101 protein-coding genes and 1 riboswitch (1 of these 102 only partly in view) are annotated in these 115,343 nt (G+C 52.0%); of the genes, 59 read left to right on the forward strand and 42 right to left on the reverse strand.

Features of this window, described 5'->3' with window-relative positions; genetic code table 11:
* The 3 genes in view from araD to araB are tightly spaced (at most 11 nt apart) and all read right to left on the reverse strand, a layout consistent with a single transcriptional unit that may run on beyond the window.
* Positions 1 to 467 carry the 5' portion of an L-ribulose-5-phosphate 4-epimerase gene (gene araD / locus AACS05_RS03235; protein WP_045439716.1) on the reverse strand. 229 nt of this gene lie to the left of the window's left edge, so the window shows 467 of its 696 coding nt (coding positions 1-467); its start codon is at positions 465 to 467; its stop codon lies off the left edge, out of view.
* 11 nt (positions 468 to 478) lie between these two features.
* Positions 479 to 1,981 (reverse strand): L-arabinose isomerase, encoded by a 1,503-nt coding sequence (gene araA, locus AACS05_RS03240; protein ID WP_045439719.1) that lies wholly within the window; start codon positions 1,979 to 1,981, stop codon positions 479 to 481.
* Between the two features lie 10 nt (positions 1,982 to 1,991).
* Positions 1,992 to 3,701 (reverse strand): ribulokinase, encoded by a 1,710-nt coding sequence (gene araB, locus AACS05_RS03245; RefSeq protein WP_045439723.1) that lies wholly within the window; start codon positions 3,699 to 3,701, stop codon positions 1,992 to 1,994.
* Positions 3,702 to 4,040: 339 nt separating this feature from the next.
* On the opposite strand from araB, the gene araC reads away from it, so the two are divergent.
* Both araC and AACS05_RS03255 read left to right on the forward strand, forming a co-directional pair.
* On the forward strand, positions 4,041 to 4,886 hold the full coding sequence (araC, locus tag AACS05_RS03250) for an arabinose operon transcriptional regulator AraC (protein WP_045439726.1): 846 nt from the start codon (positions 4,041 to 4,043) through the stop codon (positions 4,884 to 4,886).
* A gap of 119 nt (positions 4,887 to 5,005) precedes the next feature.
* Positions 5,006 to 5,773, forward strand: a complete 768-nt coding sequence (locus AACS05_RS03255; protein ID WP_045439729.1) for a DedA family protein — start codon at positions 5,006 to 5,008, stop codon at positions 5,771 to 5,773.
* Here AACS05_RS03255 and thiQ read toward each other — a convergent pair.
* The 4 genes from thiQ to sgrR form a co-directional block, all read right to left on the reverse strand.
* Complete coding sequence (gene thiQ, locus AACS05_RS03260; RefSeq protein WP_045439732.1) at positions 5,767 to 6,468, reverse strand: thiamine ABC transporter ATP-binding protein ThiQ; 702 nt, start codon at positions 6,466 to 6,468, stop codon at positions 5,767 to 5,769. The two genes, AACS05_RS03255 and thiQ, sit on opposite strands and share 7 nt — an antisense overlap.
* Positions 6,452 to 8,062: a thiamine/thiamine pyrophosphate ABC transporter permease ThiP gene (gene thiP, locus AACS05_RS03265; protein WP_045439734.1), complete on the reverse strand. Its 1,611-nt coding sequence runs from the start codon at positions 8,060 to 8,062 to the stop codon at positions 6,452 to 6,454. Before thiP ends, thiQ begins: the two co-directional genes overlap by 17 nt.
* On the reverse strand, positions 8,038 to 9,021 hold the full coding sequence (thiB, locus tag AACS05_RS03270; RefSeq protein WP_045439737.1) for a thiamine ABC transporter substrate binding subunit: 984 nt from the start codon (positions 9,019 to 9,021) through the stop codon (positions 8,038 to 8,040). The genes thiP and thiB overlap by 25 nt, the downstream gene beginning before the upstream one ends.
* A 31-nt stretch (positions 9,022 to 9,052) precedes the next feature.
* A riboswitch (TPP riboswitch) is annotated at positions 9,053 to 9,153 on the reverse strand.
* Between the two features lie 35 nt (positions 9,154 to 9,188).
* Positions 9,189 to 10,844, reverse strand: coding sequence for an HTH-type transcriptional regulator SgrR (gene sgrR, locus AACS05_RS03275; RefSeq protein ID WP_045439740.1), 1,656 nt, complete (start codon positions 10,842 to 10,844; stop codon positions 9,189 to 9,191).
* Between the two features lie 99 nt (positions 10,845 to 10,943).
* Between sgrR and sgrT the strand changes: the two genes are divergently transcribed.
* Both sgrT and AACS05_RS03285 read left to right on the forward strand, forming a co-directional pair.
* Complete coding sequence (gene sgrT, locus AACS05_RS03280; RefSeq protein WP_045439749.1) at positions 10,944 to 11,066, forward strand: glucose uptake inhibitor SgrT; 123 nt, start codon at positions 10,944 to 10,946, stop codon at positions 11,064 to 11,066.
* A 127-nt stretch (positions 11,067 to 11,193) separates the two neighbouring features.
* A complete protein-coding gene (locus AACS05_RS03285) occupies positions 11,194 to 12,372 on the forward strand; it encodes a sugar efflux transporter (protein ID WP_045439752.1) in 1,179 nt (392 codons plus the stop codon).
* A 50-nt stretch (positions 12,373 to 12,422) separates the two neighbouring features.
* Here the strand turns inward: AACS05_RS03285 and leuD are convergent, their stop codons facing one another.
* The 5 genes from leuD to leuL form a co-directional block, all read right to left on the reverse strand.
* Positions 12,423 to 13,028, reverse strand: a complete 606-nt coding sequence (leuD, locus tag AACS05_RS03290; protein WP_045439755.1) for a 3-isopropylmalate dehydratase small subunit — start codon at positions 13,026 to 13,028, stop codon at positions 12,423 to 12,425.
* 10 nt (positions 13,029 to 13,038) lie between these two features.
* Positions 13,039 to 14,439: a 3-isopropylmalate dehydratase large subunit gene (gene leuC, locus AACS05_RS03295; RefSeq protein ID WP_045439758.1), complete on the reverse strand. Its 1,401-nt coding sequence runs from the start codon at positions 14,437 to 14,439 to the stop codon at positions 13,039 to 13,041.
* Between the two features lie 2 nt (positions 14,440 to 14,441).
* Complete coding sequence (gene leuB / locus AACS05_RS03300) at positions 14,442 to 15,533, reverse strand: 3-isopropylmalate dehydrogenase (RefSeq protein WP_045439760.1); 1,092 nt, start codon at positions 15,531 to 15,533, stop codon at positions 14,442 to 14,444.
* Complete coding sequence (gene leuA / locus AACS05_RS03305) at positions 15,533 to 17,104, reverse strand: 2-isopropylmalate synthase (RefSeq protein ID WP_045439770.1); 1,572 nt, start codon at positions 17,102 to 17,104, stop codon at positions 15,533 to 15,535. The genes leuB and leuA overlap by 1 nt, the downstream gene beginning before the upstream one ends.
* A gap of 90 nt (positions 17,105 to 17,194) precedes the next feature.
* On the reverse strand, positions 17,195 to 17,281 hold the full coding sequence (gene leuL / locus AACS05_RS03310; RefSeq protein WP_049002746.1) for a leu operon leader peptide: 87 nt from the start codon (positions 17,279 to 17,281) through the stop codon (positions 17,195 to 17,197).
* Positions 17,282 to 17,932: 651 nt separating this feature from the next.
* Here leuL and leuO point away from each other — a divergent pair.
* On the forward strand, positions 17,933 to 18,880 hold the full coding sequence (leuO, locus tag AACS05_RS03315) for a transcriptional regulator LeuO (RefSeq protein ID WP_045439772.1): 948 nt from the start codon (positions 17,933 to 17,935) through the stop codon (positions 18,878 to 18,880).
* A 211-nt stretch (positions 18,881 to 19,091) separates the two neighbouring features.
* Here leuO and AACS05_RS03320 read toward each other — a convergent pair whose 3' ends face one another.
* Positions 19,092 to 19,313, reverse strand: a complete 222-nt coding sequence (locus AACS05_RS03320) for a hypothetical protein (RefSeq protein ID WP_144243044.1) — start codon at positions 19,311 to 19,313, stop codon at positions 19,092 to 19,094.
* A gap of 63 nt (positions 19,314 to 19,376) precedes the next feature.
* On the opposite strand from AACS05_RS03320, the gene ilvI reads away from it, so the two are divergent.
* The 22 genes from ilvI (at position 19,377) to mutT (ending at position 45,240) form a co-directional block, all read left to right on the forward strand.
* Positions 19,377 to 21,101: an acetolactate synthase 3 large subunit gene (ilvI, locus tag AACS05_RS03325; protein ID WP_071828890.1), complete on the forward strand. Its 1,725-nt coding sequence runs from the start codon at positions 19,377 to 19,379 to the stop codon at positions 21,099 to 21,101.
* Positions 21,102 to 21,103: 2 nt separating this feature from the next.
* A complete protein-coding gene (gene ilvN / locus AACS05_RS03330; RefSeq protein ID WP_003829566.1) occupies positions 21,104 to 21,595 on the forward strand; it encodes an acetolactate synthase small subunit in 492 nt (163 codons plus the stop codon).
* Between the two features lie 180 nt (positions 21,596 to 21,775).
* The gene (gene cra, locus AACS05_RS03335) at positions 21,776 to 22,780 is read left to right on the forward strand and encodes a catabolite repressor/activator (RefSeq protein ID WP_045439785.1); all 1,005 of its coding nucleotides are present in this window, start codon (positions 21,776 to 21,778) and stop codon (positions 22,778 to 22,780) included.
* A gap of 611 nt (positions 22,781 to 23,391) precedes the next feature.
* Positions 23,392 to 23,850 carry a division/cell wall cluster transcriptional repressor MraZ gene (mraZ, locus tag AACS05_RS03340; RefSeq protein WP_045439788.1) on the forward strand — a complete coding sequence of 153 codons (459 nt, stop codon included), beginning with the start codon at positions 23,392 to 23,394 and terminating at the stop codon, positions 23,848 to 23,850.
* Between the two features lies 1 nt (position 23,851).
* Positions 23,852 to 24,793, forward strand: a complete 942-nt coding sequence (gene rsmH, locus AACS05_RS03345) for a 16S rRNA (cytosine(1402)-N(4))-methyltransferase RsmH (protein ID WP_045439790.1) — start codon at positions 23,852 to 23,854, stop codon at positions 24,791 to 24,793.
* On the forward strand, positions 24,790 to 25,155 hold the full coding sequence (gene ftsL / locus AACS05_RS03350; protein ID WP_000625651.1) for a cell division protein FtsL: 366 nt from the start codon (positions 24,790 to 24,792) through the stop codon (positions 25,153 to 25,155). Before rsmH ends, ftsL begins: the two co-directional genes overlap by 4 nt.
* A gap of 15 nt (positions 25,156 to 25,170) precedes the next feature.
* Positions 25,171 to 26,937 carry a peptidoglycan glycosyltransferase FtsI gene (gene ftsI, locus AACS05_RS03355; protein ID WP_045439796.1) on the forward strand — a complete coding sequence of 589 codons (1,767 nt, stop codon included), beginning with the start codon at positions 25,171 to 25,173 and terminating at the stop codon, positions 26,935 to 26,937.
* Positions 26,924 to 28,411 carry a UDP-N-acetylmuramoyl-L-alanyl-D-glutamate--2,6-diaminopimelate ligase gene (murE, locus tag AACS05_RS03360; protein WP_045439798.1) on the forward strand — a complete coding sequence of 496 codons (1,488 nt, stop codon included), beginning with the start codon at positions 26,924 to 26,926 and terminating at the stop codon, positions 28,409 to 28,411. The genes ftsI and murE overlap by 14 nt, the downstream gene beginning before the upstream one ends.
* On the forward strand, positions 28,408 to 29,766 hold the full coding sequence (gene murF / locus AACS05_RS03365; RefSeq protein ID WP_045439800.1) for a UDP-N-acetylmuramoyl-tripeptide--D-alanyl-D-alanine ligase: 1,359 nt from the start codon (positions 28,408 to 28,410) through the stop codon (positions 29,764 to 29,766). The genes murE and murF overlap by 4 nt, the downstream gene beginning before the upstream one ends.
* Positions 29,760 to 30,842 (forward strand): phospho-N-acetylmuramoyl-pentapeptide-transferase, encoded by a 1,083-nt coding sequence (mraY, locus tag AACS05_RS03370; RefSeq protein WP_045439803.1) that lies wholly within the window; start codon positions 29,760 to 29,762, stop codon positions 30,840 to 30,842. Before murF ends, mraY begins: the two co-directional genes overlap by 7 nt.
* 2 nt (positions 30,843 to 30,844) lie before the next feature.
* Positions 30,845 to 32,161, forward strand: a complete 1,317-nt coding sequence (gene murD / locus AACS05_RS03375; RefSeq protein WP_045439806.1) for a UDP-N-acetylmuramoyl-L-alanine--D-glutamate ligase — start codon at positions 30,845 to 30,847, stop codon at positions 32,159 to 32,161.
* Entirely contained in the window at positions 32,161 to 33,405 is a 1,245-nt protein-coding gene (gene ftsW, locus AACS05_RS03380) for a cell division protein FtsW (RefSeq protein ID WP_045439809.1), read from the forward strand. Before murD ends, ftsW begins: the two co-directional genes overlap by 1 nt.
* Positions 33,402 to 34,469, forward strand: a complete 1,068-nt coding sequence (gene murG, locus AACS05_RS03385; protein WP_045439812.1) for an undecaprenyldiphospho-muramoylpentapeptide beta-N-acetylglucosaminyltransferase — start codon at positions 33,402 to 33,404, stop codon at positions 34,467 to 34,469. The genes ftsW and murG overlap by 4 nt, the downstream gene beginning before the upstream one ends.
* A gap of 53 nt (positions 34,470 to 34,522) precedes the next feature.
* Entirely contained in the window at positions 34,523 to 35,998 is a 1,476-nt protein-coding gene (gene murC, locus AACS05_RS03390; RefSeq protein ID WP_045439815.1) for a UDP-N-acetylmuramate--L-alanine ligase, read from the forward strand.
* Positions 35,991 to 36,911, forward strand: a complete 921-nt coding sequence (locus tag AACS05_RS03395) for a D-alanine--D-alanine ligase (protein ID WP_045439818.1) — start codon at positions 35,991 to 35,993, stop codon at positions 36,909 to 36,911. Before murC ends, AACS05_RS03395 begins: the two co-directional genes overlap by 8 nt.
* 1 nt (position 36,912) lies before the next feature.
* Positions 36,913 to 37,746: a cell division protein FtsQ gene (ftsQ, locus tag AACS05_RS03400; protein WP_045439820.1), complete on the forward strand. Its 834-nt coding sequence runs from the start codon at positions 36,913 to 36,915 to the stop codon at positions 37,744 to 37,746.
* The gene (ftsA, locus tag AACS05_RS03405) at positions 37,743 to 39,005 is read left to right on the forward strand and encodes a cell division protein FtsA (RefSeq protein ID WP_003018755.1); all 1,263 of its coding nucleotides are present in this window, start codon (positions 37,743 to 37,745) and stop codon (positions 39,003 to 39,005) included. The genes ftsQ and ftsA overlap by 4 nt, the downstream gene beginning before the upstream one ends.
* 60 nt (positions 39,006 to 39,065) lie before the next feature.
* A complete protein-coding gene (ftsZ, locus tag AACS05_RS03410) occupies positions 39,066 to 40,217 on the forward strand; it encodes a cell division protein FtsZ (protein WP_003018753.1) in 1,152 nt (383 codons plus the stop codon).
* Between the two features lie 100 nt (positions 40,218 to 40,317).
* Complete coding sequence (lpxC, locus tag AACS05_RS03415) at positions 40,318 to 41,235, forward strand: UDP-3-O-acyl-N-acetylglucosamine deacetylase (protein ID WP_045439825.1); 918 nt, start codon at positions 40,318 to 40,320, stop codon at positions 41,233 to 41,235.
* 283 nt (positions 41,236 to 41,518) lie between these two features.
* Positions 41,519 to 42,025, forward strand: a complete 507-nt coding sequence (gene secM, locus AACS05_RS03420) for a secA translation cis-regulator SecM (RefSeq protein ID WP_045439828.1) — start codon at positions 41,519 to 41,521, stop codon at positions 42,023 to 42,025.
* A gap of 60 nt (positions 42,026 to 42,085) precedes the next feature.
* Positions 42,086 to 44,791 (forward strand): preprotein translocase subunit SecA, encoded by a 2,706-nt coding sequence (secA, locus tag AACS05_RS03425; RefSeq protein ID WP_045439831.1) that lies wholly within the window; start codon positions 42,086 to 42,088, stop codon positions 44,789 to 44,791.
* Between the two features lie 56 nt (positions 44,792 to 44,847).
* A complete protein-coding gene (mutT, locus tag AACS05_RS03430; RefSeq protein WP_045439833.1) occupies positions 44,848 to 45,240 on the forward strand; it encodes an 8-oxo-dGTP diphosphatase MutT in 393 nt (130 codons plus the stop codon).
* Between the two features lie 76 nt (positions 45,241 to 45,316).
* Here the strand turns inward: mutT and yacG are convergent, their stop codons facing one another.
* Genes yacG through coaE form a run of 3 tightly spaced genes read right to left on the reverse strand, consistent with a single transcriptional unit; the run spans position 45,317 to position 46,884 of the window.
* Positions 45,317 to 45,511 (reverse strand): DNA gyrase inhibitor YacG, encoded by a 195-nt coding sequence (gene yacG / locus AACS05_RS03435; RefSeq protein ID WP_045439835.1) that lies wholly within the window; start codon positions 45,509 to 45,511, stop codon positions 45,317 to 45,319.
* A gap of 9 nt (positions 45,512 to 45,520) precedes the next feature.
* Positions 45,521 to 46,264, reverse strand: coding sequence for a cell division protein ZapD (gene zapD, locus AACS05_RS03440; protein WP_045439837.1), 744 nt, complete (start codon positions 46,262 to 46,264; stop codon positions 45,521 to 45,523).
* Positions 46,264 to 46,884: a dephospho-CoA kinase gene (gene coaE / locus AACS05_RS03445; RefSeq protein ID WP_045439840.1), complete on the reverse strand. Its 621-nt coding sequence runs from the start codon at positions 46,882 to 46,884 to the stop codon at positions 46,264 to 46,266. Before coaE ends, zapD begins: the two co-directional genes overlap by 1 nt.
* Before the next feature lie 225 nt (positions 46,885 to 47,109).
* On the opposite strand from coaE, the gene AACS05_RS03450 reads away from it, so the two are divergent.
* Positions 47,110 to 48,153, forward strand: coding sequence for a GMP reductase (locus AACS05_RS03450; RefSeq protein ID WP_045439842.1), 1,044 nt, complete (start codon positions 47,110 to 47,112; stop codon positions 48,151 to 48,153).
* Positions 48,154 to 48,261: 108 nt separating this feature from the next.
* Here AACS05_RS03450 and hofC read toward each other — a convergent pair whose 3' ends face one another.
* From hofC to nadC, 4 genes are all read right to left on the reverse strand, one after another.
* Positions 48,262 to 49,464 (reverse strand): protein transport protein HofC, encoded by a 1,203-nt coding sequence (hofC, locus tag AACS05_RS03455; RefSeq protein WP_045439850.1) that lies wholly within the window; start codon positions 49,462 to 49,464, stop codon positions 48,262 to 48,264.
* Positions 49,454 to 50,839 carry a type II secretion system protein GspE gene (gene gspE, locus AACS05_RS03460; protein WP_045439853.1) on the reverse strand — a complete coding sequence of 462 codons (1,386 nt, stop codon included), beginning with the start codon at positions 50,837 to 50,839 and terminating at the stop codon, positions 49,454 to 49,456. The genes hofC and gspE overlap by 11 nt, the downstream gene beginning before the upstream one ends.
* A gap of 11 nt (positions 50,840 to 50,850) precedes the next feature.
* The gene (gene ppdD / locus AACS05_RS03465; protein WP_045439856.1) at positions 50,851 to 51,288 is read right to left on the reverse strand and encodes a prepilin peptidase-dependent pilin; all 438 of its coding nucleotides are present in this window, start codon (positions 51,286 to 51,288) and stop codon (positions 50,851 to 50,853) included.
* Between the two features lie 210 nt (positions 51,289 to 51,498).
* Complete coding sequence (nadC, locus tag AACS05_RS03470; protein WP_045449439.1) at positions 51,499 to 52,392, reverse strand: carboxylating nicotinate-nucleotide diphosphorylase; 894 nt, start codon at positions 52,390 to 52,392, stop codon at positions 51,499 to 51,501.
* A gap of 87 nt (positions 52,393 to 52,479) precedes the next feature.
* On the opposite strand from nadC, the gene ampD reads away from it, so the two are divergent.
* Both ampD and ampE read left to right on the forward strand, forming a co-directional pair.
* The gene (gene ampD, locus AACS05_RS03475) at positions 52,480 to 53,043 is read left to right on the forward strand and encodes a 1,6-anhydro-N-acetylmuramyl-L-alanine amidase AmpD (RefSeq protein WP_045439858.1); all 564 of its coding nucleotides are present in this window, start codon (positions 52,480 to 52,482) and stop codon (positions 53,041 to 53,043) included.
* On the forward strand, positions 53,040 to 53,894 hold the full coding sequence (ampE, locus tag AACS05_RS03480; RefSeq protein ID WP_045439860.1) for a beta-lactamase regulator AmpE: 855 nt from the start codon (positions 53,040 to 53,042) through the stop codon (positions 53,892 to 53,894). Before ampD ends, ampE begins: the two co-directional genes overlap by 4 nt.
* 59 nt (positions 53,895 to 53,953) lie before the next feature.
* Here the strand turns inward: ampE and aroP are convergent, their stop codons facing one another.
* Positions 53,954 to 55,327, reverse strand: coding sequence for an aromatic amino acid transporter AroP (gene aroP / locus AACS05_RS03485; protein WP_167493945.1), 1,374 nt, complete (start codon positions 55,325 to 55,327; stop codon positions 53,954 to 53,956).
* Between the two features lie 563 nt (positions 55,328 to 55,890).
* On the opposite strand from aroP, the gene pdhR reads away from it, so the two are divergent.
* The 4 genes from pdhR (at position 55,891) to lpdA (ending at position 62,988) form a co-directional block, all read left to right on the forward strand.
* On the forward strand, positions 55,891 to 56,655 hold the full coding sequence (pdhR, locus tag AACS05_RS03490) for a pyruvate dehydrogenase complex transcriptional repressor PdhR (RefSeq protein WP_003018699.1): 765 nt from the start codon (positions 55,891 to 55,893) through the stop codon (positions 56,653 to 56,655).
* A 165-nt stretch (positions 56,656 to 56,820) separates the two neighbouring features.
* The gene (gene aceE / locus AACS05_RS03495) at positions 56,821 to 59,484 is read left to right on the forward strand and encodes a pyruvate dehydrogenase (acetyl-transferring), homodimeric type (protein WP_045439866.1); all 2,664 of its coding nucleotides are present in this window, start codon (positions 56,821 to 56,823) and stop codon (positions 59,482 to 59,484) included.
* A 14-nt stretch (positions 59,485 to 59,498) separates the two neighbouring features.
* Complete coding sequence (aceF, locus tag AACS05_RS03500) at positions 59,499 to 61,388, forward strand: pyruvate dehydrogenase complex dihydrolipoyllysine-residue acetyltransferase (RefSeq protein WP_045439870.1); 1,890 nt, start codon at positions 59,499 to 59,501, stop codon at positions 61,386 to 61,388.
* 175 nt (positions 61,389 to 61,563) lie between these two features.
* Complete coding sequence (gene lpdA, locus AACS05_RS03505) at positions 61,564 to 62,988, forward strand: dihydrolipoyl dehydrogenase (protein WP_045439872.1); 1,425 nt, start codon at positions 61,564 to 61,566, stop codon at positions 62,986 to 62,988.
* A gap of 106 nt (positions 62,989 to 63,094) precedes the next feature.
* Here the strand turns inward: lpdA and AACS05_RS03510 are convergent, their stop codons facing one another.
* Positions 63,095 to 63,889 carry a DUF2950 family protein gene (locus AACS05_RS03510; protein ID WP_045439874.1) on the reverse strand — a complete coding sequence of 265 codons (795 nt, stop codon included), beginning with the start codon at positions 63,887 to 63,889 and terminating at the stop codon, positions 63,095 to 63,097.
* A 10-nt stretch (positions 63,890 to 63,899) separates the two neighbouring features.
* The gene (locus AACS05_RS03515) at positions 63,900 to 65,486 is read right to left on the reverse strand and encodes a DUF3300 domain-containing protein (RefSeq protein ID WP_045439876.1); all 1,587 of its coding nucleotides are present in this window, start codon (positions 65,484 to 65,486) and stop codon (positions 63,900 to 63,902) included.
* Between the two features lie 431 nt (positions 65,487 to 65,917).
* Between AACS05_RS03515 and acnB the strand changes: the two genes are divergently transcribed.
* Positions 65,918 to 68,515 carry a bifunctional aconitate hydratase 2/2-methylisocitrate dehydratase gene (gene acnB / locus AACS05_RS03520; protein ID WP_045439880.1) on the forward strand — a complete coding sequence of 866 codons (2,598 nt, stop codon included), beginning with the start codon at positions 65,918 to 65,920 and terminating at the stop codon, positions 68,513 to 68,515.
* Between the two features lie 186 nt (positions 68,516 to 68,701).
* The gene (yacL, locus tag AACS05_RS03525) at positions 68,702 to 69,067 is read left to right on the forward strand and encodes a protein YacL (RefSeq protein ID WP_045439883.1); all 366 of its coding nucleotides are present in this window, start codon (positions 68,702 to 68,704) and stop codon (positions 69,065 to 69,067) included.
* A 61-nt stretch (positions 69,068 to 69,128) separates the two neighbouring features.
* On the opposite strand, the gene AACS05_RS03530 is transcribed toward yacL, so the two are convergent.
* Complete coding sequence (locus tag AACS05_RS03530; protein ID WP_000846617.1) at positions 69,129 to 69,476, reverse strand: YacC family pilotin-like protein; 348 nt, start codon at positions 69,474 to 69,476, stop codon at positions 69,129 to 69,131.
* Between the two features lie 153 nt (positions 69,477 to 69,629).
* Between AACS05_RS03530 and cueO the strand changes: the two genes are divergently transcribed.
* Positions 69,630 to 71,210: a multicopper oxidase CueO gene (cueO, locus tag AACS05_RS03535; protein ID WP_045439885.1), complete on the forward strand. Its 1,581-nt coding sequence runs from the start codon at positions 69,630 to 69,632 to the stop codon at positions 71,208 to 71,210.
* Positions 71,211 to 71,446: 236 nt separating this feature from the next.
* Complete coding sequence (hpt, locus tag AACS05_RS03540; protein WP_003018658.1) at positions 71,447 to 71,983, forward strand: hypoxanthine phosphoribosyltransferase; 537 nt, start codon at positions 71,447 to 71,449, stop codon at positions 71,981 to 71,983.
* Positions 71,984 to 72,079: 96 nt separating this feature from the next.
* Here the strand turns inward: hpt and can are convergent, their stop codons facing one another.
* The gene (gene can / locus AACS05_RS03545; RefSeq protein WP_045439892.1) at positions 72,080 to 72,742 is read right to left on the reverse strand and encodes a carbonate dehydratase; all 663 of its coding nucleotides are present in this window, start codon (positions 72,740 to 72,742) and stop codon (positions 72,080 to 72,082) included.
* A 107-nt stretch (positions 72,743 to 72,849) separates the two neighbouring features.
* On the opposite strand from can, the gene AACS05_RS03550 reads away from it, so the two are divergent.
* The 4 genes from AACS05_RS03550 to AACS05_RS03565 all read left to right on the forward strand — a co-directional run bounded on the left by AACS05_RS03550 (position 72,850) and on the right by AACS05_RS03565 (position 76,378).
* Positions 72,850 to 73,776, forward strand: a complete 927-nt coding sequence (locus tag AACS05_RS03550) for an ABC transporter ATP-binding protein (RefSeq protein ID WP_045439894.1) — start codon at positions 72,850 to 72,852, stop codon at positions 73,774 to 73,776.
* A complete protein-coding gene (locus AACS05_RS03555) occupies positions 73,773 to 74,543 on the forward strand; it encodes an ABC transporter permease (protein ID WP_045439897.1) in 771 nt (256 codons plus the stop codon). The genes AACS05_RS03550 and AACS05_RS03555 overlap by 4 nt, the downstream gene beginning before the upstream one ends.
* Before the next feature lie 103 nt (positions 74,544 to 74,646).
* Entirely contained in the window at positions 74,647 to 75,087 is a 441-nt protein-coding gene (locus AACS05_RS03560) for a PTS sugar transporter subunit IIA (RefSeq protein WP_045439900.1), read from the forward strand.
* Between the two features lie 61 nt (positions 75,088 to 75,148).
* Complete coding sequence (locus AACS05_RS03565; RefSeq protein ID WP_045439903.1) at positions 75,149 to 76,378, forward strand: polysaccharide deacetylase family protein; 1,230 nt, start codon at positions 75,149 to 75,151, stop codon at positions 76,376 to 76,378.
* A 6-nt stretch (positions 76,379 to 76,384) separates the two neighbouring features.
* On the opposite strand, the gene panD is transcribed toward AACS05_RS03565, so the two are convergent.
* From panD to thpR, 9 genes are all read right to left on the reverse strand, one after another.
* A complete protein-coding gene (gene panD, locus AACS05_RS03570) occupies positions 76,385 to 76,765 on the reverse strand; it encodes an aspartate 1-decarboxylase (RefSeq protein ID WP_023178331.1) in 381 nt (126 codons plus the stop codon).
* A gap of 92 nt (positions 76,766 to 76,857) precedes the next feature.
* Complete coding sequence (gene panC, locus AACS05_RS03575; RefSeq protein WP_045439910.1) at positions 76,858 to 77,712, reverse strand: pantoate--beta-alanine ligase; 855 nt, start codon at positions 77,710 to 77,712, stop codon at positions 76,858 to 76,860.
* An 82-nt stretch (positions 77,713 to 77,794) separates the two neighbouring features.
* Positions 77,795 to 78,586: a 3-methyl-2-oxobutanoate hydroxymethyltransferase gene (panB, locus tag AACS05_RS03580; RefSeq protein ID WP_045439913.1), complete on the reverse strand. Its 792-nt coding sequence runs from the start codon at positions 78,584 to 78,586 to the stop codon at positions 77,795 to 77,797.
* Between the two features lie 120 nt (positions 78,587 to 78,706).
* Entirely contained in the window at positions 78,707 to 79,198 is a 492-nt protein-coding gene (folK, locus tag AACS05_RS03585; RefSeq protein ID WP_045439916.1) for a 2-amino-4-hydroxy-6-hydroxymethyldihydropteridine diphosphokinase, read from the reverse strand.
* 110 nt (positions 79,199 to 79,308) lie between these two features.
* Positions 79,309 to 80,706: a polynucleotide adenylyltransferase PcnB gene (gene pcnB, locus AACS05_RS03590; RefSeq protein WP_223307024.1), complete on the reverse strand. Its 1,398-nt coding sequence runs from the start codon at positions 80,704 to 80,706 to the stop codon at positions 79,309 to 79,311.
* 71 nt (positions 80,707 to 80,777) lie between these two features.
* Positions 80,778 to 81,674 (reverse strand): tRNA glutamyl-Q(34) synthetase GluQRS, encoded by an 897-nt coding sequence (gene gluQRS / locus AACS05_RS03595; protein ID WP_045449441.1) that lies wholly within the window; start codon positions 81,672 to 81,674, stop codon positions 80,778 to 80,780.
* A 151-nt stretch (positions 81,675 to 81,825) separates the two neighbouring features.
* Positions 81,826 to 82,281 carry an RNA polymerase-binding protein DksA gene (gene dksA, locus AACS05_RS03600; RefSeq protein WP_003829221.1) on the reverse strand — a complete coding sequence of 152 codons (456 nt, stop codon included), beginning with the start codon at positions 82,279 to 82,281 and terminating at the stop codon, positions 81,826 to 81,828.
* Positions 82,282 to 82,458: 177 nt separating this feature from the next.
* The gene (gene sfsA / locus AACS05_RS03605; protein WP_045439921.1) at positions 82,459 to 83,163 is read right to left on the reverse strand and encodes a DNA/RNA nuclease SfsA; all 705 of its coding nucleotides are present in this window, start codon (positions 83,161 to 83,163) and stop codon (positions 82,459 to 82,461) included.
* Between the two features lie 13 nt (positions 83,164 to 83,176).
* On the reverse strand, positions 83,177 to 83,707 hold the full coding sequence (thpR, locus tag AACS05_RS03610; RefSeq protein WP_045439924.1) for an RNA 2',3'-cyclic phosphodiesterase: 531 nt from the start codon (positions 83,705 to 83,707) through the stop codon (positions 83,177 to 83,179).
* A 73-nt stretch (positions 83,708 to 83,780) separates the two neighbouring features.
* On the opposite strand from thpR, the gene hrpB reads away from it, so the two are divergent.
* From hrpB to fhuB, 6 genes are all read left to right on the forward strand, one after another.
* Positions 83,781 to 86,213, forward strand: coding sequence for an ATP-dependent helicase HrpB (gene hrpB / locus AACS05_RS03615; protein WP_045439927.1), 2,433 nt, complete (start codon positions 83,781 to 83,783; stop codon positions 86,211 to 86,213).
* 168 nt (positions 86,214 to 86,381) lie between these two features.
* Positions 86,382 to 88,925 (forward strand): bifunctional glycosyl transferase/transpeptidase, encoded by a 2,544-nt coding sequence (gene mrcB / locus AACS05_RS03620; protein ID WP_045439930.1) that lies wholly within the window; start codon positions 86,382 to 86,384, stop codon positions 88,923 to 88,925.
* Between the two features lie 232 nt (positions 88,926 to 89,157).
* Positions 89,158 to 91,410: a ferrichrome porin FhuA gene (fhuA, locus tag AACS05_RS03625; protein ID WP_045439933.1), complete on the forward strand. Its 2,253-nt coding sequence runs from the start codon at positions 89,158 to 89,160 to the stop codon at positions 91,408 to 91,410.
* Positions 91,411 to 91,457: 47 nt separating this feature from the next.
* A complete protein-coding gene (fhuC, locus tag AACS05_RS03630; protein WP_045439935.1) occupies positions 91,458 to 92,255 on the forward strand; it encodes a Fe3+-hydroxamate ABC transporter ATP-binding protein FhuC in 798 nt (265 codons plus the stop codon).
* Positions 92,255 to 93,145, forward strand: coding sequence for a Fe(3+)-hydroxamate ABC transporter substrate-binding protein FhuD (gene fhuD / locus AACS05_RS03635; RefSeq protein ID WP_045439938.1), 891 nt, complete (start codon positions 92,255 to 92,257; stop codon positions 93,143 to 93,145). The genes fhuC and fhuD overlap by 1 nt, the downstream gene beginning before the upstream one ends.
* Positions 93,142 to 95,124 (forward strand): Fe(3+)-hydroxamate ABC transporter permease FhuB, encoded by a 1,983-nt coding sequence (gene fhuB, locus AACS05_RS03640; RefSeq protein ID WP_045439940.1) that lies wholly within the window; start codon positions 93,142 to 93,144, stop codon positions 95,122 to 95,124. Before fhuD ends, fhuB begins: the two co-directional genes overlap by 4 nt.
* Positions 95,125 to 95,219: 95 nt before the next feature.
* Here fhuB and hemL read toward each other — a convergent pair whose 3' ends face one another.
* Positions 95,220 to 96,500, reverse strand: a complete 1,281-nt coding sequence (gene hemL, locus AACS05_RS03645; protein WP_045439942.1) for a glutamate-1-semialdehyde 2,1-aminomutase — start codon at positions 96,498 to 96,500, stop codon at positions 95,220 to 95,222.
* 168 nt (positions 96,501 to 96,668) lie between these two features.
* Here hemL and clcA point away from each other — a divergent pair, with 168 nt between their 5' ends.
* The 3 genes from clcA to erpA are packed head-to-tail and all read left to right on the forward strand — an operon-like array spanning position 96,669 to position 98,516.
* A complete protein-coding gene (gene clcA / locus AACS05_RS03650; protein ID WP_045439953.1) occupies positions 96,669 to 98,090 on the forward strand; it encodes a H(+)/Cl(-) exchange transporter ClcA in 1,422 nt (473 codons plus the stop codon).
* A gap of 23 nt (positions 98,091 to 98,113) precedes the next feature.
* On the forward strand, positions 98,114 to 98,179 hold the full coding sequence (gene yadW / locus AACS05_RS03655) for a small protein YadW (RefSeq protein WP_136345333.1): 66 nt from the start codon (positions 98,114 to 98,116) through the stop codon (positions 98,177 to 98,179).
* Positions 98,172 to 98,516 (forward strand): iron-sulfur cluster insertion protein ErpA, encoded by a 345-nt coding sequence (gene erpA, locus AACS05_RS03660; RefSeq protein ID WP_008786260.1) that lies wholly within the window; start codon positions 98,172 to 98,174, stop codon positions 98,514 to 98,516. Before yadW ends, erpA begins: the two co-directional genes overlap by 8 nt.
* Positions 98,517 to 98,616: 100 nt before the next feature.
* Here the strand turns inward: erpA and AACS05_RS03665 are convergent, their stop codons facing one another.
* The 3 genes from AACS05_RS03665 to mtnN form a co-directional block, all read right to left on the reverse strand.
* Positions 98,617 to 99,240 (reverse strand): TRIC cation channel family protein, encoded by a 624-nt coding sequence (locus AACS05_RS03665; RefSeq protein ID WP_045439956.1) that lies wholly within the window; start codon positions 99,238 to 99,240, stop codon positions 98,617 to 98,619.
* A 118-nt stretch (positions 99,241 to 99,358) separates the two neighbouring features.
* The gene (btuF, locus tag AACS05_RS03670) at positions 99,359 to 100,177 is read right to left on the reverse strand and encodes a vitamin B12 ABC transporter substrate-binding protein BtuF (RefSeq protein WP_045439959.1); all 819 of its coding nucleotides are present in this window, start codon (positions 100,175 to 100,177) and stop codon (positions 99,359 to 99,361) included.
* A complete protein-coding gene (mtnN, locus tag AACS05_RS03675) occupies positions 100,170 to 100,868 on the reverse strand; it encodes a 5'-methylthioadenosine/S-adenosylhomocysteine nucleosidase (RefSeq protein ID WP_045439962.1) in 699 nt (232 codons plus the stop codon). The genes btuF and mtnN overlap by 8 nt, the downstream gene beginning before the upstream one ends.
* An 83-nt stretch (positions 100,869 to 100,951) precedes the next feature.
* Here mtnN and dgt point away from each other — a divergent pair, with 83 nt between their 5' ends.
* From dgt to cdaR, 3 genes are all read left to right on the forward strand, one after another.
* A complete protein-coding gene (gene dgt / locus AACS05_RS03680; protein ID WP_045439964.1) occupies positions 100,952 to 102,469 on the forward strand; it encodes a dGTPase in 1,518 nt (505 codons plus the stop codon).
* Between the two features lie 129 nt (positions 102,470 to 102,598).
* Entirely contained in the window at positions 102,599 to 104,032 is a 1,434-nt protein-coding gene (gene degP / locus AACS05_RS03685; RefSeq protein WP_045439965.1) for a serine endoprotease DegP, read from the forward strand.
* A gap of 149 nt (positions 104,033 to 104,181) precedes the next feature.
* On the forward strand, positions 104,182 to 105,339 hold the full coding sequence (gene cdaR, locus AACS05_RS03690) for a DNA-binding transcriptional regulator CdaR (protein WP_003018564.1): 1,158 nt from the start codon (positions 104,182 to 104,184) through the stop codon (positions 105,337 to 105,339).
* A gap of 94 nt (positions 105,340 to 105,433) precedes the next feature.
* Here cdaR and AACS05_RS03695 read toward each other — a convergent pair whose 3' ends face one another.
* The 4 genes from AACS05_RS03695 to map all read right to left on the reverse strand — a co-directional run bounded on the left by AACS05_RS03695 (position 105,434) and on the right by map (position 110,366).
* On the reverse strand, positions 105,434 to 105,820 hold the full coding sequence (locus tag AACS05_RS03695) for a DUF3461 family protein (RefSeq protein WP_045439967.1): 387 nt from the start codon (positions 105,818 to 105,820) through the stop codon (positions 105,434 to 105,436).
* Positions 105,821 to 105,929: 109 nt separating this feature from the next.
* Positions 105,930 to 106,754, reverse strand: a complete 825-nt coding sequence (gene dapD, locus AACS05_RS03700; RefSeq protein ID WP_045439968.1) for a 2,3,4,5-tetrahydropyridine-2,6-dicarboxylate N-succinyltransferase — start codon at positions 106,752 to 106,754, stop codon at positions 105,930 to 105,932.
* Between the two features lie 31 nt (positions 106,755 to 106,785).
* Positions 106,786 to 109,458, reverse strand: coding sequence for a bifunctional uridylyltransferase/uridylyl-removing protein GlnD (gene glnD / locus AACS05_RS03705; RefSeq protein ID WP_045439970.1), 2,673 nt, complete (start codon positions 109,456 to 109,458; stop codon positions 106,786 to 106,788).
* A 113-nt stretch (positions 109,459 to 109,571) separates the two neighbouring features.
* Positions 109,572 to 110,366, reverse strand: coding sequence for a type I methionyl aminopeptidase (gene map, locus AACS05_RS03710; protein WP_045439973.1), 795 nt, complete (start codon positions 110,364 to 110,366; stop codon positions 109,572 to 109,574).
* Positions 110,367 to 110,689: 323 nt separating this feature from the next.
* Here map and rpsB point away from each other — a divergent pair, with 323 nt between their 5' ends.
* The 5 genes from rpsB (at position 110,690) to ispC (ending at position 115,268) form a co-directional block, all read left to right on the forward strand.
* Complete coding sequence (rpsB, locus tag AACS05_RS03715) at positions 110,690 to 111,415, forward strand: 30S ribosomal protein S2 (RefSeq protein ID WP_003018553.1); 726 nt, start codon at positions 110,690 to 110,692, stop codon at positions 111,413 to 111,415.
* A gap of 136 nt (positions 111,416 to 111,551) precedes the next feature.
* Positions 111,552 to 112,403 (forward strand): translation elongation factor Ts, encoded by an 852-nt coding sequence (gene tsf / locus AACS05_RS03720; protein WP_045439976.1) that lies wholly within the window; start codon positions 111,552 to 111,554, stop codon positions 112,401 to 112,403.
* A gap of 146 nt (positions 112,404 to 112,549) precedes the next feature.
* Complete coding sequence (gene pyrH / locus AACS05_RS03725; protein WP_045439978.1) at positions 112,550 to 113,275, forward strand: UMP kinase; 726 nt, start codon at positions 112,550 to 112,552, stop codon at positions 113,273 to 113,275.
* A 143-nt stretch (positions 113,276 to 113,418) separates the two neighbouring features.
* Positions 113,419 to 113,976 (forward strand): ribosome recycling factor, encoded by a 558-nt coding sequence (gene frr, locus AACS05_RS03730; protein WP_045439981.1) that lies wholly within the window; start codon positions 113,419 to 113,421, stop codon positions 113,974 to 113,976.
* Positions 113,977 to 114,071: 95 nt separating this feature from the next.
* Complete coding sequence (gene ispC / locus AACS05_RS03735) at positions 114,072 to 115,268, forward strand: 1-deoxy-D-xylulose-5-phosphate reductoisomerase (protein ID WP_045439983.1); 1,197 nt, start codon at positions 114,072 to 114,074, stop codon at positions 115,266 to 115,268.
* Positions 115,269 to 115,343 lie beyond the last annotated feature (75 nt).

A 115,343-nucleotide genomic window follows, 5' to 3' on the forward strand; every position in this document is an offset into this window, starting at 1 on the left:
TGCTTCTCGAAGGTTTCAACGATCACATTACCGGTTTCCCACTCATATTCCCCGTTGATTTCGGCGTCGGTCATTTGACGCGTGCAGGGAATAGTCCCGTAGAAGTAGTCCGCATGGGTTGTGCCTGTTGCCGGAATCGACTGACCTGCCTGTGCCCAGATGGTCGCGTGACGCGAATGGGTGTGGACAATGCCGCCAATGGTCGGAAACGCCTGATACAGCAAACGGTGGGTTGGGGTATCGGAAGACGGTTTTTTCTCTCCTTCTACCACTTCACCCGTTGCAATACTGATGACGACCATATCATCAGCGGTCATAACACTGTAATCGACACCGGAAGGTTTTATTACAAATACGCCGCGCTCGCGGTCCACGGCACTAACGTTTCCCCAGGTCAGGGTAACCAGGTTGTGCTTCGGTAGCGCCAGGTTCGCTTCCAGTACCTGACGTTTGAGATCGTCTAACATGTTTATCACCCTTAACGTTTCAAACCGTAATACACCTCATTCCAGCGCAGCGCGTCCTTGAAGGCCGGCAGGCGTGTATCGTTGTCGATCACGGTGATCTCGATATCGTGCATTTCAGCAAACTGACGCATGTCGTTCAGATCCAGCGCGTGACTGAAGACGGTATGGTGTGCGCCACCAGCAAGGATCCAGGCCTCTGATGCGGTGGGGAGATCCGGCTGGGCTTTCCATAATGCGTTAGCCACCGGTAGTTTCGGCAGGTCGTGCGGGGTTTGTACCGTATCAATGCAGTTAACCAGCAGACGAAAGCGATCGCCGAGATCGATCAGGCTGGCAACTACTGCCGGGCCGGTTTTGGTGTTGAAGATCAAGCGGGCAGGATCGTCTTTACCACCGATGCCAAGATGCTGTACGTCGAGGATCGGTTTCTCTTCCACCGCGATAGACGGACAGACTTCCAGCATGTGCGAGCCGAGCACCAGATCGTTACCCTTCTCAAAGTGGTAGGTGTAATCCTCCATAAATGAGGTGCCGCCCTGCAGACCGGTTGACATCACCTTCATGATGCGAAGCAGAGCGGCTGTTTTCCAGTCGCCTTCGCCCGCAAAGCCGTAGCCTTGCTGCATCAGACGCTGTACGGCCAGACCCGGGAGTTGCTTCAGGCCGTGCAAATCTTCAAATGTGGTGGTAAAGGCGTGGAACCCACCCTGTTCGAGAAAGCGCTTCATCCCCAGTTCAATACGAGCTGCTTCCAGCACATTCTGACGCTTTTCGCCGTGGATCTGCGTTGCTGGTGTCATGGTGTAGCTGCTTTCGTACTCGTCGATCAGCGCATTAATGTCGCCGTCGCTAATAGCGTTTACCACCTGAACCAGATCGCCAACAGCCCAGGTGTTAACGGAGAAACCAAATTTAATCTGGGCGGCAACTTTGTCACCGTCGGTGACAGCCACTTCACGCATGTTGTCGCCAAAGCGGCACACTTTCAGGTGGCGGGTATCCTGTTTGGATACAGCCTGGCGCATCCATGAACCGATACGCTCGTGCGCCTGCTTGTCCTGCCAGTGACCGGTGACGACGGCATGCTGTTGACGCATTCGCGCGCCGATAAAGCCGAACTCACGACCACCGTGCGCAGTCTGGTTCAGATTCATAAAGTCCATATCAATGCTATCCCACGGTAGGGCAGCGTTGAACTGGGTGTGAAACTGCAGCAGCGGCTTGTTAAGGATCGTCAGGCCGTTGATCCACATTTTGGCCGGAGAGAAGGTGTGCAGCCAGACCACCATCCCAGCGCAACGATCGTCATAGCTGGCATCACGACAAATTGCGGTGATCTCGTCAGGTGAAGTTCCCAACGGTTTTAAAACCAGTTTGCAGGGCAGTTTTGCTTCGGTATTCAGCGCGTTTACGACGTGCTCGGCATGTTGGGTTACCTGACGCAGAGTTTCTGGCCCATACAGATGCTGGCTACCAATCACAAACCACACTTCATAGTTATTAAAAATCGTCATTGTCGTGTCCTTAATGTGTCAGGGTTGCCTGGTTGACCGGGGCTGTTTGCGCCGGAGCGGCAGTCGGAAGATATTGTTGTTCAGCGCTTACAGCCCACTGCTGGTAGCGGCGATAAAGCTGTTCAAAACGTTGAGCTTGTTCGGTGCGAGGTTGCAGCGTGTTTTCCACAGCACTTGCCATTTTTTGCTGAGCGGTCGGGATATCGGCGTGAACTTTTGCGGCGACGGCGGCAAAGATGGCTGCGCCGAGCGCACAGCATTGATCTGAAGCGACAATCTGCAACGGGCGATTAAGTACGTCGCAGCAGGCTTGCATGATGATCGGGTTTTTACGCGCGATGCCGCCGAGGGCCATCACGTTGTTGACTGCAATACCTTGTTCGGTAAAGCATTCCATGATGGCACGTGCGCCAAATGCCGTTGCGGCAATCAGGCCACCAAACAGTGCTGGAGCATCGGTCGCAAGGTTAAGATCGGTAATGACCCCTTTCAGGCGCTGGTTGGCATTTGGTGTACGACGACCGTTGAACCAGTCGAGTACCACCGGCAGATGATCCAGCGAAGGATTATTCGCCCATGCTTCGGTCAGCGTGGGCAGCAACTGTTTTTGGCTGGCTTTAATTTGAGCTTTCAGTTCAGGGTGCTGCGCTACAAGCTGATCCAGTGGCCAGCTCAATACGCGGCTAAACCAGGCATAGATATCGCCGAAGGCGGATTGACCAGCCTCCAGACCAATAAAATGGGGTACGACGCTGCCATCAACCTGACCGCAAATTCCCTTCACCGCGCGCTCACCCACGCTTTGCTTGTCGGCTATCAGAATGTCGCAGGTAGAAGTGCCAATAACTTTTACCAGCGTATTGGGTTGCGCTCCTGCGCCGACTGCTCCCATATGGCAGTCAAATGCGCCGCCTGAAATCACCACGCTTTCTGGCAAACCGAGGCGTTGCGCCCATTCGGCACACAGCGTGCCAACAGGCAGGTCAGCGGTGAAGGTGTCAGTAAACATCGGGTATTGCAGATGGCGGTTGATAAGCGGGTCGAGCTCATCAAAGAAACTTGCCGGAGGTAACCCCCCCCAACTTTCATGCCACAGAGACTTGTGTCCGGCGCTACAGCGTCCACGACGAATATCCTGTGGACGCACAGTATTTGAGAGCAGGGCCGGAACCCAGTCACACAGTTCAACCCAGGAGGCTGCGGCCTGTGCAACAGCGTTGTCCTGACGGGTAACGTGCAGGATTTTTGCCCAGAACCATTCGCTGGAGTAAACACCGCCGATATAGCGGGAATAATCGGCTTTGCCTGGCGTGTGGCACAGGCGGGTAATTTCTTCTGCTTCTTCTACTGAAGTGTGATCTTTCCACAACACGAACATGGCGTTCGGGTTGTCAGCGAACGCCGGGTGCAGTGCGAGGACGTTGCCATCGGCATCAACGGGAGCCGGGGTTGACCCCGTACTGTCAACGCCAATCCCGACCACTTCCTCGCGCTGCTCAGCGCTCAGTTCGGCCAGCACAGTTTTGAGCGCCGCTTCCATTGATTCAATATAGTCACGCGGATGATGGCGAAACTGGTTATTTGGGCCATCGCAATACAGCCCTTCCTGCCAGCGTGGATACCACTCTACGCTGGTGGCGATTTCCTTGCCGCTGTCACAGTCCACCGCCAGAGCTCGTACTGAATCACTACCAAAATCGAGGCCAATTGCAATTGCCATCGTCTTGCTCCATCCAAAAAAACAGGTATGGATAAACAGTAGATAGTAGGGATAAAAACCGTCAGGCAGGATCCGCTAATCTTATGGATTAAAATGCTGTGACATCACAAAGTGTGACGCTGTGCAAATAATCAATGTGGACATTTCTGCCGTAGTTATAGACACTTTTGTTAGCCGTTTTTGTCGTCGATGTGGTACGGCTTTTTTACAAGATGCTTTTCACAAGCGGGGTTTATGGTCAATTTCTGAAAACACGGCGATCCACTAAAGCGAGGGTGACGATGTCTTGCGCAATATGGACGATTTGTTTCTTATCAGAGCATCGGGAGTATTGAAATTATGGCTGAAACGCAAAACGATCCCTTGCTGCCGGGTTATTCGTTTAACGCACATCTGGTGGCGGGATTAACCCCCATTGAAGCAAACGGATACCTGGATTTTTTTATCGACAGGCCGTTAGGCATGAAGGGCTATATCCTGAACCTTACCATCCGTGGGGAAGGGGTTATCAATAATCAGGGCAAGCAGTTTGTCTGCCGGCCAGGTGATATTTTATTGTTCCCACCGGGTGAAATTCACCACTACGGACGCCACCCCGATGCCAGCGAATGGTATCACCAGTGGGTCTATTTTCGACCACGCGCATACTGGCAGGAGTGGCTGACCTGGCCGACGATTTTTGCTCAGACTGGTTTTTTTCGTCCGGACGAAGCGCATCAGCCGCATTTTAACGAACTGTTTGGTCAGATCATCAGTGCCGGACAGGGGGAAGGGCGATACTCGGAACTGCTGGCGATTAATCTGCTGGAGCAACTGCTGCTCAGACGTATGGAAGCAATTAATGAATCGCTGCACCCGCCGATGGATAACCGCGTACGTGATGCCTGCCAGTACATCAGCGATCACCTTGCAGACAGCAATTTTGATATTGCCAGCGTCGCACAACATGTCTGCCTGTCGCCATCGCGTTTATCGCACCTGTTCCGCCAGCAGTTGGGTATTAGCGTATTGAGCTGGCGTGAGGATCAGCGTATTAGCCAGGCTAAACTCCTGTTGAGTACCACGCGCATGCCTATCGCTACGGTCGGGCGTAATGTTGGATTTGACGATCAGCTCTATTTCTCGCGTGTTTTCAAGAAATGTACCGGTGCCAGCCCAAGCGAATTTCGTGCAGGGTGTGAATAAAAAGTGAATGATGTGTCCTGAAAGTTGTCATATCTCGCAAACTATTCAGACAAATGATGGCTTGACGAAGTTGGGAAGGGTTATCAGAATCCCTGCTTCGTAAATCTGACGGACACATTATGCAAGCATTGCTGGAACACTTTATCCTCCAGTCCGCCGTGTACTCTTTGATAGCCGTACTACTGGTGGCTTTTCTGGAGTCACTGGCGTTGGTGGGCCTGATTTTACCCGGTACCGTAATGATGGCGGGGCTGGGCGCACTGATTGGCAGTGGTGAACTGAACTTCTGGCACGCCTGGCTTGCGGGCATCGTTGGTTGTTTGTTGGGTGACTGGATCTCTTTCTGGCTGGGATGGCGCTTTAAAAAGCCGCTTCATCGCTGGTCTTTTATGAAAAAGAACAAGGCATTACTGGATAAAACTGAACATGCGCTCCATCAGCACAGCATGTTCACCATTCTGGTAGGCCGTTTTGTAGGGCCGACGCGCCCGCTGGTGCCGATGGTGGCGGGTATGCTGGATCTGCCGGTCACAAAATTTATCGTGCCCAATATCATTGGTTGCATACTGTGGCCCCCTTTCTATTTTTTGCCGGGTATTCTGGCTGGCGCGGCGATTGATATTCCTTCTGAGATACAGAGCGGGGATTTCAAATGGTTGTTGCTGGCGACGGCGCTGCTGCTGTGGGTTGGAGGCTGGCTGTGCTGGCGACTGTGGCGCAGTGGCAAAGCCGCGGTTGATCGTTTAACGCCGTATTTGCCACGAGGCCGTCTGCTCTGGCTGGCACCACTTATTCTCGGTATCGGCGTTGTTGCGCTGGTTGCCCTGGTGCGCCATCCATTGATGCCTGTTTATATTGATATTCTGCGCAAAGTGGTTGGCTACTGACGCTCAATTCCGAGCAATGCTGAGACACTGGCATGACCGCTTAATAACTCATCCGTTTTGCCTTGCCACGCTATACGTCCGTCGGCGACCACAATTGAACGCGGCGCAATACGCGCGGCGTCTTCTACGCTGTGTGACACCATCAGCAGAGTCAATTGCTTCTCACGACAAACATCGGCTACCAGCGTTAGCATCTCCTGACGCAGAGCGGGGTCGAGCGCGGAAAACGGTTCGTCGAGCAGTAACACGGGCTGTTCGCGAACCAGACAGCGTGCCAGAGCGACGCGTTGCCTCTGTCCGCCGGAAAGCTCGCCGGGAAGTCTCTCCAGCAGGTTTTCGATCCCCATTTGTTTGGCGATATGGTGCATTTTCTCCTGCTGAAACGCGTTCAGTTTTAATCCCGGATTAAGGCCCAGGCCAATGTTTTGCTGTACGCTCAGGTGACTGAACAGGTTGTTTTCCTGAAACAGCATGGAAACAGGACGACGAGAGGGCGGCGTGGCGGTGTGATCTTCACCTTCAATCAACATGGTACCGCTGGCCGGTGTCAGAAATCCGGCGATCAGATTCAATAGGGTACTTTTCCCGGCACCGCTTGGCCCAAGTACCGCGACCTGCTCACCCCGCGCAACTGACAACGTAAAGCGCATCGGCAAATGGTGGTACAGCCATGTGATATCAATCAGTTTTAACATTTCGACCCGGTAATTTCTCAATAACGGTAAACAGCGTAAAGCACAGGATAAGCAACAATAATGCCGTTACCGCACCATCCTGGCTGCGATAAGAACCAATTTGCTGATACAGGTAAAATGGCAACGTGCGGAAATCATCATTACCAAACAACGCCACCACGCCAAAATCGCCAATAGAGAGCACGCAGGCAAAGGCCATTGCCTGCGCCAGCGGACGTTTCAGGGCGCGCAGTTCAACCACTTTCAGCCGTGACCACCCTTCAATACCCAAAGATTGACACAACCTACTGTAGCGTGTGGTTACATCACGCATTGGATTTTCCAGCACTTTTAACGCGTAAGGGATCGCCATCAGCGCATTGGTGAAAATGACAATGCCATCCGCAGAGTCCGGTAGCCCGATAGTGTCGTTAAGCAACAGGAAGAAGCCGGTAGCCAGCACAATGCCCGGCATGGCGAGTATCATCATGCCGCTAAGTTCCAGCGTCTGGCCTGCCAGTACCTGCTGTCGGGCACGCAGTTCGCGGCTGCTCCATAGCAGCATCATGGTGAGAATAACGCACAACATGCCTGCTGCCAGCGCGATGCGCAGTGAGGTCCACAGCGCTTGCCACAGTACTGGCTGCATAAGCACATCCAGTACATGGCGATTTAAACCATCGACCATCACCGCCAGCAGCGGCGGCAGCAACAGCAGCAGGGCCAGAATAATCAGGATTGCGTCAGCTAGGCGGCTGTGCAGGCGATCGTCGGGATCGCGCCACCCCTGGACCAGCGTGGTACCGGGGGCGATCGCCCGGCTCAGACGTTGGCTAAGCAGCACAAGGGCTAAACAACAAATCATCTGGATCAGCGCCAGCATGGCGGCTCGGGCAGGATCGTAATCAAAGCTCAGCGCCTGATAGATAGCCAGCTCAATGGTGGTTGCTTGTGGCCCACCACCGAGCGACAAGACGGTAGCGAAGCTGGCGAAACACAGCATAAAGATGAGTGCAGCGACGGGGAGGATCTGACGACGCAGCCATGGCCATTCAACAAAGCGGAAGAAATGCCAGCCGCGCATACCTAACTGCGCTGCGAGCTGACGCTGTTCACCGGGAATATTCTCCAGTGATTGCAGCAGTAAGCGGCTGGCCATTGGGAGATTGAAAAAGACGTGGGCCAGCAGAATGCCCTGCAGGCCGTACGGGGAAAACGTCCATTCCAGTCCGAATGTTTGCCAGATTGAGGCCAGCCAGCCCTGGCGACCATATACGCTGAGGATACCAAAGACGGCGACCAGCACAGGCAGGATAAGCGTCATCGCGCACAGGCGCAGCAACGCCAGACGTCCGGGAAAACGGCGGCGATAGAGTGCTCTGGCGAGGAAAATCGCCGGGATGACGGACAGCGCTGCGGATAAAAACGCCTGCCAGAAGGAAAAGCGCACCACATGCCACAGGTAGCTGTCCTGCAACAGCGAGAACCAGTCTCCTTGTGGCGCGTTAAACCACAGCGCCAGAAATGCTGCCAGAGCGACAGCCACCATCAGCGTGGCGGCTGAAAGCCCTGGTATCAGCCAGCCGGGTATTAACGGCTGACGGCGCGTTGCCATTCGCTAATCCATGCCTGACGTTGGGTTGCTACCTGCTGCGGAGTAAATTCCAGTGCGGTAGATGGTTTTTCCAGTTGCTCAAATCCTGGCGGCAGGGCGACCTGGGTAACCGGATACATCCAGTTGCCCGTCGGAATGGCGTTCTGGAATGCCGGAGAGACCATAAATTTAAGGAATTTTTCTGCAAGTTCCGGCTGCTTGCTGGCAGCGGTGCGGGCAGCAACTTCAACCTGCAGATAGTGACCTTCGCTAAAATTCGCGGCGGCGTAGTTGTCTTTCTTCTCTTCGATGATGTGATACGCAGGAGAAGTTGTATAGCTTAGTACCAGATCACTTTCACCTTTCAGAAACAGGCCGTAGGCTTCACTCCAGCCTTTGGTGACGGTGACGGTTTTTGCTGCCAGTTTCTGCCAGGCTTCTGGCGTTTTATCGCCATAGACTTTTTGCATCCACAGCAGCAATCCCAGACCCGGCGTGCTGGTGCGTGGATCCTGGTAGATTACACGCCATTTTTGGTCGCTCTCGACCAGTTCCTTCAGGCTTTTCGGCGGGTTTTTCAGCTTGTTTTTGTCATAAACGAAGGCGAAATAGCCGTAATCAAACGGTACAAACGTGTCGTTTTTCCAGCCGCCAGGGACTGCGACGGTATCGTTCGCCACGTCGCTTTTGGCAAACAGTTTGGTTTGCATTGCGGCTTCAAGCAGGTTGTTGTCCAGACCAAGAACTACGTCGGCTTTACTGTTTTTTCCTTCCATACGCAGGCGGTTCAGCAGTGATACACCATCTTCCAGCGCCACCAGTTTTAGCTCACAGTTGCAGTCAGCTTCAAAGGCTTTTTTGATGGTTGGACCGGGGCCCCAGTCAGCGGCGAACGAGTCGTAGGTATAGACAGTCAAAACAGGTTTGGCGAAGGCAGGCGCTGCGCACAGTAGCAGCAGGGGAAGACATTTTTTTAACACTTTGCACCTCATTAAAAGAGTGGCAAAGGACTTGAGCTGTAGCCTCAAATCCCTTCGCCGGCGTTATCCGGATCAGGTTCGACGGGTATTTTCTCAGCCCGCGCACTCGGCGCAGCACCCCGTTGAGAACGGCACATTGTAATGATTACGTGAATAAATCAAAAGCCTTAAGGATCCGGTGGTGCGAACCATGCAGATTTAAAATCAAACCAGCCGAGGGTATTCATACGTAACCCGCGCATACTCCGCTGTCCCTGAATGATCAGCCAGTGATGGATCAGCGGCACAATAGCTTTACTGGCAAGCAGTTGCTGGCACCACGCTGCCAGACTCATTTCGCCGGTTCGCCAGCGGGCGGCGTCGCTTTCCCAGTCCAGAGAAATACAGTTTTGCAGCAGCGGGACTTCGCATAAATGGGCGAACAGTGAGAAGTCCAGTGGCAAGGTAAAGTTGGCACTGTTGAGCCAGATATCGCTGACGGTCTCGCCTGCATGCCATTGATCGTAGTCGATCTCCTCAATATTCAGCTGTACCTGATGTTCCGCCAGTAATGTTTTCATGATCTGCGCGATAACCCGATGCTCGATATGATCGCGGTAGTAAGTAAGCGTCAGCGTTTCCAGCCCTGCCGGTTTTTCACCGAGTCCTGGTCTCGCGTGATGCCAGCGGGGGAGTAATCCGTAGGCGGGGAACCAGTGTCGTTGATACTGTTCATCAGCCTGAAAAATTAAATTCGTCGGTGAGAGAATGCGGCTTACCCATTCGCGAACGTCCTGATTTGCCCCTCGATGGGAACGTGAATCAAACAGCATGTAGTAGCAGCCTTCTTCCAGGCGGCTTTCGATCGCTTTTTCATCTTCGGTTGGGCCTTTCAGCATCAGACCGCCGCCAGGTTCTTCACCGATGTCCGGTAAGACCCAAACGTTAACTTCATCGATCAACGCCCGGTAGCCAAAGTAATCATCAAATGCGTGAATTTTTAGCTGGCTATGCGTGTTGCGCATTACCGCATAGGGGCCGGTACCAATGGGGTGGCTGGAGAAATTATTGAGCGTTTCCCATTCACGCGGCAGGATCATTGCGGGCACTTGTCCCAATAACCAGGGAAGCCAGCGATCCGCTTGCGAAAGGTGGATATCCAGCGTCCAGGCCGTGGGGGAAACAATTTGCGTGATGTGCGAGTACAGCGGCAGATTGTTAATACGCGTGAGTGAGGAAATCACATCTTCCATTTCCAGCTCGCGACCATGATGAAAATGGACCCCAGGGCGCAGGAAGAAGCGCCAGTGCAGCGGGGAAATTTGTTGCCAGTGATGTGCTATATCGGCTTCCAGTTCCCCATTTTCCTCATTTACCCGAATTAAGGCGCTGAAGATTTGCCGGGCAATGTGGGTTTCAGAACGGCGTAACGCTGTACCGGGGAGCAAGTTGTGCATAGGGCGATAGTAGAGGACACGCATGATGTGTCGGCCCTGACGAAAGCTGCGACCCAAATGGGAAACCAGCATTTGCCGTACGGCTGTTTTATCCCCGACCAGTTGCACCAGTTGATCAATACGATCCTGCTCCAGCAGGTCTTCTGCACGCTGCTGCTGGAGCGCAAGCCCGGTATAGAGAAACGTCAGGCGCGATCGTTTGCCGCGTCCGACTTCTGCTTCCCATGTTAGCCAGCCGCGTTCCTGCATGGTGTTAAGCAGGGTACGCATGTGGCGTCGGGAACAGCTAAGAAGCTCCGCCAGTTCGTTCAGCGTAGTATCTTGCGTTTTGCCGTCACAGCATTGCCACAGACGGATGAACTGTTGTTGCAAACGACCAGAAGACATAAAAGGGGAACTCCTGCGGAAAACTCAGCAATTTTATTATCCCTATATTAAGTCAATAATAGATTCCGATGAAGCGATGAGACGACAAAGGGGTCATCTATGCGTCAGTTCTGGTTGAAATACTTTACCGCGACAGAACGCTTGTCCTGGTTGGCTTGCCTGAGCGCACCGCAGCGCTTAAAGATGCTCGAAGAACTGATGCAGTGGGAGCTGACAAACTGACCTCTGAATGCCGAATTGCAGACATCATGTGTGACTGAGTATTGGTGCAGGCTACCGCCTCGATTCACCCGCCAGCAGATATTACCTGCTGGCTTTTTTTCGTTTCCGCTGCTCAAAAGGAAAGGTAATGCTCTGGATTATGACGATGGGACGGCGCCTTAACGGCGTTTATGCCGCATTTATGCTGGTTGCATTCATGATGGGCGTGGCGGGTGCATTACAGGCACCCACGCTGAGCCTGTTTCTGAGTCGTGAGGTTGGGGCGCAGCCATTTTGGGTCGGTCTGTTTTACACCGTCAATGCGATTGCCGGGATTGCGGTTAGTCTTGGTCTGGCAAAACGATCAGATAGCCAGGGCGATCGGCGTAAACTGATTATGTTCTGCTGCCTGATGGCCATTGGTAACGCGCTGTTGTTTGCCTTTAATCGCCATTATTTAACGCTGATAACCTGCGGAGTACTGCTGGCCTCACTGGCGAATACGGCTATGCCACAGCTGTTTGCGCTTGCACGAGAGTATGCTGATAACTCGGCACGCGAAGTGGTGATGTTTAGTTCGGTTATGCGTGCCCAGCTTTCGCTGGCGTGGGTGATTGGACCGCCGCTGGCCTTTATGCTGGCGCTGAATTACGGTTTTACGGCGATGTTCTCTATTGCCGCAGGCATTTTCGCGATTAGCCTGGTGCTGATCGCGCTGATACTACCATCCGTGGCTCGGGTAGCACAGCCTGTTGATGTCACGCTTGAACAGGCTGGCGGCTGGCAGGATAAAAATGTGCGCATGTTGTTTATCGCCTCTACGCTGATGTGGACCTGTAACACCATGTACATCATCGATATGCCGCTGTGGATCAGCCTTGAGCTTGGTCTGCCTGACAAGCTTGCCGGGATCCTGATGGGGACTGCGGCGGGACTGGAAATTCCGGCGATGATTCTGGCGGGCTATTACGTGAAGCGCTTCGGCAAACGGCGGATGATGATGACTGCCGTAGCGGCTGGCGTGTTGTTTTATCTCGGCCTTATTTTCTTTCATAGCCACACGGCGTTACTTATCCTGCAGCTGTTTAATGCGGTATTTATCGGTATCGTTGCGGGGATCGGTATGCTGTGGTTTCAGGATCTGATGCCTGGGCGTGCTGGTTCGGCGACGACGTTGTTTACCAACAGTATTTCAACGGGCGTGATTCTGGCGGGGGTTATTCAGGGGGCGGTGGCGCAAAGCTACGGGCATTTTGCCGTCTACTGGGTGATTGCGGGGATTTCTCTGATTACGCTGGTGATGACCGGACGGGTAAAAGATGTGTAATCAGCGTGCCGGATAAGACACTTTTGTGTCGCTATCCGGCATGTTGAGTATCAGCGCATAAACGCCGGTTGCTTATTTTCGTAAGCGGAGATGGCGTCTTCATGCTGCAACGTCAGGCCGATGCTGTCCAGGCCATTGAGCATGCAGTGGCGGCGGAAATCATCAATTTTGAAGCTGTATGACTTATCGCCCGCTTTCACTACCTGCGCTTCAAGGTCCACTTCAAAGCGGATCCCCGGATGCGCCTGCACCAGTTTGAACAGCTCATCAACTTCTACATCGCTTAACTTCACTGGCAGAAGCTGATTGTTGAAGCTGTTGCCGTAAAAGATGTCAGCGAAGCTTGGTGCAATCACCACTTTGAAGCCGTAATCAGTCAACGCCCACGGTGCGTGTTCACGCGATGAGCCGCAGCCAAAGTTTTCCCGCGCCAGCAGAATTGAGGCACCTTTATATTCCGGGAAGTTCAGGACGAACTCTGGGTTGGGTTGTTGGCCCTTTTCATCCAGGAAACGCCAGTCATTAAACAGGTGTGCGCCGAAACCGGTACGCGTTACCTTCTGCAGAAACTGTTTAGGAATAATTGCATCAGTATCGACGTTGGCGGCATCCAGTGGGACAACCAGGCCGGTATGCTGGGTAAATTTCTCTGCCATGGTGGTTTCCTTATTTGATGCTGCGAATATCGGCAAAATGGCCGGTAACGGCGGCAGCGGCGGCCATTGCCGGGCTGACTAAGTGCGTACGTCCACCGCGGCCCTGACGACCTTCAAAATTACGGTTGCTGGTGGAAGCGCAACGTTCTCCGGGATTCAGGCGGTCATTATTCATTGCCAGACACATTGAGCAACCCGGCAAGCGCCATTCAAAACCGGCTTCAATGAATATTTTATCCAGCCCTTCCGCTTCTGCCTGTGCTTTTACCGGGCCGGAACCAGGTACCACCAGCGCCTGTACCCCTGGCGCGACTTTACGCCCTTTAGCGATTTCCGCAGCTGCACGTAAATCTTCTATACGTGAGTTAGTGCAGGAGCCGATAAACACCTTGTCGATCGCCACATCGGTCAGCGGGATCCCCGGCTTCAGCCCCATATAAGCCAGCGCTTTTTCTGCCGAAGCGCGCTCAACTGGGTCGGTAAACGATGCTGGGTCGGGAATATTATCGTTCACGGAAATCACCTGGCCTGGATTCGTTCCCCAGGTTACCTGTGGTGCAATCTCTTCGGCCTGCAGAGTTACGATAGTATCAAAGGTCGCACCGTCGTCGGTTTTCAACGTTTTCCAGTACTCAACTGCGTTGGCAAAGTCCTGGCCTTTCGGCGCATGCAAACGACCCTGCACATAGTTAAACGTGGTTTCATCCGGCGCGACCAGACCCGCTTTAGCACCCATCTCAATCGCCATATTGCACAGAGTCATACGGCCTTCCATGCTCAGCGCACGGATGGCATCGCCACAAAACTCAACCACATGGCCGGTACCGCCTGCGCTGCCGGTTTTACCAATGATCGCCAGCACGATATCTTTAGCCGTGATACCCGGAGCAGCAGTGCCGTTAACCTCAATCTTCATGGTTTTTGCCCGGCCCTGTTTCAAGGTTTGCGTAGCCAGCACGTGTTCGACTTCGGAAGTCCCGATACCAAACGCCAGCGCGCCAAACGCACCATGAGTGGCAGTGTGGGAGTCACCGCAGACGATGGTCATGCCCGGCAAAGTCACGCCTTGCTCCGGTCCCATGACGTGGACGATGCCCTGATACGGATGGTTCAGGTCGTACAACTCGACGCCGAATTCATTGCAGTTTTTGATCAGTTCCTGCATCTGAATACGCGCCATTTCGCCGGAAGCGTTAATGTCTTTGGTTTGCGTTGAGACATTATGATCCATGGTCGCGAAGGTTTTTCCTGGTTGGCGAACCGGACGATTGTGCGCACGCAGACCGTCAAATGCCTGTGGAGAGGTCACTTCATGCACCAGATGTCTGTCGATATATAACAGCGGAGTTTCGTTTTGCGCCTCATACACCACGTGCGCATCAAACAATTTTTCGTATAACGTTCTGGCCATGATTACACCCCTTCTGCGATGTAACGAGCGATGATATCGCCCATTTCATCGGTACTGACTGCGGCTGCGCCACGGGCTAAGTCGCCCGTACGAATGCCTTCTTCTAATGCGCGGTTGATGGCGCTCTCAATAGCGGAGGCTGCATCATTGGCATCCAGGCTGTAGCGTAACAGCAGCGCCAGAGACAGGATCTGGGCAATTGGGTTAGCGATATTTTTCCCGGCAATATCCGGAGCGGAGCCGCCAGCGGGTTCGTACAGGCCAAAGCCCAGCTCATTGAGGCTGGCAGAGGGCAGCATGCCCATTGAGCCGGTGATCATGGCGCACTCATCAGACAGAATGTCGCCAAACAGGTTTGAGCACAACAGCACGTCGAACTGGGATGGGTCTTTGATTAACTGCATCGTGGCGTTATCGATGTACATATGAGCCAGTTCAACGTCCGGGTATTCATTAGCGATTTCATTGACGATTTCGCGCCACAAAATAGAGGTTTGCAGCACGTTAGCTTTATCAATCGACGTCACTTTACGACGGCGCTGGCGTGCAGACTCAAAGGCGATGCGCGCAATGCGTTCAATCTCAAAACGGTGATACACCTCGGTATCAAAGGCTTTCTCATGTTGGCCGCTGCCTTCACGACCTTTTGGCTGACCGAAGTAGATGCCTCCGGTCAGTTCGCGTACGCACAGGATGTCGAAACCGTTGGCGGCGATGTCGGCGCGCAGCGGGCAAAATGCTTCGAGTCCCTGATACAGCTTAGCCGGACGCAGATTGCTGAATAATTTGAAGTGTTTACGTAATGGCAGTAAAGCACCGCGTTCAGGCTGCTGGTTTGGCGGCAGGTTTTCCCATTTCGGGCCACCAACGGAGCCAAACAGAATGGCATCGGCTTGCTCACAACCTTCAACCGTAGCGGGTGGCAGCGGCTGACCGTGGTTATCGATGGCGGCTCCGCCTACGTCATAGTGGCTGGTGGTAATGCGCATATTAAAACGCGTCCGAATTGCTTCCAGTACCTTCAGGGCTTGCGCCATCACTTCCGGGCCAATACCGTCACCCGGTAAAACAGCAATATGATAATTCTTCGACATCACACGGTTTCCTTATTGTTCTCGTTGTTCTGAGCTTTGCGTTGCAATTCTTTTTCGACTTCTTCGGCGCGCCAGATATTGTTCAGCACATGTACCATCGCTTTTGCGGAAGATTCGACGATATCTGTTGCCAGACCGACGCCATGGAAGCGGCGCCCGTTATAGTTAGCGACAATATCTACCTGACCCAGCGCATCTTTACCGTGGCCTTTCGCGGTCAGGCTGTATTTCACCAGTTCAACGTTGTAATCGGTAATACGGTTGATGGCTTGATAAATGGCATCGACCGGCCCGTTGCCGTTGGCTGCTTCGGCTTTGACTTCTTCGCCACAGACCAGCTTGACGGAGGCGGTAGCGATATCATTAGAACCTGACTGCACGCTGAAATAATCCAGACGGAAATGTTCTGGTTCTTCCTGCTGTTTGTTAATGAAGGCCAGGGCTTCCAGGTCGTAATCGAATACCTGACCTTTTTTATCCGCCAGTTTCAGGAATGCGTCGTACAGATTATCCAGACTGTATTCACTCTCTTTGTAACCCATCTCATCCATACGGTGTTTTACGGCGGCACGTCCGGAACGGGAAGTCAGGTTCAACTGCACCTGATTCAAACCGATGGATTCCGGGGTCATGATTTCGTAGTTTTCACGGTTTTTCAGCACGCCGTCCTGATGAATGCCTGAGGAGTGGGCAAAAGCGCCACTGCCAACAATCGCTTTGTTTGCCGGAATCGGCATATTACAGATTTGGCTGACCATCTGACTGGTACGCCAGATCTCCTGGTGATTGATGCGGGTCTGCACATTCAGGATATCTTTGCGGACTTTGATCGCCATGATGACTTCTTCCAGCGAGCAGTTACCAGCACGTTCACCGATACCGTTCATTGCCCCTTCTACCTGACGAGCCCCCGCATGCACTGCCGCCAGCGCATTACCGACACCCAGACCTAAATCGTCATGGGTGTGTACAGATATGATCGCTTTGTCGATATTCGGTACGCGTTCATACAGACCGGAAATAATTGCCCCAAATTCGAAAGGCATGGTGTAACCGACGGTATCGGGGATATTGATGGTTCTGGCTCCCGCATTAATAGCCGCTTCCACCACGCGAGCCAGATCAGCAATAGGGGTTCGGCCAGCGTCTTCGCACGAGAATTCAACGTCATCCGTGTAATTACGAGCGCGTTTAACCATATAGATAGCCCGCTCAATAACTTCATCCAGCGTACTGCGCAGCTTGGTCGCAATATGCATCGGTGAGGTGGCAATAAACGTATGAATACGGAAAGCCTCTGCCACTTTCAGGGATTCAGCCGCGACGTCGATATCTTTTTCTACACAGCGGGCTAATGCACAAACGCGGCTGTTTTTAACCTGACGGGCGATGGTTTGTACTGATTCAAAGTCACCCGGCGACGAAACAGGGAAACCCACTTCCATCACGTCAACGCCCATACGCTCGAGAGCCAGAGCAATCTGCAGTTTTTCTTTTACACTCAGGCTTGCCTGTAACGCCTGTTCACCATCGCGTAAGGTGGTATCGAAAATAATGACTTGCTGGCTCATGGTTTAGGTCCTTGGTGTTTAGGGCGCCTTGCTTCGAGCATAAAAAAACCCGCGCAACGGCGCGGGTTTTTTGTCTTAACTGGAGCTGACTTAATGCTGAATGTCGTTCACCAGTCTACCGCGCAACGAAGATGCGTTTAGTAGTAGTAGACCGTTAAAACGAGCAATGTAAGTCATCAATCAGGCTCCAGGCGAATGCGATATGCTTTTAGTGGTACTGGATATGAAGTCTGATGTCAACCCTGCTCACTGCAAATCCCTCCGTTCAGAGAGAAATACCTCTCCATGTTTGAGCGAATTGTGCTGAATTTTTATGTTTGTATAAAATAAATCAGTATGCGGCGTACATACTTTTCATTATTTGAAATGTTTAAGCATAATTATTTTCAATTGTTGTAATGGAGCAGATGAAGAGGTGTGTCGGTAAAGGATTTTTTATCTTTATGATTTATCTATTTTTATAGTAACTCTGAATGGGTGTGGCAAAGGTGGTAACAAATAATTGATAAATTAATGTTAATCATTAATTTATTAAAAATATAAATATTTAATTAAATCTTAATTACGTATTCACTGTGTGTATGATTGTACATTCGTCATGCTTATGGTTATATTGTTTATGAAATTAAAACATATGAATCATCGTGCAGTGACATCTGCCACACTGCGCTCGCATTGTTTTTATGTTCATTTAGGTTAGTGCCTTTATGTTTTCCTAATTTTAATGTTTTCTCTTTTTCTCATTCTATATGTATGGTAAATCATATTATCGGAGATTATTCACTCCGTCTGGGGAAAAGGGAGTTTAGAGTGACAGTGGAGTTAATTATGCCAGAAGTAAAAATAATAGATAAATCCAATCTTATAGATATTGGGAAACCGCAGCTTCGCATGGTTGATCTTAATTTATTAACCGTCTTTGATGCGGTTATGCAAGAACAGAACATTACACGTGCTGCACATTCTCTGGGGATGTCACAACCTGCGGTCAGTAATGCAGTTGCGCGTCTGAAGGTCATGTTTAATGATGAGCTCTTTGTTCGTTATGGGCGAGGGATTCAGCCGACAGCAAGGGCTTTCCAGCTATTTGGTTCAGTTCGTCAGGCGTTACAATTGGTGCAGAATGAATTGCCAGGATCGGGGTTTGAACCTGCCATCAGCGAGCGTGTTTTCAACCTCTGCGTATGTAGCCCATTGGATAATATTCTGACATCCTTGATTTATAATCGAGTTGAGGATGTAGCGCCTAATATTAATGTCGTATTTAAATCTTCACTTAATCAAAATACAGAACACCAATTGCGCTATCAGGAAACAGAGTTTGTTATTAGTTATGAAGAATTCCGCCGGGTTGAATTCACAAGCATACCGTTGTTCAATGACGAAATGGTGCTGGTAGCGAGCAAAAAACATCCACGCATAAGTGGTCCATTATTGGAAAGTGATGTCTATAATGAGCAACATGCTGTGGTTTCTCTTGACCGCTTTGCTTCATTTAGCCAACCATGGTACGACACACCGGATAAACAATCCTGCGTTGCTTATCAGGGAATGGCATTAATAAGTGTATTGAATATTGTTTCTCAAACCCAATTGGTCTCCATTGCACCGCGCTGGTTAGCAGAAGAGTTTTCAGAGTCTTTAGACCTGCAGGTATTGCCTTTACCATTAAAATTGAACAGTCGCACATGTTATCTTTCCTGGCATGAAGCAGCAGGTCGGGATAAAGGACATAAATGGATGGAAGAATTGTTAGTTTCCGTCTGCAAGAAGTAGCATTTATATCCTTTGTTTTTCAAGCAGCTTTGTCTCCCCAGCCACATTGTTATCTATGCTGCTGGGGGAATGAGGAGGCATCTCTGTCCCTCCCCAGATGCAGTCTTTGGCTGTTTATATTCGTTTCAGACGAACGTGTCACGGGCTTGCCGCCTCAATGCGACTCGAAATCCATTGGGTATAGCAGAATAAATTCGATGTCATATCTGGTTTATTCTGCTTTTTTCTTTTTATTTGAAATTTTATGCTGAATTCCTCTTTTTACATTTGTTCTGAAATGTAAAAAAATAGAGTAATCGCTGTAAGTTCCCATTTTTAAGCGATTATTTATCATTCCACTTAATTCTACTGGTTTAATTCTCCGTTTATTCGACTCTTTCCTCCGTTTTATTCTTATTCGCTGTAATGCCACCACGTCGGTGCGAATTGCCATGCGTCATCGTCAGCGGTTAATGTGTTGTTAAACCGTTATTCATTATAAGAGTGGAGGCAAGCCATGGAGATGTTGTCTGGAGCCGAGATGGTCGTCCGATCGCTCATCGACCAGGGTGTGAAGCAGGTATTCGGTTATCCCGGGGGGGCAGTCCTTGATATCTATGATGCACTACATACGGTCGGTGGAATTGATCATGTGCTGGTCCGCCATGAACAAGCTGCAGTACATATGGCCGATGGCCTGGCGCGAGCCACGGGAGAAGTGGGCGTCGTACTGGTCACTTCGGGACCAGGAGCTACCAATGCGATTACAGGAATTGCAACGGCTTATATGGACTCCATACCACTCGTGATCCTCTCCGGGCAGGTTGCAACCTCTCTGATTGGCTATGATGCCTTTCAGGAGTGCGATATGGTCGGCATATCCCGCCCGGTGGTGAAGCACAGCTTCCTCGTAAAGCAAACAGAGGACATCCCGCAGGTATTGAAAAAAGCCTTCTGGCTGGCGGCAAGCGGCCGTCCAGGTCCAGTGGTGGTGGATTTACCGAAGGATATTCTGAATCCTGCGAAGAAACTACCTTATAGCTGGCCGGAATCGGTAAGTATGCGTTCGTATAATCCTACAACCACCGGGCATAAAGGGCAGATAAAACGCGCACTGCAAACGCTGATAGCAGCCAAAAAACCGGTGGTGTATGTTGGTGGCGGTGCAGTGAATGCGGCCTGTCACGAGCAACTGGGGCAGATTGCAGAAGCACTTAACCTGCCCGTTGTGTCTTCGTTGATGGGGTTAGGCGTGTTTCCGGCAACGCATCGTCAGGCGTTGGGCATGTTGGGAATGCACGGCACTTATGAAGCAAATATGACCATGCATCATTCTGATGTCATTTTTGCCATCGGTGTTCGTTTTGACGATCGCACGACCAATAACCTGGCAAAATATTGCCCGCATGCGACCGTGTTGCATATCGACATCGACCCTACTTCAATTTCGAAAACAGTGACGGCGGATATTCCTATTGTTGGTGATGCCCGGTTGGTGCTCGATCAGATGCTGGAGCTGCTGGCGCAGGAGAAGTCGCAGCAACCACTGGATGATAACCGTGACTGGTGGCAACAGATTGAGCAATGGCGCGCCCGTCAGTGCCTGAAATATGACACCCAAAGTGAAAGTATTAAGCCGCAGGCTGTGATTGAAACTATCTGGCAGTTAACGAAAGGGGATGCGTATGTGACCTCGGACGTTGGGCAGCATCAGATGTTTGCCGCACTTTACTACCCGTTTGATAAACCACGCCGTTGGATTAACTCCGGTGGTCTTGGCACGATGGGATTTGGTTTACCCGCAGCGTTAGGTGTCAAGATGGCGCTACCTGATGAAACGGTAGTGTGTGTGACCGGCGATGGCAGCATTCAGATGAATATCCAGGAGTTGTCGACAGCGCTGCAGTATGAACTGCCAGTGTTGGTACTCAATCTTAACAACCGCTACCTCGGTATGGTCAAACAGTGGCAGGACATGATCTACTCCGGAAGGCACTCGCAGTCTTATATGCAGTCGCTGCCTGATTTCGTCCGCCTTGCTGAAGCCTATGGGCATATTGGTATCCAGATAAACCATCCAAACGAACTGGAGAGCAAACTGGTTGAAGCGTTGGAGCATGTGCGCAACCATCGTTTGGTGTTTGTCGATGTTACCGTTGATGGCAGTGAGCATGTTTATCCAATGCAGATTCGTGGGGGCGGTATGGATGAAATGTGGTTAAGCAAAACGGAGAGGACCTGATTATGCGCCGGATATTATCGGTATTGCTGGAAAACGAGTCGGGTGCATTGTCGCGTGTGATAGGTCTCTTCGCCCAGCGCGGTTACAACATCGAAAGCCTGACAGTCGCGCCCACGGACGATCCGACCTTATCGCGGATGACGATCCAGACTGTAGGGGATGAAAAAGTCCTCGAGCAAATTGAAAAGCAACTGCACAAACTAGTGGATGTCCTGCGTGTGAGTGAACTGGGACAGGGCGCCCATGTTGAACGAGAAATCATGTTGGTGAAAATTCAGGCCAGCGGATACGGCAGGGAAGAGGTGAAGCGCAACACGGAAATTTTCCGTGGGCAAATCATTGACGTCACGCCGTCTATTTACACCGTACAACTGGCTGGCACCAGCGATAAACTGGATGCGTTCCTGGCGACATTACGTGAAGTCGCAAAGATCGTCGAGGTTGCTCGCTCAGGTGTTGTGGGTCTCTCTCGCGGCGATAAAATTATGCGCTAATCATGACCATGTTCTTAATTCGCAAGCCTGACAGTAGCGGTTGGGCTTTTTTTTGCGAAATCAGCAGTAACCAGAGACAAAAGCGGTTGCCGCAGTCATTATTCTGCGCTTAGATGTTAATAAATTTAACCCATGCCATCTCAAAGGTTATGGTTTGTACATTTTACGCAAGGGGCAATTGTGAAACTGGATGAAATCGCTCGGCTGGCCGGCGTTTCGCGAACGACTGCAAGCTACGTTATTAACGGCAAAGCAAAGCAATATCGCGTAAGCGACAAGACGGTTGAAAAAGTCATGGCAGTGGTGCGCGAGCATAATTACCACCCAAATGCTGTGGCAGCCGGGCTGCGTGCTGGACGCACACGTTCTATCGGGTTGGTGATCCCTGACCTGGAGAACACAAGTTATACCCGGATTGCAAACTACCTGGAGCGCCAGGCACGACAGCGTGGGTATCAACTGCTGATAGCCTGCTCTGAAGATCAGCCGGATAACGAAATGCGCTGTATTGAGCATCTTTTACAACGCCAGGTTGATGCCATCATTGTGTCAACGTCTTTGCCTCCTGAGCACCCGTTCTACCAGCGCTGGGCAAATAGCTCATTCCCTATCGTGGCGTTAGACCGTGCACTGGATCGTGAGCATTTCACCAGTGTTGTGGGGGCTGATCAGGATGATGCAGAAATGCTGGCTGAGGAATTACGTAAATTTCCGGCTGAAAACGTGCTCTATCTGGGGGCTCTCCCTGAATTATCCGTGAGTTTCCTACGTGAGCAGGGTTTTCGTACCGCCTGGAAGGATGACCCGCGAGAAGTGAATTTCCTGTACGCTAACAGCTATGAGCGGGAGGCCGCCGCACAGTTGTTTGATAAATGGCTGGAAACGCACCCTATGCCTCAGGCGCTGTTTACCACTTCGTTTGCCCTGTTGCAGGGGGTGATGGACGTGACACTACGCCGCGATGGGCAATTACCGTCAGATTTAGCCATTGCTACCTTTGGCGATCATGAACTACTCGATTTCCTACAATGTCCGGTGTTGGCAGTCGCGCAACGCCATCGTGATGTTGCCGAACGCGTACTGGAAATCGTGCTAGCCAGCCTGGATGAGCCGCGTAAGCCAAAACCAGGACTCACACGCATTAAACGTAATCTGTATCGTCGCGGTATTCTCAGCCGCAGCTAAGTCTCCTCTGCAGTATGCGCCGGTAGGATACCCTTCTGGCGCTATCAAATATCAATTATCAGAAATAACCTCATTATAATTAAGAATATTCTTTAGAATTATCTGAAATTCATTTCTTAATTACCTCGATTTAAAATACTGCCGTCTGTTTTTGGGTTATTGATACGTAACGACGCGTTACTGTTGTATTATTTTGTTACATGCTTGTGTGGAATTGCCGAATTAACAAACACTTTGCTTCTTTATTGCAGATAATTCTCGTATATCTCTGTCGTACGGGGCGTACAGACCGATTAACTGGCACTGTTATCTCGCTGCATATTGTCCTAAAATGCCGCTCGCGTCGCAAACTGACACTTTATATTTTCTTTAGATGATATTGAGTTGTTTTAAACAGTGATGAGTTGTTGGATCTTTTTCTTACAAATATTCATGACGTTAATTTGCTTCGTTTGCTGTACGAAATCTGTTCAACGCTGATATTAGCCGTAAACATTGGGTTTTTTGCTCCGCTAAGCGCCGTGACTTGCTTGACAAGGTTTTCCTCCGCTCCGTAAACTCCTTTAAGTGGGAATTTGTGGGATAAAGTGGTAATCGGGGGTGAGGCTGGCATGTTCCGGGGAGCAACGTTAGTTAATCTCGACAGTAAAGGGCGCTTATCTGTGCCTACCCGTTATCGGGATCAACTGCTCGAGAGTGCTGCCGGTCAAATGGTTTGTACCATTGACATCCATCACCCGTGCCTGCTGCTGTACCCCCTGCCTGAATGGGAAATTATCGAGCAGAAGTTATCGCGCCTGTCGAGCATGAATCCGGTTGAGCGCCGCGTACAGCGCTTACTGTTAGGGCATGCCAGCGAATGTCAGATGGACAGCGCTGGTCGATTACTGATTGCCCCCATTCTGCGACAACATGCAGGGTTGACGAAAGAAGTGATGCTGGTTGGGCAGTTCAATAAGTTTGAACTGTGGGATGAAACGACCTGGTATCAACAGGTCAGGGAAGATATCGACGCTGAGCAGTCTGTTACTGGCGCGCTGTCGGAACGATTGCAGGATTTGTCTCTATAAGATGATGGAAAATTATAAACATACAACGGTGTTGCTGGATGAAGCCGTAAACGGCCTGAATATTCGTCCAGACGGCATCTACATTGACGGGACATTTGGTCGCGGTGGTCACTCACGTTTAATTCTCTCGCAGCTCGGCGAAGAGGGACGTTTGCTGGCAATCGATCGCGATCCGCAGGCTATTGCCGTTGCCCAGACCATTAACGATCCCCGTTTCTCCATCATTCATGGACCTTTCTCTGCGCTGGCTGAATATGTAGCTGAGCGCGGACTTACCGGCAAGATCGATGGAATCCTCCTTGATCTTGGCGTGTCTTCACCGCAGCTTGACGATGCTGAACGCGGCTTTTCATTTATGCGTGATGGTCCATTAGATATGCGTATGGACCCAACACGTGGTCAGTCTGCCGCCGAGTGGCTGCAAACCGCCGATGAAGCTGATATTGCCTGGGTGATTAAAACCTTTGGTGAGGAGCGCTTTGGCAAGCGCATTGCCCGCGCCATCGTGGAGCGTAACCGCATTGAACCGATGACTCGTACTAAAGAGCTGGCGGAAGTGATTGCGGCGGCAATGCCGGTAAAAGACAAATTTAAACATCCCGCGACCCGTACCTTCCAGGCGGTGCGCATATGGGTGAACAGTGAACTGGAGGAGATAGAGCAGGCGCTAAAAAGCTCGCTCAGCGTGCTGGCACCAGGTGGTCGGCTTTCAATCATCAGTTTCCACTCGCTCGAAGACCGTATTGTAAAACGCTTCATGCGTGAACAAAGCCGCGGTCCGCAGGTTCCGGCTGGAATACCGATGACGGAAGCGCAGATCAAAAAGTTGGGCGGCCGTGAGTTGAGAGCACTAGGCAAGTTGATGCCGGGTGAAGAAGAGGTAGCTGAAAATCCTCGTGCCCGTAGTTCAGTTCTGCGTATTGCAGAGAGGACGAACGCATGATCAGCAGAGTGACAGAAGCCCTCAGCAAAGTTAAAGGATCGATAGGAAGCAACGAGCGCCATGCCTTGCCTGGCGTGATCGGTGACGATCTTTTGCGGTTTGGGAAGCTGCCACTCTGCTTGTTCATTTGCATTATTTTGACGGCGGTCACCGTCGTAACAACAGCGCACCATACGCGCTTACTGACCGCGCAACGCGAACAACTGGTTCTGGAACGAGATGCGCTGGATATTGAATGGCGCAACCTGATCCTTGAGGAGAACGCGCTCGGCGACCATAGCCGTGTTGAACGGATCGCAACGGAAAAACTGCAAATGCAGCATGTTGATCCCTCACAAGAAAATATCGTAGTACAAAAATAAGGATAAACGCGACGCATGAAAGCAGCGGCAAAGACGCACAAACCAAAACGCCAGGAAGAACAAGCCAACTTTATCAGTTGGCGTTTTGCGTTACTGTGCGGTTGTATTTTGCTGGCGCTGGGGTTCCTGCTGGGGCGCGTTGCCTGGCTGCAAATCATCGCGCCTGACATGCTGGTGCGCCAGGGCGACATGCGCTCTCTGCGCGTCCAGGAAGTTTCCACATCGCGCGGTATGATTACCGACCGTTCAGGACGTCCGTTGGCGGTGAGTGTGCCGGTTAAGGCTATCTGGGCTGATCCAAAAGAAGTGCATGATGCGGGCGGCGTTAGCGTTGGTGAACGTTGGAGAGCGCTTTCGACTGCGTTGAACATTCCGCTTGATCAACTGGCCTCCAGAATTAACGCTAACCCGAAAGGGCGTTTTATCTACCTCGCACGTCAGGTCAACCCTGACATGGCTGACTACATCAAGAAACTGAAGCTACCGGGGATCCATTTGCGTGAAGAATCCCGTCGTTACTACCCTTCCGGGGAAGTGACCGCTCACCTCATCGGTTTCACCAACGTCGACAGCCAGGGGATTGAAGGCGTTGAGAAGAGTTTTGATAAATGGCTCACCGGTCAACCTGGCGAGCGTGTGGTGCGTAAAGATCGCTATGGCCGTGTTATTGAAGACATCTCGTCGACCGATAGCCAGGCGGCGCATAATCTTGCATTAAGTATTGATGAGCGCTTGCAGGCGCTGGTCTACCGCGAACTGAACAACGCTGTTGCCTTTAACAAAGCAGAATCGGGCAGCGCCGTGTTAGTCGATGTTAACACGGGTGAAGTGCTGGCGATGGCGAATAGCCCTTCTTATAACCCAAACAACCTCACCGGTACGCCGAAGGATGCAATGCGTAACCGTACCATCACTGACGTGTTTGAGCCGGGTTCTACCGTCAAACCGATGGTGGTGATGACGGCACTGCAGCGCGGTGTGGTTCGCGAAAATACCGTACTGAACACTATTCCCTACCGAATTAATGGTCACGAAATTAAAGACGTGGCGCGTTATAGCGAATTGACCCTCACCGGGGTCTTGCAGAAGTCGAGTAACGTCGGTGTTTCCAAGCTGGCGTTAGCGATGCCGTCCTCAGCGTTAGTAGATACTTACTCACGTTTTGGGCTGGGAAAAGCGACCAATTTGGGGTTGGTCGGAGAACGCAGTGGCTTATATCCTCAAAAACAACGGTGGTCTGACATAGAGAGGGCCACCTTCTCTTTCGGCTATGGGCTAATGGTAACCCCGTTACAGTTAGCGCGAGTCTACGCAACCATCGGCAGCTATGGCGTTTATCGTCCGCTGTCGATTACCAAAGTTGATCCTCCTGTTCCGGGCGAACGTATCTTCCCGGAGTCGACCGTACGCACCGTGGTGCACATGATGGAAAGCGTCGCGCTGCCTGGCGGCGGCGGCGTGAAGGCGGCGATTAAAGGCTATCGCATCGCTATTAAAACCGGTACGGCGAAAAAAGTAGGGCCGGATGGCCGCTACATCAATAAATACATTGCTTATACCGCAGGTGTTGCGCCTGCGAGTCAGCCGCGCTTCGCGCTGGTTGTTGTTATCAACGATCCGCAGGCGGGTAAATACTACGGTGGCGCCGTTTCCGCGCCGGTCTTTGGTGCCATCATGGGGGGCGTACTGCGTACCATGAACATCGAACCGGATGCGCTGGCAACGAGCGATAAAAATGAATTTGTGAATAATCAAGGCGAGGCAACAGGTGGCAGATCGTAATTTGCGCGACCTTCTTGCTCCATGGGTGCCGGGTGCACCGGAGCGAGCACTGCGGGAGATGACACTCGACAGCCGTGTGGCTGCATCGGGGGATCTCTTTGTGGCAGTGGTAGGTCATCAGGCGGACGGGCGTCGATATATCCCGCAGGCGATAGCGCAAGGTGTAGCTGCCATAATTGCAGAGGCAAAAGACGAGGCAACCGACGGTGAAATCCGTGAAATGCACGGTGTGCCAGTAATCTATCTTAGCCAGCTTAATGAACGTTTATCTGCACTGGCGGGCCGCTTTTACCACGAGCCATCTGAGAATATGCGCCTGGTCGGTGTGACCGGGACCAACGGTAAAACCACCACCACCCAACTGCTGGCGCAATGGAGTCAGCTGCTTGGTGAGACCAGTGCAGTGATGGGCACGGTAGGCAATGGTCTGCTGGGCAAAGTGATCCCGACCGAGAATACCACCGGTTCAGCTGTTGACGTTCAGCACGTGCTGGCGGGACTGGTTGAGCAGGGTGCAACGTTTGGAGCAATGGAAGTCTCGTCCCACGGTCTGGTTCAGCATCGCGTGGCGGCTTTGAAATTTGCCGCATCGGTATTTACCAATTTAAGTCGTGATCACCTCGACTATCACGGCGATATGGAGCATTACGAAGCGGCTAAATGGCTGCTGTACTCCACCCATCATTGCGGTCAGGCCATCGTCAATGCCGATGATGAAGTTGGTCGTCGCTGGCTGGCAAAACTGCCTGATGCGGTTGCCGTTTCGATGGAAGACCATATCAACTCTAACTGTCACGGACGTTGGTTGAAAGCAGTAGACGTGAATTACCACGACAGCGGCGCGACAATTCGTTTCACTTCTTCGTGGGGCGACGGTGAAATTGAAAGCCGCCTGATGGGGGCATTCAACGTCAGCAACCTGCTGCTGGCGCTGTCAACGCTGCTGGCGCTCGGGTATCCGTTAGCAGAATTACTGAAAACGGCTGCGCGCCTGCAACCGGTTTGTGGACGTATGGAAGTGTTCAGCGCGCCGGGCAAAACCACGGTGGTGGTTGATTATGCCCACACGCCGGATGCGCTGGAAAAAGCGTTGCAGGCAGCACGTCTACACTGTGCCGGTAAACTGTGGTGCGTCTTTGGCTGTGGCGGCGATCGTGACAAAGGTAAACGCCCGCTGATGGGGGCTATTGCAGAGCAGTTTGCTGATGTAGTCGTGGTGACGGACGACAACCCGCGCACCGAAGAACCACGCGCCATCATTAACGACATTCTGGCGGGGATGCTGGATGCCGGGCATGCGAAGGTGATGGAAGGGCGCGCTGAAGCGGTGACAAACGCCATCATGCAGGCGAAAGAAAACGACGTGGTGCTGGTGGCAGGGAAAGGTCACGAGGATTACCAGATCGTCGGGTCTCATCGCCTTGACTACTCTGACCGTGTTACGGCAGCCCGCTTGCTGGGGGTGATCGCATGATTAGCGTAACCCTCAGCCAACTGACGGAGATCCTCCGAGGCGAACTGAAAGGGGCCGATCTGACCCTGGATGCAGTTACAACCGATACGCGTAAAGTCACGCCGGGCTGTTTGTTTGTGGCGCTGAAAGGCGAACGCTTTGATGCTCACGATTTTGCTGAACAAGCAAAAGCGAGCGGGGCTGGCGCACTGCTGGTTAGCCGTCCGCTGGAAATCGATTTGCCGCAATTGATTGTGAAGGATACGCGACTGGCGTTCGGTGAGCTGGCAGCGTGGGTTCGCGCGCAAGTTCCGGCTCGCGTGGTAGCGCTGACCGGTTCATCCGGTAAAACGTCTGTCAAAGAGATGACCGCTTCTATTCTGAGCCAGTGCGGAAATACCCTGTACACGGCTGGCAACCTGAATAATGACATTGGCGTACCAATGACGCTGCTGCGGTTAAACAACGATTATGACTATGCCGTGATTGAACTTGGCGCCAATCATCAGGGTGAGATCGCGTGGACTGTCGGTCTGACGCGTCCAGAAGCTGCGCTGGTTAACAATCTTGCTGCGGCTCACCTGGAAGGGTTTGGTTCGCTTGCGGGTGTGGCCAAAGCCAAAGGCGAAATCTTTACCGGTCTGTCGGCGAACGGCATTGCCATTATGAATGCTGATAACAACGACTGGCTGAACTGGCAGAACGTTATTGGCGATCGCAAAGTCTGGCGCTTTTCCCCGAATGCGGCCAACAGCGATTTTTCTGCAACCAACATTCATATCACCTCGCACGGTACTGAGTTTTCTCTGCAAACGCCTGTGGGCAGCATTGATGTCCTGCTGCCATTACCGGGCCGCCACAACATTGCCAACGCATTGGCTGCGGCCGCGCTCTCAATGGCAGTTGGCGCTACGCATGAGGCAATTAAAACCGGTCTGAAGGATCTGAAAGCAGTGCCGGGGCGTCTGTTCCCGATTCAACTTGCTGAAAATCAGCTGCTGCTGGACGACTCCTATAACGCGAACGTTGGTTCGATGACCGCGGCGGTACAGGTTCTGTCCGAAATGCCGGGCTACCGTGTGCTGGTGGTGGGGGATATGGCAGAGCTTGGTGCGGAAAGTGAAGCATGCCACGTACAGGTAGGTGAAGCAGCGAAAGCGGCAGGCATTGACCGTGTACTGAGTACAGGGAAACTGAGCAAGGCAATTAGCGATGCCAGCGGGGTTGGCGAGCATTTTGCGGATAAAACCGTGCTGACCGCGCATCTTAAAACGCTGATTGCAGAGCATCAGGTAATGACGATTTTAGTGAAGGGTTCACGTAGTGCCGCTATGGAAGAGGTAGTACGCGCATTACAGGAGAATGGAACATGTTAGTTTGGCTGGCCGAACATTTGGTCAAATATTATTCCGGCTTTAACGTCTTTTCCTATCTGACGTTTCGCGCCATCGTCAGCCTGCTGACCGCGCTGTTCATCTCTTTGTGGATGGGCCCGCGCATGATTGCCCGTCTGCAAAAAATGTCTTTTGGTCAGGTCGTTCGTAACGACGGCCCGGAATCACACTTCAGTAAACGCGGTACGCCGACTATGGGCGGCATTATGATCCTCACCGCGATTGTCATCTCCGTTCTGCTGTGGGCCTATCCATCGAATCCTTACGTCTGGTGCGTGTTAGTGGTTCTGATTGGCTACGGCATTATCGGTTTCGTAGATGATTACCGCAAAGTCGTGCGTAAAGACACCAAGGGCCTGATAGCCCGCTGGAAGTACTTTTGGATGTCGGTGATTGCGTTAGGTGTTGCGTTCGCGCTGTATCTGGCGGGGAAAGATACTCCGGCAACTGAGCTGGTGGTGCCGTTCTTTAAAGATGTGATGCCGCAGTTGGGTCTGTTCTATGTCCTGCTGGCGTATTTCGTCATTGTTGGTACCGGTAATGCGGTTAATCTGACCGATGGTCTGGATGGTCTGGCGATTATGCCTACCGTGTTCGTCGCGGCCGGATTTGCGCTGGTGGCGTGGGCGACCGGTAACATGAACTTTGCCAGCTATCTGCATATTCCCTATTTGCGCCATGCCGGTGAACTGGTGATCGTCTGTACGGCGATTGTGGGCGCGGGCCTTGGCTTCCTGTGGTTTAACACCTATCCGGCTCAGGTCTTTATGGGCGATGTCGGTTCGCTGGCACTGGGTGGCGCGCTGGGCATTATTGCTGTGCTGCTGCGTCAGGAATTCCTGTTGGTGATCATGGGTGGCGTATTTGTGGTAGAAACCCTGTCGGTTATTTTGCAGGTTGGTTCCTTCAAGCTGCGTGGACAGCGCATCTTCCGAATGGCGCCGATTCATCATCACTATGAATTGAAAGGCTGGCCGGAGCCGCGCGTGATTGTGCGCTTCTGGATTATTTCGCTGATGCTGGTGCTGATTGGCCTGGCAACGCTGAAGGTACGTTAATCATGGTTGATTACCAGGGTAAAAAAGTCGTCATTATCGGTCTGGGTTTGACCGGGTTGTCCTGCGTAGATTTCTTCCTCGCGCGTGGTGTAACGCCGCGCGTAATGGATACCCGTGCGACACCGCCGGGCCTGGATAAATTACCTGAAGCAGTTGAGCGTCATGTCGGCAGTCTGAATGATGACTGGCTGCTGGCTGCGGATTTAATCGTCGCCAGCCCTGGTATTGCCCTGGCGCATCCTTCGTTAAGCGCTGCCGCGGATGCGGGTATTGAAATTGTCGGCGATATAGAACTGTTCTGCCGTGAAGCGCAGGCACCGATCGTCGCGATTACTGGCTCCAATGGTAAAAGTACGGTTACCACATTAGTTGGCGAGATGGCGAAAGCGGCCGGTGTGAACGTGGGGGTGGGTGGCAACATTGGTTTACCCGCACTCATGCTACTGGACGCTGAACGTGAACTGTATGTTCTGGAGCTCTCCAGCTTCCAACTGGAGACAACCTCCAGCCTGCAGGCCGTGGCAGCAACCATTTTGAACGTTACTGAAGATCATATGGACCGCTATCCGTTTGGGTTGCAGCAGTATCGTGCCGCCAAACTGCGCGTCTATGAGAACGCGAAAGTCTGCGTCGTAAACGCAGATGATGCGTTAACCATGCCGGTTCGTGGCGCCGATGAGCGTTGTGTGAGCTTTGGCGTCAATATGGGCGATTATCACCTTAACCGTCAGCAAGGGGAGACCTGGCTGCGGGTGAAGGGTGAAAAAATATTGAACGTGAAAGAGATGACTCTTTCCGGTCAGCATAACTATACCAACGCACTTGCGGCGTTGGCGCTGGCTGATGCAGCGGGTCTGCCTCGCGCCTCTAGTCTGAAAGCGCTGACGACATTCACCGGTCTGGCGCACCGCTTCCAACTGGTACTGGATCATAACGGCGTGCGGTGGATCAACGACTCGAAAGCCACCAATGTGGGCAGTACTGAAGCCGCGTTGAATGGACTACATGTTGATGGCACTTTGCATCTGCTCCTCGGTGGCGATGGAAAATCAGCAGATTTCTCTTCACTGGAGCGTTATTTGCACGGTGATCGTGTGCGTCTGTACTGCTTTGGGCGAGATGGTGGACAGCTGGCGGCACTGCGTCCGGACATCGCCGAACAGACTGAAACGATGGAAGAGGCGATGCGTTTGCTCGCTCCCCGCGTGAAGCCGGGTGATATGGTGCTGTTGTCGCCAGCTTGTGCCAGCCTTGATCAGTTCAAGAATTTTGAACAACGAGGCGATGTCTTTACCCGCCTGGCGAAGGAGTTGGGTTGATGCGATTATCTCTCCCTCGTCTGAGAATGCCGCGCTTACCAGGATTTGGTGTCCTGGCGTGGATCTTCGCGGCACTTAAAGGCTGGGTGATGGCTTCGCGTGACAAAGACGCGGATAGCCTGATCATGTACGACCGTATGCTGTTGTGGTTGACGTTCGGTCTGGCAGCGATCGGTTTTATCATGGTCACATCTGCGTCAATGCCTGTGGGGCAACGTCTGGCGGGCGATCCCTTCCTGTTCGCCAAGCGTGATGCACTGTACATTTTTCTGGCGTTCTGTCTGGCCATGGTTACGCTGCGTCTGCCTATGGAATTCTGGCAAAAGTACAGCACCACAATGCTGATCGCGTCGATTATCATGTTGCTGATCGTGCTGGTGGTTGGTAGCTCCGTTAACGGGGCATCACGCTGGATCGCACTGGGACCGCTGCGTATTCAGCCTGCGGAATTTACTAAGCTGTCGCTGTTCTGTTATCTCGCCAACTATCTGGTGCGTAAAGTTGATGAGGTACGTAACAACCTTCGCGGCTTCTTAAAACCGATGGGCGTGATTCTGGTGCTGGCCGTGCTACTGCTGGCACAGCCTGACCTCGGAACGGTAGTGGTGCTATTTGTCACTACGCTGGCGATGTTGTTCCTTGCCGGGGCTAAGTTGTGGCAGTTCATTGCCATCATCGGTATGGGGATTTCGGCGGTGGTGCTGCTGATCCTCGCGGAGCCGTATCGTATTCGCCGTGTAACCTCTTTCTGGAACCCATGGGAAGATCCGTTTGGCAGCGGTTACCAGCTGACGCAATCTTTGATGGCTTTCGGACGTGGTGAGATTTGGGGTCAGGGGCTGGGTAATTCAGTACAAAAACTGGAGTATTTGCCGGAAGCGCACACTGACTTTATCTTCGCCATTATTGGGGAAGAACTGGGTTATATCGGTGTGGTACTGGCACTTTTAATGGTATTCTTCGTCGCTTTTCGCGCGATGTCGATTGGTCGTAAGGCGCTGGAAATTGACCACCGTTTTTCAGGTTTCTTAGCCTGCTCCATCGGGATCTGGTTCAGTTTTCAGGCGCTGGTCAACGTCGGCGCGGCAGCAGGTATGCTGCCAACGAAAGGTCTGACGCTGCCGCTGATCAGTTATGGTGGTTCCAGTTTGTTGATCATGTCGACAGCCATCATGTTTTTGTTACGTATTGATTATGAAACGCGTCTGGAAAAAGCCCAGGCGTTTACACGAGGTGCACGATGAGTGGTCAACCGAAGCGGTTAATGGTGATGGCGGGCGGTACCGGCGGGCATGTGTTCCCGGGGCTGGCTGTCGCCCACCATTTAATGGCCCAGGGCTGGCAGGTTCGTTGGCTCGGCACCGCCGATCGTATGGAAGCGGACTTAGTGCCGAAGCATGGCATTGAAATTGACTTTATTCGCATCTCCGGTTTGCGTGGAAAGGGCATTAAAGCATTGCTGGCTGCGCCATTACGTATTTTTAATGCCTGGCGTCAGGCTCGCGCCATCATGAAGCAGTTTAAACCTGACGTGGTGCTCGGTATGGGCGGTTATGTGTCAGGTCCCGGTGGGCTGGCAGCCTGGTCGTTAGGTATTCCGGTGGTGCTGCACGAACAGAACGGCATCGCGGGATTGACCAATAAATGGCTGGCGAAGATTGCAACGACGGTCATGCAGGCATTTCCTGGCGCCTTCCCTAAAGCGGAAGTGGTGGGTAACCCGGTGCGGACCGATGTGCTGGCGTTGCCGTTACCCAAGGTTCGTCTGGCCGGACGTGAAGGCCCGGTTCGCGTGCTGGTTGTTGGTGGATCTCAGGGCGCGCGAGTGCTGAATCAGACGCTGCCGCAGGTTGCCGCAAAACTTGGTGACGCGGTGACTATCTGGCATCAGAGCGGCAAAGGCGCACAGCAAACCGTTGAACAGGCTTACGCCGAAGCGGGGCAGCCGCAGCATAAGGTCACCGAGTTTATTGACGATATGGCCGCAGCCTATGCCTGGGCGGATGTCGTCGTGTGTCGTTCTGGTGCACTGACGGTGAGTGAGGTTGCTGCTGCAGGTTTACCAGCGCTGTTTGTGCCGTTTCAACACAAAGACAGGCAACAGTACTGGAATGCGCTTCCACTGGAAAAAGCGGGCGCAGCAAAAATTTTAGAGCAGCCGCAGTTTACTGTGGATGCCGTCGTAAGCACCCTTTCCGGGTGGTCGCGAGAAACTTTATTAACCATGGCAGAACGTGCACGCGCTGCATCCATACCGGATGCCACTGAGCGTGTGGCAAATGAAGTCAGTCGGGCTGCCCGGGTGTAATTGTGGTGATGCCTTTTGCATCACAGGATATTTCGAAGTTAATGGCGTAAAGAATGAATACACAACAATTGGCAAAACTGCGTTCCATCGTGCCCGAAATGCGTCGCGTTCGGCACATTCACTTTGTCGGCATCGGTGGTGCTGGTATGGGCGGTATTGCCGAAGTTTTGGCCAATGAAGGTTATCAGATTAGCGGTTCTGACTTAGCGCCGAATCCGGTTACTCAGCAGCTGACCAACCTGGGGGCCACCATTTTCTTCAACCATCGTCCGGAAAACGTGCGTGATGCGAGCGTGGTAGTAGTTTCCAGCGCAATTTCTGCAGATAACCCGGAAATCGTTGCGGCACACGAGGCACGTATCCCGGTGATCCGCCGTGCAGAGATGCTTGCAGAGTTAATGCGTTTTCGTCACGGCATCGCCATTGCCGGGACGCATGGTAAAACCACGACGACCGCGATGGTTTCCAGTATCTATGCGGAAGCGGGGCTGGATCCAACCTTCGTAAACGGTGGTCTGGTGAAAGCGGCGGGCGTGCATGCGCGTCTGGGGCATAGCCGTTATTTGATTGCGGAAGCGGATGAGAGCGATGCGTCGTTCCTGCATTTGCAGCCGATGGTGGCGATTGTCACCAATATCGAAGCTGACCATATGGATACTTACCATGGTGATTTCGAAAATTTAAAACAGACCTTTATTAATTTCCTGCATAACTTGCCGTTTTATGGTCGTGCGGTGATGTGCGTTGACGATCCGGTGATCCGCGAATTGTTACCACGCGTAGGTCGCCAGACAACGACCTATGGTTTTAGCGATGACGCAGACGTACGCGTTGAAGATTATCAGCAGATTGGCCCACAGGGGCACTTCACGCTGATGCGTCAGGGGATGGCCGATCTGCGCGTGACGTTGAATGCGCCAGGGCGTCACAATGCGCTGAACGCGGCGGCAGCTGTTGCCGTGGCAACGGAAGAGGGCATTGAAGACGAGGCGATCCTACGCGCGCTGGAAAGTTTCCAGGGAACCGGACGTCGTTTTGACTTCCTTGGTGAATTCCCACTTGAACCGGTAAACGGTAAAACAGGGACTGCGATGCTAGTGGATGACTACGGGCATCATCCAACGGAAGTGGATGCAACGATTAAAGCTGCACGTGCAGGCTGGCCGGATAAAAATCTGGTGATGTTGTTTCAGCCGCACCGCTTCACGCGTACCCGCGATCTGTACGATGACTTTGCCAACGTACTGACTCAAGTAGACACGCTGCTGATGCTGGATGTTTATGCTGCAGGTGAAGCGCCGATTCCTGGTGCTGACAGTCGTTCACTGTGCCGTACTATCCGTGGTCGCGGTAAGATCGACCCTATTTTAGTGTCCGATCCGGCTCAGGTGGCGGAAATGTTGGCACCGGTATTAACCGGAAACGATCTGATTTTGGTGCAAGGCGCTGGAAATATCGGCAAAATCGCGCGTTCCTTAGCTGAAATCAAACTGAAGCCGCAAAACCCGGAGGAAGAACAACATGGCTGATAAAATTGCGGTCCTGTTGGGAGGAACCTCCGCAGAGCGAGAAGTATCGCTGAATTCTGGTGCAGCTGTACTGGCCGGATTACGTGAAGGTGGTGTGGATGCACACCCGATTGACCCAAAAGAGATTGATGTCACTCTTCTGAAATCTATGGGCTTTCAGAAGGTGTTTATTGCGTTACATGGCCGTGGCGGTGAAGATGGCACCTTGCAGGGCATGTTGGATCTGATTGGCCTGCCGTACACCGGCAGTGGGGTCATGGCTTCTGCTATCTCGATGGACAAACTGCGCAGTAAGTTGCTGTGGCAGGGCGCAGGCTTACCCGTTGCGCCGTGGGTCGCATTGACCCGCGCTGAGTTCGAAAAAGGGCTTGGTGATGAAGTGGCTACGAAAATCTCTGCGCTAGGTTTACCGCTTATTGTTAAGCCAAGCCGCGAAGGCTCCAGCGTGGGGATGTCAAAAGTTGAAGAAGAAAATGCTTTGCAGAGTGCATTAGCATTGGCTTTTCAGCATGATGAAGAAGTACTGATCGAAAAATGGCTAAGTGGCCCGGAATTCACAGTTGCGATACTTGGCGAAGAAATTTTACCGTCAATACGTATCCAACCGGCGGGAACCTTCTATGATTATGAGGCGAAGTATCTGTCTGATGAGACACAATATTTCTGTCCCGCTGGTCTGGAAGACGAACAAGAAGCGGCTTTACAGGCATTAGTCCTGAAAGCATGGACTGCGTTGGGCTGTAAAGGTTGGGGACGCATCGACGTCATGCTGGACAGCGATGGTCAGTTTTATCTGCTGGAAGCGAATACCTCTCCGGGTATGACCAGCCATAGTCTGGTGCCCATGGCGGCGCGTCAGGCGGGCTTAAGTTTCTCGCAGTTGGTGGTACGAATTCTGGAGTTGGCGGACTGATATGTCGCAGGCTGCGCTGAACACGCGAAACGGTGATGAAGAAGAGGTTCTCTCCTCACGCCGCAATAATGGAACGCGTCTTGCAGGAATACTGTTTCTGCTGACAGTGCTGTGCACCGTGTTTGTGAGCGGCTGGGTGGTGTTGGGATGGATGGAAGATGCGCAGCGTTTGCCTTTGTCGAAGCTGGTATTGACCGGTGAACGGCATTACACGCGCAATGACGATATTCGTCAGTCCATTCTGGCGCTAGGCGCACCTGGAACCTTTATGACTCAGGATGTGAACATCATCCAGAGTCAAATTGAACGCCTCCCCTGGATTAAACAGGCGAGTGTCAGAAAGCAGTGGCCCGATGAATTGAAGATTCATCTGGTTGAATATGTGCCGATAGCGCGTTGGAATGACCAGCATATGGTGGATGCTGAAGGAAATACGTTCAGTATACCGGCTGGTCGAGCTAACAAGCAGGTATTACCTATGTTGTATGGCCCGGAAGGCAGCGCAAATGAAGTGTTGCAAGGGTTCCGCGATATGGGGCAGGTGCTGGCTAAGGATAGATTCACCCTGAAGGAAGCGGCGATGACCGCTCGTCGTTCCTGGCAGTTGACGCTGAATAACGATATTAAGCTCAATCTGGGCAGGGGCGATACGATAAAACGTTTGGCTCGCTTTGTGGAACTTTACCCGGTTTTACAGCAGCAGGCGCAAACCGATGGCAAACGGATTAGCTACGTTGATTTGCGTTATGACTCAGGAGCGGCAGTAGGCTGGGTTCCCTTGCCTCCTGAGGAATCTAATCAGCAACAGAATCAGGCACAGGCAGAACAACAATGATCAAGGCGACGGACAGAAAACTGGTAGTTGGACTGGAGATTGGCACCGCGAAGGTAGCCGCTTTAGTAGGGGAAGTTCTGCCCGACGGTATGGTCAATATCATTGGCGTGGGCAGTTGCCCGTCGCGAGGTATGGATAAAGGTGGGGTGAACGACCTTGAGTCAGTGGTGAAGTGCGTACAGCGCGCCATTGACCAGGCTGAACTGATGGCGGATTGCCAGATTTCTTCGGTGTATCTGGCGCTTTCAGGTAAACATATTAGCTGTCAGAATGAAATTGGTATGGTGCCGATTTCCGAAGAGGAAGTGACCCAGGAAGATGTGGAAAACGTTGTGCATACGGCAAAATCCGTACGCGTACGCGATGAGCATCGTGTTTTGCACGTTATTCCACAGGAATACGCCATTGATTACCAGGAAGGTATTAAAAATCCGGTGGGTCTTTCCGGCGTGCGTATGCAGGCAAAAGTTCATCTGATTACCTGCCACAACGATATGGCGAAGAACATTGTTAAAGCCGTTGAACGTTGTGGTCTGAAAGTTGACCAACTTATATTTGCCGGGTTGGCAGCCAGTTATTCTGTTTTGACGGAAGACGAACGTGAACTGGGTGTCTGCGTGGTGGATATCGGTGGTGGTACAATGGATATCGCCGTTTATACTGGCGGGGCATTGCGTCATACCAAAGTAATTCCTTACGCAGGGAATGTGGTAACCAGCGATATCGCGTACGCCTTTGGTACGCCGCCAAGTGATGCTGAAGCCATCAAAGTTCGTCATGGCTGCGCACTGGGTTCTATCGTTGGTAAAGATGAAAGCGTTGAAGTGCCAAGCGTGGGCGGTCGTCCGCCGCGCAGTCTGCAGCGTCAGACCCTGGCAGAAGTGATTGAGCCGCGTTATACCGAGCTGCTTAACCTGGTCAACGAAGAGATATTGCAATTACAGGAACAGCTTCGCCAGCAGGGTGTGAAACATCACCTGGCGGCGGGGATTGTGTTAACCGGCGGTGCTGCGCAAATTGAAGGCCTTGCAGCCTGCGCTCAGCGCGTGTTCCATACGCAGGTGCGTATTGGCGCACCGCTGAATATCACCGGTCTGACAGATTATGCCCAGGAGCCGTATTATTCAACGGCTGTGGGGCTGCTTCACTACGGGAAAGAATCCCATTTGAGTGGTGAGGCTGAAGTTGAAAAACGCGTTACGGCATCGGTTGGCTCGTGGATCAAACGACTCAATAGCTGGCTGAGAAAAGAGTTCTAATTTTTATGAGGCTGGCAAATATTACGGCCTCAGGCGACAGGCACAACGGAGAGAGAAACTATGTTTGAACCTATGGAACTAACCAATGACGCGGTGATTAAAGTCATCGGCGTCGGCGGCGGCGGCGGTAATGCCGTTGAACACATGGTGCGCGAGCGCATCGAAGGTGTTGAATTCTTCGCGGTGAATACCGACGCTCAGGCGTTGCGTAAGACGGCGGTTGGACAGACCATTCAGATTGGTAGCGGCATCACCAAGGGTCTGGGCGCGGGTGCAAACCCGGAAGTCGGTCGCAATGCGGCAGATGAAGATCGTGAAGCTCTGCGTGCAGCGCTTGACGGCGCAGACATGGTGTTTATCGCAGCAGGCATGGGTGGCGGTACCGGAACCGGTGCAGCGCCAGTGGTAGCTGAAGTAGCAAAAGATTTAGGTATTCTGACCGTTGCTGTCGTCACCAAGCCTTTTAACTTCGAAGGCAAGAAGCGTATGGCATTCGCGGAGCAGGGGATCACTGAGTTGTCCAAACATGTGGACTCTCTGATCACTATCCCGAACGATAAACTGCTGAAAGTGCTGGGACGCGGTATTTCTCTGCTGGACGCGTTTGGTGCAGCGAACGATGTGCTGAAAGGCGCAGTTCAGGGTATCGCCGAACTGATCACCCGTCCGGGTCTGATGAACGTTGACTTTGCAGACGTGCGCACAGTGATGTCCGAAATGGGCTACGCGATGATGGGTTCCGGTGTGGCGAGCGGTGAAGACCGTGCAGAAGAAGCGGCTGAAATGGCTATCTCTTCTCCGCTGCTGGAAGACATCGATCTGTCGGGTGCGCGTGGCGTGCTGGTCAACATTACTGCGGGCTTCGACCTGCGTCTGGATGAGTTCGAAACTGTAGGTAACACCATCCGTGCATTTGCATCGGATAACGCGACCGTGGTTATCGGTACCTCTCTGGACCCGGATATGAACGACGAACTGCGCGTCACCGTTGTTGCCACTGGAATTGGTATGGACAAGCGTCCTGAAATCACTCTGGTGACCAACAAGCAGGTACAGCAACCAGTAATGGATCGTTACCAGCAGCACGGTATGGCACCGTTGACGCAAGAACAGAAACCGGTAGCAAAAGTGGTAAACGACAATACGCCGCAGACCACCAAAGAGCCGGATTATCTGGATATCCCCGCATTCCTGCGTAAGCAAGCTGATTAAGAATTAGCTGGAATTTGGGAATTGTGCCTCTTTGTGCTAAACTGGCCCACCGAATGTATAGTACACTTCGGTTGGATAGGTAATTTGGCGAGATTATACGATGATCAAACAAAGGACTCTTAAACGTATCGTTCAGGCGACTGGCGTCGGTTTGCATACCGGCAAAAAAGTCACCCTGACATTACGCCCTGCGCCGGCAAACACCGGGGTCATCTATCGTCGCACCGACTTGAATCCTCCGGTAGATTTCCCGGCCGATGCCAAATCTGTGCGTGATACCATGCTCTGTACGTGTCTGGTCAATGAGCATGATGTACGGATTTCAACCGTTGAGCACCTGAATGCTGCTCTGGCGGGCTTAGGTATCGATAACATTGTTATTGAGGTTAATGCCCCGGAAATCCCGATCATGGATGGCAGTGCTGCTCCGTTCGTTTACTTGCTGCTTGATGCAGGTATTGAAGAACTGAACTGCGCCAAAAAATTTGTACGCATCAAAGAGACTGTTCGTGTCGAAGATGGCGACAAGTGGGCTGAATTCAAACCGTACAATGGTTTCTCGTTGGACTTTACCATCGACTTTAACCATCCGGCGATTGACTCCAGTACACAGCGCTATGCGATGAACTTCTCTGCGGATGCGTTCATGCGCCAGATTAGCCGCGCGCGTACTTTCGGTTTCATGCGTGATATCGAATATCTGCAGTCCCGTGGCCTGTGCCTGGGCGGCAGCTTCGATTGTGCCATCGTTGTTGACGATTATCGCGTATTGAACGAAGACGGTCTGCGTTTTGAAGATGAATTCGTTCGTCACAAAATGCTCGACGCGATTGGTGACTTGTTCATGTGTGGTCACAATATTATTGGTGCATTTACCGCGTATAAATCCGGTCATGCATTGAATAACAAATTGTTGCAGGCCGTCCTGGCAAAACAGGAAGCCTGGGAATTTGTGACCTTCCAGGACGATGCAGAACTGCCGTTGGCGTTCAAAGCACCTTCGACCGTACTGGCGTAACGACACAAGCTGTCGTATAAATTCGACTGGTAAATCTGGCACTCTCTCCGGCCAGATGAGCCAGTCGTTTTTTTATTGTATTGATTGACCACTACCTTTCCCGATGCAATTTTTTCTCTGTCACGACATTAAAATACAGTGCGTTCGCTGCTTTCTTAAGCATATTTAGCTGTGACTTATCGTCATTACTGCTGTGGAGCGTACACTTTAATGATAAGATTTGTGCGCAAAAAAAGTTTTGAATTCATAACCCCAAATTCAGGGTATATCAGGTGGCAATAACGTGAGTGGAATACTGACGCGATGGCGACAGTTAGGCAGACGGTACTTCTGGCCGCATCTCCTGTTGGGGATGGTCGCGGCGAGTTTTGGCCTGCCTGCGCTCGGTAATACTGCTGAACCTAATACTCCCGCAAAAGCGACAGCCAGTAATCACGAGCAATCAGCTAAGGTTAACTTTAGCCAGCTCGCATTGCTGGAAGCGACTAATCGTCGTCCGAATTTTACCGTCGATTATTGGCATCAGCATGCTATCCGTACGGTCATTCGCCACCTATCTTTTGCCATGGCCCCTCAGGCGCTTCCCGTTGCCGAAGAGCCCTTGCCAATTCAGGCGCATCATCTTGCTTTGCTGAATACGCTCAGCGCGATGCTGACGCAAGAAGGCCGACCGCCAGCGACCGTAAGTCGCGTGACGTATGCACATTTTACTTCTCAAGCCGCGTTTAGCATCCCTGTCTGGATAAGCCAGCGACAGGGGATCCGCGCTGGCCCCCAACGCCTCAGCTAAAAAAGAACCTTCCAACTTATAATTTTTGACTCCGCACCGCGGGGCGTTTGAGATTTTATTATGCTAATCAAATTATTAACGAAAGTATTCGGTAGCCGTAACGAACGTACGCTGCGTCGTATGCGTAAAGTGGTTAACGTCATTAATGCGATGGAACCGGAGATGGAAAAACTCTCCGATGACGAACTGAAAGCAAAGACCGCCGAATTCCGTGCGCGTCTGGAAAAGGGCGCAAGTGTTGAAAGCCTGATCCCTGAAGCGTTTGCTGTTGTCCGTGAGGCGAGTAAGCGCGTGTTTGGCATGCGCCACTTCGACGTCCAGTTGCTGGGTGGTATGGTCCTCAACGATCGCTGCATCGCCGAAATGCGTACCGGTGAAGGTAAAACTTTGACCGCAACGCTGCCCGCTTACCTGAATGCGTTAAGTGGTAAGGGCGTACACGTTGTCACCGTCAACGACTATCTGGCGCAGCGTGACGCCGAAAATAACCGCCCGCTGTTTGAATTCCTCGGCATGACCGTGGGTATCAACATGTCAGGATTACCTGCACCTGCTAAGCGTGAAGCTTATGCGGCAGATATCACCTACGGCACCAACAACGAATACGGTTTTGACTACCTGCGCGACAACATGGCATTTAGCCCGGAAGAGCGTGTTCAACGTAAACTGCACTATGCGCTGGTGGATGAGGTCGATTCCATCCTGATCGATGAAGCGCGTACTCCGCTGATCATTTCCGGCCCGGCAGAAGACAGCTCGGAAATGTACAAAAAAGTGAACAAAATCATCCCGCATCTGATCCGTCAGGAGAAGGAAGATTCTGATACTTTCCAGGGCGAAGGCCACTTCTCTGTCGATGAGAAAGCACGTCAGGTGAACCTGACGGAACGTGGTCTGGTACTGATTGAAGAACTGCTGGTGAACGAAGGCATTATGGATGAAGGTGAGTCACTGTACTCTCCGGGCAACATTATGCTGATGCATCACGTGACTGCTGCTCTGCGTGCGCACGTCCTGTTCACTCGCGATGTGGACTACATTGTGAAAGACGGTGAAGTTATCATCGTCGATGAGCACACCGGTCGTACTATGCAGGGGCGTCGCTGGTCCGATGGCCTGCATCAGGCTGTCGAAGCGAAAGAAGGGGTGGATATCCAGAACGAAAACCAGACTCTGGCTTCCATCACATTCCAGAACTACTTCCGCTTGTACGAAAAACTGGCCGGTATGACTGGTACAGCAGATACCGAAGCGTTTGAATTCAGCTCTATCTACAAACTTGATACTGTTGTCGTGCCGACGAACCGTCCGATGATCCGTAAGGATTTACCGGATCTGGTGTACATGACTGAAGCTGAAAAAATTCAGGCAATCATTGAAGATATTAAAGAGCGTACCGCTAATGGCCAGCCGGTGCTGGTGGGTACTATCTCCATTGAAAAATCTGAAGTGGTCTCTAATGAGTTGACCAAAGCGGGTATCAAGCACAACGTTCTTAACGCCAAGTTCCACGCTAACGAAGCGGCGATTGTCGCGCAGGCGGGCTATCCGTCAGCCGTTACGATCGCAACTAACATGGCGGGGCGTGGTACGGATATCGTGTTGGGTGGTAGCTGGCAAGCCGAAGTCGCTGAGCTGGAAAACCCAACTGAAGAGCAGATCGCGAAGATTAAAGCTGACTGGCAGGTTCGTCATGACGCAGTACTAGCATCTGGCGGGTTGCACATTATTGGTACTGAGCGTCACGAGTCACGTCGTATCGATAACCAGCTGCGCGGTCGTTCTGGTCGCCAGGGGGATGCGGGTTCCTCTCGTTTCTACCTGTCGATGGAAGATGCGCTGATGCGTATTTTTGCCTCTGACCGTGTGTCTGGCATGATGCGTAAACTGGGTATGAAGCCGGGTGAAGCGATTGAACACCCGTGGGTAACTAAAGCGATTGCCAACGCCCAACGCAAGGTTGAAAGCCGTAACTTCGATATTCGTAAGCAACTGCTGGAATACGATGATGTCGCCAACGATCAGCGTCGCGCAATTTACAGCCAACGTAACGAGCTGCTGGACGTATCCGACGTAAGCGAAACCATCAACAGTATCCGTGAAGATGTCTTCAAAGCGACAATTGATGCGTACATTCCGCCTCAGTCACTGGAAGAGATGTGGGATATTCCGGGCCTACAGGAACGTTTGAAAAACGACTTCGATCTCGAAATGCCGATCTCAGAGTGGCTGGATAAAGAGCCTGAGCTGCATGAAGAAACGCTGCGCGAACGTATTCTGGCGAATGCCATTGAAGTTTATCAGCGTAAAGAAGAAGTTGTGGGCGCTGAAATGATGCGTCATTTCGAAAAAGGAGTGATGCTGCAAACCCTCGATTCCCTGTGGAAAGAGCACCTTGCCGCGATGGACTACCTGCGCCAGGGTATTCACCTGCGTGGTTACGCACAGAAAGATCCGAAGCAGGAATACAAACGCGAATCTTTCTCCATGTTTGCTTCAATGCTGGAATCACTTAAATATGAAGTGATCAGCACCCTGAGTAAAGTTCAGGTGCGTATGCCTGAAGAGGTGGAAGCGATGGAGCAGCAGCGTCGCGAAGACGCTGAGCGTTTAGCGCAGATGCAGCAGTTGAGCCATAAAGATGACGAGTCTGCTGTTGCAGAAGAGCTGGCAGCGCAAACCGGCGATCGTAAAGTCGGTCGTAACGATCCTTGCCCTTGCGGTTCTGGTAAAAAATACAAACAGTGCCATGGTCGTCTGAGCTAAAAAAATAACTTACTGAAAAGGCGCAGAATTCTGCGCCTTTTTTATGGACGTACAATATGAAAACACTGCAAATCGCTGTTGGAATTATTCGTAATCAGCAGAATGAGATTTTTATTACTCAGCGCGCCGCTGATGCTCATATGGCTAACAAGCTGGAATTTCCCGGTGGGAAAATTGAATCAGGTGAAACACCTGAACAAGCTCTGATTCGTGAGCTACAGGAAGAGGTTGGGATTACGCCAATTCAGAGCCGGTTGTTCGAAAAACTGGAATATCAGTTTCCGGATCGGCATATCACATTGTGGTTTTGGCTGGTAGACAGTTGGGAAGGCACTCCGTGGGGAAAAGAGGGACAACCGTCTCAGTGGATTGCGCAAAACGCGCTGAATGCGGAAGATTTTCCGCCGGCAAATGAACCCGTTATTACGAAGTTAAAGCAAAATATGTAGTTCTTATGCCGGATTAGGCGACGCTGCCATCCGGCATAAAGCATGTATACCTGATGGCGCGCAGGTTTGAGTCTTACTATTCTTTTTCTTCGCTCCAGTCATCGCTTTCTGACAGATCGCCGGAACTGGGGATACGTTTCTCTTCTGCTGCCCACTCACCTAAATCAATTAGCTGGCAGCGTTTGCTGCAGAATGGGCGAAACGGACTGGTTTCAGCCCACACGACAGGCTTTCCACATGTTGGACAGTTGACGATAGTTTGTTCAGACATATTCATTCCTTAACAGCATGCCAGGTCAAAATCGAGACGCTCGGGTACTTGGCCATTCTCACTATCCAGTGGCATAAAGCGGATGGCAAAACGGCTTTTATGGCCAGATATTTGCGGATAAAGCTGCGAATCAAGCGGCAATTGCAAACGCAGCAAATCTGCATCTTCGCCATTATCCTGATAAAACCCGTTCAAACTGGTCTGTTTGCGAAACGGTGCAGAATTACGGATTAAATCAAGAACCAGCGTCAGCGCCTGATTGAGGGGCTCCAGGCTGGCAATCCAGCGCCCGACCTGTTCGTCACGCTGCGCCTGCGATGAGTGCAACCAGATATGCAGAGTTGGTAAATCAAAACTGCAACACCCACCAGGAATACTTAAGCGCTGGCGAACCAGACCAATTAAGCGATCTTCACGCAATGTTTGTCCGATGCGCGGGGCCGAAATTAAAATACTGCCTGCGTTTTTTAACTGCTGGCGCAGAGAGTCAATTCGGTTTTGATCGACGCCGGGAACTTCAACCCAGGCCTGAAGTTTACGCTGTTGTCGCTCCAGTTCTTTGAGGAGTTCGGTACGCACTTCACCCCGTTCAAAGACATCCAGTAAATCCCCAATGTTGCGGAAAAAATGCAGTGCATCTGCATGGTCTGCAATGGGTAAATTAACGGAGAGTTGCTGAGTTAGAAATTCAATGCGCAGCCATGTACGCATCTTCTCATTGAGAGGGTGTTCAAAAAGGACCTGGGTGTGCATTACGGTTTTTCCTGTGAGACAAACTGCGACGCGCATTGCAAATAGAGCGCGTGCAGGCGGGCAACATCCGAGACGATGGCATCCGGTGCGCCATTATTATCAATAACATCGTCTGCCACGGCAAGACGCGCTTCACGCGAGGCCTGGGCAGCCAGAATTTGTTCTACATGCTGGCGAGTCACATCATCACGCAGCATGGTGCGTTTGAGCTGTGTCTCGGGAGTAACATCAACCACGAGCACGCGATTGGCTTTTTTATACAATGAATTCTCAACCAGCAGAGGTACAACCCATAACAGATAAGGAGAGGTTGCTTGTTGAAACTGGCGCTGAGTTTCCTGCTGAATAAGCGGATGGAGCAGGGCATTCAGCCAGGCTTTTTCATCAGGATCGGAAAAAATACGTTCGCGTAAAATTCGCCGTTGTAACGATCCATCTGCAGCAATGAGTTCGGAACCAAAATGTTCGGCAATCGCCTTGAGCGCTGGCATACCTGGTTCGACCACCTGACGCGCAATAATATCTGCATCAATCACGTTTATTCCGAGGTCAGCGAACGCATTCGCAACGGTACTTTTACCACTGCCAATACCGCCGGTTAAGGCTACCGTATACCTCATAGATCCAGATCCTGGAGTTTAAGTTTGATTATCAAACAGTTAAAAGTTAAGCATGCGAAGGCGAGGCTGTTGCAGGATTAACCTACTATTCGCCAGGTAAATTTATGGGATTGTAGCGTAAAAAAAGAGAATTTCGCAGTCTTGCGCGGTATTGATTAGTGCGTATGATAGCGTCACTGGAGTTGTGAGTTTCGATTTTTAGCCATTAACCCCAGGAATCCGCACATGCGTATCGAAGAAGATCTGAAGTTAGGTTTCAAAGACGTTCTTATCCGCCCTAAGCGTTCTACTCTCAAAAGCCGTTCCGATGTTGAGCTGGAACGTCAATTTACCTTTAAACATTCAGGTCAGACCTGGTCCGGCGTACCTATTATCGCCGCGAATATGGACACCGTCGGGACATTTGCAATGGCTACGGCACTTGCATCCTTCGACATCCTGACCGCTGTGCACAAACACTATTCTGTAGAAGACTGGGCTGCTTTCATCGCGGGTACTTCTACTGATGTACTGAAACACGTGATGGTTTCAACCGGGACCTCTGACGCTGATTTCGAAAAAACCAAACAAATCCTGGCCCTGAATCCTGCGCTGAACTTTATCTGCATCGATGTGGCAAATGGTTACTCAGAGCACTTTGTGCAGTTTGTGTCGAAAGCGCGCGAAGCATGGCCGACAAAAACGATTTGCGCGGGTAATGTCGTTACCGGCGAAATGTGTGAAGAACTGGTGCTTTCTGGTGCTGATATTGTCAAAGTTGGTATTGGTCCAGGTTCTGTTTGTACCACGCGTGTAAAAACCGGTGTGGGCTATCCACAGCTTTCTGCTGTTATTGAATGTGCTGATGCCGCTCACGGTCTGGGCGGAATGATTGTCAGCGACGGCGGCTGCACGATGCCCGGTGATGTGGCAAAAGCGTTTGGTGGCGGTGCAGACTTTGTGATGCTTGGTGGCATGCTGGCTGGTCACGAAGAAAGCGGTGGTAAAGTGGTCGAAGAGAACGGTGAAAAATTCATGCTGTTCTATGGTATGAGCTCTGAATCCGCCATGACGCGCCACGTTGGTGGTGTCGCACAATACCGTGCAGCGGAAGGCAAAACCGTTAAGCTACCGCTGCGTGGCCCGGTTGATAATACGGCTCGTGACATCCTTGGTGGTCTGCGTTCTGCCTGTACTTACGTAGGTGCATCCCGCCTGAAAGAGCTGACTAAACGTACAACGTTTATTCGTGTTCAGGAACAAGAAAACCGTGTTTTCAATAGTCTGTAAAAACAGATAGTCAATCGTAAAATGCCTGATGGTGTGCTGCTTGAAGGCCTACGTTATGTGCTTCGTAGGCCGGATAAACCGTTTACGCCGCCATCCGGCATCTGAGGATTACCCCACACCGCTCATCGCATCTCCCAGGTGAAAAATCGGTAAATACATCGCGACAACCAGTGTACCGATAATCAACCCTGTAATGACAAGCAGCGCAGGCTCAAGTAGCGCAGCCAGGTTCTCTGCCTGTGACATTGTGTTCTCGCTATGATGTCGTGCCAGATTTTGCAACATTGCATCCAGCGAGCCGGACGTTTCTCCTGTTCTCACCAGCTGTAAACACAATGGACTGAATTCTCCGGCATTTTTGAGTGCCAGCCAGATCGGTTTTCCGGCACTGATGTCTCGGTGCGCTTGCGCTAAACGTTGAGACCAGAAAGGGCAAGCCAGCGTTTCGGCCACACTCTCCAAACCTTGCAAAAAGGGAATGCCTGCACTTTGTGTTAACGCCAGGACGGTAAAGATCTGCGTGAGTTTTTGGCCCCTTACCAATGGTCCTATGACAGGGCAACACAGAAGAAATCTCTGACGCTGAATAAGGTAGTAGGGTTTCTGCTTTACCAGACAGTATGCCAGCCCCAATGCCAGTCCGAGTAATCCCGCCAGCCACCCCCATCGACTACTGTATTGTGCGACAGCAATAATTCCCTGCGTCAGTGCCGGCAACGGGGTGTTGAATGTACGATAGATGGCAGCAAATTCAGGTAGTACAAAATGCAGCATGGCGAGCACCACCATGACAGCCATTGTGAGAATGATGACCGGATAACGCAGCGCTTTTTTAACTTTATCAGTAAGCTGTTGCTGTTCTTTCTGTTGTCGGGCGAGTTCAAAACAGCAGTCGTCCAGCTTACCGGTGAGTTCTCCCGTGCGAATCATCGCCTGGTACAATGGAGGGAATACGTGCTGCCATTGTGAAAGTGAAGTGGAAAGTGAAATGCCCTGTTCCATATCGTAAGCCAGTGTGCGTAGTAACGCCTGCCATTGGCTGCTGGGATGTTGCTCGGCAAGTAGCGCTAATCCTTCGGAAAGTGTCAGTCCTGCTTTAAGTAACGTGGCTAACTGGTGTATCGCTTCGCGACTTCTTGTTCTGCTCCATTGTGAGGTTTTAACCTTCATGCGCTTAACGCGTATCGGTGTAATATGCGAATGCTCCAACGCCAATATTAGCGAAGGGCGAGTATCCGCCCAAAGAGCCCCCTCCATTGGTTGTCCCTCGTTGTTAATTCCATGCCAGCGCCAGAGTTGTTTAGCTGACATGGGGCATACCCAGTACGCGGATCAGCTCTTCAAACGTTGTTAATCCTTGTTCAACGGCCTGACATCCATTACCGAAAAGTGTGAGCATCCCCGCCTGCTGTGCATCCGATTCCACGATGTCGATGGATGTGCCGCTGGCGATGCACTGTCGTAATGCTGGTGTGACGGGCAGGACTTCAAACAATGCACTGCGGCCATAATAACCGTGATAACAGTGTTCGCAGCCAGGCGCCAGCCAGCGTGGAAGTGGGGTGGGCCACAGCGTAGCCGGGAGTGTGATGGGGGAGTCAAGACGTTGTCGACAATAGGGACACAGTTTTCTGACGAGTCGCTGCGCAATCACCAGCGTCAACGCTGAGGCGATCATCCACCGTGCTACGCCCATTTGCTGCAGGCGTATCAGCGTTTCACTGGTGGAGTTGGTATGCAGAGTTGAAAGGACCAGATGACCGGTTTGCGCGGCTTTGAGGGCAATCTCAGCCGTCTCGCCGTCGCGGATTTCACCCACCATGATAATGTCGGGGTCCTGTCGCAGTAGCGCACGTAATACGCTCTGAAACGTGAGACCTGCGCGTGGGTGAATTTGAGTCTGGTTGAGTCCTTCGATCGGGATCTCTATTGGGTCTTCCACGCTACAGATATTCACATCCGGGGAGTTTCTGGTTTGCAGCGCGCTGTACAGCGTAACCGTTTTGCCACTCCCGGTAGGCCCGGTTACCAGAACCAGCCCCTGAGGTTGCTGTAATGCTTGTGAAAATGCCGCCAGTTGCGCGTTCTGCATTCCCAACTCCTTGATCTCCAGCGTCTGCTCAACCTGATGCAGCAATCTCAGCACCACTTTTTCACCATGACGACAGGGTAACGTCGCGATGCGAAACGAGATCGGTTCTCCTGAAATATCAATGGTAAACTGCCCATCTTGTGGAAGCCGGTGCTCAGCAATGTCCAGACTCCCTAATACTTTTAACCTTGCAGTGAGGGCAATGCCTGTATCCGTCGCGATATCTGGTAAGGTGTGAAGAACACCATCCACGCGTAACCTTATTCGGTAGCGATGTTCTGCTGGTTCAATGTGAATATCAGAAGCGCGTTTCGCCAGAGCGGATTGCAACGTCTGATCCAGCAATTCTGCTGCGGTAACACTGCTTTCAGGGACGATTGCCGGAAGCCTCGCCCGTGTATTGTGCGAGTGACCTTCCATTTGCTGACGAGTCCAGCACACGATGTCGATGCGTCTTGTAGTCGCAAAATGCAAAGCGTCCAGCAGTTCGTGAGATGGGGCATCCACGACGGCAATATGCACCACGTCATGGTCTGCATCCAACAATATGCCCTGATAACGCTGGCACAGTGCTGTCAGTTGTGTGGTATTCATCTCTTGTCCTCTTACTGCGCATCAAATCGGAAAACGTCTTCACAGGCCTGCTGCAAAGCGCTGTCATTTGAGATGCCGCAGTTACGGCTCCAGCCGGTAATACCGTTGGCATTTTCCCAGTTTGGCGTCATGGTGATGTTCAGACCGTTCAGGCTTTCCTGCCCGGTGAGGGTAACCACGCCCTTTTCAACGCTCATGCCGGAGACATAGCGGGTCGTGGCTGGAGAGGGAATACCATTGGTCCCGGCATCACAGGTCTCAGTTCCGCCATGCTCCAGTGCGCAGAGTTCGACTGCCGTACGATAGGGGACAAAGGTTTGCAGCATGTCTGTTAGTGCTGCTTTGCGCAGATAATTTTGATAGGCCGGAATACCAATAGCACTGAGAATGGCAATGATGCCAATGACTACCATAAGTTCGATAAGCGTGAAGCCTCGTTGCTTGTCCATTGTTCTCTCCTTGAGTTAGCTGGCGCTACTTTGGCAAACAGGAGGGAGCGTTTGCGAGAGGCAAAAAACAAAACGGGAAGGTGGGTTCAGAGATATCTATATTTCTTTCAACGCAAGATGGCGTATTTGCGAAAAGGCTCGAAGAAATTGCCGAATAAGCGGGGAAGAAGGCCCGATACGCGAAGCGCCATCGGGCAATACACTTTGCTATTAACGAAAACGCATAGAGAGATCGAGGGCGCGAACGTGCTTTGTCAGTGCACCTACGGAGATGAAATCCACGCCGGTTTCGGCAAATTCGCGTAACGTTTCGTGGGTGACGTTCCCAGAGACTTCCAGACGGGCCTGGCCGTTGGTGCGTTTAACCGCTTCGCGCATTTGATCGGTCTCAAAATTGTCCAGCATGATAATGTCCGCCCCAGCTTTCAGCGCGTCGTCCAGTTCATCCAGATTTTCAACTTCGACTTCGACCGGTACGTCCGGATGCAGCCAGAAGGCTTTTTCGACAGCCTGACGTACCGATCCGGAAGCAATAATGTGGTTTTCTTTAATCAGGAATGCATCCGAAAGCCCTAGTCGATGATTTGCGCCGCCGCCGCATAGTACGGCATATTTCAGCGCTGTCCGGAGTCCCGGCAGGGTTTTACGCGTATCGAGAAGTTGGGTATTTGTCCCTGCCAGCAGGTCGACGTAACTGCGCACCACGCTGGCGACACCGGACAGCGTTTGCACAAAATTGAGCGCGGTGCGTTCACCTGTAAGCAATACACGGGAAGGACCGTCCAGTTCAAACAGCGGCTGATTAGCTTTAATACTGTCGCCATCTTCGACATGCCAGGTGACGCTTACATCATCGCCAGCAAGCTGAATAAAGACCTCTTCCACCCAGCGTTTTCCACAAAAAACGCCATCTTCACGCGTAATTACGGTAGCGTGGGAACGCATATCCTCAGGCAAAAGTTGCGCGGTGATATCGTTATTGGCATTAACTTCCCCACCTAAATCTTCGCACAGTGCCTGGGCAACAGCAGCAGGGATATCGAGGTTTATGCGTTCCAACAGCGCGTCACGTCGGTAGTCAGGGTTATAGCGGCGAGGCGGCATGATAAAACTCCAAATTGCTAACGAATCATAAGGTAGAAACATGCTACCCTGAACCTGATATGAGCACCACCAATAAGGAGATTCTGCATGTTGTTAGATGAGGGCTGGCTGGCTGAGGCACGACGCGTTCCTTCTCCACATTACGATTGCCGCCCGGACGACGAAACCCCTTCTTTGCTGGTGGTTCATAACATCAGTCTGCCGCCTGGTGAATTTGGTGGTCCGTGGATAGACGCGTTATTCACTGGAACAATTGATCCCAATGCCCACCCTTTTTTTGCAAAGATCGCCCATTTGCGCGTTTCTGCCCATTGTCTGATTCGTCGCGACGGCGAGATTGTGCAGTATGTCCCTTTTAATAAACGCGCCTGGCATGCAGGTGTATCGAACTATCAGGGACGTGAACGCTGTAATGACTTTTCGATTGGTATTGAGCTGGAGGGAACGGATACGCTGGCCTATACCGATGCGCAGTACCAGCAACTGGCAGCCGTTACGCATGCTCTGATTCAGCGTTATCCGGAAATTGCCAGTAACATAACCGGGCATTGTGATATTGCGCCTGAGCGTAAGACCGATCCCGGTCCGTCTTTTGACTGGGCGAGGTTTCGCGCCCTGGTCACCCCCTCGTCACACAAGGAGATGACATGACGCTGTTTACAACATTGCTGGTGTTGATGGTTGAACGCCTGTTTAAGCTGGGTGAACACTGGCAGCTTGACCACAGGCTCGAAGCCTTCTTCCGCCGGATAAAACATTTTTCTATGGCGCGCACATCAGGAATGACAATTATCGCGATGGCGGTGACGTTTTTGCTGCTGCGAGCCCTGCATGGGCTGCTGTTTAATGTCCCGCTGCTGGTGGTTTGGATCTCAATTGGCTTGCTGTGCATTGGCGCAGGTAAGGTTCGTCTTCATTACCATGCATACCTGAATGCGGCTTCGCGTAATGATGCACATGCCCGTGAGGCGATGGCCAGCGAACTCACGCTTATCCATGGTGTTCCACCGCACTGTGATGAGCGTGAGTTTTTGCGTGAACTGCAAAATGCGCTGTTATGGAACAACTTTCGCTTTTACCTGGCGCCGTTATTCTGGTTGATCGTCGGTGGCCCATGGGGACCGGTGACGCTGGTAGGCTATGCTTTTCTGCGCGCGTGGCAGTCCTGGTTGGCGCGTTATCAGACACCTCATCAGCGTTTACAATCGGGTATTGATGCGATTCTGCATGTGCTGGATTGGATCCCGGTACGTCTTGCCGGTGTGGTCTATGCGCTGCTGGGGCATGGTGAAAAGGCGCTACCTGCCTGGTTTGCCTCGCTGGGAGATCTGCATACTTCGCAATATCAGGTGTTAACTCGCCTGGCACAGTTCTCGCTGGCGCGTGAATCTCACACCGATAAAGTAGAAACACCTAAAGCCGCTGTTTCAATGGCCAAGAAAACTTCGTTCGTAGTGGTGGTCGTTATTGCGCTGCTGACGATTTACGGGACGTTGATTTAACGTATTGTTGCCGGACGGCGTAGGTAATACCCCCTACCTTATGCAGGTAGGGGGTATAATTAATGCGCTTTAACAGCCCTGGCTGTTTTTTGTTTGCACAGATAGCCAATACCAAGAATGGCAATCCACACCGGGATCAGGTAAACAGAGATTGCCATGCCTGGTGTCATCAGCATAATCACCAGTACAGCTGCCATGAAAATCAGGCAGATCCAGTTACCCATCGGATAGAACAGCGCCGGGAAGCGGGTGGCAACGCCCTGTTGTTGTTTCGCTTTGCGGAACTTCATGTGCGCGAGGCTGATCATTGCCCAGTTGATCACCAGTGCAGAAACCACCAGTGCCATCAGTAAACCAAATGCGGATTCCGGTGCCAGATAGTTAATCAGTACGCATAAAGCCGTAACCAGCGCAGAGACCAGGATCGTGTTGACTGGTACACCGCGTTTATCCACGCTCATCAGTACTTTTGGCGCATTACCCTGCTGAGCCAGACCGAACAGCATACGACTGTTGCAATATACACAGCTGTTATAAACAGAAAGAGCAGCGGTCAGCACCACGACGTTCAGCGCATTAGCGACGAATGTGTCTCCCAGTTCGTGGAAGATCAGTACGAACGGGCTGGTATCTGCTGTCACACGCGTCCACGGCATCAAAGAGAGCAGAACGGCCAGGGAGCCTACGTAGAAAATCAGGATACGGTAAATAACCTGGTTGGTCGCTTTGGGGATGCTTTGTTCCGGGTTATCCGCTTCTGCAGCCGTGATGCCAACCAGCTCAAGTCCACCGAAGGAGAACATGATAATAGCCATCATCATGACCAGACCGGTGAAACCGTGTGGCAGGAAGCCACCTTGATCCCACAAGTTACTGACGCTGGCCTGCGGGCCACCGTTGCCGCTAAACAGCAACCAGCCGCCGAACAGGATCATCGCCACGACCGCAATGACTTTAATAATGGCGAACCAGAACTCCATCTCACCGAACACTTTAACGTTGGTCAGGTTGATGGCGTTGATAGCAACGAAAAAGACCGCAGCAGAAACCCAGGTTGGAATTTCTGGCCACCAGAACTGAATGTATTTCCCGACGGCAGTCAACTCGGCCATGGCAACCAGTACGTACAGTACCCAGTAGTTCCAGCCGGAGGAAAAACCTGCGAAACCGCCCCAATATTTATAAGCAAAGTGGCTGAAGGAGCCTGCAACTGGCTCTTCAACCACCATTTCACCCAACTGACGCATTATCAAAAAGGCAATAAAGCCGGCGATAGCGTAACCCAGAATAATACCCGGCCCTGCAGACTGAATAACGGATGCGCTCCCGAGGAATAACCCAGTGCCTATCGCGCCACCCAGCGCGATAAGCTGTATATGGCGGTTTTTAAGGCCGCGCTTTAGCTGATCGCCATGCTGTTGACTTTCCATCATGAAACCTCGTGTGTGGTTTTACTCTTTATATTCGAGTACCTATTTTTTGAACCACGCAGTGACGCGTGTGTAAGTTTGCAATTCCGTTTGTTGTATTGTTTTGTTTACGGCAGTGGTCGGTAAAATGTTGCCTAAATACTTTTGTCCTGGACAGAATAATGTTATGCGGACGCGAATGCACCTGCTTTATGAAGGGGGGATGACGAGTTGAATAAAAAGAAACCATTTGTAAACACAGGATTATCTACCACAAAATTTCCGATATGAATTTTTATTCGAAAATTGTGCTTATAAAATCGATAAATTGAGAGTTGAATCGGTTCAGATAAGATATTTTTTCGTTTCAATTACGTTAAAACTACTCCGTGATGGGTAAATTTAACATTTGTGCATAGTTACATGTTTGAAACGTTATTTCTGTAATGTTGTTAAAATGTGCCCGCTTTACTGATTTCAATCAAAACCTGTATGGACAGAAGGTGAATACTTTGTTACTTTAGCGTCAAGAACATGAAATTGGTAAGACCAATTGACTTCGGGCAAATGGCTTAAGACAGGAAATCATGGCCTACAGCAAAATCCGCCAACCAAAACTCTCCGATGTGATTGAGCAGCAGCTGGAGTTTTTAATTCTTGAGGGGACACTTCGCCCCGGAGAAAAACTCCCACCGGAACGCGAGCTGGCAAAACAGTTCGACGTATCCCGCCCCTCTTTACGCGAGGCGATCCAACGCCTTGAAGCGAAGGGTTTGCTGCTTCGTCGTCAGGGCGGTGGCACTTTTGTGCAGAGTAGCCTGTGGCAGAGCTTTAGCGACCCACTGGTCGAACTGCTCTCCGACCATCCTGAATCCCAGTTTGACCTGCTTGAGACGCGTCATGCGCTGGAAGGTATTGCTGCATATTACGCAGCACTGCGCAGCACGGATGAAGATAAAACGCGTATCCGTGAACTCCACCATGCAATCGAGCTTGCTCAACAGTCCGGCGATCTTGACGGCGAGTCTGATGCGGTTCTCCAGTATCAAATTGCTGTCACTGAGGCGGCACACAATGTAGTGCTCCTCCATTTGCTAAGGTGTATGGAGCCCATGTTGGCCCAGAACGTCCGCCAAAACTTTGAATTGCTGTATGCGCGTCGGGAAATGCTGCCACTGGTTAGCAGTCACCGCACCCGTATTTTTGAGGCAATTATTGCCGGTAAGCCAGAAGAGGCACGCGAAGCGTCCCACCGTCATCTGGCGTTTATCGAAGAAATTTTGCTGGACAGAAGTCGTGAGGAAAGCCGTCGTGAACGCGCCTTACGCCGTCTGGAGCAACGAAAGAATTAGTGATTTTTCTGGCAGAAAGTTAACCAGAAGATGTTGTAAATCATGCGCCAATTAAAGTGCGCGGCAACTAAACGCAGAACCTGTCTTATTGTGCTCTTGCGAGCAAGAACACAATGGGACAGGTTCCAGATAACTCAACGTACTAGATAGATAAGGAATACCCCCATGTCAGAACGTTTCCCAAATGACGTGGATCCGATCGAAACTCGCGACTGGCTACAGGCGATCGAATCGGTCATCCGTGAAGAAGGTGTTGAGCGTGCTCAGTATCTGATCGACCAACTGCTTTCAGAAGCCCGCAAAGGCGGCGTGAAAGTAGCGGCAGGTGCAGGGGCCAGCAATTATATAAACACTATTGCCGTTGAAGATGAACCGGAATACCCGGGCAATCTGGAGCTGGAGCGTCGTATTCGTTCTGCTATCCGCTGGAACGCCATCATGACCGTACTGCGTGCGTCTAAAAAGGACCTCGAGCTGGGTGGCCACATGGCATCCTTCCAGTCCTCCGCAACGGTATATGATGTTTGCTTCAACCATTTCTTCCGTGCACGCAACGAGCAGGATGGCGGCGACCTGATTTACTTCCAGGGCCACATCTCTCCGGGCATCTATGCACGCGCATTCCTGGAAGGTCGTCTGACTGAAGAGCAGATGAACAACTTCCGTCAGGAAGTTCATGGCAAAGGCCTGTCTTCCTACCCGCACCCGAAACTGATGCCAGAATTCTGGCAGTTCCCGACCGTTTCTATGGGTCTGGGTCCAATCGGTGCTATCTACCAGGCTAAATTCCTGAAGTATCTGGAACACCGTGGTCTGAAAGATACCTCTAAACAAACCGTTTACGCCTTCCTGGGCGACGGCGAGATGGATGAGCCAGAATCTAAAGGTGCGATCACCATCGCGACCCGTGAAAAACTGGACAACCTGGTCTTTGTTATCAACTGTAACCTGCAGCGTCTTGACGGCCCGGTCACCGGTAACGGCAAGATTGTTAACGAACTGGAAGGCATCTTCGCGGGCGCTGGCTGGAACGTGATCAAAGTCATGTGGGGCGGTCGTTGGGATGAGCTGCTGCGTAAGGACACCAGCGGTAAACTGATCCAGCTGATGAACGAAACCGTTGATGGCGACTACCAGACCTTCAAATCCAAAGATGGCGCTTACGTTCGTGAGCACTTCTTCGGTAAATACCCGGAAACCGCAGCACTGGTTGCTGACTGGACTGACGAGCAGATTTGGGCTCTGAACCGTGGTGGTCACGATCCGAAGAAAGTCTACGCAGCACTGAAAAAAGCGCAGGAAACCAAAGGCAAAGCAACTGTAATCCTCGCCCATACCATCAAAGGTTACGGCATGGGTGACACCGCTGAAGGTAAAAACATCGCGCACCAGGTTAAGAAAATGAACATGGACGGCGTGCGTTACATCCGCGACCGTTTCAACGTTCCTGTAACCGATGAGCAGGTTGAAAACCTGTCTTACATTACCTTCCCGGAAGGTTCTGAAGAGCATACCTATCTGCACGCTCAGCGTCAGAAACTGCACGGTTACCTGCCGGCTCGTCAGCCGAACTTCACCGAGAAACTGGAGCTGCCGGCTCTGGAAGACTTCGGTGCGCTGCTGGAAGAGCAGAACAAAGAAATCTCCACCACTATCGCTTTCGTTCGTGCCCTGAACGTGATGCTGAAGAACAAGTCGATCAAAGATCGTCTGGTGCCGATCATCGCCGACGAAGCACGTACTTTCGGTATGGAAGGTCTGTTCCGCCAGATCGGTATCTACAGCCCGAACGGCCAACAGTACACTCCGCAGGACCGTGAGCAGGTTGCTTACTACAAAGAAGACGAGAAAGGTCAGATCCTGCAGGAAGGTATCAACGAACTGGGTGCTGGCGCGTCCTGGTTGGCTGCTGCGACCTCTTACAGCACCAACGATCTGCCGATGATCCCGTTCTACATTTACTACTCCATGTTCGGGTTCCAGCGTATCGGCGACCTGTGCTGGCAGGCGGGCGATCAGCAGGCGCGCGGCTTCCTGATCGGTGGTACTTCCGGTCGTACAACGCTGAACGGTGAAGGTCTACAGCACGAAGATGGTCACAGCCATATTCAGTCTCTGACTATCCCGAACTGTATCTCTTACGATCCGTCTTACGCGTACGAAGTTGCAGTCATCATGCATGATGGTCTGGAGCGCATGTACGGCGAGAAACAAGAGAACGTTTATTACTACATCACCACGCTGAACGAAAACTACCACATGCCGGCAATGCCAGCAGGTGCCGAGGAAGGTATCCGTAAAGGTATCTACAAACTCGAAACCCTCGAAGGTAGCAAAGGTAAAGTTCAGCTGCTGGGCTCCGGTTCTATTCTGCGTCACGTACGTGAAGCAGCGCAGATCCTGGCGAACGACTACGGCGTAGGTTCTGACGTGTATAGCGTCACGTCCTTCACTGAACTGGCGCGTGATGGCCAGGATTGTGAGCGCTGGAACATGCTGCATCCGCTGGAAACCCCACGCGTTCCGTACATTGCTCAGGTGATGAACGACGCGCCGGCTGTAGCATCTACTGACTATATGAAACTGTTTGCCGAACAGGTTCGTACTTACGTACCGGCTGATGATTACCGTGTACTGGGTACTGACGGCTTCGGTCGCTCTGACAGCCGTGAAAACCTGCGTCACCACTTCGAAGTTGACGCTTCTTATGTGGTTGTAGCGGCACTGGGCGAACTGGCTAAACGTGGCGAAATCGATAAGAAAGTGGTTGCTGACGCTATCACTAAATTCAATATCGATGCAGATAAAGTTAACCCGCGTCTGGCGTAAGAGGTAAAAGAATAATGGCTATCGAAATCAATGTACCGGACATCGGGGCTGATGAAGTTGAAATCACCGAGATCCTGGTCAAAGTGGGCGACAAAGTTGAAGCTGAACAGTCGCTGATCACCGTAGAAGGCGACAAAGCCTCTATGGAAGTTCCGTCCCCTCAGGCGGGTATCGTTAAAGAGATTAAAGTCTCTGTTGGCGATAAAACTGAGACCGGCAAACTGATCATGATTTTCGATTCCGCCGACGGTGCAGCAGCAGCTGCACCTGCTCCGGCAGAAGAGAAGAAAGAAGCCGCTCCTGCAGCTGCTCCTACTGCTGCGGCAGCGAAAGATGTACACGTACCGGACATCGGCGGTGACGAAGTTGAAGTCACTGAGATCATGGTCAAAGTGGGCGACACCGTTGCGGCTGAACAGTCTCTGATTACTGTAGAAGGCGACAAAGCCTCTATGGAAGTCCCGGCACCGTTCGCGGGCACCGTGAAAGAGATCAAAATCAGCACTGGCGACAAAGTGTCTACCGGCTCCCTGATCATGGTCTTTGAAGTAGCAGGCAGCGCGCCTGCAGCTGCTCCGGCTCAGGCTGCTGCACCAGCCGCAGCGGCGGCTCCGGCTGCCACGGGTTCTAAAGAAGTTAATGTACCGGACATCGGCGGTGACGAAGTTGAAGTGACCGAAGTGATGGTGAAAGTGGGCGATAAAATTGCCGCTGAGCAGTCACTGATCACCGTTGAAGGTGACAAAGCGTCTATGGAAGTGCCGGCTCCGTTCGCGGGTACCGTTAAAGAAATCAAAATCAGTACTGGCGACAAAGTGAAAACCGGTTCTCTGATTATGATCTTCGAAGTAGAAGGCGCAGCACCAGCTGCCGCTCCGGCACAAGCCGCTGCCCCGGCTCCGGCCGCAGCACCTGCACAGGCTGCTGCACCTGCTCCGGCGGCGAAAGCTGAAGGTAAATCTGACTTCGCAGAAAACGATGCTTACGTCCACGCGACTCCGCTGATTCGTCGCCTGGCGCGCGAATTTGGTGTGAACCTGGCGAAAGTGAAAGGAACGGGCCGTAAAGGTCGTATCCTGCGCGAAGACGTTCAGGCTTACGTGAAAGATGCGGTTAAACGCGCTGAATCTGCACCGGCAGCTGCGGCTGGCGGCGGTATTCCGGGCATGCTGCCTTGGCCGAAAGTGGACTTCAGCAAGTTTGGTGAAATCGAGGAAGTGGAACTGGGCCGTATCCAGAAAATCTCTGGTGCTAACCTGAGCCGTAACTGGGTGATGATCCCGCATGTTACTCACTTCGACAAAACCGATATCACCGATCTGGAAGCGTTCCGTAAACAGCAGAACGCCGAAGCTGAGAAACGTAAACTGGACGTGAAATTCACACCAGTTGTCTTCATCATGAAAGCCGTTGCCGCTGCTCTTGAGCAGATGCCACGCTTTAACAGCTCCCTGTCCGAAGATGGCCAGAAGCTGACTCTGAAGAAATACATCAACATCGGTGTTGCGGTTGATACCCCGAATGGTCTGGTCGTTCCGGTCTTTAAAGACGTGAACAAGAAGAGCATTACCGAGCTGTCTCGTGAACTGACTACGATCTCCAAGAAAGCGCGTGATGGTAAGCTGACTGCTGGCGAAATGCAGGGCGGTTGCTTCACTATTTCCAGCATCGGCGGCCTGGGTACTACCCATTTCGCACCGATTGTGAACGCGCCTGAAGTGGCTATTCTCGGCGTGTCCAAGTCTGCTATTGAACCGGTGTGGAACGGTAAAGAGTTTACTCCGCGTCTGATGATGCCGATTTCACTCTCCTTCGACCACCGCGTGATTGACGGTGCTGATGGTGCTCGCTTTATCACCATCATCAACAACACGCTGTCTGACATTCGCCGTCTGGTGATGTAAGCGAAAAAGCCGGCCCGACGGCCGGCTTTTTTCTGGTAATCTCATGAAGTCAGTGAGGTTATTGTGCGAAAGACAAATCGGTTGCCGTTTGTTGTTTCAAAATTGTTAACAATTTTGTAAAATACTGGCGGATAGAACGACCCGGTGGACGACGGGTATAAATTAAGAGGTCATGATGAGCACTGAAATCAAAACTCAGGTCGTGGTACTTGGGGCAGGCCCTGCAGGTTACTCTGCTGCCTTCCGTTGCGCAGATTTAGGTCTGGAGACCGTCATCGTAGAACGTTACAGCACCCTCGGTGGTGTTTGTCTGAACGTCGGCTGTATCCCTTCTAAAGCACTGTTGCACGTAGCAAAAGTTATCGAAGAAGCCAAAGCACTGGCAGAGCACGGTATTGTTTTCGGCGAGCCGAAAACCGATATCGACAAGATTCGTACCTGGAAAGAAAAAGTTATCACCCAACTGACTGGCGGGCTGGCTGGTATGGCCAAAGGCCGTAAAGTGAAAGTGGTAAACGGTCTGGGTAAATTTACCGGGGCGAACACCCTGGAAGTTGAAGGCGAAAACGGCAAAACCGTGATCAACTTCGACAACGCGATCATCGCGGCGGGTTCCCGTCCGATCGAACTGCCGTTTATTCCGCATGAAGATCCGCGCGTGTGGGATTCCACCGACGCGCTGGAGCTGAAAACCGTACCAAAACGCCTGCTGGTTATGGGTGGCGGTATCATCGGTCTGGAAATGGGTACTGTGTACCATGCGCTGGGTTCAGAGATCGACGTGGTTGAAATGTTTGACCAGGTTATCCCGGCTGCCGATAAAGACGTGGTTAAAGTCTTCACCAAACGTATCAGCAAGAAATTCAACCTGATGCTGGAAACCAAAGTGACTGCCGTTGAAGCAAAAGCAGACGGTATTTACGTTTCCATGGAAGGCAAAAAAGCGCCGGCAGAAGCACAGCGTTATGACGCCGTGCTGGTGGCTATCGGTCGTGTGCCGAACGGTAAGAACCTCGACGCTGGTAAAGCTGGCGTGGAAGTTGATGACCGTGGTTTCATCCGTGTTGACAAACAACTGCGTACCAACGTACCGCACATCTTTGCAATCGGCGATATCGTCGGTCAGCCGATGCTGGCGCACAAAGGTGTTCACGAAGGTCACGTTGCTGCTGAAGTTATCGCCGGTAAGAAACACTACTTCGATCCGAAAGTTATCCCATCCATTGCGTACACTGAACCAGAAGTTGCATGGGTTGGCCTGACTGAGAAAGAAGCGAAAGAAAAAGGCATCAGCTATGAAACCGCCACCTTCCCGTGGGCTGCTTCTGGCCGTGCTATCGCTTCCGACTGCGCAGACGGTATGACCAAACTGATTTTCGACAAAGAATCTCACCGTGTTATCGGTGGCGCGATTGTCGGCACCAACGGCGGCGAGCTGCTGGGTGAAATCGGTCTGGCGATCGAAATGGGCTGTGATGCTGAAGATATCGCGCTGACCATCCACGCGCACCCGACTCTGCACGAGTCTGTGGGCCTGGCGGCAGAAGTGTTCGAAGGTAGCATTACCGACCTGCCGAACCCGAAAGCGAAGAAAAAATAATCTTCCCACTTTTGTGAAAACGCCTCTTCGGAGGCGTTTTTTTTGCCTGAAGTATAACAGCAACTAATCTGACGCTTTAGATCCGTATAGCCAAAGTGCTGGAGACTCAGGGCGCTACAGGTTGCCAGGATTTATCAGGGCTGTATTCGGTCATTGCCTGCGCTTTCTGCTGGGATGTTGCGCCAAGATTGGCCTGATAAACCGTATCATCCCCACTAATAATAAAGCTCATTACACCGGTATGGCTGTAACTGATGGGCCAGGCAATCATCGCAAAACCACTGGCTTTGTCGGGAAGTATGCGGAAATGATAACCGTGATAACCCGTACCTGGTTCCTGTGGACTGAAGGCGGGTCCCAGAGGGCTGGGTGCTTCACCGGGGGCTACCGGCCAATAAAGACCGTCCTTTTTGCCATCTGAGCTGACAATTTTCTTTGCATATTTCTGGTTCATCGCAAAATAGCTTTGCTGCGCATCAACATACGCGTGAAGTGCTTCAATCGCGGCAAGCTCGTTGCGACCGATCTCGCGGGTCTGGATCTCTTCGGCAGCTTCCTGCATATCAAATTGCCATCCATCGGCAGTTTTGATCACCGGGATTGGGAGCTGCCAGCCACTGTCTCCGACGATCAGATGTGCCATATCACCGTTGATGACGGTGTCATGTTTCACTTTCCAGTCGCGCAGGAAGCGATCAACGGCATCAGGATCCACACCTTCCGGCGGCAGAAAGTCGCGCCAGTTCTCCCCAAGCAGGTTGCTCATGGCACCTTCATTTTGCTCGCTGATGGCATTAACCAGAGCATCGGTTGCCTGAGCTGGTGTGCTGAATTGTTGTTGCGCCATCGCGACGGACGAAACCATGAACAGCACTATCCCACTGAGTAATTGTATTTTCATGTCGGCTCCCTTAACGATGACGGAATTCACGGTGTTCAGTACGCCCGGTTGGTGCCTGGCGCGATGCCTGGTTGCGGGATATTTGCCGGCTCTGGGCGCCTCGCTGTTGCTGTGCCTGCCAACTTCCTGAACGGCTATCATTGCCGCTTAACGCATTGGCGCGTGGCTGGCTGGTTCGTTGTTGCATATTTCGCTGTTGATGACCGCGTTGTTGCGCCGTTTGCGAAACCCGTTTTTCCTGTCTCTGCGGTGTTGCCTGGCGGTTCTCTCGCTGTTGTGAGGATGACCGCTTCGCGGTTTGCGGTTTTGTGTCGTAACCACGATAGTTATTACGCTGGGAAATCTGCTTCAACTGTTGGTTTGAAGCCAGGCGCTGTGCATCTTTAGTCCCCGGACGCGTTGTTTGAGGGAATGTTTTCCCCGTCGATTTCTCCATTTGGGACATGGCCGCCTGACGCTGGCTATCACGGTTGACTGGTTTTTGCTGTGTAGCACTGAGCCCGGTCGCTGAGTTGGTGGAGTGGAAACGGTTATTGAGCTGGTTATTAGGGTACGGTACACCTTCACGATAGGCCGGATTATGCTGCCAGGTGCGGTTGGCATCAGTCAGACGCTGCCCACTGATTTTATTGAAGTTATCAACGTTGATATTGATGTTGTTATCACCGTTGCGGTTATAACTGCCATGGTGGTTGTAATCATTATCGTGGTGGTGATCCCAGTCGTCGTCATCATCATCCCAGTCGATGTTGCTGAAGATTGCATAGGTTGTCGCCACACCGAGGCTGAAGCCCAGACCGTTAACAAAGCTGTTGCCAAATTGCTCGCCGGGTGATGGCGGTAAATAGGTCGGCGGATAGGCGGTGTTTGGCCAGGTCCCGTAAACTGTGTTTGGGTTATAGGTGGGGACGTAAACCACCTGTGGGTCGGCAGACTCAATCTTGATAACCGTCGGGCTGGTCGTGGTAGTCGTGGTACTTGTTGTCGACTCGCTGCTGGTGGTTTTAGCGGGTGCCGGTTTTGTCACGGTGGTGACAGTCTGCTGCGGCGTTGATTGTAATGCACCAGTTTGCTGCGCCAGTAAGCGCAGGCGTTGAACAGAATCCATGACGTCTTTTGGTTGCGCGAGGAAAGCATCGCCCAGATTTTGTACCCACGGCGGATTTTCTCCCAGCAGCGACATCAACTGAGGAAACGCGACCAGCGATTTCACGCTAGGATCCCACGGTTGTCCGGCTACGGCCTGAATAGCGGCATCACCCTGCATTTTGGGATTGTCTTTCGACCATTGCGCAGCCTGAATAACGTTGGCCGGGTAGGTTGAGGCCATCAATATTTGCGACAACAACGCATCGGGATAGAGCGCAATTGGCGCAACCCACTGATCGATTTGCGCGGCGGAGTATGTTGGCGTTACGGTCGGTGCAGGTTGATCGGCTGGTGCGGCTGCGGGGGCCGCTGCGGCAGGGGCTTGCTCGACAGGCGCAGGAGCTGCAGGTTCCGTTGTGCGACTTTTGACGAGCATTACGCCTGAGGCGGCAAACAGCCCGGCACTGCACAAAAGGACGAGCAGGTGTGGCTTAATGGGCAACTTCATAAAATGACTCCAACGAGACAAGCGTTGTGCCGTGAGGCGTTCTTGTTGCCGCGAGTATCAATCACCCGTGTTTTACAGTTTTGACTTTTATTGGGAAACCGCCCGTAGTGTCCGGATAAAGAGTGTGAACATTTATTACACAATTATATCTGATGGTTGAAAAGCCGCTGGAATATTCGGAAGGTCACTCTTGCAAGTTACGGCTGCACAGCGTTTTTGTGCTCGAATTTTGTCCTTTCTTTCCGCTATACCATTCTTAACGATTCAGCCAATTTTTTATGTTACTTTTTTGTAAACAGATTAACACTTAATGAAAATCCTGTTATTGTGCCCTATGCGGTACCGGGCATTTACCCTACAAACTGCTGTCTCACAGGAGCGTGAAGAGAATCGCCTACCGCATATGACAATGAGAGCGAGGAGATACCGTCGTGCTAGAAGAATACCGTAAGCACGTAGCTGAGCGTGCCGCCCTTGGGATTGTGCCAAAACCTTTAGATGCAACCCAAATGGCCGCACTTGTCGAGCTGCTGAAGACCCCGCCTGTGGGCGAAGAAGAATTCCTGTTAGACCTGTTGATCAACCGCGTTCCTCCTGGCGTAGATGAAGCCGCTTATGTAAAAGCCGGTTTTCTTGCCGCTGTCGCGAAAGGCGACACAACCTCCCCGCTGGTGACACCAGAAAAAGCCATTGAACTGCTGGGTACTATGCAGGGTGGTTACAACATTCATCCGCTGATTGATGCTCTGGATGATGCAAAACTGGCGCCGATTGCCGCCAAAGCCCTCTCTTCAACACTGCTGATGTTCGATAATTTCTATGATGTAGAAGAGAAAGCCAAAGCAGGCAACGAATATGCAAGGCAGGTGATGCAATCCTGGGCTGATGCAGAATGGTTCCTGAATCGGCCTGCACTGGCTGAGAAAATCACCGTTACCGTGTTTAAAGTGACGGGTGAAACCAACACCGATGACCTGTCCCCGGCGCCGGATGCCTGGTCTCGTCCGGATATCCCTCTGCACGCTCTGGCAATGCTGAAAAACGCCCGTGAAGGTATCGAGCCGGATCAGCCGGGCAGCGTTGGCCCGATCAAACAGATCGAAGAGTTGCAGAAAAAAGGTTACCCGCTGGCTTACGTAGGTGATGTTGTCGGCACTGGTTCTTCACGTAAATCCGCAACCAACTCCGTGTTGTGGTTCATGGGCGACGATATCCCGCACGTGCCGAACAAGCGCGGCGGCGGTCTGTGCCTGGGTGGCAAAATTGCACCTATCTTCTTCAACACCATGGAAGATGCGGGCGCACTGCCAATTGAAGTGGACGTTAACGACCTGAACATGGGCGACGTGATTGACGTTTACCCGTTCAAAGGCGAAGTGCGTAACCACGAAACCGGCGAACTGCTGGCAAGCTTTGAACTGAAAACCGACGTGCTGATTGATGAAGTGCGTGCCGGTGGTCGTATTCCGCTGATTATCGGTCGCGGCCTGACGACCAAAGCGCGTGAGTCCCTTGGTCTGCCGCACAGCGATGTATTCCGTCAGGCGAAAGATGTCGCGGAAAGTAACCGTGGCTACTCTCTGGCGCAAAAAATGGTTGGCCGCGCCTGTGGCGTGAAAGGCGTTCGTCCGGGTGCGTACTGCGAACCGAAAATGACGTCTGTGGGTTCTCAGGACACCACCGGCCCAATGACTCGTGATGAACTGAAAGACCTGGCGTGCCTGGGCTTCTCCGCAGACCTGGTGATGCAGTCCTTCTGCCATACCGCGGCGTATCCGAAACCGGTTGACGTCACCACACACCATACTCTGCCGGACTTCATTATGAACCGTGGCGGTGTGTCGCTGCGTCCGGGTGATGGTGTTATCCACTCCTGGCTGAACCGCATGCTGCTGCCGGATACGGTCGGTACGGGCGGTGACTCCCATACCCGTTTCCCGATTGGTATCTCCTTCCCGGCGGGCTCTGGTCTGGTCGCGTTTGCGGCGGCGACCGGCGTGATGCCGCTGGATATGCCGGAATCCGTTCTGGTGCGCTTCAAAGGTAAAATGCAGCCGGGTATCACCCTGCGCGACCTGGTTCACGCCATTCCGCTGTATGCAATCAAACAGGGTCTGCTGACCGTTGAGAAGAAAGGTAAGAAAAACATCTTCTCTGGCCGCATCCTGGAAATCGAAGGTCTGCCGGATCTGAAAGTTGAACAGGCGTTTGAGCTGACCGATGCGTCCGCTGAGCGTTCTGCTGCCGGTTGTACTATTAAGCTGAACAAAGAGCCGATTGTTGAATATCTCAGCTCTAACATTGTTCTGCTGAAGTGGATGATCGCAGAAGGTTACGGCGATCGCCGTACGCTGGAGCGTCGTATTCAGGGTATGGAAAAATGGCTGGCCGATCCGCAACTGCTGGAAGGCGATGCTGACGCCGAATATGCGGCAGTGATCGATATCGATCTGGCTGATATCAAAGAGCCAATCCTGTGCGCGCCGAACGATCCGGACGATGCGCGTCTGCTGTCTGACGTGCAGGGCGAGAAGATCGACGAAGTGTTCATCGGTTCCTGCATGACTAACATCGGTCACTTCCGTGCGGCAGGTAAACTGCTGGATGCGCATAAAGGCCAACTGCCGACGCGCCTGTGGGTGGCTCCGCCAACCCGTATGGATGCCGCGCAATTGACTGAAGAAGGCTACTACAGCGTCTTTGGTAAGAGCGGGGCGCGTATCGAGATCCCTGGCTGTTCACTGTGCATGGGTAACCAGGCGCGTGTGGCTGATGGCGCGACGGTAGTTTCTACCTCTACCCGTAACTTCCCGAACCGTCTGGGTACTGGTGCTAACGTCTTCCTGGCTTCTGCTGAGCTGGCGGCTGTTGCGGCGCTTATTGGTAAACTGCCAACGCCGGAAGAGTACCAGAACTATGTGGCACAGGTGGATAAAACGGCCGTGGATACTTACCGTTATCTGAACTTTGACCAACTTTCTCAGTACACCGAGAAAGCGGATAGCGTGATTTTCCAGACGGCGGTGTAACGCCATAAGTTGCTGCACCTGATTTTTGTGCACAAACTCACCAATGCCCGGTAAACCTTGCGTTACCGGGCATTTTTATTTCCAATCCTTATGCCTGCTCTGCTTTTTTTCTTTCGTTGTGCTGCGATAATTACAGCATAGGCGCAATGCGGTATTGGCGCATTGCCGGGAGTAGAGGAACACATTATGGATTACGAATTTCTGCGCGATATTACCGGAGTGGTAAAAGTGCGTATGTCCATGGGTCACGAAGTTGTGGGGCACTGGTTTAATGAAGAAGTGAAAGAGAACCTGGCCTTACTTGATGAAGTGGAACAGGCGGCACGTGCGGTAAAAGGCAGTGAACGTTCCTGGCAACGGGCAGGGCATGAATACACGCTCTGGCTGGATGGCGAAGAGGTGATGGTGCGCGCCAACCAACTGGAGTTCACGGGCGACGAAATGGAAGAAGGGATGAATTACTACGACGAAGAGAGCTTTTCGCTGTGTGGCGTAGAGGATTTTCTTCAGGTCGTGGCGGCATATCGCGAATTTGTACAGCAGGGGAAATGATTAACGCCAGATGAGTCTTTACCTGCCGGATAAGGCACTTGTGCCGCCATCCGGCTTCACATTATTTAACATAGGCCAACAGGCTCAGGGAATCTCGTGCCAGCGCTTTGCATTTTTTTGCGACCGGAATACCAATACCGCTCAAATCGCGATAACTGTCTTCACCGAGTGATTTCATATCGAAGGTGTCGTAATTACTGAGGTCCCACTGGTTCTGTTGGGCAAAAAAGACCAGTGCGCGACGGATCTGCCCGTTGGGCAAATTCTGGTATCCACAGTCATTTTTCAGAAAAACAAAAACTGCCGTTAAATCGGCCATATCTTCGGCTTCGGACTCGCTAAGCGCGTAGCTGTTTGCGCATACGGCCATCAGGCTGCCGAACAACACTGTTCTGAAAAACGTCTTCATTGCTTCTACCACTGCATCACGGAAATTAAACGTTAGCATACTGTGAGCGAAGCGACGACCTTTATTATCAGCCGTTCACTTGACCTTCCCGTAAGGGGAGGGCTTATGCTTAAAAGATAGCCTGCTTAAGCTGCTGAATATAAGGAAGTGATTATGCAACGTCGTGACTTTTTAAAGTACTCCGTGGCGCTGGGCGTCGCGTCAGCGTTACCTCTCTGGAGTCGTACTGTTTTTGCGGCCGACCGTCCCGTGTTGCCTGTTCCAGACCTGTTAACGGCGGATGCCTCTAATCGTATGCAACTGATCGTTAAGGCCGGGCAATCGACCTTCGGCGGTAAAACCGCTACAACCTGGGGATATAACGGTAATTTACTTGGACCTGCGGTGAAACTGCATAAAGGCAAGTCGGTGACCGTTGATATTTATAATCAGTTGGCTGAAGAGACCACATTACACTGGCACGGACTGGAGATACCTGGCGAAGTCGACGGTGGCCCGCAAGGGATTATTCCGGCGGGCGGAAAACGTTCCGTAACCTTCATCCCCGATCAACGGGCAGCAACCTGCTGGTTCCACCCGCACCAACACGGGAAAACGGGCCGTCAGGTGGCGATGGGGCTGGCTGGACTGGTGCTGATTGAAGACGATGACGTCCGCAAACTGATGTTGCCGAAGCAGTGGGGAATTGATGATGTTCCGGTGATTATTCAGGACAAACAATTTTCTGCTGACGGACAAGTTAACTATCAACTGGATATGATGACAGCCGCCGTGGGTTGGTTTGGTGATACGCTGCTGACCAATGGTGCAATTTATCCGCAGCATTCCGCGCCGCGTGGGTGGTTACGTCTGCGTTTGCTAAACGGTTGTAACGCTCGCTCGCTTAACGTGGCTGCCAGCGATAATCGTCCTCTGTATGTTATTGCCAGCGATGGTGGACTGTTGGCTGAGCCGGTTAAAGTTACTGAACTTCCTATGCTGATGGGCGAACGCTTTGAAGTGCTGGTGGATATTAGCGACGGTAAAGCCTTCGATCTGCTGACCTTACCCGTGACTCAAATGGGGATGGCTATAGCGCCATTTGATAAGCCGCATCCTGTGATGCGCATTCAGCCGCTCCTTATTACTGCTTCCGGTACGCTGCCGGATACGCTGACGACAATGCCATCACTGCCTTCGCTTGATGGCCTGACTGTGCGCAAACTGCAACTATCAATGGATCCGATGCTCGACATGATGGGAATGCAAATGCTGATGCAGAAGTATGGCGAACAGGCCATGACGGGAATGGGGCATGGGCAGATGATGGGGCATATGGATAACGACGGTATGAACCACGGTAATATGAACCACGGTAATATGGGTAATATGAAACATGGCGGGAAGTTTGATTTCCATAATGCCAACCGGATCAATGGCCAGGCATTTGATATGAATAAACCCATGTTTGCGGCAACGAAAGGTCAGCATGAACGCTGGGTGATTTCCGGGCAAGGGGACATGATGCTGCATCCGTTCCACATTCACGGTACTCAGTTCCGCATTTTGTCCGAGAACGGTAAAGCGCCAGCCGCGCATCGCGCAGGCTGGAAGGACACAGTACGTGTCGAAGGTGGTGTCAGCGAGGTACTGGTGAAGTTTGACCACGACGCGCCAAAAGAACATGCCTACATGGCGCACTGCCATCTGCTGGAGCATGAAGATACTGGTATGATGCTCGGCTTTACTGTGTAACGGTTTCATTGCCGGATGGAATTACCGTCCGGCGATTAACATACCGACAATCCTGCTAACTATCAGAGGAACGCGGCTTCTTTACTGGTATACTTCACCCACTGAATTGTTTGTATGCTGTCGCAAGTTTTGTGGTTAGTGCGAGCCACCGTCTGTCAGTCGGTGTATCAACATAAGCGCTTTCTTTCGATTTGCATGATGTGTTAACTGATAAAAATCAGTGAGTTATATTTTTTATGAAACATACTGTAGAAGTCATGATCCCGGAAGCGGAGATCAAAGCGCGTATTGCTGAACTCGGGCGTCAGATTAACGAACGCTACAAGGACAGCGGCAGTGACATGGTGCTGGTCGGGCTGTTACGTGGCTCGTTTATGTTTATGGCAGATCTGTGCCGTGAAGTGCATGTCTCCCACGAAGTCGATTTCATGACCGCCTCCAGCTACGGCAGCGGCATGTCAACCACGCGTGATGTTAAAATCCTGAAAGACCTGGATGAAGATATTCGTGGTAAGGATGTGCTGATTGTCGAAGACATTATCGACTCCGGCAACACGCTGTCAAAAGTGCGTGAAATCCTTAGCCTGCGCGAGCCGAAATCGCTGGCGATCTGTACGCTGTTGGACAAACCTTCCCGTCGAGAAGTGAATGTCCCGGTTGAGTTTATCGGATTCTCTATCCCGGATGAGTTCGTTGTCGGCTACGGCATTGACTATGCCCAGCGTTATCGCCACCTGCCATATGTTGGCAAAGTCGTGCTGCTGGACGAGTAATTCTGTGCGAGCGCCTGATGGCGCTCTGCTTATCCGGTCTACAGGTATGTACCTCGTAGGCCGGATAAGATGGAGTCGCCGCCCGGCAATACTGCGTTATTTATGGTTTATGTGTTTTTTACTGAGGTTAGACAGACCCTGTCTGTAGCGTTGTTCCAGTGATTCACGACTGGTGGCCGTAACTTCCAGATCGCGAAGTAGACCATCATGAATACCGTAAGCCCATCCGTGAATGGTAACTTTCTGACCACGCTTCCAGGCGGACCGCATAATTGTTGAGTGGCCCAGGTTGTACACCTGTTCCATTACGTTCAGTTCGCACAGTGTATCAATACGGCGTTCCTGCGGCATCTCACCCAGCAGAGAGCTGTGTTTAAACCAGATATCGCGGATATGCAGCAACCAGTTATCAATCAGTCCCAGTTCCGTATTTTCAATGGCTGCCTGTACGCCACCGCATCCGTAATGACCACAAATAATAATATGTTCCACTTCCAGCACATCAACCGCATACTGAACGACAGAGAGACAGTTCAGATCGGTATGAATAACCAGATTGGCAACATTACGGTGGACAAATAATTCGCCCGGCTCAAGACCGGTTAAACGTTCCGCGGGAACGCGACTATCGGAACATCCAATCCATAGAAAACGTGGATTCTGCGCATGCGTCAGCGTTTCAAAAAATCCGGGATCCTCTTCTACCAGCATCTTTGACCATAGTGCATTGTTGCTGATGAGTGTATCTATGTCTTTCATGGAGGTTTCGACCCGAAGCCAAATAAATGCGATGGGCTAATATAGGGTAACTCCAGGATTAATTAAACTATATATAAAATGTCAGAACGTAAGGTAAGCAAAAAACCATGACCATTGCTCTGGAACTTCAGCAACTTAAGAAAACCTATCCCGGTGGCGTTCAGGCGCTACGTGGCATAGATTTGCAAGTCGAAGCGGGTGATTTCTATGCGCTTTTAGGACCCAATGGCGCAGGGAAGTCCACCACTATCGGGATTATCAGTTCCCTGGTGAATAAAAGCTCCGGACGGGTTAGCGTCTTCGGATACGATCTTGAAAAAGATACGGTTAACGCTAAACGACAGCTTGGGCTGGTACCGCAGGAATTTAACTTTAACCCGTTTGAAACGGTGCAGCAGATCTTGGTGAATCAGGCGGGGTATTACGGTGTTGAGCATAAAGAGGCTGTAAAGCGCAGTGAAATATATTTAAAGCAGCTCGACCTGTGGGAAAAGCGTAGTGAGCGAGCGCGTATGCTGTCTGGCGGTATGAAGCGCCGTCTGATGATTGCCCGTGCACTGATGCATGAACCAAAGCTGCTGATCCTCGATGAACCGACAGCGGGCGTTGATATTGAATTACGTCGCTCAATGTGGGGTTTTTTAAAGGATTTAAACGACAAGGGTACGACGATTATTCTGACAACACACTATCTCGAAGAAGCGGAAATGCTGTGCCGTAATATTGGCATTATTCAGCATGGCGAGCTGGTGGAAAATACCTCAATGAAAAACCTGCTCTCCAAACTCAAGTCCGAGACCTTTATTCTCGATCTGGCGGCGAAAAGTCCGCTGCCCAAGCTGGAAGGATATCAATACCGTCTGGTTGATACCTCGACGCTGGAAGTCGAAGTGCTGAGAGAGCAAGGTGTTAACAGCGTATTTTCCCAACTGAGCGCGCAGGGGGTTCAGGTGTTGAGTATGCGTAACAAGGCAAACCGACTGGAAGAGTTGTTCGTTTCCCTGGTTCATGAAAAGCAAGGAGATCGCGCATGATGCAGCTTTACTGGGTCGCGCTGAAAAGTATCTGGGCGAAAGAGATCCACCGTTTTATGCGCATCTGGGTCCAGACTCTGGTCCCACCCGTTATCACCATGACGCTCTATTTTATTATCTTCGGTAATTTAATTGGTTCGCGTATCGGTGAAATGCACGGTTTTAGCTACATGCAATTTATTGTGCCGGGTCTGATTATGATGGCGGTTATCACTAACTCCTACGCCAACGTAGCGTCGTCATTCTTTAGTGCCAAATTTCAACGTAACATTGAAGAATTGCTGGTCGCACCGGTTCCGACGCACGTTATCATCACGGGGTTTGTCGGCGGCGGCGTGGCGCGCGGCCTGTGCGTAGGAATATTGGTTACGGCTATTTCACTGTTCTTCGTTCCGTTCCAGGTGCATTCATGGGTCTTTGTGGCGCTAACGCTGGTGCTGACGGCGGTTCTGTTTTCGCTGGCCGGGTTATTGAATGCCGTCTTTGCCAAAACCTTTGACGACATCAGCCTGATCCCAACTTTCGTACTGACACCGTTGACCTACCTGGGGGGCGTTTTCTACTCGTTAACGTTGTTGCCGCCATTCTGGCAGGGGTTGTCGCATCTCAACCCGATTGTCTACATGATCAGTGGATTCCGCTACGGCTTCCTGGGCATCCATGATGTGCCGTTGGTCACAACGTTTGGTGTGCTGGTGGTGTTTATCGCGGCATTTTATTTGCTGTGCTGGTACCTGATTCAGCGTGGGCGCGGGTTACGTAGCTAATTATTTCTTCCTCTCCCATCACGGGAGAGGAAGACCTTTGATGTTTATCACCGTTAAGTTTTTATCACTCTGATAAACTACTTGCCTGCTAAGGAGGTGGGCAATGTTAGGTTGGGTCATTACCTGTCATGATGATAACGCACAGGATATGCTGCATCGTCTGGAAGAAAAGTACGGCCCTCTGGCGCAATGCCAGGTGGTCAGTTTTTGGCATGGTCTAAGTTCGAATATGTTAAGCCGGATGATGTGCGATGCTCTGCATGCTGCCGATTCTGGTGATGGCGTGATATTCCTGACAGATATTGCTGGCTCTGCGCCTTACCGCGTGGCCGCGTTGATGAGTCATAAGCATCCGGCCTGTGAAGTGATTTCCGGGATAAGCTATCCATTGCTGGAGCGAATGCTTTTGTCGCGAGAGTCGATGAGCAGTTCTGCGTTTCGTGATGAAATAGTCTCTCTTGGAGGCCCTGGCGTTACGAGTTTGTGGCATCAACAACAGAAAAATCCGCCTTTTGTTTTACTGCATGATTTGTATGAGTATTAATCATTGGTATTGATGATGCTTTTGCTACAATAGCTGAGGTTCTTCGCCTCGGTTAACTCATATGGCTACGCGCGTCCTGCTCATACTGTTGTTCCTGTTCTCTGGTTGTGCTGCTGCCGCTTTGCCTGCTCGTTATATGCAAACTACTGAAGATGCTGCCGTCTGGGCGCAGATTGGCAATAAAATGGTGACGGTAGGCCATATTCGCGCAGGTCAAATCCTCTCAGTCATCCCCACTGGCGAAGACTATTACGCATTTACATTTGGATTTGGCCGAGGGTTTATCGATAAAGGCCATCTGGATCGCGTACAGGGGCGGCAGAAGGTGGAAGATGGCCTGGGTGATCTCAATAAACCGCTGAGCAATCAGAACCTGGTTACCTGGAAAGCGACACCTGTTTACAATGCCCCTGACGCCGGTAGCGCACCGTTTGGCGTGCTGGCGGACAATCTGCGATATCCCATAATTAACAGACTGAAGGACAGGCTAAACCAGACGTGGTACCAAATTCGTATTGGTGACAGGCTGGCCTACGTTAGCGCGCTGGATGCGCAGCAAGACCACGGTATTCCGGTACTGACCTATCACCATATTCTGCGTGATGAAGAGAACACCCGTTTTCGTCATACCTCTACTACCACCTCCGTACGCGCTTTCAGCAACCAGATGACATGGCTGCGCGATATGGGTTACACCACGCTGACCCTGTATCAGTTGGAAGACTATGTGCGTAACCGCGCTAATTTGCCTGCGCGGGCGGTAGTGATTACCTTTGATGATGGTTTGAAGTCGGTGAGCCGTTATGCATATCCGGTACTGAAACAGTATGGAATGAAGGCGACGGCATTTATTATCTCATCACGTATTAAGCGCCATCCGCAGAAGTGGGATCCGAAATCGCTGCAGTTTATGAGTATTTCTGAACTGAATGAGATTAGGGATGTGTTCGACTTCCAGTCACATACCCATTTTTTACATCGTGTGGATGGTTATCACCGACCGATCCTGCTTAGCCGTAGCTATCACAATATTCTTTTTGATTTTGCGCATTCTCGTCGGGCGCTGGCGCAATTTAACCCGCATGTTCTTTATCTATCTTATCCGTTTGGCGGTTATAACGTGACGGCCGTGAAGGCAGCGAATGATGCAGGGTTTCATATGGCTGTGACCACGGTGAAAGGAAAGGTAAAACCAGGAGATAACCCAATGCTGTTAAAACGGTTGTATATCTTAAGAACGGATTCGTTAGAGACCATGTCGCGGCTGGTCAGCAACCAGCCGCAGGGGTAGCCTTTATCAAGCTACCTGTACCGGGATGGCTTTCGCAGTACGTTTCATTTCATTGTCACCTTCAAAGTAGGCAACTTTTGGCCGCCAGGTACGCGCTTCTTCATCAGACATCGTGACGAAGCTGGCGATAATCACAATATCGCCAACCTCGGCACAGTGCGCGGCCGCACCGTTCACCGAGATGATTTTAGAACCGCGTTCAGCCGCAATGGCGTAGGTCGAGAAACGTTTACCATTAGTCACGTTCCAGATATCAATGGCTTCGTTTTCCAGGATGCCGGAAGCATCAAGGAAATCCTGGTCAATGGCGCAGGAGCCTTCGTAATGCAGGTCCGCCTGTGTGACTTTCACGCGGTGGAGCTTGCCTTGCAGCATGGTGCGAATCATAACGTCTACCTTTAACGCTTATCAGAAGCAAAGCAGGCGGTACCTGCTTTGAGGAATTTCTTAGGCAGTATTGCCCTATTTTTAACCCCTGTCTACTGGGCTAATGTTACACTCAGATTGTCGATCAAACGTGCCTGACCCAGCCATGCAGCGACCAGAATCACCGCGCGTTTGCTGCTGTCAGTCAGCTCGAGCAGCGTATCAGCATCGCGGATTTGAATGTCGTCGGCACGAAAACCTTTTTCATTCAGTTCTTGTTCAGCAATGGCAATTATCTCTTCCTGCTCACGTTCACCAGCCTGTAATTTTTCACCAATACTGCTCATCACTTTGAACAAGCCGGGCGCGATTTTTCGCTGCTCTGCGGTCAGATAGCCATTGCGTGAACTGAGGGCCAGACCGTCTTTAGCGCGAATAATGGGAACGCCGACGATCTCAATGTCATATCCCATGTCGGCAACCATTTTGCGGATCAGCGCCAGTTGCTGAAAATCCTTCTCGCCAAAACATGCGATATCCGGTTGGATCAGATTGAACAGTTTGCTGACGATGGTAGCAACACCACGGAAGTGACCAGGACGACTTGCGCCTTCCAGCATGGTGGAAAGCCCCGGAACTTCTACATAGGTTTGGCTATCTGTCCCTTGCGGGTAGATTTCTTGCGCTGCAGGAGCAAAGACAAAATCAACTTTGCGCTTGTTCAGCTTTTCGCAGTCTTCTTGCAGCGTACGCGGGTAGCGCACCAGATCGTCCGGACGGTCGAACTGCATTGGGTTGACGAAAATACTGACGATCACCACATCAGCCTGAGCTTTTGCTTCATCGACCAGCTTCATGTGACCGTCGTGTAGGTTTCCCATGGTAGGGACCAGAGCCACACGTTTACCTTCCTGACGCAGACGACGAATGTGCTGGCGTAACAGCGGCAGGGTTTCAATAATTAGCACAACAAGACTCCTTTAGTTGCCTGATGATCTGTAGGCCAGGAAAGCGCAACGCCTTATTTGGCCTACAAATTCCAAACTTTGCTTAATGGAAGCTATGTTCTTCACCCGGGTAGACGCCGGATTCAACCTCCGCAATATACTGCCGCACTGCGGCGCGCATGTCGCCTGCTTCATTGAGAAAGTTTTTAGCAAATTTTGGAATATGGCCGCCTGTGATACCAAACGCGTCATGCATCACCAGGATCTGACCATCGGTGACATTGCCTGCGCCTATACCGATGACCGGAATGGACAGAGCTTCAGTCACGCGTTTAGCCAGCTCAACCGGAACGCATTCCAGCACCAGCAACTGTGCTCCTGCGGCTTCTAACGCCAGCGCATCGTCGAGCAATGTCTGGCCCGCATCTCCGCGACCCTGCACCTTATAGCCACCGAAGATGTTAACTGACTGAGGGGTTAAGCCCAGATGGCCGCATACCGGTACCGCGCGATCGGTGAGCATTTTCACCGTATCAACCAGCCACGCACCGCCTTCAATCTTGACCATATTCGCGCCCGCGCGCATAACAATGGCGGCGTTTTCAAAGGCCTGTTGCGGTGTGGCATAGGCCATAAACGGCAGGTCGGAAAGCAGCAGGCAGTTTGGCGCACCACGACGCACAGCACGGGTGTGATAGGCAACGTCTTCGACGCTGACCGGCAAGGTGGAGTCGTGCCCTTGTACCGTCATCCCCAGTGAATCGCCTACCAGCATCACATTGATACCTTCGTCGGCAAATAATTTGGCGAAGCTGTAGTCGTAGGCCGTAATAGTCGCGAAGCGCTTTTTCTCTTGCTTACATTTTTGCAGCAATGAGATAGTCGTTGGTTTCATAACATTTCCTGAATGTGGAAGTCATATTTAACGGCATTCTAGCAGTCAGATTCAGGGCGGCAATTGTTTTAAGCAACCGTTTGGCGCAAAAGTAGTAAACTTTTTAGGTGAGAGTATGCTTTACCAGTGCGCAGGTTTTGCTACGGCGAGGCGGGTGAGATGCTGATGTAAGCTGATACCATCCGGGAAGGTCAGGTCGGGAGCGATTTCAAATAGCGGCCACAACATAAAGCCCCGGTTTTTCATATCGTAATGCGGAACCGTCAGGCGCTCGGTGTTAATCACGTCATTGCCAAACAACATGATGTCGAGATCCAGCGTACGCGGACCCCAGCGCTCGGCTTTGCGTACCCGACCTTGCTGCAACTCAATACGTTGAGTGTGATTAAGCAATTCTTCAGGTTCGAGGGTTGTTTCCAGCGCAACGGCAGCATTCAGATAATCAGGTTGATCCTGAGGACCTAATGGCGGCGTGCGGTAGAAGGATGAAACGGCGATGATCCGGCTGTACGGGATTTCTCCCAGCGCCTGCACGGCAGCATTAACCTGCTCAAGAGGAGAGGCTAAATTACTGCCGAGCGCGATATATACCCGTTGTCTTTCAAGCTGCATTTGTGTTGGCTTTCCTCACTCATCCCAGTCACGTACTGATGTACGCTCCTGGGCATTCGCTGTGTCGCCGCCTTGATGCAACTCGAAATCTATTGGGTATACGCGATTGGTCACGCGGTTCCCTCGCGGCGTGGGGCGCGTTTACGCGGGCGACGATGACGGCGGCGGGCATCTGGTTCTTCATCAAGTTCGTTCAGCATGCCTTTTTGCTCTGGCGGAGCCGAAACCTGGAATTCACCCCACCACTGCGCCAGACGTTGCAGTTCGGCGTTGTTTTCCACTTCGGCACGCAGGGCCAGTAAATCGTAGGCTGCGCGGAATTTCGGATGCTCCATCAGTTTCCAGGCGCGTTTACCCTGGCGGCGGGACATGCGTAACTGAAGCTGCCAGATATCGCGGGTGAGCGACGTCAGGCGTTTTGGAATTGCCAGCGAGCGGCACGCTTCGTCCAGGACATCGTTCATCGCCAGTGCGAAGGCATCGTAGTAGGCCAGACCGCTTTCCTGGGCAATTTTCTGTGCCGTTTCCAGTAACGGATACCAGAACATGGCGGCAAACAAGAATGCCGGGTTAACACGCATATCGTTGTGAATGCGGGTATCGGTATTCTTCAGAACCTGGGCAATGATGCGTTCCATTGCGCTGTCACCGTCTTCGGTGAAATAGCGGGTAATGGTCGGGAACAGCGGCTGGAACAGGCTGTACTCACGCAGCTTTTTATAGGTTTCATAGCCGTAGCCCGCCTGTAATAGCTTGAGGGCTTCTTCAAACAGGCGCGCAGGCGGGATATCGTTAAGCAACGTAGCCAGACGCGGGATCGGCTCTGCGGTTTCCGGGCTGATGCGCATGTCGAGTTTTGCTGCAAAGCGGACAGCGCGCAGCATGCGTACGGGATCTTCACGATAACGCGTTTCCGGATTACCAATCAGGCGAATGACGCCGTCTTCCAGATCCTGCATACCGCCAACGTAGTCGCGAACGGTGAAATCAGCAACGCTATAATAGAGGCTGTTGATCGTGAAATCGCGGCGTTGAGCATCTTCTTCGATAGAACCGAAGATGTTATCGCGCAGTAGCATACCGTTTTGTCCGCGCTGAGATGTCGCACGATCGGCTTCGCTGCCTTCATGATGTCCGCGAAAAGTTGCCACTTCGATAATTTCCGGGCCGAACATTACATGGGCCAGACGGAAACGACGGCCAACAAGACGGCAGTTACGAAACAGTTTCCGTACCTGATCCGGTGTCGCGTTGGTGGTGACATCAAAGTCTTTCGGCTTTTTGCCCAGCAAAAGATCGCGCACACCCCCGCCAACCAGCCATGCCTCGTAGCCGGCCTTATTGAGCCTGTACATTACCTTCAGGGCATTTTCACTGATATCTTTGCGGGAGATTGAGTGCTGCTCACGCGGGATTACCGTCATATGGGGACGGGCGACGGCAAGCTCTGCCTCGCGCTCCTCGCGGCTTAGCACCTTGCGGCAAAAATTAGCGACTCGGGTAAAAATAGTGCACCTCGGTAGTGTCAAACTTCAGTCAGAACAAGTGTTGCTGTGTAAAAATAGCGGCTAATCATAGCTCAGCATGAGTCATTTGAGAATGCCGGATTTACAATACCCGATTCAGGTACCGCCTCAAGCTGCCAGTTTTCCACCGCGACTCGCAACAATTCCTCTACGCTGAACTCTTGCCACGGTATCGCTGTGCTCTGGCCGAGAAAGCGCAATGCGCTGATGAGAACCGGACGCGGATCGCCTTGTGGCAGGGCTGGCGCATGATTCTGCTTGGACAGTTTAGCGCCTTGTTCGTTGAGCGCCAGCGGCAGATGAATATAGTCAGGTGCATGCCAGCCGAACTGTTGATACAGCGAAATTTGGCGCACAGTTGGTTCAATGAGATCCGCGCCACGTACAATCTCCGTAACGCCCTGAAAATGATCATCGACCACCACAGCAAGATTATAAGCAAACAGCCCGTCGCGTCGGTGAATGATAAAGTCTTCCCTTGCAAGTTCAGGGTCGGCCTGAATCTTGCCGCGCAGCCTGTCGTTAAACTGCATGACGGGATGTCGTTGCTTGATACGTATCGCTGCCCGTTCTGGTCCGTGGCGCAACTCGCGACAATGGCCGTCGTAAATACCGCCGATGCTCTGGATCCGGGCGCGAGTACAGGTGCAGTAATAGCTCAGATCCTGCTTATACAACCAGGCAAGCGCCTCGCGGTAAGCGTCGTGGCGTTGGGATTGCCATAATATGTCGCCATCCCAGTGCAGGCCGTAATGTTCCAGCTGACGCAGGATAGTTTCTGCAGCACCGGGAACTTCACGAGGAGGATCAATATCTTCAATGCGTACCCGCCAGATTCCGTGTTGCGCATGGGCCTGCAGGTAACTCCCGAGGGCGGCAATCAGCGAACCAAAATGGAGTTCACCGGAAGGGGAAGGGGCGAAACGGCCAATATAGCGTTTGTCAGTCATGTCGGTGGATAACATAAAAGAATAAGGCGGGAGATGCTCCCGCCCAGGTATTGCCAGATGGCGACGCAAACACTTGATCCGGCCTACGAAATAGAGGTGTTCCGTAGTCCGGATAAGCGTAACGCCATCCGGCATTCAACAGGTTACGGGATTAACCCGCCATCTGTTTTTCGCGAATTTCTGCCAGCGTTTTACAGTCGATGCACAGATCGGCTGTCGGGCGAGCTTCCAGACGGCGAATACCAATTTCCACACCGCACGATTCGCAGTAGCCGAAATCTTCGTCTTCTACTTTCTTCAGCGTCTTCTCGATCTTTTTGATCAGTTTGCGCTCACGGTCACGGTTACGTAGCTCAAGGCTGAACTCTTCTTCCTGTGCGGCACGGTCAACCGGATCAGGGAAGTTAGCCGCTTCGTCCTGCATATGAGTCACAGTGCGATCGACTTCATCCCTGAGTTGATTACGCCATGCTTCAAGAATACGCCTGAAGTGCGACAGCTGGGCTTCGTTCATATACTCTTCGCCCGGTTTCTCCTGGTAAGGCTCCACCCCAGCGATGGCGAGAATACTCAGGGACGATGTTTTACGGTTTTGCCCTTCTTGCATGTTGCTTCTCCTTAACACGCACTATCGATCCCCATGTTCGGGGGAAAAATCAGGTCGCTATAAATAGCAGATGCTTTTCCGGATAGCAATTATCTAAACGTAACACTTGACAACCCTGTGAGGAAAAGCGTATTTGCGCACGCGGCCAGAATACTAATTAACCCGTTTTTCGCACCATTACAAAGTAATGGGCAATGGCTCTTTAAGAGTCATACCGTGGGCAGAAAGTTCCGCTTTATAAACCAGAATTTCTACCCCCTTAAGTTGCGCTTCGGCTAATAATTGCGCATATTTTGCATCAATATGCCGCGCGGGTGAAAACCGTGTAATTGCTGAATGCAGAACGGCGAAAAATATCACCGCTCGCTTGCCTTCAGCCGCTACGCTCATCAATTCCCGAAGATGTTTCTGACCTCGTTCAGTAATGGCATCGGGAAAATAACCTTGCTCATTCTCCGCCAACGTGACTGATTTCACTTCAATATAGCAGTCAGGGCGGAAATCTGCCTGTAACAAAAAATCAATGCGGCTACCTTCGGCACCATATTTTACTTCACTTTTCAACGTATTGTAGTTTGAAAGTTCTGAAATTAGCGAATTCTGAATAGCCTCTTTCGTTAATCTGTTAGCCCATAGCGTGTTAACACAAATAAAAGCACCAGATTGGCTTTGTGTTAATTCCCAGGTGTGCGGATATTTCCGTTTAGTATTTTCTGACGTCGAATACCAGACGGTATCTCCGGGGGTTGCACATCCGGTCATGGCACCGGTATTTGGGCAGTGTAGCGTTATCGTTGTGCCATCAGGTGTGATCACATCCGCTAAAAAACGCTTGTAGCGCTGAATTAACGTAGCGCGCTGAAGTGGGGGAGAAAACTGCATGGGTTATCCTTAATTATTCTGCAAGCGTCCAGCGTTGTAATGGTGTGTAGCGCGTGCGACCTCGTTCAAATGAAGAGGCGTAAAGGGCAAACTCCGTTACCGGAAACGACCAGCAAAAACCTGGCGGCAGGATAGTGACAGCATGACTGGCATCGCGCAGCAGCGTGATATGTGGATGAAATGGCTGCGGACTTTGGTAACACCCGCTGCGTGCGGCCTGTGACCGCAGCATATTCGCCAGTTGCAGCAACCCGCGCGGTGGTTGACGCATGCCAAGCCATATTACCCTTGATCGCAACCATTGCCCGGCGTCATCCAGTTTTAACGTAAAGCCTGGCTGGCGAATACGCCCTGCCAGTTGTGACAGCGCTTGCTGTTTCTCTGCGCTGATATCGCCTAAAAATGCCAGCGTCAGGTGCAGATTGTCAGAAGCGACTGGACGCCCCGCCTCTGGCGGAAACTGTGCCGCCCGCCAGTGGATAAGTTGCTCCCGAACCTCGGCTGGTAATTCAATGGCAAAAAACAGCCTTTTTGGCTCAGACATGATGGATACTCGGTTATGAATTAACGCGATGCTACAATGCAGCGCGAAGAATGTTAACCCTCTGGAGTCATTTGTGACGTCGTTGCCCGTTGCTGCCGTTGTGCCTGAACTGCTTAATGCCCTTGATGCTTCACCACAGGTTCTGTTGACCGCGCCGACCGGTGCCGGGAAATCAACCTGGTTGCCGTTGCAGTTTCTTACGCACAAGGGAATTCAGGGGCGGATTGTTCTGTTGGAACCGCGACGTCTGGCCGCTCGCAATGTGGCGCAGCGCCTGGCTGAATTGCTGAACGAAAAGCCCGGTGAGACAGTAGGTTACCGTATGCGCGCCCAAAGCTGTGTCGGGCCACGGACCCGGCTCGAAGTGGTGACGGAAGGGGTGCTAACGCGAATGATCCAACGCGATCCCGAGCTGAATGGCGTTGGGCTGGTGATCCTCGATGAATTTCACGAGCGCAGCTTACAGGCAGACCTTGCACTGGCGCTGCTGTTGGATGTGCAACAAGGATTACGAGATGACTTAAAACTGCTGATCATGTCGGCCACACTGGATAACGGCCGCCTGCAACAGTTATTGCCCGCTGCCCCGACGATTATTTCTGAAGGCCGCGCATTCCCCGTTGAGCGGCGCTATCAGCCGCTGGCTGCGCATCTGCGTTTTGATGAGGCGGTGGCTATTGCTACTGCGGAGCTACTGCGTAATGAAAGCGGCTCTCTGCTGCTCTTTTTACCGGGGGTTGGGGAGATCCAACGCGTGCAGGAGCAACTGGCTTCACGTGTGGGTAGCGATGTTCTGTTATGCCCGTTATATGGCGCGTTATCGCTGACCGATCAGCGCCAGGCGATTTTGCCCGCGCCACAAGGTAAGCGCAAAGTGGTGCTGGCAACGAACATTGCCGAAACCAGCTTAACCATTGAGGGCATTCGTCTGGTGGTGGACTGCGCGCAGGAGCGCGTGGCGCGCTATGATGCCCGCACCGGTTTGACGAGGCTGATTACCCAGCGCATTAGCCAGGCCTCTATGACACAGCGAGCAGGTCGCGCAGGACGTCTGGAGCCGGGGATTTGTCTGCACCTGCTTGCCAAAGAGCAGGCAGAAAGGGCGGCAGCACAGGGTGAGCCAGAGATTTTACAGAGCGATCTATCCGGTTTGCTGATGGAACTGCTGCAATGGGGATGCACCGACCCTGCGCAACTGAACTGGCTGGATATGCCGCCTGCTGTAAATTTGCAGGCGGCAAGACGATTATTACAGATGTTGCAAGCCATGGATGGTGAGCGCTTGAACGCTGCCGGGCAGAAGATGGCTGCGCTGGGTAACGATCCCCGTCTGGCGGCAATGCTCATCGGCGCGACAAATGAAAACGAAGCGGTTACAGCGGCAAAGCTGGCGGCGATTCTGGAAGAGCCGCCGCGCGGTGGACATACCGATTTGACCGTACATTTTTCGCGTAACCAGCCAGGCTGGCAGCAGCGTAGTCAGCAATTGCTGAAGCGGCTTAATGTGCAGAGTGGTCAGCCCGACAGTGAGCTAATCGCGCCTTTACTGGCAAAAGCATTCGCCGATCGCATTGCGCGGCGTCGTGGCCAGGAAGGGCGATATCAGTTGGCTAACGGAATGGGGGCAATGCTTGATGCCGACGACGCATCAGGGCGGCATGAATGGCTAATCGCGCCTCTGTTGCTACAGGGCAGTGCTTCGCCTGATGCGCGTATTCTGCTCGCTCTGCCGTTGGATATTGATACGCTGCTGCAAACAAGTCCTGAGCTGTTGCAACAGTCAGACACCATCGAATGGGATGAAAATCAGGGAACGTTGAAGGCATGGCGCCGAACGCGTATTGGTCAACTGACGGTGAAAGTTCAGCCACTGGCAAAACCCTCGGAAGAGGAACTGCATCAGGCGATGCTGAATGGTATTCGCGATAAAGGCCTGAGTGTGCTCAACTGGACCCCGGAAGCGGAACAATTCTGGCTGCGTCTGCAATGTGCGGCAAATTGGTTGCCTGAGTACAACTGGCCAGCGGTGGATGACGCCTCTTTGCTGGCGACGCTGGAGAGTTGGTTGTTGCCGCATATGCAAGGTGTGCACTCTTTACGTGCTCTCAAAGCGTTAAATGTGGGGCAGGCTTTGCATGGGCTACTGGACTGGTCAATGCTGCAACGTCTGGATAGTGAGCTGCCTGCGCATTACACTGTGCCGACGGGCAGCCGGATAGCCATTCGTTATCACGAGGATAACCCGCCGGCATTAGCGGTTAGAATGCAGGAAATGTTTGGCGAAGCGAAGACCCCTACCATCGCGCAGGGGCGTGTTCCATTGGTGCTCGAGTTATTGTCTCCGGCCCAACGCCCACTACAAATCACCCGTGATTTGAGCGCGTTCTGGCAGGGGGCTTATCGCGAGGTGCAAAAAGAGATGAAAGGGCGTTATCCCAGGCATGTCTGGCCGGACGATCCGGCGAATACCGCGCCAACACGGCGCACCAAGAAGTATTCTGCCTGATGGTGCGCTGCTTTCAGGCCTACACTGTACGGCGATCCGTAGGTTGATTAAGGCGTTTGACACCGTCTCTGGCGAAAGAGCGGTAAAAATTGAGAGATTTCTTCTTCTGTCGCCTGACGGAAGAACAGAGAATCGGGCCTTTGCGCCTGAATGTTGCGGAGAAAAAGCATGGCGGGGAATGACCGCGAGCCAATTGGACGTAAAGGGAAACCATCGCGTCCGATGAAACAAAAGGTGAGCCGTCGTCAACTCAGAGATGACGAGTATGACGACGATTATGATGATGACGACTATGAGGATGAAGAACCGATGCCGCGCAAAGGTAAAGGCAAAGGGCGTAAGCCTCGTGGTAAGCGCGGCTGGTTCTGGCTGCTGCTAAAACTCTCGATTGTCTTTTTGGTGCTGATTGCCATTTACGGCGTCTACCTGGATCAAAAAATCCGTAGCCGTATTGATGGCAAAGTCTGGCAGCTTCCTGCGGCGGTGTATGGCCGTATGGTTAACCTTGAGCCAGAAATGCCCATCGGTAAAAAAGAGATGGTGAAACTGCTGGAGGCCACGCAGTATCGTCAGGTGACGAAGATGACGCGTCCTGGCGAATTTACCGTACAGGCGAACAGCATTGAGATGATCCGTCGTCCGTTTGACTTCCCGGACAGTAAAGAAGGCCAGGTGCGTGCGCGTCTGACCTTTGATGGCGATCATCTGGACACTATCGAGAATCTGGACAACAACCGCCAGTTCGGTTTCTTCCGTCTGGATCCGCGTCTGATTACCATGCTCTCTTCGCCAAACGGTGAGCAGCGCTTGTTCGTTCCCCGCAGTAGCTTCCCTGATCTGCTGGTTGATACACTGCTGGCGACCGAAGACCGCCATTTCTATGAGCATGACGGCATCAGTTTGTACTCCATTGGGCGTGCGGTACTGGCTAACCTGACGGCAGGCCGTACTGTGCAAGGGGCGAGTACGCTGACTCAGCAGTTGGTGAAAAACCTGTTCCTCTCCAGCGAGCGTTCGTACTGGCGTAAGGCTAACGAAGCCTATATGGCGCTGATCATGGATGCGCGCTACAGCAAAGACCGCATTCTTGAGCTGTATATGAACGAGGTGTACCTCGGTCAGAGCGGCGACAACGAGATCCGTGGTTTCCCGCTGGCGAGTCTTTATTATTTTGGGCGTCCGGTTGAAGAACTGAGCCTTGATCAGCAGGCGCTACTGGTGGGGATGGTTAAAGGGGCGTCTATCTACAATCCGTGGCGTAACCCGAAACTGGCGCTGGAGCGCCGTAACCTGGTGCTGCGTCTGCTGCAACAGCAGCAGATTATTGACCAGGATCTGTATGACATGCTGAGTGCGCGTCCGTTAGGCGTACAACCACGTGGCGGGGTGATTTCACCGCAGCCAGCGTTTATGCAGATGGTACGTCAGGAACTGCAGGCGAAGCTGGGTGATAAAGTTAAAGACCTCTCCGGCGTGAAGATCTTCACCACTTTTGATTCTGTGGCGCAGGATGCGGCAGAAAAAGCAGCGGTTGAAGGCATTCCGGTGCTGAAGAAACAGCGTAAGCTGAGCGATCTGGAAACCGCGATTGTGGTTGTGGATCGCTTTAGTGGGGAAGTTCGTGCGATGGTTGGTGGGGCGGAGCCACAGTTTGCAGGCTATAACCGTGCCATGCAGGCGCGCCGCTCGATTGGTTCTCTGGCGAAACCGGCGACCTATCTGACCGCACTGAGTCAGCCGAAGCTGTACCGTCTGAATACCTGGATTGCCGATGCGCCGATTGCGTTGCGTCAGCCTAACGGGCAGGTCTGGTCTCCGCAGAACGATGACCGTCGCTACAGCGAAAGTGGCAGAGTGATGCTGGTGGATGCGTTAACGCGTTCCATGAACGTACCGACGGTAAATCTGGGGATGGCGCTGGGTCTGCCAGCCGTGACCGATACATGGATAAAACTGGGTGCACCGAAAGATCAACTGAATCCGGTTCCGGCTATGCTGTTGGGAGCTCTGAACCTTACGCCAATCGAAGTGGCGCAGGCGTTCCAGACCATCGCCAGCGGTGGTAACCGCGCGCCGTTATCAGCACTGCGTTCGGTGATCGCCGAAGATGGCACGGTGCTGTATCAGAGCTTCCCACAGGCCGAACGAGCCGTTCCGGCACAGGCGGCGTACATGACGTTGTGGACGATGCAACAGGTTGTACAGCGCGGTACCGGTCGTCAGCTGGGCGCCAAGTATCCTGGGCTGCATCTGGCAGGTAAAACCGGGACCACTAACAACAACGTTGATACCTGGTTCGCGGGTATTGACGGCAGTCAGGTGACCATTACCTGGGTGGGGCGTGATAATAACCAGCCAACCAAGCTGTACGGCGCGAGCGGAGCGATGTCGATTTACCAGCGCTATCTGGCTAACCAGACACCGACGCCACTGACGCTGACGCCGCCGGAAGATATTGTTGATATGGGCGTGGATTACGACGGTAACTTCGTTTGTAGCGGCGGGATGCGTACGCTTCCGGTATGGACAAGCGATCCTGATTCATTGTGTCAGCAAGGTGAGATGCAGCAGCAGTCAGGCAATCCGTTTGATCAGTCAACGCAGCCGCAGCAACAACCCCAACAGCAGCAGCAACAACAACCGCCGCAGCAGGAGAAGAAAGATGGCGACGGTGTCGCAGGTTGGATAAAAGATATGTTTGGTAGCAACTAATACCCCCTAAAACCCGCTTCGGCGGGTTTTTCTTTGCCCACGTCTGGATTGAGGCAAACAACATTTCAGCGTAATTTATTAACCCTTTCTTTTCATCTGGTTATTTCTTAACCCCTCAGTTTTAGTAGGGATGTGTATTGCTTGCTATCCCGCCAGAGTTTCGAATATTATGCTGCCGTTATAATAATAATTCTCGTTTACGTTATCATTCACTTTCATCAGAGATATACCAATGGCGCGTCTTAAAACTGCTCAGCCAAACTCTTCGCTGCGTAAAATCGCAGTTGTAGTAGCCACAGCGGTTAGCGGCATGTCTGTGTATGCACAGGCGGCGGTTCAACCGAAAGAAGAAACAATCACCGTAACCGCAGCACCTGCCGCACAAGAAAGCGCATGGGGCCCCGCGGCAACCATCGCGGCAAGACAATCTGCCACGGCGACAAAAACAGACACTCCGATTCAAAAGGTGCCGCAGTCTATCTCCGTTGTGACAGCCGAAGAGATGGCGCTGCATCAGCCTAAATCTGTGAAAGAGGCGCTCAGTTACACTCCTGGTGTCGCTGTGGGAACTCGTGGCGCATCTAATACCTATGATTACCTGATCATTCGCGGATTCGCCGCTGACGGCCAAAGCCAGAATAACTATCTGAACGGCCTGAAAATGCAGGGCAACTTCTATAACGACGCGGTAATCGATCCCTATATGCTGGAGCGCGCTGAGGTTATGCGCGGCCCGGTTTCCGTTCTTTACGGAAAGAGTAACCCTGGCGGCTTGTTGAACATGGTCAGCAAGCGCCCGACGACGGAACCGTTGAAAGAAGTTCAGTTCAAAATGGGCACTGACAGCCTGTTCCAGACCGGTTTTGACTTCAGCGATGCGCTGGATGATGACGGTGTGTATTCTTATCGCTTAACGGGCCTTGCTCGCTCCGCTAATGCACAGCAGCAAGGTGCGGAAGAGCAACGGTATGCCATTGCGCCTTCTTTCAGCTGGCGTCCGGACGATAAAACGAACTTCACTTTCCTCTCTTATTTCCAGAATGAGCCAGAGACCGGTTATTACGGCTGGCTGCCAAAAGAGGGGACAGTAACGAAACTGCCAAATGGCACACGTCTCCCTACTGATTTCAATGAAGGTGCGGGCAACAATACCTATTCTCGTAACGAGAAGATGGTAGGCTACAGCTTCGATCACGAATTTAACGACACCTTTACCGTGCGTCAGAATTTGCGCTATGCGCAAAACAAAGTTTCGCAAAACAGCGTATATGGCTACGGTATGTGTTCCGATCCGCTCTATACCAAGGATCCGGCTAAAAGTCCTTGCGCCAGCGTTCCTCAGTCCGATTGGGATCACACGCTGACTCGTCAGTACGTTATCGATAATGAGAAATTGCAGAACTTCGCTGTTGATACTCAGCTGCAAAGCAAGTTCGCGACTGCCGATGTGGATCATACCCTGCTGACCGGCGTTGATTTTATGCGCATGCGTAACGATATCGACTCATGGTTTGGTTATGCCGGTTCTGTTGCACCGTCCGATATCTATAACCTTGACCGCAGCGACTTTGATTTTGGCTCACACCCAGGCCCTTCTGGTCCTTACAAAGTGCTGAACAAACAGAAACAGACTGGCTTGTATGCGCAGGATCAGATGCAGTGGGATAAGGTACTGGTTACTCTGGGCGGTCGTTACGACTGGGCTAAACAGGACTCTCTGAACCGTGTTTCTGGCGTTACGGATTCCCGCGATGATAAGCAGTTCACCTGGCGTGGCGGTGTTAACTATCTGTTCGACAATGGCGTAACCCCGTATTTCAGCTACAGCGAGTCGTTTGAACCGGCTTCCCAGACGGGGGCTAGTGGGAATATTTTCGCACCGTCCAAAGGTAAGCAGTACGAAGCGGGCGTGAAATATGTTCCGAGCGATCGTCCGATCGTGATCACCGGTGCTGTCTATCAGTTGACCAAAACCAACAACCTGATGGCTGACCCAACAGGCACATCGTTCTTCTCAGTTGAAGGCGGTGAAATTCGTTCTCGCGGTGTGGAAATCGAAGCGAAAGCGGCACTGTCTGCCAGCGTTAACGTTGTCGGCTCTTATACCTACACCGATGCGGAATACACCACTGACACCACCTACAAAGGCAATACGCCTGCTCAGGTGCCAAAACACATGGCATCACTGTGGGGCGATTATACCCTCTATGATGGTGCGCTTTCCGGGCTGACGTTGGGTACTGGCGTTCGTTATACTGGTTCCAGCTATGGCGACCCGGCAAACTCCTTCAAAGTGGGGAGCTATACGCTGGTGGATGCGTTGGTACGTTACGATCTGGCCCGCGTTGGTATGGCGGGCTCCAACGTGGCGCTGCATGTGAACAACTTGTTTGACCGTGAATACGTCGCCAGTTGCTTCAATACCTATGGCTGCTTCTGGGGCGCGGAACGTCAGGTCGTTGCAACAGCAACCTTCCGTTTCTAATTTCTCTTTGGGCACGCTTTGCGTGCCCGTTTTACAAGTTGGCCGCTATGCAGGAAAACAGATCCCATCCCGACACCACTTTTGCGCTAAGTCATGTCTCCTTTCGTGTACCTGGTCGCACGCTTTTGCATCCTCTCTCGTTAACCTTTCCCGTGGGGAAAGTGACCGGTCTTATCGGCCATAACGGCTCCGGTAAATCCACGTTATTAAAGATGTTAGCTCGCCATCAGCCGCCTTCTGAAGGCGATATTTTTTTGGATGGACAGCCCGTTGATAGCTGGAAGAGTAAAGCATTTGCCCGCAAGGTTGCCTGGTTACCGCAGCAGTTGCCGCAGGCGGAAGGGATGACAGTGCGTGAACTGGTGGCGATTGGTCGCTACCCGTGGCACGGTGCGCTGGGACGTTTTGGTGTAGCTGACAGAGAAAAAGTGGAAGAGGCGATAACGCTGGTAGGGTTAAAGCCACTGGCACATCGTCTGGTTGATAGTTTGTCCGGCGGCGAGCGTCAACGTGCGTGGATCGCCATGCTGGTGGCGCAGGACAGCCGTTGCCTGCTGCTCGATGAACCCACTTCGGCGTTGGATATCGCCCATCAGGTTGATGTGCTGGCGCTGGTGCATCGCTTGAGCCAACAACGTGGATTGACGGTGATCGCCGTGCTGCATGATATCAATATGGCTGCCCGCTACTGCGACTATCTGGTGGCGCTAAGAGGTGGCGAAATGATCGCTCAGGGGACGCCTGCTGAACTGATGCGCAGTGAAACCCTGGAACAGATCTACGGTATCCCGATGGGTATTTTGCCGCATCCGGCTGGTGCTGCACCTGTGAGTTTTGTCTATTAATGATCGCATTACATCATATAACCCGCCGTCGTTTGCTAACGGCAATGGCGTTGTCACCATTGCTCTGGCAGATGAATCAGGCGCGTGCGGCGGCGGTTGATCCGCAGCGCATTGTGGCTCTGGAGTGGTTACCGGTTGAGCTGCTGCTGGCGCTGGGTATTACACCCTATGGCGTCGCAGATGTTCCGAACTACAAGCTGTGGGTCAATGAACCTGCTCTGCCGGACTCGGTGATTGACGTCGGGTTACGCACTGAACCCAATCTTGAACTGCTGACTGAAATGAAGCCCTCATTTATGGTTTGGTCGGCAGGCTATGGTCCTGCGCCCGAGAAACTGGCACGTATTGCGCCTGGCCGTGGATTTAACTTCAGCGATGGCAAAAAGCCGCTGGCGGTTGCCCGCCAGTCGCTGCAGGAAATGGCGCAGTTGCTGAATCTGGAACCTGCTGCCGAACGTCATCTGGCGCAATATGATCGCTTTATTGACAGCCTGAAACCACGCTTTATTCAGCGCGGAGAGCGTCCTTTACTGCTGATGACCCTGCTGGATCCTCGCCATATGCTGGTGTTTGGTCCTAACTGTCTGTTTCAGGAAGTGCTGGACGAGTACGGGATCCGTAACGCCTGGCAGGGGGAAACAAACTTCTGGGGTAGCACTGCTGTGGGTATCGATCGGCTTGCGGTCTATAAAGATGTTGATGTGTTGTGCTTTGATCATGGCAACAATAAAGAGATGAATGCGCTGATGTCCACCCCGTTGTGGCAGGCAATGCCGTTTGTCCGGGCCGGACGTTTTCAGCGCGTACCTGCCGTCTGGTTCTATGGCGCAACACTGTCGGCGATGCGCTTTGTGCGCATTCTGGATAATGCGCTGGGAGGCAAAGCGTGAGTAAACGTGTTGCGCTTTTCCCGGTACTTTTACTGACAGTCTTGTTTGTATCTGCCTGCTGGCTGACCTGGGTTAACTTCTCTGTAGCCCTGCCGCGCAGCCAGTGGCTGCAGGCTATCTGGTCGCCGGATATCGATATCATTGAACAGATGGTTTTCCATTTCAGTTTGCTGCCGAGGCTGGCGATTGCGTTACTGGTCGGTGCCGGGCTGGGACTGGTTGGCGTTTTGTTTCAGCAGGTATTGCGTAACCCGCTGGCAGAGCCGACCACGCTTGGCGTGGCAACCGGAGCACAGTTAGGTATAACGGTCACTACACTGTGGGTGCTCCCCGGAGCGCTGACCACGCAATTTGCGGCGCTGGCAGGAGCATGTATCGTCGGAGCGCTGGTGTTTGGTGTCGCCTGGGGCAAACGTCTTTCGCCCGTCACATTGATCCTTGCAGGTCTGGTGGTAAGTCTGTACTGCGGCGCGATTAACCAACTGATGGTTATCTTCCATCACGATCAACTGCAAAGCATGTTTTTGTGGAGCAGCGGAACGTTAACGCAAACTGACTGGAACGGGGTGCAGCGTCTGTGGCCGCAACTGCTGGGTGGCGTGATGCTAACCCTGCTGTTATTACGTCCTATGACGCTGATGGGGCTGGATGACGGTGTAGCGCGTAATCTTGGCCTGGCGCTATCGCTGGCGCGTCTGGCCGCATTGTCGCTGGCGATTGTGTTGAGTGCTTTGCTGGTTAACGCAGTCGGAATTATTGGTTTTATTGGTCTGTTTGCGCCGCTTCTGGCAAAAATGCTCGGCGCCCGGCGCTTACTGGCTCGCCTGATGCTGGCCCCGCTGATTGGTGCTCTGATCCTCTGGCTTTCCGATCAAATTATTCTGTGGCTGACCCGCGTATGGATGGAAGTCTCTACTGGCTCGGTAACCGCGCTGATTGGCGCACCGCTGCTGTTGTGGCTGCTGCCGCGTTTGCGCAGCATGAGCGCGCCGGATATGAATGCCAGTAGTCACGTTGTTGCGGAACGTCAGAACGTGCTGATGTTCGCCCTGGTGGGGGGCGCAATATTGTTGTTGACCGTCGTAGTGGCGCTTTCTTTTGGTCGCGATGCTCATGGCTGGAGTTGGGCCAGTGGTGTGATGCTGGATGAGCTGATGCCCTGGCGCTGGCCACGAATTATGGCGGCACTGATTGCGGGTGTTATGCTGGCGGTTGCGGGCTGTATTATTCAGCGCCTGACCGGTAACCCAATGGCCAGCCCGGAAGTATTGGGTATCAGCTCCGGTGCGGCGTTTGGCGTCGTGTTGATGTTGTTTCTGGTGCCCGGAAATGCCTTCGGTTGGCTGCTACCTGCCGGGAGTATCGGAGCAGCGGTGACGTTGCTGATCATCATGATTGTCGCTGGGCGCGGGGGCTTTTCGCCTCACCGAATGCTGCTGGCAGGGATGGCGCTTAGCACTGCATTTACTATGTTGCTGATGATGCTACAGGCCAGCGGCGACCCGCGGATGGCGAGCATACTGACCTGGATCTCCGGCTCGACCTATAACGCTTACCCTGAACAGGTAATACGTACTGGGATCGTGATGGTGATTCTGCTGGCGATTACGCCGTTGTGTCGTCGCTGGCTGACGATTTTACCGCTGGGCGGTGATACGGCTCGGGCGGTGGGTATTGCGTTGACACCGTCACGTGTCGGTTTACTGATGCTGGCCGCGGGACTGACCGCAACGGCAACCATGACTATTGGACCGTTGAGCTTTGTTGGGCTGATGGCGCCGCATATCGCGCGTATGCTCGGTTTTCGGCGTACCATGCCGCATATGGTAATGTCAGCGCTGGCGGGTGGGGTACTGTTGGTCTTTGCGGACTGGTGCGGCAGAATGGTGCTGTTTCCGTATCAGATCCCGGCGGGATTACTCTCGACGTTTATTGGTGCGCCATATTTCATTTGGCTGCTACGTAAGCAGAGCCGGTAATACAAAGCTGGATAAGCACTTTGTGTCGCCATCCGGCAACAAAAAAGCCGGGTGGCGGAGTGCCTTACCCGGCTTACGATCTCTGATGCTGCTTTTTACAACTTCCCGAACACCCGACGTGCGGCGTCGATGGTGTTATTGATATCTTCCATGCTGTGCGCGACGGACATAAAGCCAGCTTCAAAGGCTGATGGCGCGAGATAAACCCCTTCATCCAGCATCATGTGGAAGAAACGCTTAAAGCGCTCGACATCGCATGCCATTACGTCCTGATAGCAGGTCACGGTTTCTGCTTCGGTGAAGAAAATCCCGAACATCCCGCCCACATGGTTAACCACCAGAGGAATATTCGCTTCCTGGGCGGCTTCCAGCAGACCTTCTGCCAGACGGGTGGTGAGTTCATCTAATGTTTCATGAATACCCGGCTGGGCGACTTCATTCAGACAGGCAAATCCTGCCGCCATGGCAATTGGATTACCAGACAGCGTACCAGCCTGATAAACCGGTCCGGTTGGTGCCAGCGCGTCCATGACATCGCGACGACCACCGAATGCACCAACAGGCATACCACCACCGATGATTTTGCCCAGACAGGTCAGATCCGGAACGACGCCGTAGTAATCCTGCGCGCCAGCCAACGCGACACGGAAACCGGTCATTACTTCATCGATAATCAACAGCGCACCAAACTCATCGCACAACGCGCGCAGACCAGGCAGAAATTCCGGCAGCGGCGGGATGCAGTTCATGTTGCCAGCGACCGGCTCCACGATAATGCAGGCAATGTCTTGCGGATACTGTCCAAATGCTGCACGTACAGAGGCGAGATCGTTATAAGTACAGGTCAGAGTATGCTTAGCGAAATCTGCCGGAACGCCCGGAGAGTTCGGCTGGCCCAGCGTCAGTGCGCCGGAGCCGGCTTTTACCAGCAGGCAGTCGGCATGACCGTGATAGCATCCTTCAAATTTGATAATTTTATCGCGTCCGGTGAAGCCGCGCGCCAGACGGATGGCGCTCATCGTCGCTTCGGTACCGGAGTTGACCATGCGCACCATGTCCATGGTTGGCACGAGTTCAGTGACCAGCGCCGCCATTTTCACTTCCATCTCGGTTGGCGCACCAAAGCTCAGACCACGTTCTGCAGCCTCAATCACCGCATTGCGGATAGCCGGGTGGTTATGGCCCAGCACCATCGGGCCCCAGGAACCAACATAATCAATGTAGGCTTTACCATCGACGTCATACAGATACGCGCCGTCTGCTTTTTCGATAAACAGCGGAGTACCACCCACGCCGGTAAAGGCGCGAACAGGGGAGTTAACGCCGCCGGGGATAAGTTCGCGTGCTGCGCTGTAGAGGTTTTCAGACTTACTCATGGATGGGGTCCTGGTTCGTAGAAAAAGTGAATGCCCGCTATTCTAGTTATTCAGAGAAGGTTATGAAAGTTTTGCGCATTTGAAACAATACGATTTGCAGGGGATTTTCACGAAATGTGCGAGTAGAATGCCGATTCCGTATTTGTATTACCAATTAATGATCATCTAATGAAAACAGACTCTCCCTCTTTTGAAGCACAGCAAATTGTGCGTTTACGGCGCAGGGATCAGATCCGTCGACTACTTGATCGGGACAAGACGCCGCTGGCGATCCTCTTTATGGCGGCTGTTGTCGGTACCGTGACTGGACTTGTTGGTGTTGCTTTTGAGAAAGCTGTGTCCTGGGTACAGAACCTGCGTATAGGCACGCTGGCACAGGTCGCCGATCATGCCATTTTGGTGTGGCCGCTGGCGTTTATTCTCTCTGCGCTGCTGGCAATGGTCGGTTATTTCCTGGTGCGTAAATTTGCGCCGGAAGCGGGTGGTTCGGGGATTCCAGAGATCGAAGGTGCACTGGAAGAGTTGCGCCCGGTGCGTTGGTGGCGTGTATTGCCGGTGAAGTTTATCGGCGGTATGGGAACGCTGGGTGCCGGGATGGTGCTTGGACGAGAAGGGCCGACGGTGCAAATTGGCGGCAATATCGGACGCATGGTGCTTGATGTTTTCCGTATGCGTAGCGCTGAAGCGCGCCATACTCTGCTGGCTACCGGTGCTGCAGCCGGTCTGTCGGCCGCTTTTAATGCGCCTCTGGCGGGTATCCTGTTCATTCTTGAAGAGATGCGTCCGCAGTTCCGTTACAACCTCGTATCGATCAAAGCCGTATTTACCGGCGTTATTATGTCCAGCATTGTGTTCCGTATTTTTAACGGCGAGGCCCCGATCATTGAAGTCGGGAAGCTCTCCAATGCACCGGTTAATACGCTGTGGTTATATCTCGTCCTTGGAATTATTTTTGGTTGTGTCGGACCGTTATTCAATACGATGGTGTTGCGGACCCAGGATATGTTTCAACGCTTCCACGGCGGCGAAATTAAAAAGTGGGTGCTGATGGGGGGCGCTATCGGCGGTCTGTGTGGGATCCTCGGTTTAATAAAACCTGAAGCGGCAGGTGGTGGATTTAACCTGATCCCTATCGCAGCAGCGGGCAATTTCAGTGTTGGTATACTGCTGTTTATTTTTGTTGCCAGGGTCATCACCACGCTGCTGTGCTTCTCCTCCGGTGCGCCCGGTGGGATATTTGCACCGATGCTGGCGCTGGGTACATTGCTCGGCACCGCATTTGGCATGGCTGCAGCGGCGTCTTTTCCGCAGTATCATCTGGAAGCCGGGACGTTTGCTATTGCCGGAATGGGGGCGTTGCTGGCGGCTTCAGTACGTGCACCATTAACGGGCATTGTGCTGGTTCTGGAAATGACTGATAACTACCAGCTCATTTTGCCAATGATTATTACCTGTCTTGGCGCAACACTATTAGCCCAATTTATGGGCGGAAAGCCGCTATACTCGACTATTCTTGCACGTACGCTGGCAAAACAGGAAGCGGAGCAGGCGGCGAAAAGCCAGAGTACAGCTGCTGGCGAGAATACTTGAACGAAATACCAGGGTATTAGATAATGGCCCAAAATATTGGGTTGAAATTTATCCAATTGCCAATGTCGTTTGGAGCAAAATATGAGTGATGACGTAGCGCTGCCACTGCAATTTACAGAAGCAGCAGCCAATAAAGTAAAAAGCCTGATCGCTGACGAAGATAACCCGAATCTGAAATTACGCGTGTATATCACCGGTGGTGGTTGCAGCGGTTTCCAGTATGGTTTCACCTTTGATGATCAAGTTAACGAAGGTGATATGACCATTGAGAAACAAGGCGTTGGTCTGGTGGTTGATCCAATGAGCCTGCAATATCTGGTGGGTGGTGCGGTTGACTATACCGAAGGTCTGGAAGGTTCCCGCTTCGTTGTGACGAACCCGAACGCTAAAAGCACCTGCGGGTGTGGCTCTTCCTTCAGCATTTGATGAGCTGATTCTGTCTGCCCGGTAAGCGTCGCGCCGCCGGGCAATTTGTCGGATAACGGCGTAAACGTCTTATCCGGCCTGTGTATCCCGCGTCGTCAAATTATCGACCATTATCATCTAACGCAAACGTCGGTAGCTTTAAATGCCAGCGAATAGCGGCAAGCCGAATCAGCAATGTGACGATCATCCCCATCATGCTGGCGTTTTCCAGCGGTACTGAAAAAGTATAAAACGCCGTGGCGTGAACAATCCCGCCAATAATACATGCAGTTGCGTAGATTTCTGTACGTAATATCATCGGTACTTCACGTGCTAACACGTCGCGAATAATCCCGCCGCCTACGCCGGTGATCACTCCCATACAAATTGCCACCAGTGGTCCGGTTCCGGCGAGAAATGCTTTATTAACGCCAATGCCGACGAACACCGCCAGACCGACAGCATCCAGTGCCGGAAGGATCCACTTGGGTAATCGTCTTGGCTGGCGCACCAGTAAGATCGTGAGCATGCTGGTGATCATGGCAACAACCAGATCGGTAGGATCTTTAACCCAAAATACCGGCCCGTTATCCAGTGCCATATCGCGGATCGTGCCGCCGCCTACTGCGGTAACAACGCCGAGGACCAGGACACCGAAGGGGTCCATACGCAATTTCCCGGCCAGTAATACGCCAGAGATAGCAAATACCGCAGTGCCTACAATATCGAGCCAATAGACGAGCATTGTCGAATCCCCAATACACATCACCCTTCAGGCTGCCTCTTTGTTGGCTGCGTTAGTTACCCCTGTCACGTATTATTTGTACGCTTCCGGGGATTCATTAACTTGCTGCCTCGAGGCATCATGAATGATTTTGTGTCTCATTTATCTGTGAAAGCGCATTACAGAGTTGTTTTGCGGCGAGGATAATACGCGGGCTCGCGCGTTCGAACCAGTCACTATTAAGGGTAATAACCGGGATTTTTAGCTGATTTCCCCAGTATTGTTCGATTTTAAGATTTTCGCCCGAATTTCCGGTGGTAACGATAGCCTGAGGCGCTCTTGCCAGAACCTGTTCGCGGCTGACCTGCGGCCAGGGGACCCGGCTGCCGGCAAAGATGTTTTCTCCGCCACAGACCTCAAGAACCTGGTGCTGAATGGAGCCTTTCCCACTGGTAAACAACGGATTTGCGCCAAACTGAAGAAACACACGTTTTTTCGGTTTGTTGGCATACTGTGATTTTAGTGAAGCATACTCATCAAGCAAGGTTTTCGCGGCCTGTTTTGCCTGTTCAGGTCTGGGACTCCACGCCGCCAGTTGGCGCAGCGCGTCTGCGACTTGCTCAATGGTTACCGCATCCACCCAAATAACTTTAATTCCCAGGGCGGTCAGTTGATTCACCTGCCGTTCGGCGTTCCCTCCGCGCCAGGCGATAACTAAATCTGGTTTGAGCGCCACGATGCGTTCCAGATTCATGCCTTGCCAGGTTGAGACCTCTTCAATATTTTTGGCCTCGGGCGGGTAGTTTGAGTAGCTGCTGACGCCGACCGGGGTAATGCCGGCGGCAAAGGCCAGTTCGGTGTTAGCAGGGGAGAGTGAAACTACACGCGGTGCGGCACAGAGCCACACCGGAAGAGTGAAAAGCAGGGCGGCCAGCGCCCTGGGCATTAATTTAGCCATGCGCCAGTTTCTGTACCAGCGTTTCAACCATCAGGCTCGACTGTTTCGCGGCAACAACCAGGAATTCGTCAAAGCTGAGATGGGACTGCTGATCGGCGACATCAGAGATGGCACGAACCACCACGAACGGGACTTTAAAGTTGTGGCAAACGTGCGCAATTGCCGTGGCTTCCATTTCTACAGCAACTGCCTGCGGGAAATTATGTTTAATTTTTGCCAGGCCAACAGATCCATTAATGAAGGCGTCACCGCTGACAATCAGCCCACGAACGGCGTTCAGGTTGAGTTCTGCGATGCAGGACTCAGCCGCGGTGATCAGTGCGGGATCGGCTTTAAAGCCTGCCGGACAGCCCGGCAACTGGCCAAATTCATAGCCAAATGCGGTAACGTCAGCATCGTGATAACGTGCTTCATCAGAAACTACGATATCGCCGACTGTCAGCGTAGAGGCCAGGCCGCCCGCAGAACCGGTATTAATGATGGCATCCGGTTTGCAGCGTTCGAGCAAAAGCGTTGCGCCCAGTGCCGCAGCCACTTTACCGATACCAGATTTCAGTAGCGCAACCTCAGTACCGTTCAGTTGGCCGGTGTAAATTTCACAACCGCCGAGGGAGATAGTCTGACGGTTTTCGATTTTGTCACGCAGGAGCGTAACTTCTTCTTCCATTGCACCAATGATGCCGATTTTCATAGATTTACTCGCGATAAGCCAGATTTGAGGGCATAGTCTATCATGCGCTTAAGGGGTAGCGCATTTCTCAGGCGGGAGAGGACATGGCACAGATCGATTTCCGAAGAAAAATAAACTGGCATCGTCGTTACCGTTCGCCGCAGGGCGTGAAATCTGAGCATGAGATCCTGCGAATTTTTGAAAGCGATCGCGGACGTATTATAAACTCCCCGGCAATCCGCCGGCTGCAGCAAAAAACCCAGGTTTTTCCGCTGGAGCGTAATGCAGCGGTGCGCACACGTCTGACGCATTCGATGGAAGTTCAGCAGGTGGGACGCTATATCGCAAAAGAGATCCTCAGCCGACTAAAAGAGCTAAAGTTGCTGGAACAATATGGCCTGGATGAGCTGACAGGCCCTTTTGAAAGTGTTGTCGAAATGTCCTGTCTGATGCATGACATTGGTAATCCACCGTTTGGGCACTTCGGTGAAGCGGCGATTAACGACTGGTTCTGCCAGCGACTTTTTCCCGCGGATGCGGAAAGCCAGCCCTTAAGCGATGACCGCTGCCTGGTGGCGGCGCTGCGTTTGCGTGAAGGCGAAGAGTCTCTCAATGATATCCGCCGTAAAGTGCGGCAGGATTTGTGCCACTTTGAAGGTAATGCGCAGGGGATTCGGTTGGTACATACCTTGATGCGAATGAATCTTACCTGGGCGCAGGTTGGGGGTATTTTAAAATATACGCGTCCGGCATGGTGGCGCGGAGCTGCCCCGACAACACATAACTATTTAATGAAAAAACCGGGATATTACCTTTCCGAGGAACCGTATATTGAGAGGTTGCGTAAAGAATTATCTTTAGCACCTTACAGTCGCTTTCCATTAACCTGGATTATGGAGGCGGCCGATGATATCTCTTATTGTGTGGCCGACCTGGAAGATGCCGTTGAGAAAAGAATCTTCAGTGTCGAACAACTTTATCACCATCTGTACGAGGCATGGGGACAGCACGAAAAAGGTTCCCTGTTTACCCAGGTTGTTGAGAATGCCTGGGAGAAATCGCGCTCAAATACATTAAGTCGCAGTACGGAAGATCAGTTCTTTATGTATTTGCGAGTCAACACGCTGAATAAACTAGTACCGTATGCGGCCCAGCGTTTTATTGATAACTTGCCGCAGATTTTTGAGGGTAGCTTTAATCACGCGCTGTTGGAAGACGCCAGTAGCTTCAGCCAATTGCTCGGGGTTTATAAAAATGTGGCGATGAAACATGTGTTTAGCCATCCCGATGTTGAACAACTGGAATTACAGGGGTATCGGGTTATCAGTGGGCTACTGGAAATCTATAAGCCGTTATTAAAAATGACGCAATCAGACTTTACCGCGCTGGTTGAAAATGAAAGATTAAAACACTTTCCGATTGAGTCGCGATTATTTCAAAAGCTGTCTACGCGCCATCGGTTGGCTTACGTTGAGGCTGTTAGTAAAATATCGTCTGTTTCTGCAGAGTATCCGGTTTTTGAATATTATTATCGCTGTCGCCTGATCCAGGATTATATCAGCGGGATGACGGATTTGTATGCCTGGGATGAATACCGACGACTGATGGCGGTAGAACAATAAATACTCATTTGTAAAGACTGACAATAAAATTTTACTTTTTCCTGAAACTTTACTCTGGAACTTCGCGCTATAAAACGACTCTGACGTATACAGCAATTTTGCGTTATCTGTTAATCGAGAACGAAACACATGAAAAAAACCACATTAGCAATGAGTGCACTGGCTCTGAGTTTAGGTTTGGCGTTGTCCCCCCTGTCTGCAACGGCGGCTGAGACAGCGTCTTCAGCAGTGACGGCCCAGCAGATGCCAAGCCTGGCCCCGATGCTCGAAAAAGTGATGCCATCGGTGGTGAGTATTAACGTCGAGGGGAGCACGACGGTGAATACGCCGCGTATGCCGCGTAATTTCCAGCAGTTCTTCGGTGATAATTCCCCGTTCTGCCAGGATGGTTCTCCGTTCCAGAGCTCACCATTCTGCCAGGGCGGTGCGCCGGGCGCAGGTAATGGTGGCGGGCAGCAGCAGAAATTTATGGCGCTGGGTTCCGGCGTTATTATTGATGCCGCTAAAGGTTATGTCGTTACCAACAACCACGTGGTCGATAACGCCACGGTGATTAAAGTACAACTGAGCGATGGGCGTAAATTTGACGCGAAGATCGTCGGCAAAGATCCGCGCTCTGACATTGCGTTAATCCAGATTCAGGATCCGAAGAACCTGACAGCGATCAAGCTGGCAGATTCTGATGCGCTGCGCGTGGGTGATTACACTGTCGCCATTGGTAACCCGTTTGGCCTCGGTGAAACGGTAACTTCGGGTATCGTTTCTGCGCTGGGGCGTAGCGGTCTGAATGCGGAAAACTACGAGAACTTTATCCAGACGGACGCCGCGATTAACCGGGGTAACTCCGGTGGCGCACTGGTCAACCTGAACGGTGAGCTGATTGGGATTAACACCGCGATCCTCGCGCCTGACGGCGGTAATATCGGTATCGGTTTTGCTATCCCAAGCAACATGGTGAAAAACTTGACCTCGCAGATGGTTGAGTTTGGCCAGGTTAAACGTGGTGAGTTGGGTATTCTGGGCACTGAACTGAACTCTGAGCTGGCCAAAGCCATGAAGGTTGACGCACAGCGTGGCGCATTCGTCAGTCAGGTCATGCCGAATTCATCCGCAGCGAAAGCCGGTATCAAAGCCGGGGATGTGATTACCTCGCTGAACGGTAAGCCTATCAGCAGTTTTGCCGCGCTGCGTGCGCAGGTCGGCACGATGCCTGTAGGTAGCAAAATCAGCCTTGGTCTGTTGCGCGACGGTAAACCGGTCACTGTGAACCTGGAACTGCAGCAGAGTAGCCAGACTCAGGTAGATTCCAGCTCCATCTTCAAAGGGATTGAAGGTGCGGATATGAGCAACAAAGGCCAGGACAAAGGGGTCGTGGTAAGCGATGTGAAACCGAATACTCCGGCGGCTCAGATTGGCCTGAAGAAAGGGGATGTGATTATCGGTGCCAATCAGCAACCGGTGAAAAATATCGCGGAACTGCGCAAAATCCTCGATAGCAAACCGTCTGTTCTGGCGTTGAATATTCAGCGTGGTGACACCTCAATCTATCTGTTGATGCAGTAATCCTCTCAAACCCCTTCCTGTTACCAGGGAGGGGTTTCTTTTTGTGATACTTACCACAACTCCATACTTCTCTTCTTCGCTTTGTGCATTTGCACAATGTTGCTGCGTATGATCTTCCTTATGCTTGAGCTCTGCTCACAGGAGGGTTTATGGCTGGCTGGCATCTTGATACCAAAATGGCGCAGGATATCGTGGCACGCACGATGCGCATCATTGATACCAATATCAACGTAATGGATGCCCGTGGGCGGATTATCGGCAGCGGCGATCGCGAGCGTATTGGTGAATTGCACGAAGGCGCACTGTTGGTGCTTTCGCAGGGGCGCGTGGTGGATATCGATGATGCCGTCGCCAGGCATCTGCACGGTGTGCGCCAGGGGATAAACCTGCCACTACGGCTCGAAGGTGAAATTGTTGGCGTTATTGGTTTAACCGGCGAACCGGAACATCTGCGCAAGTATGGTGAACTGGTTTGTATGACCGCGGAAATGATGCTGGAACAGTCGCGTCTGATGCATCTGCTCGCGCAGGACAGTCGTCTGCGTGAAGAGTTGGTGATGAACCTGATTCAGGCCGAAGAAAATACTCCGGCGCTGATGGAGTGGGCACAACGTTTAGGCATTGATTTGAACCAGCCGCGCGTGGTGGCGGTGGTGGAAGTTGACAGTGGGCAGCTTGGCGTTGACAGTGCCATGGCAGAACTGCAGCAGCTACAAAATGCCCTGACTACGCCTGAGCGTAATAACCTGATTGCGATTGTTTCTCTTACCGAGATGGTGGTGCTGAAGCCTGCGCTTAATCAGTTTGGTCGCTGGGATGCGGAAGATCACCGTAAGCGCGTCGAGCAGTTAATTGCCCGGATGAAAGAGAATGGGCAGTTGCGCTTTCGCGTTTCTCTGGGTAACTACTTTACCGGACCAGGCAGTATTGCCCGTTCATATCGAACGGCACGTACGACCATGATGGTCGGAAAGCAACGTATGCCGGAAAGTCGCAGCTATTTCTACCAGGATTTGATGCTGCCGGTGCTGCTGGACAGCCTGCGCGGCGGCTGGCAGGCTAATGAGCTGGCGCGCCCACTGGTAAGGCTGAAAGCGATGGATAACAACGGCTTGCTGCGGCGGACATTAGCGGCGTGGTTTCGTCATAACGTGCAGCCGCTGGCTACATCTAAGGCATTGTTTATCCATCGTAATACGCTGGAATATCGCCTGAATCGTATCTCTGAGCTGACCGGGTTGGATTTGGGAAATTTTGATGACAGGTTGTTGCTGTATGTGGCGTTACAACTGGATGAGCAGCATTGATTGATTGCCTGATGGCGCTACGCTTATCAGGCCTACGAGGATATACCTGTAGGCCGGATAAGGCGTAAGACGCCGCCATCCGGCAACAAACTGCTTACTTACGCGTTAGTTTTTCCAGATCGGCTTCAATCTCGCTGATCTTGTTGGTGACGACGCTTTCCAGATGACGTAAATCATCAAGGATCTTGCGTTTAAGATCGACTTCACTACGATCGCGCAGACAGATCTGATCCAGTTCGTCGATCACGTAGCGCAGGTTCGGGCTTATCTCCTGCACTTCTTTGTAACCCTGGCCAACGCCATCGGCGACCACGGTTTTACGCTGACGGGGATATTTAAACTTTACGCTCTTGGCAAAAAACTCGCCTTTATCCTTCTGGAAATAGATTTTCAGGATATCGTTATTGGCTTCTTGCCGCAGGCTGTAACGATCGATCTCTTCAGGATTGGTAATGCCCAGACTTTTCAGATTGTCATACATAGCGGTACCCTTAAGCTCACTATAACCATTGAATAATTAACGAAAAGCCTTGTTTATGCCACTCGCAGATGTAAAAAAAGCGGGCCAGGCCCGCTTTTTCAAAATACCGTTAGTCGATGGTGCGTAACAGCTCGTTAATACCGACTTTTCCTCGCGTCTTAGCATCAACTTTCTTCACGATCACCGCACAGTAAAGGCTGTACTTGCCATCTTTCGACGGCAGGTTGCCTGATACTACAACGGAGCCGGCCGGGACACGTCCATAATGTACTTCACCCGTTTCGCGGTCATAAATACGCGTACTCTGGCCGATGTAAACGCCCATAGAGATAACGGAACCTTCTTCGACAATTACGCCTTCTACGACTTCAGAGCGTGCGCCAATGAAGCAGTTATCTTCGATGATGGTTGGGTTAGCCTGTAATGGCTCCAGTACACCACCGATGCCAACACCGCCAGACAAGTGGACGTTTTTACCAATCTGGGCACACGAACCTACGGTAGCCCAGGTATCAACCATGGTACCTTCGTCAACGTATGCGCCGATATTGACGTATGACGGCATCAGAACCGTATTACGGGCGATAAATGCACCCTGACGCACAGCCGCAGGCGGCACTACGCGAAAGCCTTCCTTCTGGAAGCGCGCTTCGTCATAGTTGGCGAATTTCATTGGTACTTTATCGAAGTAGCGGCTTTCCGCACCATCGATAACCTGGTTATCGTTAATACGAAAAGAGAGCAGTACCGCTTTTTTCAGCCACTGATGAGTGACCCACTGACCCTCAATCTTTTCTGCGACGCGCAGTGCACCGGAATCCAGCAGAGAAATAACCTGATTAACCGCTTCACGGGTTACGGTATCCACATTTGCCGGAGTGATGTCGGCACGGCGCTCGAAAGCGGACTCAATAATGTTCTGTAACTGCTGCATTGTTAAACTCTTTCCATATAAATAAAAAACATTACCCTTTATCGTTTGGATTGAGGGCCTCTGTCAACCGTTGATGCACTTCCTGTTGCAGCTCATTATTAAGGGCACGTCGGTCGGCTGTTGCGATTATGAATAAATCTTCTACTCGCTCGCCAATGGTTGTAATTCGGGCGCCATGCAGCGAAATTCCCAGATCGGCAAAAATCTGTCCGACCCGCGCCAGCAGTCCAGGCTGGTCGAGCGCGATAAGCTCCAGGAATGATTTACGGTCAGTATGCGTCGGCAGAAAAGTGACCTCGGTGTCGACGGTAAAGTGACGTAATTTTGCCGGTTGACGACGTGGCTGCGGCGGCTGCCAGCTACGCTGAGTGATCGCTTGCTCCAGCCCAAAACGGATCGCTTCGTGTCTGTCTGATGACAGCGGGCTACCATCCGGTTCCAGCACGATAAACGTATCCATCGCCATTCCATCACGTGTAGTGAAAATCTGCGCATCGTGGACGCTAAGATTACGACGATCCAGTTCTGCACAGACCGCAGCAAACAGGTAAGGACGGTCCGGGCTCCAGATGAAAATTTCTGTCCCGCCTCGTGTTGCCTGTGGGCTGAGTAAAATCAATGGATCGTTCAGATCATGCTGTAGCAGATGACGTGCGTGCCAAGCCAACTGGTTTGGACTGTGGCGCACGAAATAGTTGGCGCGACAGCGCGACCAGATGTGGTGTAGCGCTTCCTCATCAATATTATCCATACGCAGCAGCGCCAGTGCCTGAAGTTGGTGGTGGCGTACGCGCTCGCGCATATCCGGCGTGTTTTGCATTCCACGACGTAGCTGTTTTTCTGTGGCGAAGTACAGTTCTCGCAACAGACTTTGCTTCCAGCTGTTCCATAGGGTTTCGTTAGTGGCGCAAATATCCGCTACCGTCAGGCAGACCAGGAAGCGCAGACGATGTTCTGTTTGCACCTCCTCTGCGAATTGCTTAATCACCTCAGGATCCTGAATATCACGACGCTGAGCGGTAACTGACATCAGCAGATGCTGGCGTACAAGCCAGGCGACCAGTTGTGTTTCGCGGGAATTTAGTCCGTGTAATTCGGCGAATTTTAGAACGTCCTGGGCACCAAGAATTGAGTGGTCGCCGCCGCGTCCTTTGGCGATATCGTGGAACAGCGCGGCAATCAGAATCAGCTCCGGCTGGCGCAGGCGCGGCCAGAGATCCACACACAACGGGTGGCGCTGACGAGTCTCTTCCTTGGCAAAACTTTCCAGCTTTAGCATCACTCGGATGGTGTGTTCATCCACCGTGTAGGCATGAAACAGGTCAAACTGCATTTGGCCGACGATGTGCGACCATTGCGGCATATAGGCCCACAAAACACTGTGGCGGTGCATTGGCAGCAGACCGCGACTCACTGCGCCTGGATGTCGCAACATGCTGAGAAACAGCGAGCGGGCCTCCGGGATGTAGCACAGCGGTTGCGTTAAATGGCGGCGGGCATGGCGCAGATGACGCAACGTCGTGGAATAAATTCCAGTGATCGCGCTGTTACGCACCATAGTGTAAAACATTCGCAGAATCGCCTCTGGTTCACGGATGAACAGATCATCGTTGCGCAGGTCAATCAGTGTACCGCGCAGTTGAAAGTCATCATCAATCGGGCGTGGTTTTTCATCCGCAGGCAGGGCGAGGATAGCCTCGTCAAACAGCTGTAGCAGCATGTTGTTTAGTTCACTCACCCGACGCGTGACGCGAAAATAGTCTTTCATCATCCGTTCGACCGGCTCGTTGCCATCGCCGCTGTAGTTAAGCCGTTGGGCTACGCTCAACTGACGGTCGAACAGCAGACGGTTATCATAACGACTGACCACCAGATGCAGTGCGAAGCGAATGCGCCAAAGGATGTGCAGACATTCGTTGAGTTCGGCGCGCTCCGCCAGCGTCAGAAAACCGAACCCGACCATTTCATCAAGCGAGGTTGCGCCAAAATGGCGTCGGGCAACCCATTGCAGGGTGTGGATATCGCGCAGGCCGCCCGGGCTGCTTTTGATATCCGGCTCCAGATTGTAGCTGGTACCGTGATAGCGCTGGTGGCGCTGATTTTGCTCTTCCACCTTGGCGGCGTAAAATTTATCAGACGGCCAGAAACCTTCGCTAAAAATATGTTTCTGTAGCTCAAGAAACAGCGCTACGTCGCCGATCAGCAGTCGCGTTTCAATCAGGTTGGTGGCGACGGTTAAATCTGACAACCCCTCCAGCAGACACTCTTCCAGCGTGCGCACGCTGTGCCCAACCTCCAGCCTGACGTCCCACAGTAACGTTAACAGCTCGCCGACTTTCTCAGCTTGGGCGTCAGGCAGCTTTTTACGACTCAGGATCAGCAGGTCAATATCGGAAAGCGGATGCAGTTCACCGCGTCCATAGCCACCGACGGCAACCAGCGCCAGATCGGCGATCTGGCCGAAGCCAGCTTCAATCCACAGGCGTTGCAGCAACTGGTCAATAAATTCGGTGCGGGCTTCAATCAACTGTTCGGCAGAAATACCGCTGTCAAACGCTTCGCCTAACCAGTGCTGGAAAGTATCGATATGCGTTTTAATCCCGGTACAGTTGAGATCATGCTGTGGCCAGGTTCCAGGATTTTGCGGTTGGCCAGGCAGGGTGGGGAGGGCAGTATTTGCGTGCTGTTCAGGAAGAGTATTCATTGTGCGCCACCCATTAAAAAGCCGGATGACGGCGCTAACGCCTTATCCGGCCTACGAAGTAGAGCAATTTGTAGGCCTGATAAGATGCGGGGACATCGCCATCAGGCAAAAAATTATTCGTCGTGTTTGATGATCGCCGGGATGGTGTCATCCTTGCGTAACGTCAGAATTTCACAGCCGTTTTCGGTAACTACAATAGTATGCTCGTACTGTGCAGACAAGCTACGGTCTTTGGTTTTCACCGTCCAGCCGTCTTTCATGGTACGAATGCGGTAATCACCCGCATTCAGCATCGGTTCCACGGTAAAGGTCATGCCCGGCTGAAGTACTACACCGCCATCGTCAGCATCGTAGTGCAGAACCTGAGGTTCTTCATGGAAGCCGCGGCCAATACCGTGACCACAGTATTCGCGAACCACAGAGAAGCCTTCTCCTTCCGCGTATTTCTGAATCGCAGCGCCCAGCGTGCGCAGACGAATGCCTGGTTTTACCATCCGCAGCGCCAGATACAGGCTTTCCTGCGTAACGCGGCACAGACGCTCGCCGAGAATTGTCGGTTTGCCGACAATAAACATTTTTGAGGTGTCGCCATGGAACTCGTCTTTAATGACAGTCACGTCGATATTGACGATATCGCCATCTTTCAGATGTTTGGCATCATCCGGGATCCCGTGGCATACCACTTCGTTAATAGAGATGCACACAGACTTCGGATAACCGTGATAACCCAGGCAGGCGGATATAGCCTGCTGCTCATTCACTATGTAGTCATTACAGATGCGATCCAGTTCGCCGGTGCTGACACCCGGTTTGATAAACGGTTCGATCATTTCCAGCACTTCAGCGGCCAGACGACCAGCGACGCGCATTTTTTCGATTTCTTCAGGGGTCTTGATTGAGATAGCCATGAATTCTGTCCATCAGTGTCGATGATTTCGACAATAATTGTGTAAGTGCTGCCAATGGTAACAGTCCGGCGTACTTGCTGCCAAATTGAGAATCATTAACAGCACAGACCGCCAACAATTATTGGTGTCTGCGGCGTATTTGTGGTATAAAGCGCGCCGGACTTCCGTTCCATTCTCAGATACACAAGATGGACTGAAGCGACAAATCTCACTTTGTGTAACAACACACACGTATCGGCACATATTCCGGGGTGCCCTTTGGGGTCGGTAATATGGGATGCGTGGAGGCTTAACCCCAACTTTTATATATAGAGGTTTTAATCATGGCAACTGTTTCCATGCGCGACATGCTCAAGGCTGGTGTTCACTTCGGTCACCAGACCCGTTACTGGAACCCGAAAATGAAGCCGTTCATCTTCGGTGCGCGTAACAAAGTTCACATCATCAACCTTGAGAAAACTGTACCGATGTTCAACGAAGCTCTGGCTGAACTGAACAAGATCTCTGCTCGTAAAGGTAAAATCCTTTTCGTTGGTACTAAACGCGCTGCAAGCGAAGCGGTGAAAGAAGCTGCTAACAGCTGCGACCAGTTCTTCGTGAACCATCGCTGGCTGGGCGGTATGCTGACTAACTGGAAAACTGTTCGTCAGTCCATCAAACGTCTGAAAGATCTGGAAACTCAGTCTCAGGACGGTACTTTCGAAAAGCTGACCAAGAAAGAAGCGCTGATGCGCACCCGTGAGCTTGAGAAACTGGAAAACAGCCTGGGCGGTATCAAAGACATGGGCGGTCTGCCGGACGCTCTGTTCGTAATCGATGCTGACCACGAGCACATTGCTATCAAAGAAGCAAACAACCTGGGTATCCCGGTATTTGCTATCGTTGATACCAACTCTGATCCGGACGGTGTTGACTTCGTTATCCCGGGTAACGACGACGCAATCCGTGCTGTGACCCTGTACCTGGGCGCTGTAGCTACAACCGTTCGTGAAGGCCGTTCTCAGGATCTGGCTTCCCAGGCGGAAGAAAGCTTCGTAGAAGCTGAATAATAAGGCACGCTCGTTAGAGCCCTTATAGACCAGGTAGTATCACGTTTGGTTAGGGGGCCTGTATTAGGCCCCCTTTTTCACTTTTAAATCTGTGCGGTTTAATGCCGGGCAGATCAAATCTTCCGAGGATTTTAGAATGGCTGAAATTACCGCATCCCTGGTAAAAGAGCTGCGTGAGCGTACTGGCGCAGGCATGATGGATTGCAAAAAAGCACTGACTGAAGCTAATGGCGACATCGAGCTGGCAATCGAAAACATGCGTAAATCTGGTGCGATCAAAGCTGCGAAAAAAGCAGGCAACGTTGCTGCTGACGGCGTGATCAAAACCAAAATCGAAGGCAACTTCGGTGTGATTCTGGAAGTTAACTGCCAGACTGACTTCGTTGCTAAAGACGGTGGTTTCCAGGCGTTCGCAGACAAAGTTCTGGACGCGGCTGTAGCAGGTAAAGTGACTGATGTTGAAGTCCTGAAAGCACAGTTCGAAGAAGAGCGTGTTGCGCTGGTTGCTAAAATCGGTGAAAACATCAACATCCGTCGCGTTGCAATCCTGGAAGGCGACGTTCTGGGCAACTACCAACACGGTGCGCGCATCGGTGTTCTGGTTGCGGCTAAAGGCGCTGATGAAGAGCTGGTTAAACACCTGGCGATGCACGTTGCTGCAAGCAAACCAGAATTCGTTAAACCAGAAGACGTGTCTGCTGAAGTGGTAGAGAAAGAATACCAGGTACAGCTGGACATCGCGATGCAGTCTGGTAAGCCGAAAGAAATCGCAGAGAAAATGGTTGAAGGCCGTATGAAGAAATTCACCGGTGAAGTTTCTCTGACTGGTCAGCCTTTCGTAATGGACCCGAGCAAAAACGTTGGCCAGCTGCTGAAAGAGCACAACGCTGACGTGACTGGCTTCATCCGCTTTGAAGTGGGCGAAGGCATCGAGAAAGTTGAAGCTGACTTCGCAGCAGAAGTTGCTGCAATGTCTAAACAGTCTTAATTGTACTGTCCGGAGCCGCCTCAGGGCGGCTCCTTTTTGTACCCGTCATGTGAAAATCAGCCAGTTCCAGTAGGCAACAAACGGCAGGAAACACATGATGTCACCCGATTTAAATCATCCCATTCGTGACACTCGCAGGAAAGAAAATGGCTACCAACGCAAAACCCGTCTACAAACGCATTCTGCTTAAACTGAGCGGCGAAGCATTGCAGGGGACTGAAGGTTTCGGTATTGACGCAAGCATCCTTGACCGTATGGCGCAAGAGATTAAAGAACTTGTTGAACTGGGCATTCAGGTTGGCGTAGTGATTGGCGGTGGTAACCTGTTCCGCGGTGCAGGTTTGGCAAAAGCGGGTATGAACCGCGTTGTGGGCGACCACATGGGCATGCTGGCAACAGTTATGAACGGCCTGGCAATGCGTGACGCACTGCATCGCGCCTATGTGAACGCTCGCCTGATGTCTGCTATTCCGCTGAACGGCGTGTGCGACAACTACAGCTGGGCAGAGGCTATCAGCCTGCTGCGTAACAACCGCGTTGTTATTTTATCCGCGGGTACCGGTAACCCGTTCTTCACTACTGACTCTGCAGCTTGTCTGCGCGGTATTGAAATCGAAGCGGATGTAGTTCTGAAAGCCACTAAAGTTGATGGCGTATTTACCGCCGATCCGGCTCAGGATCCAACCGCTACCATGTACGAACAACTGACCTACAGTGAAGTACTGGATAAAGAACTGAAAGTGATGGATCTGGCTGCGTTCACGCTGGCTCGTGACCACAAATTACCGATTCGTGTCTTCAACATGAACAAACCAGGTGCCTTGCGCCGTGTTGTTATGGGTGAAAAAGAAGGCACTTTAATCACGGAATAATTTCCGTCGAGGCCAAATACGGGTAAGATTCCGCTTTAATCAAGCGGGTCACTTACCCGGTGGCATATTTTAAACAAGACTATACTTAGCGCATCAGTGCTTCCGTCTGGTCTGTCTGAGACAAGTTTTCAAGGATTCGTAACGTGATTAGCGATATCAGAAAAGATGCTGAAGTGCGCATGGATAAATGCGTAGAAGCGTTCAAAAACCAAATCAGCAAAATTCGCACGGGTCGTGCTTCTCCCAGCCTGCTGGACGGTATTGTCGTAGAATATTACGGCACACCAACTCCGCTGCGTCAGCTGGCAAGCGTAACGGTTGAAGATTCCCGTACTCTTAAAATCAACGTGTTTGACCGTTCAATGGGGCCGGCTGTTGAGAAGGCGATTATGGCTTCCGACCTCGGTCTGAACCCAAGTTCTGCGGGTACCGATATCCGCGTTCCGCTGCCTCCGCTGACCGAAGAGCGTCGTAAAGATCTGACGAAAGTTGTGCGTGGTGAAGCTGAACAGGCTCGTGTTGCTGTACGTAACGTACGCCGTGATGCCAACGATAAAGTAAAAGCTCTGTTGAAAGATAAAGAGATCAGCGAAGATGACGATCGCCGTTCTCAGGACGACGTACAGAAACTGACTGACGCAGCAATCAAGAAAGTTGATGCGGCGCTGGCAGAGAAAGAAGCGGAACTGATGCAGTTCTGATTCGCCTGTACGTTTAAAACGCCGCTTGGGGGATCTGTGAGGATCAACTGGCGGCGTTTTGCTTTTTATCCTGTCTCAATTCTTCTGGATGTCTGATGAAGCAATTAACCGTTCTGGGCTCAACCGGCTCTATTGGTTGCAGTACGCTGGATGTAGTACGCCATAACCCGGAAAAGTTTCGAGTTGCTGCGTTGGTTGCGGGTAAAAATGTCACCCGCATGGTAGAGCAATGCCTGGAGTTTTCTCCCCGCTATGCGGTGATGGACGATGAAAAAAGCGCAGTGCTGGTGAAAGCCGCACTTCAGGAGCACGGAAGTCGCACTGAGGTGATGAGTGGGCAACAGGCAGCCTGTGATATGGCTGCGCTGGATGACGTCGATCAGGTGATGGCGGCGATTGTCGGCGCAGCGGGGTTATTACCGACGCTGGCGGCAATCCGTGCGGGCAAAAGTATTCTGTTGGCAAATAAAGAGTCTTTAGTGACCTGCGGACGTCTGTTTATGGACGACGTGAAACGCAACAAAGCGCAGCTTTTGCCGGTAGATAGCGAACATAATGCGATTTTTCAGAGTTTACCTCAACCTATCCAACACAATCTGGGATACGCTGACCTTGAGCAAAATGGCGTAATGTCCGTTCTGCTTACCGGGTCTGGTGGCCCTTTCCGTGAAACGCCATTGCAGGATCTGGTTTCAATGACGCCCGATCAAGCATGCCGTCATCCGAACTGGTCGATGGGAAGAAAAATCTCAGTCGATTCCGCCACCATGATGAATAAAGGTCTGGAATACATTGAAGCGCGTTGGTTATTTAATGCCAGTGCAAGCCAGATGGAAGTGCTGATTCATCCGCAGTCGGTGATTCACTCGATGGTGCGTTATCAGGATGGTAGTGTGCTGGCCCAGTTGGGTGAGCCTGATATGCGTACACCGATTGCTCATACGATGGCATGGCCGGAACGTGTGACGTCTGGCGCTAAGCCTGTCGACTTTTGCAAACTCAGTGCGTTGACTTTTTCCGCACCTGATTACCAGCGTTATCCGTGCCTGAAATTGGCAATGGACGCGTTTGAGCAAGGGCAGGCCGCGACAACCGCGCTGAACGCCGCGAATGAAATTACCGTTGCCGCATTCCTGGCGCAGCAGATTCGATTTACTGATATCGCCGATCTAAATTTATCCGTACTGGATAAGATGGATTTGCAGGAACCGCAGAGCGTTGATGACGTGCTGAGGGTCGATGCCATCGCCAGGGAAGTCGCCACAAAACAAGTGACGCGACTCTCAAGCTGATGATAATCCCGCTACGGGGGATCGTGCTATTTGTTAGCGTTGGGCTTCAGTGATATAGTCTGCGCCACCCGATTG

Source organism: Citrobacter sp. S-77, from assembly GCF_963864895.1.
GTDB classification, from domain to species: domain Bacteria; phylum Pseudomonadota; class Gammaproteobacteria; order Enterobacterales; family Enterobacteriaceae; genus Citrobacter; species Citrobacter murliniae.

What these genes read in the sequence shown, in the direction of transcription:
- araA (WP_045439719.1), bottom strand. Translation starts at nt 1,981, where the DNA reads ATGACGATTTTTAATAACTATGAAGTGTGGTTTGTGATTGGTAGCCAG.
- araB (WP_045439723.1), bottom strand. Translation starts at nt 3,701, where the DNA reads ATGGCAATTGCAATTGGCCTCGATTTTGGTAGTGATTCAGTACGAGCT.
- araC (WP_045439726.1), top strand. Translation starts at nt 4,041, where the DNA reads ATGGCTGAAACGCAAAACGATCCCTTGCTGCCGGGTTATTCGTTTAAC.
- AACS05_RS03255 (WP_045439729.1), top strand. Translation starts at nt 5,006, where the DNA reads ATGCAAGCATTGCTGGAACACTTTATCCTCCAGTCCGCCGTGTACTCT.
- thiQ (WP_045439732.1), bottom strand. Translation starts at nt 6,468, where the DNA reads ATGTTAAAACTGATTGATATCACATGGCTGTACCACCATTTGCCGATG.
- thiP (WP_045439734.1), bottom strand. Translation starts at nt 8,062, where the DNA reads ATGGCAACGCGCCGTCAGCCGTTAATACCCGGCTGGCTGATACCAGGG.
- sgrR (WP_045439740.1), bottom strand. Translation starts at nt 10,844, where the DNA reads ATGTCTTCTGGTCGTTTGCAACAACAGTTCATCCGTCTGTGGCAATGC.
- sgrT (WP_045439749.1), top strand. Translation starts at nt 10,944, where the DNA reads ATGCGTCAGTTCTGGTTGAAATACTTTACCGCGACAGAACGCTTGTCC.
- AACS05_RS03285 (WP_045439752.1), top strand. Translation starts at nt 11,194, where the DNA reads ATGCTCTGGATTATGACGATGGGACGGCGCCTTAACGGCGTTTATGCC.
- leuD (WP_045439755.1), bottom strand. Translation starts at nt 13,028, where the DNA reads ATGGCAGAGAAATTTACCCAGCATACCGGCCTGGTTGTCCCACTGGAT.
- leuC (WP_045439758.1), bottom strand. Translation starts at nt 14,439, where the DNA reads ATGGCCAGAACGTTATACGAAAAATTGTTTGATGCGCACGTGGTGTAT.
- leuB (WP_045439760.1), bottom strand. Translation starts at nt 15,533, where the DNA reads ATGTCGAAGAATTATCATATTGCTGTTTTACCGGGTGACGGTATTGGC.
- leuA (WP_045439770.1), bottom strand. Translation starts at nt 17,104, where the DNA reads ATGAGCCAGCAAGTCATTATTTTCGATACCACCTTACGCGATGGTGAA.
- leuL (WP_049002746.1), bottom strand. Translation starts at nt 17,281, where the DNA reads ATGACTTACATTGCTCGTTTTAACGGTCTACTACTACTAAACGCATCT.
- leuO (WP_045439772.1), top strand. Translation starts at nt 17,933, where the DNA reads ATGCCAGAAGTAAAAATAATAGATAAATCCAATCTTATAGATATTGGG.
- AACS05_RS03320 (WP_144243044.1), bottom strand. Translation starts at nt 19,313, where the DNA reads ATGGCAATTCGCACCGACGTGGTGGCATTACAGCGAATAAGAATAAAA.
- ilvI (WP_071828890.1), top strand. Translation starts at nt 19,377, where the DNA reads ATGGAGATGTTGTCTGGAGCCGAGATGGTCGTCCGATCGCTCATCGAC.
- ilvN (WP_003829566.1), top strand. Translation starts at nt 21,104, where the DNA reads ATGCGCCGGATATTATCGGTATTGCTGGAAAACGAGTCGGGTGCATTG.
- mraZ (WP_045439788.1), top strand. Translation starts at nt 23,392, where the DNA reads ATGTTCCGGGGAGCAACGTTAGTTAATCTCGACAGTAAAGGGCGCTTA.
- rsmH (WP_045439790.1), top strand. Translation starts at nt 23,852, where the DNA reads ATGATGGAAAATTATAAACATACAACGGTGTTGCTGGATGAAGCCGTA.
- ftsL (WP_000625651.1), top strand. Translation starts at nt 24,790, where the DNA reads ATGATCAGCAGAGTGACAGAAGCCCTCAGCAAAGTTAAAGGATCGATA.
- ftsI (WP_045439796.1), top strand. Translation starts at nt 25,171, where the DNA reads ATGAAAGCAGCGGCAAAGACGCACAAACCAAAACGCCAGGAAGAACAA.
- murF (WP_045439800.1), top strand. Translation starts at nt 28,408, where the DNA reads ATGATTAGCGTAACCCTCAGCCAACTGACGGAGATCCTCCGAGGCGAA.
- mraY (WP_045439803.1), top strand. Translation starts at nt 29,760, where the DNA reads ATGTTAGTTTGGCTGGCCGAACATTTGGTCAAATATTATTCCGGCTTT.
- murD (WP_045439806.1), top strand. Translation starts at nt 30,845, where the DNA reads ATGGTTGATTACCAGGGTAAAAAAGTCGTCATTATCGGTCTGGGTTTG.
- ftsW (WP_045439809.1), top strand. Translation starts at nt 32,161, where the DNA reads ATGCGATTATCTCTCCCTCGTCTGAGAATGCCGCGCTTACCAGGATTT.
- murG (WP_045439812.1), top strand. Translation starts at nt 33,402, where the DNA reads ATGAGTGGTCAACCGAAGCGGTTAATGGTGATGGCGGGCGGTACCGGC.
- murC (WP_045439815.1), top strand. Translation starts at nt 34,523, where the DNA reads ATGAATACACAACAATTGGCAAAACTGCGTTCCATCGTGCCCGAAATG.
- AACS05_RS03395 (WP_045439818.1), top strand. Translation starts at nt 35,991, where the DNA reads ATGGCTGATAAAATTGCGGTCCTGTTGGGAGGAACCTCCGCAGAGCGA.
- ftsQ (WP_045439820.1), top strand. Translation starts at nt 36,913, where the DNA reads ATGTCGCAGGCTGCGCTGAACACGCGAAACGGTGATGAAGAAGAGGTT.
- ftsA (WP_003018755.1), top strand. Translation starts at nt 37,743, where the DNA reads ATGATCAAGGCGACGGACAGAAAACTGGTAGTTGGACTGGAGATTGGC.
- ftsZ (WP_003018753.1), top strand. Translation starts at nt 39,066, where the DNA reads ATGTTTGAACCTATGGAACTAACCAATGACGCGGTGATTAAAGTCATC.
- lpxC (WP_045439825.1), top strand. Translation starts at nt 40,318, where the DNA reads ATGATCAAACAAAGGACTCTTAAACGTATCGTTCAGGCGACTGGCGTC.
- secA (WP_045439831.1), top strand. Translation starts at nt 42,086, where the DNA reads ATGCTAATCAAATTATTAACGAAAGTATTCGGTAGCCGTAACGAACGT.
- mutT (WP_045439833.1), top strand. Translation starts at nt 44,848, where the DNA reads ATGAAAACACTGCAAATCGCTGTTGGAATTATTCGTAATCAGCAGAAT.
- yacG (WP_045439835.1), bottom strand. Translation starts at nt 45,511, where the DNA reads ATGTCTGAACAAACTATCGTCAACTGTCCAACATGTGGAAAGCCTGTC.
- zapD (WP_045439837.1), bottom strand. Translation starts at nt 46,264, where the DNA reads ATGCACACCCAGGTCCTTTTTGAACACCCTCTCAATGAGAAGATGCGT.
- coaE (WP_045439840.1), bottom strand. Translation starts at nt 46,884, where the DNA reads ATGAGGTATACGGTAGCCTTAACCGGCGGTATTGGCAGTGGTAAAAGT.
- AACS05_RS03450 (WP_045439842.1), top strand. Translation starts at nt 47,110, where the DNA reads ATGCGTATCGAAGAAGATCTGAAGTTAGGTTTCAAAGACGTTCTTATC.
- hofC (WP_045439850.1), bottom strand. Translation starts at nt 49,464, where the DNA reads ATGTCAGCTAAACAACTCTGGCGCTGGCATGGAATTAACAACGAGGGA.
- gspE (WP_045439853.1), bottom strand. Translation starts at nt 50,839, where the DNA reads ATGAATACCACACAACTGACAGCACTGTGCCAGCGTTATCAGGGCATA.
- ppdD (WP_045439856.1), bottom strand. Translation starts at nt 51,288, where the DNA reads ATGGACAAGCAACGAGGCTTCACGCTTATCGAACTTATGGTAGTCATT.
- nadC (WP_045449439.1), bottom strand. Translation starts at nt 52,392, where the DNA reads ATGCCGCCTCGCCGCTATAACCCTGACTACCGACGTGACGCGCTGTTG.
- ampD (WP_045439858.1), top strand. Translation starts at nt 52,480, where the DNA reads ATGTTGTTAGATGAGGGCTGGCTGGCTGAGGCACGACGCGTTCCTTCT.
- ampE (WP_045439860.1), top strand. Translation starts at nt 53,040, where the DNA reads ATGACGCTGTTTACAACATTGCTGGTGTTGATGGTTGAACGCCTGTTT.
- aroP (WP_167493945.1), bottom strand. Translation starts at nt 55,327, where the DNA reads ATGATGGAAAGTCAACAGCATGGCGATCAGCTAAAGCGCGGCCTTAAA.
- pdhR (WP_003018699.1), top strand. Translation starts at nt 55,891, where the DNA reads ATGGCCTACAGCAAAATCCGCCAACCAAAACTCTCCGATGTGATTGAG.
- aceE (WP_045439866.1), top strand. Translation starts at nt 56,821, where the DNA reads ATGTCAGAACGTTTCCCAAATGACGTGGATCCGATCGAAACTCGCGAC.
- aceF (WP_045439870.1), top strand. Translation starts at nt 59,499, where the DNA reads ATGGCTATCGAAATCAATGTACCGGACATCGGGGCTGATGAAGTTGAA.
- lpdA (WP_045439872.1), top strand. Translation starts at nt 61,564, where the DNA reads ATGAGCACTGAAATCAAAACTCAGGTCGTGGTACTTGGGGCAGGCCCT.
- AACS05_RS03510 (WP_045439874.1), bottom strand. Translation starts at nt 63,889, where the DNA reads ATGAAAATACAATTACTCAGTGGGATAGTGCTGTTCATGGTTTCGTCC.
- AACS05_RS03515 (WP_045439876.1), bottom strand. Translation starts at nt 65,486, where the DNA reads ATGAAGTTGCCCATTAAGCCACACCTGCTCGTCCTTTTGTGCAGTGCC.
- yacL (WP_045439883.1), top strand. Translation starts at nt 68,702, where the DNA reads ATGGATTACGAATTTCTGCGCGATATTACCGGAGTGGTAAAAGTGCGT.
- AACS05_RS03530 (WP_000846617.1), bottom strand. Translation starts at nt 69,476, where the DNA reads ATGAAGACGTTTTTCAGAACAGTGTTGTTCGGCAGCCTGATGGCCGTA.
- cueO (WP_045439885.1), top strand. Translation starts at nt 69,630, where the DNA reads ATGCAACGTCGTGACTTTTTAAAGTACTCCGTGGCGCTGGGCGTCGCG.
- hpt (WP_003018658.1), top strand. Translation starts at nt 71,447, where the DNA reads ATGAAACATACTGTAGAAGTCATGATCCCGGAAGCGGAGATCAAAGCG.
- can (WP_045439892.1), bottom strand. Translation starts at nt 72,742, where the DNA reads ATGAAAGACATAGATACACTCATCAGCAACAATGCACTATGGTCAAAG.
- AACS05_RS03550 (WP_045439894.1), top strand. Translation starts at nt 72,850, where the DNA reads ATGACCATTGCTCTGGAACTTCAGCAACTTAAGAAAACCTATCCCGGT.
- AACS05_RS03555 (WP_045439897.1), top strand. Translation starts at nt 73,773, where the DNA reads ATGATGCAGCTTTACTGGGTCGCGCTGAAAAGTATCTGGGCGAAAGAG.
- AACS05_RS03560 (WP_045439900.1), top strand. Translation starts at nt 74,647, where the DNA reads ATGTTAGGTTGGGTCATTACCTGTCATGATGATAACGCACAGGATATG.
- AACS05_RS03565 (WP_045439903.1), top strand. Translation starts at nt 75,149, where the DNA reads ATGGCTACGCGCGTCCTGCTCATACTGTTGTTCCTGTTCTCTGGTTGT.
- panD (WP_023178331.1), bottom strand. Translation starts at nt 76,765, where the DNA reads ATGATTCGCACCATGCTGCAAGGCAAGCTCCACCGCGTGAAAGTCACA.
- panB (WP_045439913.1), bottom strand. Translation starts at nt 78,586, where the DNA reads ATGAAACCAACGACTATCTCATTGCTGCAAAAATGTAAGCAAGAGAAA.
- folK (WP_045439916.1), bottom strand. Translation starts at nt 79,198, where the DNA reads ATGCAGCTTGAAAGACAACGGGTATATATCGCGCTCGGCAGTAATTTA.
- gluQRS (WP_045449441.1), bottom strand. Translation starts at nt 81,674, where the DNA reads ATGACTGACAAACGCTATATTGGCCGTTTCGCCCCTTCCCCTTCCGGT.
- dksA (WP_003829221.1), bottom strand. Translation starts at nt 82,281, where the DNA reads ATGCAAGAAGGGCAAAACCGTAAAACATCGTCCCTGAGTATTCTCGCC.
- sfsA (WP_045439921.1), bottom strand. Translation starts at nt 83,163, where the DNA reads ATGCAGTTTTCTCCCCCACTTCAGCGCGCTACGTTAATTCAGCGCTAC.
- thpR (WP_045439924.1), bottom strand. Translation starts at nt 83,707, where the DNA reads ATGTCTGAGCCAAAAAGGCTGTTTTTTGCCATTGAATTACCAGCCGAG.
- mrcB (WP_045439930.1), top strand. Translation starts at nt 86,382, where the DNA reads ATGGCGGGGAATGACCGCGAGCCAATTGGACGTAAAGGGAAACCATCG.
- fhuA (WP_045439933.1), top strand. Translation starts at nt 89,158, where the DNA reads ATGGCGCGTCTTAAAACTGCTCAGCCAAACTCTTCGCTGCGTAAAATC.
- fhuC (WP_045439935.1), top strand. Translation starts at nt 91,458, where the DNA reads ATGCAGGAAAACAGATCCCATCCCGACACCACTTTTGCGCTAAGTCAT.
- fhuD (WP_045439938.1), top strand. Translation starts at nt 92,255, where the DNA reads ATGATCGCATTACATCATATAACCCGCCGTCGTTTGCTAACGGCAATG.
- hemL (WP_045439942.1), bottom strand. Translation starts at nt 96,500, where the DNA reads ATGAGTAAGTCTGAAAACCTCTACAGCGCAGCACGCGAACTTATCCCC.
- clcA (WP_045439953.1), top strand. Translation starts at nt 96,669, where the DNA reads ATGAAAACAGACTCTCCCTCTTTTGAAGCACAGCAAATTGTGCGTTTA.
- erpA (WP_008786260.1), top strand. Translation starts at nt 98,172, where the DNA reads ATGAGTGATGACGTAGCGCTGCCACTGCAATTTACAGAAGCAGCAGCC.
- AACS05_RS03665 (WP_045439956.1), bottom strand. Translation starts at nt 99,240, where the DNA reads ATGCTCGTCTATTGGCTCGATATTGTAGGCACTGCGGTATTTGCTATC.
- btuF (WP_045439959.1), bottom strand. Translation starts at nt 100,177, where the DNA reads ATGGCTAAATTAATGCCCAGGGCGCTGGCCGCCCTGCTTTTCACTCTT.
- mtnN (WP_045439962.1), bottom strand. Translation starts at nt 100,868, where the DNA reads ATGAAAATCGGCATCATTGGTGCAATGGAAGAAGAAGTTACGCTCCTG.
- dgt (WP_045439964.1), top strand. Translation starts at nt 100,952, where the DNA reads ATGGCACAGATCGATTTCCGAAGAAAAATAAACTGGCATCGTCGTTAC.
- degP (WP_045439965.1), top strand. Translation starts at nt 102,599, where the DNA reads ATGAAAAAAACCACATTAGCAATGAGTGCACTGGCTCTGAGTTTAGGT.
- cdaR (WP_003018564.1), top strand. Translation starts at nt 104,182, where the DNA reads ATGGCTGGCTGGCATCTTGATACCAAAATGGCGCAGGATATCGTGGCA.
- AACS05_RS03695 (WP_045439967.1), bottom strand. Translation starts at nt 105,820, where the DNA reads ATGTATGACAATCTGAAAAGTCTGGGCATTACCAATCCTGAAGAGATC.
- dapD (WP_045439968.1), bottom strand. Translation starts at nt 106,754, where the DNA reads ATGCAGCAGTTACAGAACATTATTGAGTCCGCTTTCGAGCGCCGTGCC.
- glnD (WP_045439970.1), bottom strand. Translation starts at nt 109,458, where the DNA reads ATGAATACTCTTCCTGAACAGCACGCAAATACTGCCCTCCCCACCCTG.
- map (WP_045439973.1), bottom strand. Translation starts at nt 110,366, where the DNA reads ATGGCTATCTCAATCAAGACCCCTGAAGAAATCGAAAAAATGCGCGTC.
- rpsB (WP_003018553.1), top strand. Translation starts at nt 110,690, where the DNA reads ATGGCAACTGTTTCCATGCGCGACATGCTCAAGGCTGGTGTTCACTTC.
- tsf (WP_045439976.1), top strand. Translation starts at nt 111,552, where the DNA reads ATGGCTGAAATTACCGCATCCCTGGTAAAAGAGCTGCGTGAGCGTACT.
- pyrH (WP_045439978.1), top strand. Translation starts at nt 112,550, where the DNA reads ATGGCTACCAACGCAAAACCCGTCTACAAACGCATTCTGCTTAAACTG.
- ispC (WP_045439983.1), top strand. Translation starts at nt 114,072, where the DNA reads ATGAAGCAATTAACCGTTCTGGGCTCAACCGGCTCTATTGGTTGCAGT.